This window comes from Mycolicibacterium septicum DSM 44393, from assembly GCF_000455325.1.
Taxonomy (GTDB): domain Bacteria; phylum Actinomycetota; class Actinomycetes; order Mycobacteriales; family Mycobacteriaceae; genus Mycobacterium; species Mycobacterium septicum.
Genome location: NZ_HG322952.1, coordinates 777,552 through 864,381, shown reverse-complemented (window position 1 = coordinate 864,381; position 86,830 = coordinate 777,552). Strand labels below are relative to the sequence as shown.

Genomic DNA, 86,830 nt, shown 5'->3' with positions numbered 1-86,830 from the left:
CGGCAGTGATGCACTGCGCGGTGAGGTCATCCGCCGATCGGATTGAGTGACAACGTCAACGGCTGCGGGGCGCTGGCCGTGCTGCAGCAGCCGCCCTCATTGGCCGCCTCAGCGTCATCAACCAGGCCGCCGCCGCTGCACACACCGGTCTCGGGCAACACCAATTCGACGCGCTGCGCCGCCTCGTGGTCACCGGCCAGTTCCGCGGCCACGCTGCGCACCTGCTCATAACCGGTCAACGCCAAGAAGGTCGGGGCGCGCCCGTAGGACTTCATCCCCACCAGATACAGGCCCGGCTCGTCGGGATGGGCAAGCTCGGTCGCGCCGTGTGGGGGCACACTGCCGCACGAGTGCAGGTTGGGATCGATCTCGGGGGCCAGCTTGGCCGGGGCCTGCAGGATCGGGTCCAGATCCAGTCGCACCTCCGACAGGAACGACAGATCAGGCCGGAAACCGGTCAGCACCACGACATGATCAGCCGGCGCCAGCGTGCGCTCGTCGTCGGCGACCAGCACCACCTGGTCCTCGACGCGATCGACGCGCTCGGTGCGGAACCCGGTGTGCAGCTTGACCAGTCCGGCATCGACAGCCGCCCGGGCCCGAATCCCCAGCGCGCCACGCTGCGGCAACGCATCGGCCTCGCCGCCGCCGAAACCATCACCCACCGCGCCGCGCCGCCACACCCACGACACCTGCGTGGACGGATCCTCGCGGACCACCTCGGCCAACTCGATGACTGCGGTCATCGCTGAATGGCCATTGCCGACGACCACCACATGGTTACCGGAGAACTTCTCAGATTGGTTGCGCGAGGCGGGGATGTAGGTCACCAGACCCGCGTCGGCAGCCGCCTGCTCGCCGATGGCCGGAAGACCGTCGGCGCCCGCAGGATTGGGCTGCGTCCAGGTCCCCGAGGCGTCGATCACAGCCTGGGCCAACACCCGAGACTGCGCGCCGGCCTCATCGCTGATGCGCACCACGAATGGGGATTCCGCACGCCCGGTGCTGAGCACCCGGTCATGGCCCTGACGCGAAACGCCCACTACCCGGGCGTCGTAATGCACCCGATCACCGAGGGCCTGCGCCAACGGCGCCACATAGTCGTCGATCCACTCTTGCCCGGTGGGGTACCCCGAAGCCGGAGCTACCCACCCGGTCGGAGCCAGCAGCCGGGCAGCCGCCGGATCGATCAACTCGGGCCACGGCGAGAACGTACGTACATGAGACCAGCCCTGGATCGCCGAACCCGGCCCGCTGCCGGCCTCCAGCACCAGCGGCGTCAGGCCGCGTTCCAACAAGTGCGCAGCGGCAGCCAGGCCTTGCGGGCCGGCACCGATCACAACAACGGGCAGGTCGGACATCTTCTCTCCTCGGATCGACAACTATCGATACATCGACAATGCTCGATACATCGATGTTTGTCAATGTGTGTGGCATACTGGGGTCATGGCCAGCGCAACTGTCGCGGTGACCGCCACCGATATCGGTGCGTGCTGCTCTCCGCTGACCGGCGGTGTGATCGACACGCCGGCAGCCGAACGGCTCGCGGCGGTGTTCAAGGCCCTGGCCGATCCGGCCAGAGTCAAGCTGCTGTCACTGATCGCCGCCTCGGCCGGCGGTGAGGCCTGCGCCTGCGACCTCACCGAGCCCCTGGGTCTGTCGCAGTCGACGGTGTCGCACCACATGAAATTGCTCGTCGAGACTGGCCTGGTTAGCCGTGAGCAGCGCAGCAAATGGGCCTACTACCGGGTCAACGAAGTCGCGCTTGAGCGTGTCGCGCACCTGCTGATGGCCCGCTAGTCCCAGGTCTACCCGCCCCGCCGCCCCTTCTGTCCTAGGCGGGCCGTCCTTGTTCGGCCAGTTGTCGGCCATTGGCGCCAATTCTCTTAAATCGCAGTAATTTTCACGCCCAGCCTCGATCTGGGCCGTGGCTCCGAGTGGTCTGCCCGCGCAATCCGGTGCCGCGGGCCTGCGGTTTCGGTCACGGTGCCGAATCGGGGTTCGAAGTGTGAGCTCGGCAACCTCACCCTTGTCGGTAGTTGACGTTGTGGTGCTCGATCCTGCACAGTGTCGATGTCGTGACCTTTGGGTGGCACCTAGGGCACCGATGAACTATTGAGAGCCCCGCACTCCGTCGAGTGCGGGGCTCTTTTTGTTCTGGCGACACGCCGATGCCTGCATGCTCAGCAATGTCCTGAGCTGGAAATTCCATAAATGTTATTCAGAACATGTTGTATGCCCCCAGCTCGATGACCACTAGGTGTAGTGTTTGCGAAGCCACCCAAAGAGCGGCTCAGCGAACGCTGGGCCGGAGAACTTTCGAGACGGAAGGTCACGACAACACCATGACGGAGCAGTCCGCATCCGAGCACGCGTTCATTTCCTATGTCCATGAAGACAGCGATCACGTCGACAAGCTGTGCAACCTGCTGAACGCGGCCAGCATTCCGCACTGGCGGGACAGGGCCGATCTGGGGCCTGGCGACATGTGGAAGGCCAAGATCCGCGAGGCGATCAGCTCTGGCTCACTGGCCTTCCTCGCATGCTTCTCAACGAAGTCCACCGGCAAGCCCAAGAGTTACCAGAATGAAGAGATCACGCTCGCTGCAGAGGAATTCCGCCTGCGCCCGCCTGGCCGAACCTGGCTCATTCCCGTGCGATTCGATGACTGCGAGATCCCCGAATGGGATCTTGGTGGTGGCCGGACGCTTCGCGACATCAATTACATCGACCTGTTCGGCGACAACTACGCCGAGAACGTGGTGAAACTGATCGAGGCCACCAAGAAGGCCATGGGCCTGACCGGGGTCGACCCCGCCACCGTTCGAACAGCAGTCAGCGAAGCCGCCGCTGCCGAGCGTCCAGCCCTGCTGCGGCGGCTCACCAAAGACATGATCCGCGACCCGTCCCGGGAGATCGAACTCGATGAACTGATCACCCAGGAGATCTCCAACATGCTGGCAGGCATGCGTGACACCGAGCGTTTCCCCTCGGCGTTCTCCGGCACCACCAACGACGAGCACATCGTCCAGATTGCGGAAACCGCGATCGACTACTGGCGGTTGGTCGAGCCTTTCTGTGCATCGCTTCAGGTCGCTGCACGCTGGGGATCCCCAGAGTCGCTGTCGCCGTGGATCAAAGGCATCCGCGCCCTCACTGCGGAGGCGGTGAAGATGGTGGGCGACTCGCTCAACGCGCTGCGCTACCTCCCGAGCCTCCTCACGGTTACCGTCGCCGCCATGGCATCCAGTGGCCAGGGCCGCTGGGACAACTTCCGGGCGCTCATCGTGGACAATGTGGTCCCGAACCCCCGCCTGCAGGGAAAACGCGTGGCGATCATCGAAACCGTCAGCCCCTACACACCTTTCGGCGGAGCTGCCGAAGTCGCGGCCCACATCCTGGCTCGCTCAGAGACCACCGATGATGACCTTGCCACCGCCCTGGCTGGATACAACAAGAAGTACGGGAAGTTCCACACCCCGGTTTCCGAGTGGCTGTTCGCTATCTTGAAGCCGAGCTTCGTAGACCAGTTCCCGGACGACGACGCCTACCAGGATGCGTTCGACTACACCGAGATTGCCGTCGGAGTCGTGAACGAGGACCTCGGATTCATGCGGGCCGCTGAGTCTGGCCGCCCGTCCTACTCCCGAAACAAGTGGTTCGGACGTTCCACCTGGCGCTATGCCCACCGTCACTGCGAACCGGTGAAAGACTTCGCCGATGAACTGCAGCTCCGCGGGGAGCAGTGGGAACCGTTGCGTGCTGGCCTGTTCGGCGGGTCACCGGATCGCGCACGAGATGCCACCAAGCAATACGACGAGACCTTCAAGGAAATCGCCAGCCACAGGTGGTGAAGGTGGGCGCCGAGCCTGCGAGTGTGTTGCTGGCCATCGTGATCGATGGCCAGCACCCGCTCCGCCGATCACTGCGGCAACAAACGATCCCGCCATGCCCGGCTGACGGCGCAACGCTGACTGGGTGTCGGTAACCGGTTGGTGGCCATGGTGATTGCCACGTCGATGTCAGCAGAAGATGACGGGCCGTCGCCGAGCGCGGCGATCGCGCAGCTGAGCTGGCGCGCCGTCAGAGACGCCGGCCCGTGCAGTGCGATCAACGTCGCATGCCCTGTGCGTGGCGCCTGTTCGGCATAGCCGGCCCTCAGCCACCCAATCGCCGCGGTCAGCGCGGAACGCAGCGGGGCGCCGGGCTGAGGTCCCATGCGACCGGCCCCGCGCCCTCGGGTAGCGCAAGCCGACGAAGGGAATCGGTGGCGCAAGCGGTTACGCATGAGCGGCAACGCCAAGTTCGTTGAGCAGCTGACGAACTCGGCGTTCGATGTCATCGCGGATGGGGCGCACCGCATCGACATTCATGCTCGCCGGATCCTCCAGCTTCCATTCCTCATAGCGGCGACCCGGGAAGACCGGGCAGGCATCGCCGCATCCCATCGTGATCACCACATCGGCAGCCCGAACGATCTCCTCAGTCCAGGGCTTGGGGTACTCACCGGAGATGTCGATCCCGCGTTCGGACATCGCGGCCACCGCAGCCGGGTTGATCTCATTGCCCGGCTCCGAGCCGCCCGACCACGCCACCGCCGCATCCCCGGCGAAATGGCTGAAGAATCCCAAGGCCATCTGGGAGCGACCGGCATTGTGCGTGCACAGGAACAGCACGGTCGGCTTGCCGGTATCGCTCTTGCCTTCCACCTTGGCCAGCGCCCGTAACCGTTGGCGTGCGAAGCGCTCGGCCAGCAGCGGCAGAAACCGTGGGATCGAGGCCCTGCTCGCGAACTGGTCATAGGAGGAGTGCAGAAATCGCTCGATGGTCTCGATGCCGAAGCTGTCGGTGAACTCGTTTTCGAGCCGAACCGCTGCGGTCTTGAGCGCGAGCTGCTGATCGATGGACAGGTCGGAGCGCAGGTGGGTGGCGACGTTGTCGGACATGGTGGCAGTGACCTCCTTCGGGCCTATAGCGAAGTGGCGGACGTCAGGGGTTCTGGAGGACCACACCTATGGAGCGGTAGGCGCGGACCTCTCGGCGGGAGCGACGATTTCAGTCCAGAAATATTGACTCAATACTTGTTGAGCTATATCGGCGCCGTCAAGAGGGCAGCGTGAATCGACCTGAGGCCGTCAAGGTGGTTCATCTTCCGTTCATCCGGGTTGTGCTGTGGGTTCACTGGCAACCTTTAGGTTCAGGTCCCGAGCAGCCATCGGTTCTGCTCGGCGGAACAGCCGTTCCGCGGCTTGGCCCGCCGTGGTGGCAACGGGAGTTGACCACCCTGACCTCTAATAAGGAGCTACGTGAAGCTCAACCGTTTCGGTGCTGCGCTGAGCCTGATGGCCGCAGGCAGCCTGGTGCTTTCGGCGTGTGGCAGTGACAACAATGCAGAATCTGGTTCTAGCGCGACCAAGGCCGCCGGCGAGGCTTCATCGTCAGGTGTCGACTGCGCAGGCAAGAAGTCGCTGAAGGCCAGCGGGTCCACTGCGCAGGCCAACGCCATGACCCGGTTCGTCAACGCCTACGAGCAGGCTTGCTCGGGCTACACCCTCAACTACACCTCCAACGGCTCCGGCGCCGGTGTGAGCGAGTTCGTCGGCAAGCAGACCGACATCGGTGGTTCTGACTCCCCGCTGAGCAAGGACAAGGGCGAGTACGACAAGGCCGCCGAGCGGTGTGGATCGCCCGCCTGGAACCTGCCGGTGGTGTTCGGCCCGATCGCGGTTACCTACAACCTCGAGGGCGTCGACGGGCTGGTGCTCGACGGGCCCACCGCCGCCAAGATCTTCAACGGAACCATCAAGACCTGGGACGACCCGGCGATCAAGGCGCTCAACCCGTCGGCCACGCTGCCCGCGCAGCCGATCACCGTCGTGTTCCGCAGCGATGAGTCCGGTACCACTGACAACTTCCAGAAGTACCTCGACGCAGCGTCTGACGGTGCCTGGGGCAAGGGTGCGGGCAAGGCGTTCGCCGGCGGAGTTGGCGAGGGTGCCAAGGGCAACGAGGGCACCTCGGCGGCCATCAAGAACACCCCGGGATCGATCACCTACAACGAATGGTCCTTCGCCCAGGCCCAGGGCCTGTCGACGGCCAAGATCGTCACCTCGGCGGGCCCGGAGCCGGTCGAGATCAGCACCGAGACTGTCGGCAAGACCATCTCGGGCGCCACGATCAAGGGTGAAGGCAACGACCTCGTGCTGGACACGGTTTCGTTCTACAAGCCGACCGAGACCGGGGCCTACCCGATCGTGCTGGCCACCTACGAGATCGTCTGCTCGAAGTACCCCGACGCCGACACCGGCCAGGCCGTCAAGGCATTCCTGCAGTCGACGATCGGTGCGGGTCAGGAAGGCCTGGCCGACAACGGGTACATCCCGCTGCCGGCTGCGTTCGAATCGAAGCTGTCTGCCGCTGTCAACGCGATCGCTTGATCGGAATCACTGATGGCCTTACAGCCAGAGATCTCGGGAACCTTTCGGGGGCCGTCTACACCGGCGGCCCCCGAAAGGGGAGAGACTGCATCTATGCCTGATCCGGACAAGGCCACCAAAAAGACGAGCGCGATCCGCGCGGGGAGCGGCCAGCTCGGTGACCGTATCTTCAAGGCGCTAGCTGTCGCGGCGGGGTCGACCATTGTCATCGCGATCGCACTCATTGCGATCTTCCTGCTGATCCGCGCCATTCCATCGCTCGGGGCCAACCACGCCAACTTCTTCACCAGTACCGAGTTCAACACCGCCGACGCCGACAATTTGAGGTTCGGCATCCGCGACCTGTTCATGGTGACTGTGCTCAGCTCGGTATTCGCGCTCGCACTTGCTGTGCCGGTCGCGGTGGGCATCGCACTGTTTCTCACCCACTACGCACCGGCACGCCTGTCCCGACCGTTCAGCGCGCTGGTCGACCTTCTCGCCGCGGTGCCCTCGATCATCTTCGGTCTATGGGGAATCTTCATCCTGGCTCCCTGGCTGGAGCCGGTAGCCAGTTTCCTCAACAAATCCTTGGGCTGGCTGTTCCTGTTCGAGACCGGAAACGTGTCGCTGGCGGGCGGCGGCACCATCTTCACCGCCGGCGTGGTGCTGGCGGTGATGATTCTGCCGATCATCACCTCGGTGAGTCGGGAAGTGTTCCGCCAGACCCCGATCTCCCGGATCGAAGCCGCCCAGGCTTTGGGTGCCACGAAATGGGAAACGGTACGTATGACGGTGCTGCCGTACGGTCGCAGCGGTGTCATCGCCGCCTCAATGCTGGGCCTCGGTCGTGCGCTCGGTGAAACCGTTGCGGTACTGATCATCCTGCGCTCGGCAGCACAGCCGGGTAGCTGGTCGTTGTTTGACGGTGGCTACACCTTCGCCTCCAAAATTGCCTCGGCGGCAGCCGAATTCAGTGCACCACTGCCTACCGGCGCCTACATTGCCGCCGGTTTCGTCCTGTTCGCCCTGACCTTCGTGGTCAACGCGGCCGCCCGCGGCATTGCTGGAGGGAAGGTCAACGGATGACCACCGCATTCGACAGCCCGGTCAAGAGCCAGACGTTCCACTCGGTGAGCGTCGGTCGGCGCATCAAGAACAACATCGCGACCTCGCTATTCGTCGCAGCATTCGGGGTCGCATTGATCCCGTTGTTCTGGGTGCTCTACATCGTGGTGGAGAGGGGCTGGCAGGGCGTCACCAAATCGGGTTGGTGGACTCGCTCGCTGCAAGGTGTGCTGCCCGAATCCTTCGCCGGAGGCATCTACCACGCGCTCTACGGAACGCTGGTGCAGGCCGGCATCGCTGCCATCATCGCGATCCCGCTGGGCATCATGGCTGGCATCTACCTCGTCGAGTACGGCCGCTCCCGGCTGGCTCGGGTGACCACCTTCATGGTCGACGTCTTGGCCGGTGTGCCCTCAATCGTGGCTGCCCTGTTCATCTTCGCGTTGTGGATCGCCACCCTCGGATTCCCGCAAAGTGCCTTCGCCGTATCGCTGGCACTGGTCTTGCTGATGCTGCCGGTGGTGGTGCGCTCCACTGAGGAGATGCTCAAACTGGTGCCCGACGAACTCCGGGAAGCCAGCCTCGCATTGGGCATTCCCAAGTGGGTCACCATCGCTCGCGTCGTGCTGCCCACCGCGCTGCCCGGCATCATCAGCGGCATTCTGCTGTCGATCGCCCGCGTCATCGGTGAGACCGCCCCGGTGCTGGTCCTGGTGGGATACGCCAGATCCATCAACTTCGACGTGCTCGACGGCAACATGGCATCGCTGCCGCTGCTCATCTACACCGAACTGATCAACCCCCAACCCGCCGGGCAAATGCGTGTCTGGGGTGCTGCGTTGACGCTGATCATCGTGGTGGGCATCCTGATGTTCCTGGCCTCGATCGCGACACGCCTCCTCACCCGCAACCGCTAACCGCAAGGAACGTTCCTCATGGCCAAACGTATTGACCTCAAAGACGTCAACATCTACTACGGCGCATTCCACGCCGTGGCCGACGTGGGTTTGTCGGTGCAGCCGCGCAGCGTGACCGCGTTCATCGGCCCGTCGGGCTGCGGCAAGTCCACGGTGCTGAGGTCGCTGAACCGCATGCACGAGGTAACACCTGGCGCCCGTGTCGAGGGCTCGGTGCTGCTCGACGGTGAGGACATCTACGGCGCCGGGGTGGACCCGGTGGGCGTGCGCAAGACCATCGGAATGGTGTTCCAGCGTCCGAACCCGTTCCCCACCATGTCGATTCGTGACAACGTGGTGGCCGGGCTGAAGCTGCAGGGTGTGCGCAGCAAGAAGACCCTCGACGAGGTGGCCGAGCGTTCACTGCGCGGCGCGAACCTGTGGACCGAGGTCAAGGACCGCCTGGATAGGCCCGGCGGTGGTCTGTCGGGTGGTCAGCAGCAGCGGTTGTGCATCGCCCGTGCCATCGCCGTGCAGCCCGATGTGCTGTTGATGGATGAGCCCTGCTCGGCGCTCGACCCGATCTCGACGCTGGCCATCGAAGATCTGATCTCCACGCTCAAGCAGGACTACACGATCGTCATCGTCACCCACAACATGCAGCAGGCCGCCCGTGTCAGTGATCAGACCGCGTTCTTCAACCTCGAGGCCACCGGAAAGCCCGGCATGCTTATCGAGATCGACGACACCGAGAAGATGTTCTCCAATCCAGGCAAGAAGGCGACCGAGGACTACATCTCCGGCCGATTTGGCTAATAGTCGGCGGGATGCGCATCACGCACGGGGGTTTTGCGAGCGCGTGAGAAGAAGAGTGGGGTACACGATTTGACGATCGAGGTACGCCGTGCCGACGAGTTCACGCGGCCAGCATTTCGTGCTGCCGTGGGGCCTGCGCGCGGCAGTCTGTTGCTCGTCGACACCGATGCAATCATCGCCGAACAGTTGATGGAGGACGCCGCACGCACCGGAATCGACACCGTGTGGTGCAGCGATGGCGCTGAAGCGCTGCTGACAGTCGGTGCCGGACCGCCCAACGCGCTGGTGCTGCAGGCCCGCACCGAGATCGTCGACGCGGCCACCATCGCCGCAGCAGTGCGTGGCCGGTGGTCCCTACCGATCCTGGTTGGCTCGGCGCCCGAAGATGACGACGTGGCCCGCCAGGTCCTCGTAGCCGGTGCCTCGGCGGTCATCGCCCGGCCCTATGACATCACCGCGATCGCCCCATTCGCGCTCAGCGGTGACAAGCGCCCCGACGAGCCGGCCACGTTCTTCGCCGGACCCATCCATGTGGATCCCGATGGTTACGAAACCCGGGTTCGTGGCCGCGAAGTCCAACTCACCCAGCGTGAACTGGAACTGCTGATCTTCTTGATCAAGCAGCGTGGCCGAGTCGTCAGTTCCGAAGAAATCAGTGACGCCGTGTGGGGGCGTGTCTCTGACACCAACACCGTGGCCGTGCACGTCAAACGGCTGCGCGACAAACTCGGCGTCGACGCTGAACACGGAGAGTTCATCCGCACCATCCGTGGTGCCGGATACCGGCTGGCCCCCTCGATCTACACGTGAGTTCCACCGACACCAACTCCGAGGCCGACCAGTGGACACGGTCCCTGCAAGCGTTGAAGGCCTATCGCGATGCGCGCGGAACCACCGACGTCGCGCGAGGTGTCCGGGCATTTGGCGTTGACCTCGGCAAATGGGTTGTTCAGTGCAGAAACGACTACTGGAACGGCGCGCTGGACGCCAAACGTGTCAAGGCGCTCGAACGCATTGAAGGCTGGCAGTGGGGACCCTCGCGCCCCGACAGCTGGCGCCACGCTTACGACACCGTGCAGGCCTACGCGCGCAAGCACCGCAGCATCATTGGCTTCGAGGCGACCGTCATCGACGGCGTCGAGATCCAGGCCTGGGCGGCGGCGCAACGCAGCGCCCAGCTCAGCGGCCAGCTGTCTCTGGTCCAGATCACCCTCCTGGACAAACTGCCGGGCTGGACATGGGATCAGGACGAAACACGTTGGAAGCAAGGGATACTGGCCGCCAAACGCTACATCAAACTCCACCGAAGTCTCGACGACGTGCAGCAAGATGCCGAGCTTGACGGGTACCCGTTAGGACAATGGCTCCACCGCTGCCGAGAAGACTTCCGTGCCGGCACTTTGCCGCAGGAGCGGATCGCCACACTCGAGGCATTGCGCGGCTTCAGCTGGGGCCGCCAACGCGAGCAGTGGACCGTTGGTTTCGAGGCACTCACCAGCTTTGCGGCCGCAAACGGGCATGCCTCGCCCAGTCAACACACCGTCATCGACGGATTCCGGCTCGGCGCATGGGTGACCGGCAAGCGCTATCAGTACCGGCAAGGCACCCTACCCGAACAGCAAGCTGCAGCACTGGAGTCACTGCCAGGATGGCAATGGTCACCCCTAGATGCTCAGTGGCAGCGCGGATTTGACGCACTTCGCCGCTACAGCGATCAGAACGGCCACGCCAATCCGCCCCGCGGACACACCTACGACGACTATCCCGTCGGTGACTGGGCACGCGCCCAACGAGACGCACACGACCGCGGCCGCATGCCATCCACCAGAGTCTCCCAACTTGAAGCGCTGCCAGGGTGGTCCTGGAAGATCCAGTGAAGTCGGTAGCAGGCGTGCCCCAATCCCGTAAGCACCGCAACTGTATGCACTACTAGTAGTACCATTAGCTGAGTTGCTCGCCGAGACGCTGGACTCCTGTGGGTTGAGGAGGGGTTGTGTCCAATTCTGAGAATCGCCGCCTGACGGAACAGGTCAAGGTACGCCTGCTCCCGCAGGAAAAGAGTGCTCTCGAAGCCGAGGCCGCGCTCAGGGGCATCACGGTTCCCCGACTGCTGAGGCTCATCAGTGTCGGCCCGGATATCGGCGAGCCGGATAGCGAGATGTCCACTGCGCTTGACTGTGGCAGACCGCATCCTGTGATGCGCATAGGACCCTGGAGTGATTCGGGGGATGAGTGAGACGGCGCTGACTCGGCTGGCGGCCAACGCCGCACTCTACCGGGTGCAGAAACGTGAACTCGACCGCGCGATCTACCAGGCTGCCACCGATAGTGGGCTGACTCACACGCAAATCAGCGACATCGTCGGCGTTTACTCGGTGCCGGCGGTGCAACGTATCTTGCGTCGGTTCACCGACGATCCTTCACAACTTGAACAGGCGCCTGCTGAGATCATCGACCGACACGTCGCAGGGCTGATCGATGGGGACGAGATGATGAACCAGCTCTTGAATCGTCAGTACTCCTTCGGCGCCCCGGCATCCGTTGGAGGCGTTGCTACTGATGCGTACAAGGCGGGCAGTTGGGACGACATCGAAATCGCCTTCTGCAAAGGACAGCTCGGTGAGGCCGAGTTCCGGCAACTCGCTACACGCCATTTGCGCAGGCGTGTGAGTGTGCCCGCGAGCCGGCGGCATGAACCCTTGTCGTGACAGAGACTGCAACGCCGAATTGCAAACAGTCACCCGCGCCGAATTCACATCTCGACAGGAGCTGAACTGCTCCATGCAGGCGATGCGATAGCGCTAGTAAGCATTCTTGTGGTCCGGCCGACTAGGCGTTTCGGCTGCCGATGGGCAGATCGCGCGGCCTGGTACTGCGATCTTCTGAGTCCATGTTAGGTCGACGTCTTATCGTCACTTTCGGTGTGCGTTCGCAAGGCTGAAAACGCGGTCTTCGCACGCCAGAGGGCTGCGCCGCCGATGAGAGAACTCCTAGAGGTCGTGCACGACCCTGACGTTGCGTTCAACCCCTTTTACGGCCCCGCCCCCGAGCATGACTGCCCATGTGGTTCAGGGCTGCAAGCTCAGCACTGCCATCGAGCCACCGACGACACATGGGTCGCAGAACGTCCGCCAGCTCTCATCACTGGGCCGCGCACCGAGTACGGCAACCCTGGCTGCTACGCCCGCAGCAGCCAGGACTGCGATGAGCAACTCACCCGCGAGCATTGGATCAGCGACGACCTGCTTGAACGCGTATCCAACGACAAGAAAGTTATCGCCGTCGAAGGTGCGGCCTGGCAAGGAAAAACGCCGAAACGGAAAACCATCGGTATCAACTCGATGTCATCGAAGATCCTGTGCAGTCGACACAACCGGGCCCTGTCGCCTCTGGACAAGGTCGCGGCGGAATTCTTCACCCACCTGCGAGACGATCTGCTCGACATGAACTGGCATACCGGAATGCCGCCGCATTTCCCAAACGGCTTCACACTGATCAGCGGACCGTACTTTGAACTGTGGCTACTCAAAGTTCTCTGGGGAGCGATCGAGTCCGGCGCCCTCACGGTCAACGGGCACGTCGCCTACCGATTTCGTCTCGGGGTGACCACCGCGACACTGACCGAAATCCTATGGCGGGGAGCCCAATGGCCGAAGCACCGGGGCATGTATGTGATGCTCGACCGAGACGCGGACTACTGGATCAAAGGGAACTCGGTGCGGGTACGACCGGCAAACGTTGAAAGCGAGATTCTTGGCGGTTACATCCAGATCGGCGGCTTCGAATACAACATCTCCTTCGAATCACCACCAGTCAGAAAGATTTACCGGCCCGCAGCTATCAGCTTCCAACGACGCGGCTTCAACAACTGCTGGAAGATGGCGGCTTTCGCCTGGCCGGAACTAGGGCACGAAATGGTCAATGCCTTCAGTCAACGCGCACCAGGGGAGGATCCGTCCGTCCCGCCGACTCGGAGGGCGGCAAGCCTGCGAGACAAGATCATGCCAGGCTCAGTCAACGTCACCAGTGGCGCAACCCCAGAGCAGCGGACCGTTGAACCTAACCAAGAAGAAGCGAGATTCACAGGTGACCAACGCTGAATTCCCTTCCAAGACAGCTCAATCACTAGGTAAATTCTGGTTGCCCGATGCCGACGATTCTCCGGTGTCGGGGATGCTCAGCGTCGATGGCACTGATGTTCGCCTAGAGGTCAGCCCGGAGATCACGCCAATGTTCTTGATCAGGAACACCGGGCCAGGTAAGGCGGCCGTGAAGCTCAGCGATCAACCTGACGACATGGTCGTCCTCGGTTCGATCCCGATGAAACCGCGAAAGGTCACCCTCTGGGACGCACAAACCACGCACCAAACACAACTGGCCGGCCTATTCTTTGCCGGCAAAAACGCCGGTCCGTCTAGACAAGGGCTCAAAGCCACGTGGTGTGTCGCGGGCCAACATCTGCCCGATCCAGACACGCCCCTTTGCGGTGTTCGGCCCGATGTCACAAACCTCGCCGAGTGGGCCAGACTTCCCGCACTCGCTACCACGGTCTATCCGCGTGACCCGCTCAAGCTCGACTGGCACATGAATGTACGAAACAAATCACTTGATGCCGAACTCGCCAATGGCGCAGGCTATCTCACCCTCGCACCATCAGCACGGCACAGTCCTCCTGACTTGCGCGGGCTCCATGTCACCACGACCAGTCAGCTCGAGATCGAGCTCTTTCAGGGTTGGAGCCTTCCGGACATCGCAATGAGAGTCCTGCGCCCCCTCGCCGACCTCATGACGCTGTTGTCCGGCAAGCCGTGCGTCATACGGTCGCTGGACGTTTGGGCCGATACCTGGTGCTCGGTACACGGCTACCAGATCGATCCGGCCGGCCCCGAGACCGCCGGCGAACTGCTATTCACCCGACCGCACGTCGGACTCGAGTTCCTTCCGCGATGGTTCGATCTACACCAACGCACGACACCCGTGCCTCAGATCCTTGCCGCCGTCATCCGAAACGAATATCCGACTGTAGAAGCAGATGCGCTGTCTCTGGCGACCGCTGTAGAGGCTCTGCACCGGACACTCGATCCAGATGCACGACGATTCAGCGTCGAGCAGATCGACAACTCGCTGGAGGCGGTTGAAGCTTCGAACATGCCGACAGAGGTCTCTCAATCTCTTTCAACAGCTCTACGCCAGTACTGGCACGAATACAGCTATCCCCAACGAGTCAAAGCTCTCGCTGAGCCGGTCGCTGAAGCTGTCCCCGCCTGCATCGGACGCTTGAGCCGTTGGAAAGAGCAGGTCGTCAACCAACGCATCGCTCTGGCGCACGGTCTCGGGCAGAACGGGCTCAGCGTCGACCAGATCCGCCGCATGCACGCACTGAACCAGTCGCTGCACTGGATGCTGACGCTTCGCCTCTTCATGGAGGCCGGAATCGATGGTTCGATCCTCGCAAAGACAACTGAAGATTCAGAGCGATTCAACGATCAATGCCACAACTGGCGTCACTCATGGCCAAAGGTGTTTTCCGCGTGAGAATGCCAGACACTACCCATCCGCGGGATGAGTGAGAATCAGCTTTGGGACGACGCGAACGTAGATGATCATGCCGAGCAGTTCGACGAGAGTTTGGGTGACCACGATGGCGGGGGTGGTCGCGTAGGCGGCTGGTAGTGCCAGTGCTAGCGGGAGTACGACCAGGGAGTTGCGGGTGGCGCCGCTGAAGATCAGGGCCCGACCACGTCCGCTGTCGAACCGGAGCAGTCGCACCACTGCCAACCCGAGCAGCGCCATGATGAGCAGGAACGCGGCGTAGATCGGGACCACTTTGAGAACTTGGTCGACCTGGTGGCTGATCTTGGGGAATTGGCTGGCGACCACCACGAACAGCGTGGCTGTCATCAGTGGCACCATCGCCGCGGCCATCGCCGAGGAGATCACTTGTCCGCTGCGGTGGCGCATTGCAAGCCCTTCGGTGGCCCAGGCCAACAGCAGGGGCGCCACGATGAGGATGAGGAAGGCTTCCAGGAAGGGGCCGACGTCGACGATGTCGGCGAGTTCGGGACCGACGAACAGCCACAACAGCAGCGGCAATGCAAGCATCTGGATCAGCATGAGCAGCGGCGCGGCGGCCAGCAGGCGTTGGTTGTCGCCGCCTGCTAGGCCGCAGAACACGATGACGTAGTCGATGCACGGTGTCAGCAAGGTCAGCAGCACACCCAGCAGCACCGCTTGGGGCATGGACACAAAGGTGGTCAGGGCGGCGACCACAAGTGGCACCACGATGAAGTTGACGCCCAGGACCGCGGCTAGAAACCGGACTTCACGAAACGCCGCGGTCAGTTTGGTGAACGGAACCTGCAGAAACGTCGCGTACAGCAGGGCGCCGAGTACCGGGTAGATGGCGGCCTCCCACGCATGCTCGCCGGCGGGCCAGGCTGCCCCGACTGCAGCCCCGGCGGCCAGCCCGGCCAGGTAGATGGGGATCTGGTGGCGTTCGAGCCACTCGGTCAGCGGTGACGACAAGACGTTACGTCCTTCCTCAGCATGCACCGGGCACGGGAGATAGCCGGCACCACGCTGGATCTGTTGCGGTGGTTAGGTATTGGTGGCAGGCAGCGCCGCTACCATCGGGTGGTCGAAGGCCTGGGCGCCGGTCTTGGTAGCGCCGCCGGGTGAGCCGAGGTCGGCGAAGAATTCGGCGCTGATCGTGGCGTAATGGGCCCAGTGGTCGGGCAGGTCGTCTTCGTAGAAGATGGCCTCGGCCGGGCAGACAGGTTCACATGCCCCGCAGTCCACACATTCGTCGGGGTGGATGTAGAGCATCCGGGTGCCCTCGTAGATGCAGTCGACCGGACATTCTTCGATGCAAGCTTTATCTTTGACATCCACACACGGTGCGGCGATAACGTAGATCACCGATGTTCCTGTCGCGCGGGTGATTTCAGGAAACTGCAAGATGCGTCGCATGGGGTGGCGCGGTCGGGCAGGGCATCGAGGTGATCGAGCGCGTCGGTGAGGACATCGGCGAAGGCACGCAGCTCGCCGATCCGGGAAGTGACTTCGTCGAGCCGTGCGGTCATCATCGGGCGCAGCCGGGTCCGCACATCAACACACGCGCCCTGATCCCACACCGTGAGTAGCTCGCCGATTTCCTCCAACGGCAGGCCGACCCGTTTGGCGGCGCGGATGAACGCCAACCGCTCGACGGTGGCCTCGTCATAGATCCGGTACCCAGAATCAGTGCGCTGCGCCGCCAACAGACCCAGCGTCTCGTAAAACCGCAGCGTGCTGGCTGGCACGCCGCTGCGCTTTGCGAGCTGAGAGATCCGCATCCGACTCACAGCGGGCAGCCTAAACCTTCAACCCCACTACAGGGCCAAGCCCCATGAACAAGCACTACTGGCTGGTGGCGGAGTGGTCAGCCGAGTCGTTGGTGAGTGATCGGCGACGGCGACAGGCTCTGCCGACAAGGACAGCCGTGCCCGCGGTCACCAGGATGACGGCCAGAATGCCGGCGAGAGCGGGGGGACCGGCCGAGCCGATTAGCGATGCGATGGTGGCTTGGATTCGGGCGGCGGCGTTGATGATCGGATCATTGACCCGCGCGCCGGCGAAGATCCGCAGCTCATAGATGCCGTACCAGCTGACATAGCCGCCGGCCAGTAGCAGCAAGGTGCCGGCGGCCCGTGCGGCATAGGGCAGGAGTCGGCGCAGCCGCTGGGTGGCCGACTGGCGGGCCAGCGCGACGCTGATCGAGGCCACCCCGACCACCAGGCCCATCCCGATCGCGTAGGCACCGTACGCACCGATCCCGGCGGGGATGTTGCCGGAGGTGAATGTTGTGGCGGTCACTACGAGAAACGGGCCGATCGTGCAGCCCAGCGACGCCACCGCATACACCACCCCATAGAGCGCCATTGGGCCCAGGCCCGCGGCCGGATTGAACGCAGATCCAGGTTTCGGCAACGGTAGCGTCAGCTCCCGGCCGGTGACCATCAGCAGACCCATCACCGCCAGCCCGACCCCGATCACCACGGTCAGTGCCGGCGCCCATCGCTGCAGGGTCGCCGCGACCGGGGACAAAACCAGCCCAGCGGTGACAAACGTGGCCAGAAACCCGGTCGTCATCGCCGCCGTCGCCGCCAGAGCGCGACGTACTGCGACCAAAGCACTCCCCAGTCCCAACGGCGGCTGGTCACCGGCGATGAACAACGCCAAATACGCAGGCAGCATGGCGAATCCGCACGGATTGACCGCAGCCAGCGCACCGGCCGCCAACGCGAAACCCAGAGTATCCATCACCGACCTAGGAGCTACTCAGCGCATCGACACGGGCCGCGAGCTCGTCTTCGCCCAGCGAGCCGCGCACCACCGTCACCGCCCCGGTGTGATCGATGAAGGCGTACGCGGGTTGCTGGACCACCCCGAAGCGCTGCCACACCGTCCCGTCGGTGTCGACGATATGAGCGAACCCGCCCACCCCGGTGGCGTCGATGAACGAGCGCATACCGGCGTTGTCGCCGCGGCCGGCCACCCCCATTACCACGACCTTGTCGCCGGTGGCCTTCTGCACCGCGGCCACATGCGGGGCCTCGCGGCGACATTCCCCGCACCACGGCGCCCAGAACCACAACACCGCGTCCTTGCCCGCCAACGACGACCCCTCGAAGCTGATCCCGTCGACCAGCGCGCTGGTGAACCTCAGCTGCTCGGGCACCGCCCGCCCGACCGCATCGGGCTGCATCCCCGAGGGTGCCGCCGACGTCACCGCGGCCTGCGACTGTGCCTGCTGGGCGCCGCTGCCGGCGCACCCCGCCAACGCGACGGCGACGGCCGCCGCTACCGCAATGCACCCTGACACGCGCATGACAAACCTCCACACCGTTTGGGCGGGCATACTCCCGCACAGAATTGACTGACCGGATAACACAAATCCGGTTGCGGCCCAACCACACTCGGTCGGGCCGAGGGCCGAGGGCCGAGGAACCTACCTCAAGCCTCGCAGTCCTATGAACCGCTTGGTTTCGACGGGATCTCAGGCAGGGTCGGATCCGACGGCATGCATCCGCACCCCGGACCGTCGTCAGCCGGCGAACAGGCGAGGTCTTGGGAGCGTCTGGCCCGGATCCTCATCAGCACGAACCCAGCCACGCCGAGTGCGACCAATGCGAATCCGATCGTCTCCAGCCGCCCGGCGCTTATCAGCAGCGCTGCGCTGCCAGCGATCCCTGCTGCTGCCAGTAGAGGCACCAGCAGGCAGCAACTCGCACAGATCAACGTTCCGGCACCGATCAGGGTCCACCACCGTCTACTGGAGCGCCTATCCGCAGCAGCCACCGCGCAGACCCTTCAGCTCGCGTCGAAATCAGTGGTGAACGGCAGTGGGCAACACGGGCTTTCCGCGCACGCGAGCAGATCATCACAGCCTGCTTCCAGCGCCGAGCGCAATGTGTCGCGCACCGCGGCGAGCTCGGCGAGCTTCTGGTCGATCTCGGCCAGCTTGGTCTGCGCCCGGGCCCGCAACCCCGCATCCGAGCGGGCACCCACCCGCGTCGCGGCCAACAAGTCCGCCACCTCATCGAGCGTGAACCCCAGACGCTGCGCCGTCTTGATCACCCGCAGCATCGTCACCGTCTGCGCCGGATACAACCGGTGCCCACCCAACGACCTCTGCGGCTTGGCCAACAGACCCCGGCGCTCGTAATACCGCAGCGTCTCAACATTCACACCCGCCGCGCCAGCCAGCTGACCGCTGCGCAGTCCTGTCTCACTCACGTGACGCCACCTCGGGTCGCCACGTCGACGCGGCCAGCCAGAGCATCCAGCACAGCGCTCTGCGACGGTGGAACCTCAATGCGCATCACCACATTCGGCCCCACTGTCTCAAAAGTAAACGTGAAGTACGAGCAGCACTCCGACTCCCGCGCGGCCAGATCCCGCGCGCGATGCTGCGCCGCGGCGTCCAGCTCCACGTCGAGCCGCGTGGTGGTCACCCGCGTTGACCGCACCGCCGATTCACCAAACAACCGGTCAAACTCAGCCACCCGCAATGGCCTCTCCGCGGACGGCAGCGAGCACGATTGGGGCACCCAATCCGAGCCATCTTCGATCGCCATACACCGACGATAAACCCGTACCTAGGTACGGAATGCAAGCCTCGTTAATCGTCGACAACGTCCAACCATCGACAACTGTCAGAGGTTGACCATCCCAATTCGGGCTCGTCGGCCGAACGACAGGCCCGAGTCCGGATGAGGGGGGCAGCACGACGGCCAACGTGTCGCTCACAGTCGCAGTGACAATACCTTTCACACACCTAGCCGATGGCAGCAGACCCCCAGCAGTTTCGGGCTCCGCCATCTGGATGGGCCTTGCACGCCACCTGCGTGAGAACGTGCAGGTGAGAGGATGGCGGATAGGTATTTGAGATGGCGGAAGTTGACAGATCCACCAACTTGGATTGCAAGGATGTGCAATGCGATGTTCATCAACAGTGTTGCCGTTCCTAGAATCTCGCGCCATCAGTGATGGCTGTGCGTGCGAGCTCGTTGCGTTCGCAAATAAACGGCTGCAACTATGTGGAGAATACCTACGTCGGCTTGACCCGATAGTTGACCCGATAGTTGGGTACAGGGTTCATGCTGGTGGGGTGAGAACCAGTGAGGTCGCTGCGGCGGCGCACGTCAATGCCCAAACCTTGCGCTACTACGAACGCCGTGGCTTGCTACCCTCACCGCAGCGGACCGGGTCGGGATACCGATGCTATTCCGCGGACGCGGTACGGGTCGTGCGGTTCGTCAAACGCGCCCAACAATTGGGATTCACGCTCGATGACATCGAGGAACTGCTGCACCTGGCCGGCGGAGGGCCGGCCTCGTGTGACGATGCCAAAGCGATGGCCTATGCGCGTATCGGCGACCTGCAGCGTCGGATCGATGAGCTGGCCGGTATGCGCAATGCGCTCGGCCGGCTCGTCGAAACCTGCGATCAGCCTCGACTCCAGCGGGAGTGCCCGATCCTGCACGACATTCACATCGCCGCCACCACACCACATTCGGCCACCGGAGACTGAACACATGCGCATCGAACTGCTCACTGCACCCGACTGTCCTCATGCCGCGTCCGCCCGGCAGCTGGTCACCGACTGCCTGAGCAGCATGGCTCTGGACTTGCCGATCATCGAGAGAGTGGGCCGCTACCCCTCGCCAACAGTCCTCGTCGACGGTGCCGATGTGATGTGCCCCGCAGCTACGGTCCTGGCTGCAGACGCCTGCCGGCTCGACCTGCCGACACCCGAGCGTCTCTTGACCGCATTGCGCGCCAATTCAGCCGATCACCTCCGGGATGCGGCACGGAAGGAGCCGCTGATGTGCGCAGACCCAGGCGCCGACAGCGTCTCAAGGGACACCGACCAGAAGACTGGACGGCACCTCATGCGCACCGCCGTGCGCCTGCTCGCCGGCGGCGGTCCCGTCACGGTCGCCGATCTCTGTGCGGCCGCCGGCGTCGATAGAGCCGACCTCACCACTGCTCCCGCAGGCCGTGATATCGAGTACGACGACCATCACCGCATCATCGGGTGGGGATTGACTCTCAACCCGAGCCCGCATGTTTACATCGTCGACGGGCAGCACCTCTATACGTGGTGTGCCGCCGACACCCTGCTGTTTCCGGTGATCCTCGATCGCCGCGCGCAAATCGAATCCCGCTGCCCGACAACCGATATCGTTGTCAGCTTCACGGTTGACCCGCGGTCCGGTGTTACCGACCTCTCGCCCTCTACCGCGGTGATCTCGATTCCTGGTTCCCAGACTATGGACTCCGCCGCAGTGCGTGCGACCATCTGCGACCCCGGCCGTTTCTTTGCGAACCCCCAAGCAGCCGACGACTGGCTCACAGCACACCCCGGGGGCACTGTGCTGCCCGTCGCCAACGCCTATCCACAGCTGCGCCTCATCAGCGGCCGACTCCTGGACTAGATCGCACTGTCTCCGGCAGCCGAGGCCGTTCGCGGCGCTTCATTTGGCCACCGATTTGATAGATACAAACGCGGTTAACCGGGGCGAAGTGGAAGGTGCCGCCTTGGGCATGGACTCGTCGCCGGTGGTGTAGCCCGTGAACGTGGGCTGCAGCGACGATAACGGGTGCGATGACGGCAATAGATCACATGACGCTACGCATGGATCCCTTTTGGGCGACAAGTCTTTCGGCGGTCAACTGTGCGAGAGAAGGGCTTCTTGCTCCTTAGTCGGCGAGACCACTGACCAGGATGACGATGCCGAGGGCAATCAGGACGATCGGGAAGAGGATGTGTTCCCAGCGTTCGAGGATTTCGGCGATCGGCCGGCGGGTGGCGACGAATCTGGCGGCGACGACGAGGACCGCGATGAGCGCGAGGAAGACGATGCAGTATGCCACCACGGCCGCGGGTCCCACGCTGAGGAAGACGGGGACGTAGACGCCGATGTTGTCCCCGCCGTTGGCGAAGGTGACTGCAGCGACCGTCCAGACGCCGACGTTTTTGCCCGCGACCTTCGCCGCGTCGTCATCGTCGTCGTTGTCACGCCAGGCTTGCCAGGCCGCCCACAGCCCCAGCGCGAGCGGTATGAGTCCGAAGTAGGGGATGACTTGTGGAGGAAGGAACGCTCCGGCACCCACCGTGACGAGCACCGCCGCGCCCAGAATGCCCACAAATCCCAGGTATTGACCTGCGGTGATTCGGGCCGTTGTCCCGCGTTGTCCCGCGCCGCGGGCGAAAAACATTGAGAGCACGATGATGTCGTCGATGTTGGTGACGGTGAACAGGCCGATCGCGGGTAGCACGGACGACAGGATCATGCGCGTATCCCGGTGTCTGCGGTGCCGCTCGCGCGCCAACTGGCCACAACGAGTATGGCTGCGCCTGTGACGATGAAGGCGTCAGCGAGGTTGAAGGTGGGAAACCAGCCCGTGTGCACGTAGTCGGTGACCATCGCATCGGCGGTGCGGTCGATCACATTGGCCAGCGCGCCACCCGGTAGGGCGGCCATCCCTGCGACGAGGACCGCGGTGGCGGCCAGGGTGATGCGCGACCGCATCACGGTGGCCTGCCGGCCGGGGTGGCCGGGGGTCACGACGGTGCGTCGACCGAGGCCGCGCGGGTTTGGCGGGCCGACCGGTCTACTGTCGCGGTGGCTAGGGGTTTGGTGCGTCCGGCCCGTACTCCGTTGGCGATGACCACGATTTCGGCGAGTTCGTGGACCAGCACGACGGCGGCTAGGCCGAGCATCCCGAACAAGGCCAGCGGCATCAACGCGACAATCAGGCCCAGGGACAGGCCGACGTTTTGCAGCATGATCCGGCGCGCCCGACGCGCATGAGTGAACGCCTGCGGCAGGTGGCGCAGGTCTTCGCCCATCAACGCCACATCCGCGGTTTCGATCGCCACGTCGGTGCCCATCGCGCCCATTGCGATACCCAGGTCGGCAGTGGCCAGGGCAGGAGCGTCATTGACGCCATCGCCCACCATCGCCGTGGGGCGCTGGGCCCGGAGCTGTTCGATCAGTCGGGCCTTGTCCTCGGGGCGCAACTCGGCGTGCACGGCGTCGATCCGGACATCGCGGGCCAACGCCGCGGCGGTGGCCTGGTTGTCGCCGGTGAGCATCGCCACGTGGTAGCCGTCGCCGCGCAGTTGGGCCACCACCTCGGCGGCCTCGGGGCGCAACTCGTCGCGTACTGCAATTGCCCCGATCAGCTGTCCGTTGTCTTCGACGAGGACGGCGGTGGCGCCGGCCTGCTGCATGCGTGCGACATCGCCGGCGAGTGGGCCGGGGTCGAGCCAGCCGGGCCGGCCGAGCCGGATGGTGTGCCCGTTGCGATGCCCGGTGAGGCCGGCACCGGTGACGGCCTCGACGTCGGTGGCGGGGATGACGGTGTCGGCTGCGGCCAGGATCGCCGCGGCCAGCGGGTGCTCGCTGCGCGCTTCCAGGGCTGCCGCCAGATCCAGCACCTGTTCGCCAGTGGCACCGTTGGTGGTGGCCACCTCGATAACCGTGGGCCGGTTCGCGGTGAGTGTGCCGGTCTTGTCCAGTGCAACGCCGCGGATCTTGCCCAGCGCTTCCAGCGCGGCGCCGCCCTTGACCAATGCACCCAGCTTGCTGGCGGCTCCGATCGCGGCCACGACGGTGACCGGCACGGAGATTGCCAAGGCGCACGGGGAGGCGGCGACCAGCACCACCAGGGCACGTTCGATCCAGGTAGCCGGGTCACCGAGCACACTGCCCAGCACCGCGATCAGTGCCGCGGCGATCATGACCCCGGGCACCAGCGGTTTGGCGATGCGGTCGGCCAAGCGTTGGGAGGCGCCCTTGCGGGACTGCTCGGCCTCCACGATGCGCACGATGCGGGCCAGCGAGTTGTCCTCGGCGGTGGTAGTGACCTCCACCTCGAGTACGCCGGTGCCGTTGATCGACCCGGCGAACACCTCATCGCCTGGCCCTGCTTCGACGGGAACCGACTCGCCGGTGATGGCCGAGACGTCGAGCGCGGTGCGGCCTTGCCCGATGATGCCGTCGGTAGCGACACGTTCACCCGGCTTGACCAGCATCCGGTCGCCGATCCGCAATTCGGTTGGTGCGACGACAATTTCGGTGCCGTCACGCAGCACGGTGGCCTCATCGGGCACCAGCGACAACAGCGCGCGCAGTCCGCGGCGAGTGCGCGCCAGCGAGTACTCCTCCAGTCCCTCGCTGATGGAGAACAGGAAGGCCAGCATGGCGGCCTCGCCCACCTCGCCGAGGATCACTGCGCCCACCGCGGCGATGGTCATCAGGGTGCCGACCCCGATCTTGCCCTTGGCCAGCCGCGTCAGGGTGGACGGCACGAAGGTATAGGCACCGGCCAGCAGCGCCACCGCTTGCAGCGTGAGGACGATCGGCTCGGTGGCGCCGAGGAATCCAGCGATCAGCGCTGCCAGCAGGAACACCCCCGAAATAGCGGCGAACTGCAGTTCTTTGATCTGCCAGAGCCGCTCGGGTTCACGCTCCTGCTCGTCGGAGCGGGGTTCGTCGTTGCCGCAGCCGCATGCGTCGCTCATCGCCGGGCCTGCTTCGTGGAGGTCGCCGCGCCCGTGCGGGAGCGGGTTCCGTAGTTGGGGCACAGCGCCACCGCGCTGCCCGTGGCGGCCAGCAGCGTCTCCGCTGAGGCGAGCAGGTCGAGCAGTTCGGGGCGCGTCAGCGAGTAGAACACCTGTCGTCCTTCGGGGCGCCCGGTGACCAGTCCGCAGTCCCGCAGGCACGCCACATGGGCCGAGACGGTGGATTGCGCCAACCCCAGCTCACCGACCAGGTCGACCACCCGGGCTTCCCCGTCGGCCAGCCGGCGCACGGTCGCCAGCCGGGCGCCATCGGAGAGGCTGTGAAACAGCGCCACCGCGGCATCCAGATTGGAGGAGGTCCCTGAGGTACTGCCGACGAGGCAGGCATCCGACTCATTCATCGCCATATGACGATTATAACCGACTAGCGGCGATGCTTCGAGGTGGGGTTGGGACCCGACGTCTGTGTCTCCTCGGTGGCTCGGTGGGGTGGAGGTGCAGTGCCAGGCCGGTGCCATCCTTGTGGGCAACCCGCAACGCTGGTGGCCAGCCACATCTGTACTCGGACAGCCTGATTCATTCTGATGTCCAGTGTCGCGCCACGGTCATCACGCGATGACCCCGACCTGCTCGTTGCTGGTGCAGGTGGTCTCGATTAGAGCCGAAGTTCGGGTGGTAGGGGAACGACGCCCACGGCCAGGCCCACGCGACTACTGTGAGACTGTCGGCAGACGGCAGCCCATATTGGACGCTCCGCAACGCCTGACCGGCGACGCGAGGTGAACCATGGCTACATCAGATGATCGAAGCGCACGCTGGAACCGGTACTGGGACAAGAAATCCCGCAACTATGACCGTGAGATCGGGTTCTTCGACCGCCACCTGTTCGGCGACTCCCGCCAGTGGGTCTGCAGCCAAGCCACCGGCGACGTTCTGGAAGTCGCGATCGGCACTGGCCTCAACCTGCCCTTCTGCCCCGAAACTGTCCGGCCGACCGGCATCGACTGGAGCGAGCAGATACTCGACCTGGCCCGTGACCGCGCCGCCGATCTCGGACACCCCGCCGTTCTGCAACGGGCCGACGCCCACCGATTGCCGTTCGACGATGCCAGCTTCGACGCCGTCGTATGCCCCCTCGGGCTGTGCGCCATCCCCAACCACACCCAAGCGCTAACCGAGATGACCCGGGTACTGCGCCCAGGTGGGCGGCTCGTCCTGGTCGATCACATCCGCAGCAGCGCCGCCCACTGGACCACCTCCTTACCGCTGACGGCCTCGACATTGACCGCGTCGAGCGGTTCACCCTCGGGCTCGTCGAACGGGTCGTCACCCGTAAGGCCGCCACGACCTGACTCGCCGCGGGCGGTGGTGTGTCCACGCCGGCACCATCACGAAAGAAGCCGCACATGACCGAAATGCCCAGACGCACCGCTCTTGCCGTCCTCGGGGCGGCCGGCACCGTGGCCGCACTGGCCTACCTGCTGCGCACCACCATTCGGATGCCGGCAGGCCGAGCCGAGGGGCCCGGGATGATGGGTGGAATCTCGGGCACCGATATGAGCCGCTACATGGCTATGTTCGCCCGACACAATGAACTGCGGCGCACCGTCGAAGACATACCAGGCGGGATCCGTACCGTCACTGAATCCGGCGCCCCTGATCTCGTCGCGCAACTGCATGCCCACGTGTCCTCAATGTATGACCACCTCGGCCAAGGTGCTGAAGTGACCTGCATGAGCGACAGCCTGCCCACGCTGTTCCGGAGAGCATCTGACTACCAACGCCAAATCACGCTGACCTCCAACGGTGTTGCCGTTATCGAAACTGCCACTGATCCCGCTCTTATCGACGCCATCCGCGCCCACGCGCGAGAAGTTACCGGCTTCGTTGTCAATGGCATGCCAACCATGATGGGACCCATGATGGGCCGCTAATGGCCCCGCCCGTCAGCCCTTCGCGCCGCCGACGGTTCCGGGTGTACGCCGAAACGCCGGTCTATCGCCGCAACCAACTGCGCAGTTGCGACCTCCAACTAGGTAGGGTGCGACCCTTGTGGGAGGCCACAGTATCGGTGCGGGCGGTCAAAGGCGCTGTGGCCCCGGTGATCCCTGGCATCGAGGCGATGGGTGCCGATCACCTTGGCTACCCAGTACCGTGGCAGCTGGCCAGCACGTCCGGTATCTCCGGGGCGACCCTCGCTGAGGGTGCAACTGCCACAGGCAAAGTGTATTTCGCTGTCACCAGCGCCAAGCCGGCCATAATGTGGTGCGATATGGCGCTGCCGATGGCCGACTGTCTCTGCTGTGGTGCCGATTGCGCGTGCTTCACCAAGCCGTGAGGCCGCGTGACACTCGGCGTCAAGGCCCCGCGCTGGCACTGTCATCGGTGGAGTGGCTACGGGAGGTAGTGCGTTGGGCAACAAGCCGTTCGGCGGCGCTCGTTTGGTGCGTGAGGGCGTTTGACGGCCCCGATCAGGTGCTGTCCAATGTGCTTGACCACGTGGTCCTGTAGTTGAAACATTCTTCATCGCAACCACTTTCGCTGCGCATGAGCGCGTGCGTTCTCGGCAAGCTACGCGTTCTCCGCCATCGAGGAAGCCCGACGTTCCATCCACTGCTGAACCACATGGTTACCCGCAGTTCGAATCGTTTCCCGACGTACCGCCATATGTCGCTGTCTGCGATCCATCAATGCTGTTTCGACTTGCCTGCGATACGCATCGCGGTCGTCCTCGATGGATGCCGCCGGGTGGTATTGGCCGGGTGCAACTGCTTGTTCGGTATCAGAACTCGAAATCTCTACTTCCGCAATGCTAAGCAAATGGGGGTGCTGAGCCGCGCCTAGTGGTCCATCGCTTCTGGCGAACACGCCGCCTATCTCGGTTTCGAAGTCGTCGACATCGGATCGATCAGGAGGGGTAGCCGGTGCACCTTCCGCGACTGCGGCCCAGTGTCGATTGATGATCGAACCCGGTGTCATGCAATCGCTTTCGCGGCACAGCGGAGCAAACTCCGCGTCTTGGTTCAACAAGCTCGCTGCAATGAATGCCTGCCGAGCGACTCTCCCTGATGCGGCAAGGCTTTCGGTGAGCGGCTCGAAATCGATGATGGTTTCTTGGGAGATGGCATCCAAGGCAAGCAGGCACTCCAGAACGGATACGCGCAACTCGTCGAGTACCTCCACCGCCAGGGCGGTGGCGGCTTCTTTCCGGTCGATCATCCTCTCGAGAACCATCCGGCGAATGTACTACTAGTAGGGCTAGCTAACTGCATTCGCGTGAGTGGAGACGACTAAGCGAACAGTCAGGGGCCGCTTCGCGATTCTCAGGCTCCCTAGCCATGGCTCAACGGCGTGTTCCGTCCTGTGGCTAAGGCAACGTGAATCGACATTCAATCCACCTGGACATATATGCCGACAATCGACCATCGGTGCAACAGTTCTAACAAGCGATAGAATGTCGGGCATCGTCACCGGGGTCATGCTGGCGCTGGCCCGCGTGATGGGTGAAACCGCGCCGCTGCTGATCCTGGTCGGCTACGCCCAGGCGATGAACTTCGACATGTTCGGCGGGTTCATGGGATCGCTGCCGGGCATGATGTACGACCAGATCTCGGCGGGGGCGGGCGCCAACCCGGTGCCCACCGACCGCCTCTGGGGTGCGGCGCTGACGCTGATCCTGCTGGTCGCCCTGCTCAATGTCGGCGCGCGTGCGGTCGCCAGACTCTTTTCCCCCAAGAAGGTGTAGGAGCTATCCATGGCCAAGCGGCTGGATCTCAAGGACGTCAACATCTACTACGGCGCGTTCCACGCCGTTTCCGAGGTTTCGCTGTCGGTGCAGCCGCGCAGCGTGATGGCCTTCATCGGCCCGTCGGGCTGCGGCAAGTCGACCGTGCTGCGCACGCTGAACCGCATGCACGAAGTGATCCCCGGGGCCCGCGTCGAGGGCTCGGTGCTGCTCGACGGTGAGGACATCTACGGAGCCGGGGTGGACCCGGTGGGCGTGCGCAAGACCATCGGCATGGTGTTCCAGCGTCCGAACCCGTTCCCCACCATGTCGATTCGCGACAACGTGGTGGCCGGGCTGAAGCTGCAGGGCGTACGCAACAAGAAGACCCTCGACGAGGTCGCCGAGCGCTCACTGCGCGGTGCGAACCTGTGGACCGAGGTCAAGGACCGTCTGGACAAGCCCGGCGGTGGTCTGTCGGGCGGTCAGCAGCAGCGGTTGTGCATCGCCCGCGCGATCGCGGTGCAGCCCGATGTGCTGCTGATGGATGAGCCCTGCTCGGCACTCGACCCGATCTCGACGCTGGCCATCGAAGATCTGATCTCCACGCTCAAGCAGGATTTCACCATCGTCATCGTCACGCACAACATGCAGCAGGCCGCCCGGGTGAGTGATCAGACCGCGTTCTTCAATCTGGAGGCCACCGGTAAGCCCGGCAAGCTGATCGAGATCGACGACACCGAGAAGATCTTCTCCAACCCCACCCAGAAAGCGACCGAGGACTACATCTCCGGCCGCTTCGGCTGACTGCCCGCGCCGCGGCGTCAAGGGGTCAGCACGACGCGCGTCCCCGAGGGTTCGGCACCGGCCCAGGCCTCGGCGACGTCGGCCAAAGGCCTTGCCTGGGTGCGTAATTCGAGCTGTCCGTCGGCGATCATCGCAAACAGTCGGGGCAGCGCCTCGGTGCGGGCCCGGATCAGTACCTCGGGCGGGACGCTGCCGATCCCGACGCCGCACAGGGTGATCCCGGTACCGCGCAGCACCCCGGCATCCAGCGGCAGCGTCGGCCCCGTCATCGACCCGATCTGCACGAACCGGGTCGGGTGGTAGTGCGCGGCGGGATGGCTGGCCGCTAGCGCGGTGAGCACCTGGGCGGCGGGCTCGCCCCACAGGTAATCGAGTACCGCGTCGAACGGGCGCCGGGCATGCATTTCGGCGACCTGGGCGCCCAGGTCCTGCTCGCCGAGGGCGATGGTGGCGTGCGCGCCGGCCGACCGTAGCCACGCCAGCCGTTCGGAGTTGCGGCCGGCGGCCACCACCGTCTCGGCGCCGAACATTGCGGTGGCCAATTGCACTGCCATCGAACCGGTTACGCCGGTGGCGCCCAGTACCAGCACATGATCGCCGGGTTTCACCGCTGCGGCGTGCGACAGTGCGGTCCAGGCCGAGATGCCGGGGTTGGGCAGGGCGGCGGCAGTCACCGAGTCCACATGCTCGGGAACGTCGACCCCGCCGTTGGGGTCCACCAGTGCGCGCTCGGCCATCATCCCGGAATATCCCAGCGCCCCGGTGTAGATGCGACGGCCGTCGGCGAGCCGCGCGACACCATCCACGCCGGGGATGGCCGGCAGCTGAATCTCCTTGCTGGCGTAATGCTTTCCCGACACCAGGGCCCTGGTGAGGTTGGTAAGGGCAGATGCTTCGACGGCGGCCACCTCGGCGCCGTCACCCGGCTCGGGGTCGGACACGTCGGTGTAGACGGGGTCTCGGCCCCATTCGGTGACCAGTGCGGCCTTCATGGCGACTCCCTCGTAGTTGGTTTCCAAAGATATGGTTTCTATGGAAACAATCTACTCGGCACCGCCACGAGTGGCAAGATGGTTTCCGTGAAAACCAAACTTGAGCTGATCGACGCGATCACCGGGCTGATGGCCACGGTGGGTGACCGGCTCGGGAACGACGGGGAGGGCGACGCCGAGCGCGATTTCATGGCAGCCGGATGCCCCCAACGGTTGCAGCCGCTGGTGCGAACGCTGCCGACGTCGTCGATGCACCTGCTGGCGGAGATCGCCGAGGGCCCGGTCAGCGTGGTCGGGCTGGCGGCGCGCTCCGGCCGGCTCAAGGGGACCGTCTCCAAGCATGTGCAGCGGCTGGTCGAGGCCGGCCTGGTGGCCCGCACACCCGTGCCCGGCAACCGCAAGGAGATCGAACTCGGCCTGACCGCCGACGGAGAACTCGTCGCCGACCTGCACCGGAAGCTGCACGAGGAGATGGACCGCGGAACCCGCGATTTTCTGCTGCGCTACAGCGGCACGGACCTACAAGTGCTGGTCAAAGTGCTGGGGGACCTGGCTGGGGCGCACAAGGACGGGGTCCGCCTGGTGCCGCCCACCGACCGGCCCTGAGTCACTGGTTCGAGGAAACCGAATCCCCGTCCGGGTAGGAGCCCGTGACCTGGAAGATGACCCGCCGCGCCACCTCGACAGCATGGTCGGCGAAGCGCTCGTAGAAGCGGCTCAGCAACGTCACGTCGACGGCCGCGGTCACTCCGTGCTTCCACTCCCGGTCCATCAGCACCGAGAACAGGTGGCGATGCAGATCGTCCATCGCATCGTCTTCCTCCTGGATCCGGGCGGCCTTTTCCGGATCCTGGGTGAGCAGCACCTCGCGCGCGGCATGCCCCAATTCGACGGCAACCCGGCCCATTTCGGCGAAGTATCCGTTCACTTCCTCCGGCAGCACGTGCTGGGGATGGCGCCGGCGCGCGATCTTGGCGACATGCAGCGCCAGGGCGCCCATCCGGTCCACATCGGCGACGATCTGGATGGAACCCACCACCGAGCGCAGATCGCCGGCGACGGGTGCCTGCAGCGCGAGCAACACGAACGCAGACTCCTCAGCCTGGGTGCTCAGCGTGGTCATCTTCTCGTGGTCACTGATGACCTGCTCGGCGAGCGCGAGATCGGCCTGCAAGAGGGCCTGGGTGGCCAGCTCCATTGCGGTACCCGCCAACTCGCACATCTCGCCGAGTTGGTCCGTCAGTGAACGCAATTGCTCGTTGTAGTGGGTACGCATGCTGCAAGATTAGGCGGTCAACGGGCCTGTAGTCACGATGCAACGATGAACGAACGGTGAATGCCGTCCACCCAGGTCGCCGGACTATTCGCAGGTGGTGTCCGCGGCGTTGGTGACGGTCAGGTCCTCGGGAAGGTGCGTCGGGCTGGCGCCGGTGCCCTTCAGCACGTGTACCTGCACCTCGGAACCGCTCGGGGTCGGCGCGTTGACCGTGTAGAAGTCCGAGCCCAGCACCACCTGCACCACGTCACCCATACCCGATACGCGTTCGATGGTCGGGTTGGTGAACGAGCTGGCCACGGTCGCGGCCGCCTCCTCGTTACCGGGGGAGAAGAACACCGTGGTCGCCGGAAGAATGCTCGGGTAGTCGTCCGGGGTGTTGACGTTGAAGCCGTGTTCCTGCAGCTCGGTGGCCGCTGTGGAGGCCAGGCCGCTCTGGCCGGTCGAGTTGGACACCTGCACCGTGACCTGCTGCGGTTCGGTGGTGACGGCGTTGACCATCTCACCGCTGTCGGTCGTGGCCGGCGCGGGGGCCGGAGCGGTCGACTGGGGTGTCTCCGACGGCGCGGCAGCCTGGACCGACGAGGTCGCCGATTCGGGGGTGCCGGGCACCGGGGTGTTGTCCGGATTCTTCTCACCGGGCAGTGGGTCGTCGTTGATGATCGCGTCGAACAGGGCCCGCATGTCGTCGGTGCGCGGGACCTCGTTGCCGTACTCGTCGGCGTATCCGACGGTCGGCACGGTGACGAAGGTGATCCGGCCGGCGTTCACGCCCTGGACGGACTGCCCGAGGTCGACCAGGTCCTTGGTCTTGATGTTGTCGACGAAGCTGTCGCTGATGAACATGTTGACCACGTTGTTCAGCTTGTTCAGGGAGAAGAATGTGTCTCGCGAGATCAGCGCGCGCAGGAGCGAGGACAAGAACAGCTGCTGGCGTTTGATCCGCCCGTAGTCCCCGTTGTATTCGGTGGTCACCTGACGGGCCCGGACATAGTTCAGGGCGGTATGGCCGTCGATCATCTGACGTCCGGCATTGGGCAGAACCGAGCCCAGTTCGTAGTCCTCAAGTGGGGTGGTGCTGCACACCTCGACCCCGCCGAGCGCATCGACCATCTTCGAGAAGCCGGAGAAATCAACGGCCATGAACCGGTTGATGGACAACCCGGACAGCTTCTGGATCACCTTCACCAGGCACTTCGGGCCGCCGAAGGCGAAGGCCGAGTTCAGCTTGGTCTCGGTGTAGACCTCGTCGGGGCCGTAGGTCTCGGTGTCCTCGTCGTACAGCGGACCGTAGGTCGCCGTCTCGGCGTTCCAGGGTTCGCACTTCATCGGGGTGATCGACAGGTCGCGGGGGAACGACACGGCGACGACACGTTCCCGGTTGGCCGGGATGTTCACCAGCATGATGGTGTCGGATCGGGCGCCCCCGGCATCCTCCGTGCCGCCGGCACCCATGCCCCCGTTGTCACCGAACCGGCTGTCAGTGCCGATGATCAGGAAGTTCTCGTCGCCGAACTGGGCGTTGGGGTCGAGGATGTCGCGCGAATTGAGATCCAGCGCCGCGACCTTGTTGAGGCTGTTGTTCTTCGAGGACTGCCACTGCCAGGCCCCGCCGGTGAGGACCAGGGTGAGGACCGCGAGCATCGCGGCGGCGGCGCGCCCGGCCAGGATCACCCGGCGGTTGAGCGGCGGCCGCACTGCCTCGATCACGGTGGTCTCGTCGGGATCGTGCTCGTCCGCGGGCACCCGGCCGGCCCGCCACGGCGGGCGCTCCTGGGGTGCCTCGTATTCGTAGACCGCGGGCAGGGCCGGGAGCACGTCGGTGTCGGTGTTGTCGGCTTCGGCCTCGTGGTGCTCCAGCGAGCCCTCTGCGGGCGCGGCGATCGGCTCCGCGAACGAGTCCTCGTGCGGTTCGTGGTCGAACGACTCGTGGAAGGGCTCGTCGAAAGAGTCGTCGAAGTGCTCGGGGTAATCCTCGACTACGGGGAAATCCTGGGGTTCGTCGTCTTCGGGGTCGATCCGCACCGCTTCGATGACGTCGGTGGGGTCGGGCACGTGCGGGCGGACGTAGACCGGCTCGGCTTCCGACTCTTCTTCGAGGTAGGCCGGCTCCGGCTCCGCCTCGTGGATGAACTCCGGTTCGGGCTCCGGTTCGTAGACATACGGTTCCGGCTCTGGTTCGAAGACGTACGCCGGCTCGGGCTCGGGCTCCGGCTCTGGTTCCGGTTCGACGTCTTCCGGCTCGTCGGGTTCCAGCCGGTGCCGCGTCGGGGTGAATCCGGTCCCGGCGACCTTGGCGATCAGATCGGCGACAGTTACCCCGTCGGCGTGACTGCCGGTGGGCTCGTCGACCGGTGAATCATCGGGTAGCGGCGCATCTTGGCGTTCCCACGGCGCGGCGCCTGGCAAAGGCTGCCGGGATCGGGTAATCCATTTGTTGTCCGACGAATCCTCCGGCGCGCGGTGCCGACGGCCGGGAGTGGCGTTATCACCGTCACTCATGTCCTTACCGGCCTCCGACTCTTCGAACTCGCGCGTGCGCGTCGGTGCGCATCGTTCCCGCGGTGTGACTTGGGTGCTGCTGAGGTTTTTCTCCTCATCTCTTCTAGCAGCACTGTGCCGGACTGGCTACTTGAGCCAGCCGCGGCAGGGTTTTCATCGTACTGAGACATCCTGAGGCTGAGCTAGACCCAACCCGGTGACAGAGCTGTCTCGAAGTCGTCTCGGTGGGACTGCAGGTCAGCCTCCGGAATGCATCACGTCGGCCCCGATCGGCACCGCGCAGTCGTCGGGATCGTCGAGCCATCCCTCGGGCAGTGACACCGAGGCGGCCGAGCCCTGCCGGCCGCGCGGACCGGTGGCCGCGGGCGGGAACGGGGCGTCGCCGTCGAGTTGGTCGAGCAGGTCGTCGAGCTCCCGGAGGGTCTTGACCAAGGCCAGCCCGCGCCGCAGATCAGCGCCTGCCGGGAAACCGTGCAGGTACCAGGCCACGTGCTTGCGGATGTCGCGCATGCCCTTGTCCTCGCCGAAATGCTCGCTGAGCAGCTCGCCGTGGCGGCGCACGATGTCGGCCACCTCGCCAAGGGTCGGCGGGGTGGCGGCCTGGCGCCCGGTGAAGGCCGCCGAGAGCTCGGCGAACAGCCAGGGCCGGCCGAGGCAGCCCCGGCCGATGACCACGCCGTCGCAGCCGGTCGCGGCCATCATCGCCAGCGCGTCGTCGGCTTCGAAGATGTCGCCGTTGCCCAGCACCGGAATGCTGGTGACGTGGTCTTTGAGCGCGGCGATCTGGTCCCAGTCGGCGGTGCCGGAGTAGCGCTGGGCGGCGGTGCGGGCATGCAGCGCTACGGCAGCCGCGCCTTCCTCCTGGGCGATCCGCCCGGCATCCAGGTGGGTGTGGTGGGCGTCGTCGATGCCGATCCGGAACTTGACCGTCACCGGAATGTCGGTGCCCTCGACACCACGAACCGCGGCGGCCACGATCTGGCCGAACAGCCGCCGCTTGTAGGGCAGTGCCGATCCACCGCCGCGCTTGGTGACCTTGGGCACGGGGCAGCCGAAGTTCATGTCGATGTGGTCGGCCATGCCTTCGTCGGCGATCATCTTGGCTGCCCGGTACGTGGTTTCCGGGTCCACGGTGTACAGCTGCAGCGACCGCGGCGACTCGTCGGGCGCGAACGTCGTCATGTGCATGGTGACCGGATGGCGCTCGACCAGGGCCCGGGCGGTGACCATCTCGCACACGTAGAGCCCGCTGACGGTTCCGGCGCGGGCGATCTCGAGCTCGCGGCACAGCGTGCGGAACGCCACATTGGTCACCCCGGCCATCGGGGCCAGGACAACTGGGCTGGGCAACGCGAACGGCCCGATCCGAAGTTGGGATCGGGCCGATTCGACGGTGGAACTTACGAGGACGATGACGACACCAGCAGGTTCTTCATGGCCTTCTTCTCGGCCACCTTGCGCTCGCGCTCCAGGCGGCGCTCCTTGGCGACCTCGAACTTGTCGCAGGCGTCCTCGAGCTCCTCGACGATGCGGCCGAGGTCGTCGCGCAGCCGCGCGCCCTCGCCGCTGAAGTCCTCGCGCTCGAAGATGCGCCACTTGCGCAGCACCGGCATCACCACGTCGTCCAGGTGGATGCGCGGGTCGTAGACGCCGCCGACGGCGATGATGACGGCCTTACGGCGGAAGTCGGGCACCGTGTATCCGGGCATCTTGAAGTTGTCCAGCACGCGGTGCAGCGACGCCATGCCCTGGTTGGGGGAGATGTCCAGGCCGGCCGCCGAGACGTCGCGGTAGAAGATCATGTGCAGGTTCTCATCGGCGGAGATGCGCTGCAGCAGCTGATCGGCGATCGGGTCGTCGCAGGCCTTGCCGGTGTTGCGGTGGCTGACGCGGGTCGCGAGTTCCTGGAACGACACGTACATCACCGAGTCGAAGAGGCTCTCGGCGAAGAGATCGCCCTGCTGGTTCTGGCCGGGGGAGAAGCCGCGGGTGACCTGCTCGACGCGCAGTTCTTCCAGCTCGACGGGGTCGACGGCACGGGTGACGACGAGGTAGTCGCGCAGGGCGATGCCGTGGCGGTTCTCCTCGGCGGTCCAGCGGTTGACCCAGTTGCCCCAAGCGCCATCCATGCCCATGTTCATCGCGATCTCGCGGTGATACGAGGGCAGGTTGTCCTCGGTGAGCAGGTTCTGAATCATCGCGGTCCTGGCGACCTCGGACAGCTTCGACTGCTCGGGATCCCAGTCCTGGCCGCCGAGTGCGTAGTAGTTCTTGCCGTCCGACCACGGGATGAAGTCGTGGGGATTCCAGTCCTTACGCATCCGCATGTGGCGGTTGATGCTGGTCTCAACGACAGGCTCGAGTTCGTGCAGGAGCTGCAGGTCTGTGTATTCCTGCGTCATGTGCGCTCACCCTCCTCGCGTCCTTGGGACGCTCAGTTATCTGTACCTGTTGGTAGCAGTCAATATATCTGTGTAAACCGGTGACATCAAGTTGCCCCGCGGGCGCGTTCGCGAGCCCTGCGTCACGCCCGCGGCGACTGTAGGATCCGCACGAACATCTGTCGGATACCCACGCTCGGAGGTTGGGCACACGTGAAAAAGGTTGTCTTTGGTGCCGGAGCTGCAATTGCCACCGGTGCGGCTGTATCCCTGCTGTTCGGCGCCGGAGTCGCGGCTGCCGCACCTGACGTTGTCGGCCAAACCTACTCGGACGCTTCGAGCGCGATCGAGGACGGCGGCGGCAGCGCCAAGGTGGCCGTCACGGTGGGAAGCAAGCTGTCCCAGGGTGATTGCATCGTCACCAACGCATGGGACGCCCCGTTCGTGCGCGACAGCGGCGGCTCTTTCGGGCATGCCGACAGCGAGGTCATGGTCGCGTTGAACTGCGACGGTGACCATGCGACCGCCACCCACGGCGGCGCATCGGTGGCCAGCCCGGCGGGCCGTGAGGCCAAGGCGGCTTCCGACGAGGAAGAGGCGAAGGCTGAGGCGGAGGCCGCAGCTGCCCAGCAGGAGCAGCTCGAAGAGGTCAGCACCCCCGACGAGTAGCGGTTAAGTGGCCGTTAATTACTCGATGTGAGCCTAATCGCCGACTAAACTTCAGGTCAGCTCCCAAAGAGTCTTCTGTGGCACCTTGCCGCGGAACGAGGGGCGGCTGACAAGCGCGGGCGTAAACGCTGGCACCCCACCTCTCCGGGAGAGATCACCGGACGGGGAAGGTCGGGCTAGATGAAGATCGCGATCGGGTTCGGAAGTGTCATCGGTGTATCCGCGGCGGGTTTTGCGTTCGCGGTCGTGGGCGCGGGGGCGGCCCAAGCGGCACCGGACGTGGTGGGGCAGACCTACAGCGACGCTGTCACGGCTATCGAGGACGGCGGAGGCACTGCGCATGTCGCGGTCACCGTGGGCAGTCGCTTGCCGCGTGACGAGTGCATCGTCACCAGCGCGTGGACCGTCCGGCAGTTGGTGCCGCAGACGTCCGACACCTACTACGAATACAAAGAAGACGTCACCCAGGTGGCACTCAACTGCGATGGCGACCACGCCACCGAGGAACATCCGGGCGCGTCGATAGCCAGCCCGGCGGGCCGTGAGGCCAAGGCGGCCGAAGATGAGGCCGCCGCGGCGGAGCAGGAGCCGATCGCCGAGGCCAGCACGCCTGACGAGTAGAGCTCCCGGGATCCCTCAGAAGCTGCCGGCCCGGCCGAGCAGCATGTCGACGCAGTAGTCGATGAACTGCTCGCGGCTGGCCGGCAGCCTGTCGTCGAGGTACGCGGTGAACAGCGCCGTGAGCGCGCCGATCAGGCTGGTGGCGACCATCGCCTGACGCACCGGGTCGGCGATGCGGGTCAGTTTGCGTTGCAGCAGGCCGATGAAGTCGGGCATCCACTCCGCGCCCGAGCGGGTGAGCACCGGCTCGGATTCGGGGGCCAGCAACAGCACGCGGCCGCGGGTGGGGTCGTCGACCATGATGGCGACGAATTGTTCCACCGCGTCGCGGGGAGTGACGGCGGTGGTCAGCGCCGACATCGCCCGGGCGCAGACGTCGTCGTAGACGGCCCGCACGAAGGTGTCGCGGTCGGTGAAGCTCTCGTAGAAATACCGTTCGGTGAGTTCGGCCGCGCGGCACACCGCGCGGACCGTGAGGGCCGGGCCGTCGGCTTTGCCCAGCAGGGTGACGCCTGCGGCGATCAGTTCGTCGCGCCGGCGAGCCGTGCGTTCCTGAAGCGGAACGCCCGACCATCGGCCGCGTCGTTGACCGGATGGCACATCTACTCCTAAGCTTTGATGACAACGTATGTAGTCACTTTTGAAACAGGACCATCGTCTTGCCGGCAGAAAGCGCACCTGTGACACAAGATACTTCTGAGACATGCCCCGTGACCAGCGGATCCGCTGCTGTGGCGTCGGGTTGTCCGGCCGCCCCTGGCGGCTATGAGGCGCCGCCGATCCCGCTCGGACCGGATTCGCTGACATGGAAGTACTTCGGCGACTGGCGGGGCATGCTCCAGGGGCCGTGGGCCGGCTCGATGCAGAACATGCACCCGCTGCTCGGCGCGGCGGTCACGGAGCACTCGATCTTCTTCCAGGAACGCTGGCCCCGGCTGCTGCGCTCGCTGTACCCCATCGGTGGCGTGGTGTTCGACGGGGACCGCGCGCCGCAGACCGGTGCCGAGGTGCGCGACTACCACGTCGACATCAAAGGGGTCGACGCTCAGGGGCGCCGCTATCACGCGCTGAATCCCGAGGTCTTCTACTGGGCGCACTCGACGTTCTTCGTCGGCACGATCATCGTGGCGGACCGGCTCGCGGGCGGGATCTCCGAGGCCGACAAGCGGCAGCTGTTCGAAGAGCACAAGCAGTGGTACTCGATGTACGGGATGAGCATGCGGCCCGTGCCGGAAACCTGGGAGGACTTCCAGGTCTACTGGGAACACATGTGCCGCAACGTGTTAGAGAACAACCAGGCTGCCCGTGAAGTGCTGGACCTGAGTGAGCTGCCGAAGCCGCCGTTCGCGTCGAAGATGCCGGACTGGATGTGGGCGCTGCAGCGCAAGCACGTGGTGCACCCGTTGTTCGTATGGTTCACCGTCGGCCTGTACCACCCGGCGGTGCGAGAGCTGATGGGATACACCTGGTCTGAGCGCGACGAGAAGATCCATCGACTGCTGGGCAAGGTGATCGGCAAGGTTTTCAAACTGGTGCCCGTCCGGCACCGTATGCATCCACGGGCGCGCAGCGCGTGGGATCGCGTCAAGGGACGAATCCCGGCCGACGCTCCGCTGGTGCACACCCCGGCCCGCAACCTGCCGCCAATCGGTCACCGCGACAACGGGATGCACTACTGCCCTGAGGTCTGAGGGCTTCAGCGCCCGACGAACGGCGCGTTCTGCGGGCAGTAGACCTTGACCGCGCCCCGCACCAGGTTGGCGGCCTGGTGCTTGTCGATGCCGGCCTGGTTCATCAGCTGGCTGATGACTCCCCGCACCGTGCGTGCGGGCTCGATCTTGCCCTTCGTGAGCGCGTCACAGACTCCGCGACCGACCTGGCCGGCCTCCTCGGGCGAAGTCGTGGGGATTTTCAGGTCGTTGACGATGGTGAAGAACTGGTCGTCCTGAGCGTCCGCGTGGGCCGGTGCGGCCCCGAATGCGGCGCTTGCAGCCAGCGCGGCGGCACCGATCGCGGTGGCCATGACTCGAGTGCGCGGGCGCCGGGACAACATTCGGTGACTCCTTCGATCCAATTGCTGAACGACCCCCGGCCATAACGATAAACGGGAGTGGCCCGCCGCGCTCACGCATACCCCTTACCTGTGAGGCCGCTGTAGCTGAGCGGCTACGCGGCGGTAATTGCAGGGCAACGGCGTTCGTCGATGCTGACGCCATGACGACCATCTATGACCAGATCGGCGGGGCCGAGGCACTCGAGACCGTCGTCGAAGACTTCTACCGGCGGGTGCTGGCCGATGACCAGCTGTCCGGGTTCTTCACCGGAACCAACATGGCCCGGCTCAAGGGCAGGCAGGTGGAGTTTTTCGCCGCCGCGCTGGGCGGGCCACAGCCTTACGCCGGTGCGCCGATGCGGCAGGTCCATCAGGGGCGCGGCATCACCATGCACCATTTCAACCTCGTGGCCGGCCACCTGGGCGACAGCCTCGCCGACGCCGGGGTGCCCGAGTCGACCGTCGGTCAGATCATCGCCGCGATCGCACCGCTGGCCGACGAGATCGCGACCGCGCGGAGCGCCTGAACGGGCGGTGCGCGGAGCATTTCGGCCGCACCGTGACCCGCCTTGCGGCGGGTGTGTGGTGCCCCCAGTAGGGCTCGAACCTACGACCTGCGGATTAAAAGTCCGTAGCTCTACCAACTGAGCTATAGGGGCGCGAGAAGACAGGGTACAAGATGGAGGAAATTGGTGTTGCGACCACCGGGTTTGAAGATTTGGGCATCCGTACCCTAAGCTATCGAAGCTCCCAACGGACACGTTGTGAACACCCCGGAGAGATTCGGATTAGGCCCCCATCGTCTAGTGGCCTAGGACGCCGCCCTTTCACGGCGGTAGCACGGGTTCGAATCCCGTTGGGGGTACGTGACAACGGTAACGTTGGAACATATGCAGTAAGCAGGAAAGCAAGGCCCTGTGGCGCAGTTGGTTAGCGCGCCGCCCTGTCACGGCGGAGGTCGCGGGTTCGAGTCCCGTCAGGGTCGCCATCACGGCGAGGCAGTTCGGTTTGCGAGAGCCGGTGCCTTCCGGCCAGGTAGCTCAGTTGGTACGAGCGTCCGCCTGAAAAGCGGAAGGTCGCCGGTTCGATCCCGGCCCTGGCCACTGAGAGAACCCGCTACCCGTAGCGGGTTTTTCTGTTTCTGGGGGTTCGCGCGTTCGGGCCCGGAGAAACGCCGAGGGCCGCAACGACGTCAGATCGACTGCTCTCGACGATCGTCGGAACGCTGCGGCCCTTCTCGGCTAGATCTGCCAATCGTTGGAACCGTCGTACCGGGAGTACGTGCCGCCGGAGGAGTTCTGCACGACGATGGGATCGCCGGGGCCGAAGGTGTCGAAGAACCACCTCGCGTTGGCGGGGCTGATGTTGATACAGCCGTGACTGACGTTGCGCTTGCCCTGATCGGCGACAGACCACGGAGCGCTGTGCACGAAGTCGCCGCTGTCGTCGAAGCGGACCGCCAGATCGACCGTCAGTTTGTATCCGTTCGCAGAGTTGACCGGGACGCCATAGGTCGACGAATCCATCACCACCGAGGGCATCTTTTCTTGGACGTAGAAGGTGCCGTTCGGAGTCTGGCGGCCACCGGACGCCATGCCCATCGACATCGGGATGGTTTTCTCCACGGCCCCGTTGCGGGTGACGGTCAGTTGGTGGGTGGCGTCGTTGGCGGTGGCCACCAGGGTGTCCCCGGTGGTGAAGTTGGACACCGTGCCGCCGGCATCGACGGTGACCGCGGTGTGGGCGGGCCAGAAGCTCAGCGGACGCCAGCGCAGTTGCGTGGGGGTGATCCAGTAGAACTTGCCGGGAACTTCCGGCACCGACGAGACGTGGATGGAGTTTTCGGTGGCGCCGGCATCTTCGACGGGGCCCGGGAAGTTGATGATGATCGGCTGGGCCACGCCGACGGTCGCGCCGTCGGCAGGTACGAGCCTCGGCGGCTCGAACGGCGCCGGATCCGCCTGCGCGGCACCGGCACCCAGCATCAACGCACAACCCACCATCGAAGCCGCTCCGGCCGCTTTCAAAGCGCCGAAAAGTCTTCCCCTCGTCCAGTCACTCATCTGACCATCGTGTCACGCTGGTCAGCCCTGTCCGTGTTTCGGCGGCACAACGACCACCACCAGCGTCGGCGAGTGGTGCTACCCGCGTGCGCGTCGCGTTTGTGGCGGCACACCTCGCCGGCTGCGGCCACCGCTGCCGGATCGAAGCCCGGCGGCACCGGGCCGCCGGCCACCAATGCCCGCACCAAGGCCTCCTGACGCTGCGCCAATGTGTCTCTCATGCCCACGCCTTTCGTGCCCGGGAGGTGATCGGAGCGGCCCCCGCGGCCGCGGAGATCGCGTCCAACTCGTCGAAAAGTTCTGCCGCGGGCGGGAACCGGCCGTCGCGCTCCAGCATGAACGGGGTGTCGACCCGCTCCCGCAGCGCGGTGACCAGGTCCAGCACCTCCAACGGAGTCCGATCGGTATGTGTGTCGTGGTAGAAATCCGCGCCCTCCCGGCCGCCGGCGACGTGGCTGTAGGCCACCTGTTCCACCGGCAGCCGGGTCAGCTCCCCGAGTGGATCGCGCCCGCGGTTGCGGGCGTTGGCGTACACGTTCGCCACGTCCAGGACCAGCAGCACGCCGGTGCGTTCCACCAGTTCGGTGAGGAACTCCGATTCGGTGAGATCGGACTCCGGCCACTCGACGAAGGCGGCGATGTTCTCCACAGCCAGCGGCACCGGCAGTTCGCGCCGGGTGCGGTCGATGTTGGCCGCCAACACGTCGAGGGCCTCCCGGGTGCGGGGCACCGGCAGCAGATGCCCGGCCTCGATCCCGTCGGCCCGGACAAAGGCGATGTGCTCACTGACCACCGGAGCGCCGAGTGCTCGTGCGCAGGCGGCCAGCCGCCGGACTCGCTTGGGCTGCACGGGTTCCGCACCGCCCAGAGAGAGTGCGACGCCGTGCGGGACCACCGGAACGCCGCGGGCGGCCAGATCCGCCAGGGCCGGGTCCGGTCGGGCCTGACGGCGGCGAATCGGGATCGCCTCGGCGATCACCTCGCAGAACCCGGGCCGCAGATCGGCGACCACCCCGGCGATCTCACGTCGCCAGCCGATACCCACATCGCCCAGGGCGGGCACGGTACGGGTCGTGGTGCTCATCCGCCGCAACCTCCGCCACAGCCACCTCCGCAACCGCTCCCGCAGCCACCTCCACCGCCGCCGTCGCCCCCGCAGGAGGCGCCCCCACAGCAGGAACCGTCGGTGCCGCCACCGGAGTCGCCTCCGGCGAGTTCTACAGACGACGAGTAGTCGCGGTCGATCGCCCAGAGCGCGCCGGTTCCGAACAGCGCCACCGACAGCGCCACCGCAGCAGGACCGTAGGTGTCGAAGGCGGGCTGTTTCGCGGGTTCCAGATAAGCCAGTTCCTTCTGCCGGGCGGCGAGCAGACGACGGCCTGCGCGGGTCAGGCGATTCGCTCCGAGCAGGTGGGGGAGCACGAAGACCCCGTACAGGACCGTGGCGAGCACCACCGCGGTGAACGTGACCGCGTGGATCGGGTGGTCTGACAACGACGTCAGCAGATAGATGGCGTAACCGATGCCGACCGCCATCACCAAGATCGATGGCGCTGCGCCCCAGCGCATGCGGGCCCGTTCGGCCCGGGTTCGCGCCAGGCCGCGCCGGCTCAACTCCTCCTCCAGCGCCGCGAGCTCGTCCCGAGCTGCGGCATACAGACCCGGCACGGTGTGCCCTGGGTCGGCGCCGGCCCGCTCCAGTACCTGACCGGTGAACCGGTCGGTCTCCGGGCTGCGGACGGCGTGGTCCACCCGTCCGTCGGCGGTGATTCGTCCGCTGGCGCGCAGACCTGCGAGCGAGGACACCACCGGGGCGACGTCTGACCGCAGGAACGCCAGCTCGGTGGCGCCGATCGGCTCGGTCACCGCCGGGCGCCGCGGAGTCGTCGCGATTCGCCAGAGCACCGCGAAGACGATCGTCGTTGCCAGTGCGGCCAGATATCCGTACCCCTCTGCGGTTATCGCCTCGGCGTACCTATCGATCAGCTTGTCCATCGACATCGCATCCACCTCCTGGTGTTCGGTTCAGATCACCCTGCGTGCGTAAAGCTCCCTACCGGTCACAACTTTCGGGCGAAACCGCAGGCGCGGCCCCGCTGAACCAGCCAGCGTGCACGGCAACGGACAGGAGCTGGTGAGGGCTTGATGGCTGTTGTCTGAGGAAAACTCGTGCCGTCGACGGGGCTGGAACAGTGCCTTGGGAAAGATACGGGCAAATATGCCCGTATCTCTGGTACGCTTCGGTCATGAGCCTGAGCTTCCACACCTACGATCCCGTCACCCGGCGGTTGGACGCCGCACCCGGAGCCATCGAGGCCTACCCCGGCGGTGACGTCGCCGTCCGTCACCTCGAGCCGGCTTCCGGTCGGCGCCCGATCGCCTGGAACGCCGGTGGCGCACTGGATTTCGCCGCGCTCGCCCAGTGGGTCGCCTTTCACCAGGACGCGGACCCGGTCCTGGTGATGCCGTATCTGCCGTCGGCGCGTGGTGATCACGACGCGACTTACGACGCGCAGGGTGTCGCTCGTCTGACCGCGGCGACCGGGATTCGCGACGTGATCGCGGCCGATCCGCACTCCGGCGCCTGGGCTGCGGCCGCGTCGGCTCACGGGGCGACGGTCCACTCCATCGGCGCCGCCGAGCTCATCGCGGCCTCGCCGCTCGCCGAGATCTCCTGGGACGGTGTGATCGCGCCCGACAAGGGTGCCGTCGACCGCGCCGGCGCGGTCGCGAACGCGCTCGGTGTGACGTTGCTGACCGCAGGCAAGATGCGTGACCCGAAGACGGGGGCACTGTCGGGGTTCACCGCACCAGACGGTCTGGGGGCGGGCCGGTTCCTGCTGGTCGACGACATCTGCGACGGCGGAGGCACTTTCGCCGGTCTCGCCCAAGCGATCGGCGCGACAGAGCCCGCCGTCGAACTGCACTTGTGGGTGACGCACGGGCTGTTCACCGGGCGCTGGCGCGAGAACCTACTGACTCACTTCGCGTCGATCACCGCCGCGAACACCAGCGCCGGCGTCGATCCGGATGCCCTGCCGACTGAAGTCCGTCAGGTGCCGCTGATCGGGCACGTCCTGTCCGTGCTGACCGAAAAGGAGAACTGATCATGAGCTTCGACCCCTGCGACTACACCCGCACGGCCCTGGATGCGCTGACGGTGCTGATGGAGACCGACGCGTACAAGCTCGATCACCGCAGGCAGTACCCGGACCGCACCGAGGTCGTGTACTCCAACCTGACCGCGCGCGGCAGCCGGGTGGCGGGTGTCGACTGGACGGTGTTCTTCGGGCTGCAGGCGTACCTGGCCGATCTCGCGGTCCGCTGGCAGGCATTCTTCGACGCCGACATCGACGAGGTGTGCCGGGCCTACGAGGAGCGGGTCGCCGACATTCTGGGGCCGAACAACGTTGGCTCCGAACACATCCGGCAGCTGCACGGCTACGGCCGGCTGCCGCTGCGGTTCCGGGCGCTGCCGGAGGGGACGGTCACCCCGCTGGGGATCCCGTACCTGACGGTGGAGAACACCGAGCCTCGGTTCTTCTGGCTGACCAACTACATCGAGACCGATCTGTCGGCCGCGTTGTGGCAGCCCATCACCTCGGCCACCACGGCCTGGCGCAACCGGTGCCTGCTCGACGAGCGCGCCGAAGCCTCCGGCGCCGACCCAGCCGCCGTCAACTGGCAGGGCCACGATTTCTCGGCCCGCGGCATGGCGGGCATGGGTGCAGCGTCGGTCAGCGGTGCCGCGCACCTGTTGAGTTTCACCGGAACCGACTCGCTGTCAGCGCTGGGTTGGATCGACCGGTTCTACCCCGGATCGCCCGAGGGGACCGTGCTGGGCGGATCCGTCCCTGCCACCGAGCACTCGGTGATGACGGCGAACGGGCCCGAGGGGGAGCTGGCCACGTTCGAGCGGCTGCTGGATCTGTACCCGTCGGGGATCGTCTCGGTGGTCAGCGACAGCTGGGATCTATGGCAGGTGATGACGGAGTTCCTGCCCGCGCTCAAGGACACGATCATGGCGCGTGACGGAAAGCTGGTGATCCGCCCTGACTCTGGTGATCCCGAGCTGATCCTGTGCGGCGACCCGCAGGCCCCGGCCGGCAGCCCGCAACGCAGGGGTGTGGTGAACCTGCTGGCCGAGACATTCGGAACCACCGAGAACGCCGCCGGTTACCGCGAGCTGGACCCGCACGTCGGCGTGATCTACGGCGACTCGATCAACTTCGAGCGAGCTGACGCGATCACCATGAACCTGATGCGGCAGGGTTATGTGTCCACGGTTCCGGTATTCGGATTCGGTTCGTACACATACCAGTTCGTCACCCGGGACACCTTCTCCCTGGCGGTCAAGGCGACGTGGGTGCAGGTCGACGGTCGGGGCCGCGACATCTTCAAGGACCCGGTCACAGACTCGGGCACCAAGCGTTCGGCGCGCGGCCGGCTCGCGGTGCTGGGCGGCATGGACGGCTCACTGGAGCTGACGCAGCAGGCCACCGCCGACCAGGAGGCCAACTCACGGTTGCGCACGGTCTTCGAGGACGGCAGGTTCGTTGGTGCCGCGACATTCGCCGGAGTGCGCGCCGAGCTTCGCGCCGGCTGGGCGCGGTTCCTGGCGGCGAAGGCCCGACGAGAGGACGCGGCGTGACAGAGTTGGATCGTGCCCGCCGAACCCGCAGACGATCAGCGCATGTGGCTGTCGGTGGACCTCGTGGCGATCACCGACGATCCAGACGACCCGGCCCTGGTGCTCTACCGCCGTGAACGTGACCCCCACGCCGGGCAGCTGTCGCTGCCCGGCGCGGTGATGGATCCGGCCCGGGGACAGACGGTCGCGCAGACGGCCACGTGGATCGCCGCCGAGCGTGCGCATGCCCAGGTGCTCAGCGGCACTGAGCCTTTCCCGATCACCGTCGTCTCCGATCCCGGCCGCGACGAGCGCGGTCACACCGTGTCGCTGGTGTGTCTGGCTCGGGTGCACACTCCTGAGCCCGATGCGGACGCAGTGCTGGTTCGGGCCGAAGACCCCATCCCGGCGACGATGCCGTTCGGCCACGGTCCGATGCTCGCCGCAGCTGCGGGTCGGGCGTTCGATGGGTTGTTCACCGACCGCGCGGTGGCTCGTGCGCTGGTGTCGGTCGACCCTGAGCGGGGGATCACCGGGGCTGGGCTGTGGTCCACCTTGCGGCTGTTGCACCACCTGGCTGGGCGGGACCCCGAGCAAGCACCCACTGCCGAGGCGGTGCGCCGCCGTCGGTCGCGGACGACGGTGCTGGTGCCGGGTGGCAAGGTGGCGGCGGTGACCCGGCCCGAGACGGTGTATGTGAGTACCGTGCCCGGCTGACACCGACGCCACATCCGCCAGATCGGTAACATCGACCCCATTGGCCACGACCTTCACAAGCGTCGCAGTCGTTAGGGGTGAGATGCGCAATTGGCTGAGGATTCTCGTCATTGCGCTGGCGTGCGTACTGACCTTGACCGTCAGCCCGGTGACGGCACACGCAGTCCCACCCGTGGCGGGCAAGGATTTCACCGAACCCGCCATCGTCATCCTCGGCTACGGGCTGAAGCCCGACGGCTCGATGCGGGCCATCCTGTATCACCGCGTCCTCACCGGCCTGGCGATCGCTCAGGCGTTTCCGCAGGCTCCCGTCATCGTCACCGGTGGCAACCCGCAGAACGGTCAGACCGAGGCCGCACAGATGCGCAATCTGCTTGTCATGCTTGGCCTTCCGGCCAGCCGCATCATCGTGGAGGACCGGGCCAACAGCACCGTGCAGAACGCGCAGTTCTCGGTTCCGCTGGCGAAGAAGGCGGGTGCCACGGGCATCATCGTGGTGACGTCCTCGACGCATCAGGGCCGCGCCGACCAGAACTTCGCCGATGCCGGTGGCACCGTGCTGGCCACAGTGAGCTTCCCTGACGGCAATCCGTCGGTGAACATCGCCCAATTCGTGCGTGATGTGCTCAGCCCATTGACGCCGATCGGCTGACCGCCGGCGTTACGCTGCCGGTATGCGCCGGATGGTGATCGGTCTCTGCGCAGTGGCGGTGGTGTTCGCACCGTCGGTGAACGCCGAGCCGGCGGCCCTCGACCCGACCGGGAATCGGTCCGGCGGTCCGGTTCCCACGGTCAACGGGGTGCCGTGCGTGGGCGGCAACCTCGGCGTCTGCTTGAGTTTCCGGCAGAACCGTCCCCCGGCCGCCAACCCGGGCGCGCGATCGGTCGTCGGGCACAGCCCAACCGTGCGCCGCTGATCGGCATTACGATGACAGCCCGAGATGAACAGTCCCACGACGTCGGTTGAGGCCGACAAGAGCGCGTTCCGTTCGCGCCTGCTCGAAGCCATGAACGAATCGATCGTCGAAGACGGTTATCAGAACACCACGGTCGCCGACATCGTGCGGCGGGCCAAGACGTCCCGCCGCACCTTCTACGAACACTTCGCGAGCCGCGAGGATTGCTTTGTCGCGCTGCTGACCAGTGTGAATACCAAGCATGTGCGTGAGGTTGCCCGCGGCGTCGACCGGAATGTTCCCTGGCGGGATCAGGTCCGCCAGGCGGTCGAGGCGTGGATCGCCTCCTATGAGGCCCACCCCGAGTTGATGCTGGCCTGGATCCGCGATCTCCCGACGCTGGGTACCGCGGCGCGGGCGCTTCAGCGGGAGTCGATGGAGAACTTCATCGCGATGGTGCAGGCCCTGACGCAAAGCGAAGTGTTCCGCTCGGCCGGGGTGTCGATCTCGCGGCGTCGCAGCATCATGCTGCTCGGCGGGTTGCGGGAACTCATCGCGATCACCGTGGAGAGCGGCGACCAGGTGGGGGAGGTCACCGAGGATGCGGTGCTGGCCTGCACCGCACTACTGGAACCCCGGGCCTGACACCGGCGGAGCCCTCCCACTTGCCCCGGCTGGTACCGCGCAGTACCGTAATCGGTACCGCTGGGTACCAGTTAGGGGTGGATATGGCACAGGCCAAACAGAGTGTGGTGGACGTCGGCCGCGGAATCCGGTTGTGCTACGAGCAGTTCGGTGATCCCGGTGATCCGCCGGTCGTGCTGATCGCCGGCCTCGGGCAGCAGTTGCACTCCTGGCCGGACGGGCTCGTCACCGGCCTGGCCGACCGTGGCTACCGTGTCACCCGGTTCGACAACCGCGATGTGGGGCGGTCCACCCACATGCCGTTCCCGCCGCCGGGCCCGCTCGCGATCCTGCGGGGCGGCAGCCACGCCGACCAGTACCACCTCGGGGACATGGCGCGTGACACCGTGGGGCTGCTGGACGCGCTCGGCCATGACCGGGCGCACCTGGTCGGGGTGTCGATGGGCGGGATGATCGCCCAGACTGTCACCGCCCGCCATCCGGGCCGCGTCGCGACGCTGACCTCGATCATGTCCAACACCGGTGCGCCGCGGATCGGCAGGCCGGCCCCGTCGACGTGGTGGCGGATGGCCACCGCGAAACCACCGCGGTCGCGCGCCGAGGCGATGGACGCCGACGTGAAGATGTTCCGCCATATCGGCTCTCACGGATACCCGTTCGACGAGGCCTGGGTCCGCGAGAAATCCGGGGTCGCCTGGAATCGCGATCCCAGGCCGACCGGGGTGGCGCGGCAGCTGGCAGGGATCTTCGCCTCGGGGGACCGCACCGTCGAACTGGGCCAGATCGACGTGCCGACGCTGGTGATCCACGGCGACCGCGATCGCATGGTCAACCCCAGCGGCGGTGCCGCCACCGCGCGGGCCATCCCCGGCGCCCGGCTGGAGACCATTGCCGGCATGGGCCACGATCTGCCCGCCGGAGCATGGGACGGACTGCTGGACCTGATCACCCGGCACGCAGCCTCGACCCGTGTCATCGACACCGAACTGAAGGAGCAGCAATGAGCAGGCGCCGTACCATCAGCGGCCGCACCGTGGTCATCACCGGTGCGGCGTCGGGTATCGGTCGTGCTCTGGCGCAGCGGTTGTCGTCGCATTCCTGCCCCGTGGCCATCGCCGATGTCGACGAGACCGGCTTGAAGGAAACCGAGGCAGGCCTGTCCGGCCCGGTGCTGACCCGAGTGCTGGACGTGCGCGATGCCGAAGACCAGCGCGCATTCGCCGGTGAGGTCGGGGCCTGGGCTCCGCAGCCGATCGGCGCAGTCTTCAACAACGCCGGTGTCGCGGTGTCCTCCAGTGTGCTGGATGCTGTGCCCGAGGATGACAATTGGTTGTGGGACATCAACTTTCACGGTGTGGTCAACGGCACCCGGGCATTCCTGCCGACCCTGGTGGAGCAGGACGAAGGTGTCATCGTGAACACCTCCAGCGTGTTCGGATTGGTCGGCATGCCGAACCAAAGTGCCTACTGTTCAGCCAAGTTCGCAGTGCGCGGGTTCACGGACTCGCTGCGCCAGGAGTTGCGCGGAACCGGGGTGACGGCGGTCAATGTCCACCCCGGCGGCATCAACACCAACATCGTGCGCAATGCCCGGTTCCGCAAGGATCCCGAAGGTCGCGGCCGTACTCACGACCAGATGGCCCAGGAGTTCGCCGCGATCACCATGACCCAGCCCGACAAGGCAGCCGAGATCATCCACCGCGGGGTCGAGGCGGGTAAGGCCCGGATTCTGATCGGCCCGGACGCGTACGCATTCGACATGCTGGCCCGTATTGCGCCCACGCGCTACTACGACGTGCTGGGGTGGGCCCAATCCCGGTTGCGTGGCCGCGCCGAGGCTCAGGCGGCGCGGTAGCACGCAACCTGGTCCGTCAGCTGACCGCGACCTCGGCCTGCTGGTGGCGGCGCTGCCGTTCGATGGTGGCGAAGTAGAAGGCGAATGCGAACGCGAAGCTGGTGAACAGGCTCGCCACGAAGAACAACCAGGGGTGGCGGATGCCGCGGCGCAGTCCGTCGATGATCGTGAACAGCGGCAGCAGAATGACATTGGCGATCGTGTAGTCGGCGCTGGCCGAGGCGGCCGCGGGGTTGGTGTACCCGAGCGCGATGAACTCCTGCCAACTTCCCGGGCCCCAGATCGGGTTGCCGTCCGGTTGGGCGTACTGCGCGACGAATTGCATGTTGAAGTACCAGCAGATCGGGATCGAGGCGAGGCCGACGAGGTAGTACGCCAGCTCGACGCGGGACAGCGCCGGCCCGGGTGGGCGCGAGAAGACGTGTGGGTTGAGTCGGATGACGAGCGCGACGACGGCCACGCCCAGAACTGCATGAACGATGATCGACACCATGGCGTGAGCACACTCGCGTTCTCAAGTTTTGTCAATATTGACATTCCGTGCGTCCCGAGGATCGATCGGCCGTGCGGTAATTTCACTGTCATGGTCAGGCCCGCGCAGACCGCGCGCAGTGAGCGCACGCGCGAGGCGCTGCGGCAGGCCGCATTGGTGCGGTTCCTCGCCCAGGGCGTCGAGGACACCTCGGCCGAGCAGATCGCGGCGGACGCCGGCGTGTCCCTGCGGACCTTCTACCGGCACTTCACGTCCAAGCACGATCTGCTGTTCGCCGATTACGACGCGGGTCTGCACTGGTTCCGAGCCGCGCTGGCCGAGCGTCCGGCGACCGAATCGATCCTCGACTCGGTGCAGTCCGCGGTCCTGGCGTTCCCGTACGACGTCGACGCGGTGACCAAGATCGCCAGCATGCGCGCGGTCGAACTCGACCCCGACCGGATCGTGCGGCACATCCGCCAGGTGGAATCCGACTTCGCCGACGCGGTGGCCGAACTGCTGGTGGCACGCCGGGGTCAGGTGCCGCAGGGGGACGACCGGCTACGGATCGTGGTGACGGCAAGAGCTGTCGCGGCCGCGGTGTTCGGCGCCATGGAGTTGTGGATGGTCGGCGACGAGGCCGGGGAACGTTCACTGCCCGAACTGGCGCGGATGTGCCGGGCCGGGCTGGAAGCGCTGCGAACCGGTCTGGATTGACGACCTGGGTCAACCGACCTCCGATGTTTTGTCATTATTGACAAAACATCGGGTGCGGTGTCAGCCTCGATCGATGGCGGACTACGACGCAATCGTGATCGGCGCCGGGCACAACGGGCTGGCCGCTGCGGCCCTGTTGGCGCGGGCGGGAATGCGCACCCTGTGCCTGGAAGCCAAGCGGTACGCCGGGGGCATGGCCTCCACGGTCGAGCTGTTCGACGGCTACCGGTTCGAGATCGCCGGGTCGCTGCAGTTCCCCACCTCGGCGGTGGTCAGCACCGAACTCGGGCTGGACACCTTGCCGACGGTGGACCTGGGGGTCATGTCGGTGTCGCTGCGCGGAATCGGTGACCCGCCGGTCGTCTACTACGCCGACCCGATGAAAATGCTCGGCCACCTCGGTGAGGTCCACGGTGCCGACGCGGTGGCCGGGATGGCCGGCTTGATGGCATGGAGCCTGGCGCCCACCCGGGCGCTGGGCCGATTCGACGCGGGGCGCCCGCCCCGCACACTGGACGAGATGTATGCGTGCGCCACAACGGAATCCGAGCGCGCAGCGATCGATGACCTGCTGTTCGGATCGGTCAGCGATGTCCTGGACAGGTATCTGCCGGACCGGGACAAGCACGGTGCCCTGCGCGGCATGCTGGCCTTCCTTGCGATCAACACCACCTACCGCGGGCCCGAGACGCCGGGCAGCGCAGCGGCCCTCGCCTATGGGCTGGCGGTGCCCGACGAGAACGCCATGCTGATGAAGAAGCTGGTCGGCGGGATCGGCGCCCTGACCGAACACCTGCACACCATGCTCACTGACGCTGGTGGTGAGCTACGCCTGCGCAGCAGTGTCGATCGCATATCGGTCGACGGCGGCCGGATCACCGGAGTGCGGCTGGAGGACGGCACGACGATCACCGCGCCCGTCGTGGTGTCGGCGATCGCCCCGGACACCACGGTCACCAAGCTGATCGATCCCGAGGCGCTGCCGGCCGAGGCGCGTGAACGGTTCACCCGCATCGACCACCGCGGCAGCTACCTGCAGATGCATTTCGCCCTCGACGGAGCCCCCACGTTCGAGGCTCCCTACGAGATGCTCAACGATCCTGAAATGCAGGCGGCCATCGGCCTTTTCAGTACTCCCGAAGAGCTCCAGCAGCAATGGCAGGATGCCCGCCACGGGATCGTGCCCGCAGATCCTGCGATCGCCTTCCAGATCCCGTCGGCCCACGATTCCACGTTGGCCCCGGCAGGCAAGCACGCCGCCTCGGCGTTCGCGCTGTGGTTCCCGGTCGAGGAGTCGGCAACCGGGTACGGCGAGCTCAAGGCCGAGATGGGCCGGCGTGTCATCGAGAAGATCGCCAGGCTGGCACCGGATTTCGAGCGCCGGATCATCCGCCACACCACATTCACCCCGCGCCACATGGGAACCATGTTCGGTGCACCGGGCGGCGACTACTGCCACGGCCTGATCCATCCCGAGCAGATGGGCCCCAACCGTCCCGGCCCCAGAGGATATGTCGGTCAACCGATTCCCATTGACGGGCTCTATCTGGGCAGCGCCGGTTGTCACGGCGGTCCGGGTATCACGTTCATCCCGGGCTACAACGCCGCCAAGGCGGTGCTGGGCGACTAGCGGTTGCTCAGCTGGTCGGCCCAATCCTTGGGCACGTGCCCCTTGGGTCCGGGCACCGGCTGGTCTTTGGGATGATGCTGGGGCGGCGCGAGGTCGGGCCCGTCGTAGTACTGGTTGGTCTCGAAGTTCCAGAACCAGTCCTCGCCCGGCTCGAAGGACCGGATGATCGGATGCCCGGTCTCGCGCCAATGCGCCGACGCGTGACGGGCCAGCGAATCATCACAGCACCCGATGTGGCCGCACGCCGCGCAGCGCCGCAGGTGCACCCACCAGCCTCCTGCCGCGGTGCACTCCGCACATCCGGTTCCGCTGGGTCGAGCAGTGGGATCGACGGCATTGCTCATATTCGTGAGCGTAGCCCCGAGTAATCTCACCGCATGGCAACCAGCGATTCCCGTGAAGTAGTCATCGAGGCAACCCCGCAGGAGATCCTCGACGTTGTCGCCGATGTCGAGGCGACCCCCAGCTGGTCCCCGCAGTACCAGCGCGCCGAGATCCTCGAGACCTACGACGACGGCCGGCCCAAGCAGGTCAAGATGACGGTCAAGGCCGCCGGCCTGACCGACGAGCAGGTGATCGAATACACCTGGAGCGAGAACAAGGTCAGCTGGACCCTCGTGCGCGCCGGTCAGCTCAAGGCGCAGGACGCCAGCTACACCCTGACTCCCGCCGGCGACAAGACCAAGGTCCGGTTCGACATCACCATCGATCTGTCGGTGCCGCTGCCGGGCTTCATCCTGAAGCGGACCATGAAGGGTGGTGTGGAGACCGCCACCGAAGGCCTGCGCAAGCAGGTGCTCAAGGTCAAGAAGGGCTGAGCGTCAGCCAGCCTGGTTCGTGCGCACGTCGAAGATGAAATGCTGGCCCTCGTCGAAGGATCCGTCAGGACGCCTCCGTCGATAGAGCAGGTCGACCTTCCCGAACCGGAGACTCACCGTTTCGGTGTACGGCGCGACCTCCGCGCCGTTCTGGGTGACGGCCGTGATCGTCACGTCGCTGAGCTTGATCGTCAGATAGTCCTGCTGATTCTCGCCGGCCTTGCGGTGGCTGATCGTCGCCTGCGCGAGATGCCGCCCGGTGGCGCAGGTCAACAGCAGCGCTGGTGTGGCGCTGTCGATGGTGTGGACGATCAGCAGATCCTGAAACGTCGCCTTGCCCGCACCCCCGCCGCCGCCCGGTGCCGCGGATCCGGTGTTGGCGACGCCCCACGAGAACGACGCCACGTCGATCTCGTCCGGATGCCTGGCATCGACCGATTCACCCTTGATGTCACCGATTTTCGCGAAGATTTCTGTGGCCATCGGACGTCTCCCTGTGAGGTCAGCGATTTCAACTGCCATTCCATCCGGGTGGGAGCGCCGCGGATAGCGTAGCGGCCTACTCGAATCCGAAGATTCCAGCCGGACCGCCGGGACTAGCTCGAATTGGCGTCCGAGGCGGACTGTGCCAACTCGGTCAGCAGGGGCGGGATGTCCATCCGGCCCAGCATCACCTCGACGAACACCATGCGGTCGGGCGCGGCCGCCGCGGTCCTCAGCGCGTCGTCGAGTTCGCCGTAGGTGCTGACCCGGAAGGTGAGCGCATCGGGGACGCCCAGCGCCGCGGGCAGTTCTGTCCAGCGCCATCCGGTGATGTCGTTGTATTCGGCTGTGACGCCGTGGATCGCGCGTTCGACGGTGTATCCGTCGTTGTTGACCACCACCACGACGGGTGCCAGGCCCTCGCGGCCGAAGGCGCCCAACTCCTGGATGGTCAGCTGGGCGGCGCCGTCACCGATGAGCAACACCGTGCGGCGGTCCCGATCGGCCAGCCCGGCGCCGAGCGCGGCTGGAAGGGTGTAGCCGATCGAGCCCCACAGGGGTTGGCCGATGAACGTCACCCCGGAGGCCAACCGGTGCCCGGCCATCCCGTAGAACGACGTGCCCTGATCGGCGAGCACCACGTTGCCCGGCGTCAGCGCTTCAGAAAGCCTGTCCCACAGGGATTCCTGAGTCAGGGCGGCCTCCCGGACGGGTGGGTCGGCGTGCGTACGGGCCGGGACCGCGGGCAGCGCCGGTGAGGTGATGCCGCGTTCGGTGAGGATTGCGGTGATGGCGTCGAGCGCGGCCGACATGTCCAGTGGGGCGAACACCTGCCCGGACACCACACTCTGGTTGACGCCGATGTCGATGGTGCGCGCCGGGTCGATGCGTTGGCTGAAGAACCCGCTGACCATGTCCGTGAACAGCACTCCCGCGGTCACCAGCACGGGCGCGCCCTCGATCGCCTCGCGCACCGAATCCTCGCTGGCCGCACCGGCATAGATGCCCAGATAGTTCGGTGAGCTCTCGTCGACCAGGCTCTTGCCCCACATCAGCGTCGCGTGGCCGACGGTGTCCGCCGCCAGCAGCGCGCTGAGTTCGTCGACGCAGTCCAGCCGGTGCACCAGGAAGTCGGCGAGCACGGTCAGCCGGTGGTCACCGATCAGCTCGGCGGCTGCCGCGGTGAACATGGACAGGGCGCGCGGACTCGTGCCACCGGTGTAGCGGGGCAACGGCGCAGCGGGAGGTTCGGTGGGGAACCGGGCCACATCCGTGGCGATCAGCAGGTAGCCGGGCCGCTTCTGCTCACGGACCTCTGAGAGCACCCGGTCGATCTCGCGGGTCGCCGTCGCGGGCGCGAGATTGGCCTGTGCACAGGTGATCTCGCGGCTCATCCGCAGGAAGTGTTCGAAGTCGCCGTCGCCGAGGGTGTGGTGCACGATGCGCCGTGCTCCCTGGGAGTCCTTCGAAGGGGCACCGACGATGTGGACCACCGGGACGTGTTCGGCGTAACTGCCCGCGACCGCGTTGGCAGCCGACAATTCGCCGACCCCGAATGTGGTGACCAGGGCGGCCATCCCGCGCAGCCGTCCGTAGCCGTCGGCCGCGTAGCCGGCGTTGAGCTCGTTGGCGCCGCCGATCCAGTTCATCTGCGGGTGGGCCAGGACGTGGTCGAGGAATTCCAGCTGATAGTCGCCTGGGACGCCGAAGACCTCGGTCACCCCGAGTTCCGCGAGGCGGTCCAGCAGATAGTCACCGACGGTGTAGAGGTTTTCGCCCATCCCTTAGTGTGCCTCGCATGACCAACACCGGACCGCTCGCCGGAGTGCGAGTTATCGAACTCGGCGGCATCGGCCCCGGGCCACACGCCGCGATGATGCTGTCGGACCTGGGTGCCGACGTGGTGCGGGTGCGCCGACCGGGTGGCCTGACCATGCCCGCCGAGAACGTCGACCTGCTGCATCGCGGCAAGCGCATCGTCGATCTCGACGTGAAGAACGAACCGGGAAAGCTGCTGGATCTGGTCGCCAAAGCCGATGTGTTGTTGGACTGTTTCCGGCCGGGCACCTGTGAGCGCCTCGGCATCGGCCCGGCGGAGTGCGAGGCCGTCAACCCGCGGCTGGTCTTCGCCCGGATCACCGGCTGGGGTCAGGACGGGCCGCTGGCCACCACGGCCGGCCACGACATCAACTACCTGTCGCAGACGGGCGCCCTCTCGGCGATCGGTTACCGCGACCGCCCGCCCGTGGCGCCGCTGAACCTCGTCGCCGATTTCGGTGGCGGCTCGATGCTCGTCGTCATCGGCATCGTCACCGCGCTGTACGAGCGGGAACGTTCCGGCAAGGGCCAGGTCATCGACGCCGCGATGGTCGACGGGGTCAGCATGCTGTCGCAGATGATGTGGACCATGCGGGCCACCGGATCGTTGCGCGACGAGCGCGAGTCCTTCCTGCTCGACGGCGGTGCCCCGTACTACCGGACCTATGAGACCTCCGATGGCGGCTACATGGCGGTCGGGTCGATCGAGCCGCAGTTCTTCGCACAGTTGGTGGCGGGTCTCGGCCTGGACCCAGGTGAGATCCCCGGGCAGTTCGAGCTGGCCCGTTACGACGAGATGCGCGCCATCTTCACCGAGCGTTTCGCCACCAAGACCCGCGACGAGTGGACCGCGATCTTCGCAGGCACCGACGCCTGCGTGACACCGGTGCTCACCTGGGGTGAAGCGGCCGAGAGTAAGCATCTGCTGGACCGGTCGACGCTGATCACCGTCGACGGTGTCGCGCAAGCCGCCCCGGCTCCGCGGTTCTCCCGGACCGCGCCGGGAACACCAGGCCGGCCGCCGCAGTCGAGCACCGACATCGCCGACATCGGCTGGACCTGATTGGCACTTAGAGTCTTTGGTCCCTGGCCATAGTGACGCTCAGCAGCCACGATGAAGGAGTGACTTCCTCGAACGCTCCCGTAGTGGTTGGAATCGACGGCAGTGATGGCGCGCTTGATGCGGCCCGGTGGGCAGGTGCGGTCGCCGTGCGGTTCGGCGTACCGCTGCGCATCGTGCACGCACTACCGTCCGTCGGCCGGAATCTGACGCAGACCGCAGCGGCGTTCACCGCGGCGATGATGTCCTACCAGCGCGACATGGCCGAGGCGTTCCTCAAGGCCGCCGATGAAGCCGTGCGTAGCGATCATCCCGACCTGTCCGTGTCCACCGTCTCGTTCAACGAACCCGCCGACCAGGTGCTGATCGACGCCAGCGCCGACGCGAGCCTCGTCGTCCTCGGCGGTAAGAAGGTAACCCCGGCCGCGGCGCTGCTGCTGGGGTCGACGGCGCTGTCGGTGGCGACCCGAGCGGCGTGCCCGGTGGTCGCCTTCCGTGGCGAGAAGGTGGCTCCAGGTGACGGCCCCGTCGTCGTCGGGGTCGACGACAGCCCTGCCGCGCAGGCCGGGCTGGAGACGGCGTTCGAGTTCGCCGACCGGTTCGGGCTGGCGGTCAACGCCGTGCGCTCGTTGTCTCTGGCCGCACCGGCCGAGACTGGTGTCACCATCCCGCTGCTGATCGACTGGGACGGCATAGAGTCCGCTGAACTGGCCGATCTCACCGAGACCGTCGACGTCCACAACAAGCGCCACCCGGGCGTCGACGCCAAGTGTTTCGTCGAGCCGGAATCGCCCGGCAAGGCGCTGCTCAAGCATGTCGACGACTCGGGACTCGTGGTGGTCGGGTCCCGGGGCCGCAACGCCCTGGCCGGTGTGTTCCTCGGGTCGACCAGCCTGAACCTGCTGCACCACAGCCCGGTGCCGGTGATGATCTGCCGTGCTGCGCCACAAGGAGATTCGGATGAGTGAACATGACGTCCGCCACGGCATCGTCGTCGGGGTCGACGGGTCGCCCTCGTCGGACGCAGCGGTGGCCTGGGCGGCTCGCGCCGCCGTGTTGCGGGGCGTCGGGCTCACGCTGGTACACGCGCTCCCCGGCGCTGCGTCACCGGTCTGGTTGGATGTCGCGTTGCCCCAGGACTATTGGGACTATCAGGATCAGCGCGGCCAGGAGGTCCTCGATGATGCGCGCCGCGTTGCGGTCGAGACCATCGCCGGCCACCAGGAACCCCGGATCATCGCGAAGGCGGTGCCCGGACACGCGGTGGCCACGCTGATCGACTACTCGCGGAATGCCGATCTGGTGGTCGTGGGTTCCCGCGGCCTGAGCAAATGGGGTCGCCGGTTGCTCGGCTCGGTCAGCTCGAGCCTCGCGGCTCATGCCCACGGGCCGGTCGCGGTGATCCCCGACAACGATCATCCGGCGGACGGGCCCGTGGTGGTCGGTGTCGACGGGTCGCGTGCCTCCGAATACGCCACCGAAATCGCCTTCGATGAGGCGTCCCGCCGCGGTGTGGAGCTCGTGGTGGTGCACACCTGGACTGATCTGAACTTCGAGTTCCCCGACGTGAAGTGGGAAGACCTGAGCTCTGAAGCCGAGCGTGCGCTCGCCGAGCAGTTGGCCGGGTGGTGCGAGCGCTATCCCGATGTGGCGGTGCGACGCGTGGTCATGCCCGACAAGCCGGCCCGGCAATTGCTGGCTCAGGCCGAAACCGCACAGTTGGTGGTCGTCGGCAATCGCGGACGCGGTGGATTCACCGGGTTGCTGCTCGGATCGGTCAGTTCCGCGGTCGTCCATTCCGCCGCAGCGCCGGTGATCGTCGCCCGGCAACCCAGCTAACCTCCCTCGTTTCGCATCGCAGAACCACCGCCATGAGCGGCACGCTTCGCTAGATTCGGAGACGTGGCCGTTCAGGCATCACGCGAGGTGGTCTTCGACGCCTCGCCGGAGGCGATCATGGAGGTGCTCGCCGATGTCGACGCGCTGCCGACCTGGTCTGTACTGCACCGACGCGTCAAGATCCTCGACCGGTATCCCGACGGCAAACCCCACCATGTCAAGGCGACGATGAGGTTGCTGGGCATCACGGACAAAGAGCTGCTCGAATTCCACTGGGGCGACCATTGGATGGTGTGGGATGCCCAACCCAACCTGCAGCAGCGCGGGCAGCACGTCGAATACAACCTGACACCAGAGGTGGACAAGACGCGGGTGCGGTTCGACGTGATCGTCGACCTCGCGATGCCGATCCCGGAGTTCCTCATCAACCGTGCGAGGACACTCGTTCTCGATGTCGCCATCGATCGGTTGCGCCAGCGCGTCATGAGTAACTCACGGCGGGCCTAGAAGCGCGGATATCGCGCAGCGTGAGCAGAACGGAATAGCCCGGACTGCTGTGCCGGTTGGTGCCGGTATGCCGACCGGAGTCGTCCTCACCCTGAACCCGTCCGCCCCCAACGTCGTCGACGCCGCGATCTCACAGGCCCGCACCGCCTACGCGGCCGGGGTCCGTCAGATCTGGCTCGCCCAGCAGTTCGACGTCGACGCCATCACGTTGGCCGCGCTGATCGGCGCTGCCGTCCCGGGTCTCGGCGTGGGCACCTCGGTGGTGCCGGTCAATCCCCGCCACCCACTGCTGGTGGCCTCCGCTGCGCAGACGGCGCAGGCCGCCGCGCACGGCAACTTCACGCTGGGGCTCGGTCTGGGTTCGCACGCACCTGAACACCAGGCCTTCGGCACCGCCTGGCCCGACCCGGTGGGCCGGCTGCGTGAACACCTGCGGGTGCTGCGGGCGATCTTCGATGAACGCGCCGTCGACTTCCACGGCACCGCGTTCACCGCCAACCCCGAGTGGCCGGTGCACGTGCCCGGCGGAACCCCGGTCCCGGTGTACGTCGCCGCGATGGGGCCGAAGGCCCTTCGGGTCACCGGAGAATTGGCCGATGGCACACTGCCGTATCTCGCCGGACCGCGCACGGTGGGGGAGTTCATCGTGCCGACGATCACCGCGGCGGCCACGGCGGTGGGCCGGCCGCAACCCCGGGTGGTGGCCATGGTGCCGGCGCTCGTCTCCGACGACGCGGACGCCGCCCGCAGCGCCGCCGCACAGCAACTGGCGTTCTACGAGACCATCCCGTCATATCAGAAAGTCATTGCCCGCGAACAGGTTTCCAGTGTCGCTGAACTGGCGGCCGTCGGGTCGGCGGCGCAAGTGCGCGAGCAGCTGCAACGTTATCTCGACGCCGGGGCCACCGATGTGGCGCTCAGTCCGATCCGGACCGAGCCGGAGGATCTGGCCGCGTTGTGGGCGGTGGCCGCCACGCTGCCCTAGTAGTCGGTGGGTATCCGGTTCCGCACGTCGTAGGCGACTGCGGCCGCCTGAGACGGCTCCTTCGCGCCACAGAGGTCGACCGCGACGACGATATTGGATTTGGCGGCCAGGGCCTGGGCACAGTCCGCGGCCGCGTTGGTTGCGGTCGAATCGGTCACTGACAGAACGCTTTTCTGCACCACGCGGGTACCGATGGTGCGGGCCTGAGCCTCGCCGTGCCGGTATACGGCGGTGGTCTTGCCCGCGCAGTAACCCCAATGTTCCTGGACCGCAGTCATGAAATTCTCGGCTGCAGCGGGGTCAGGGAAGATCATGGCCCGCTGTTGCAACCGCACCCGGCCGGACGGTCCGGCGCCGGTGATCTCGCGTTCCCGCGTCGCTGCGACGACTTTGGGGTACGGCGGCAGTGCCGCCGGCAGGGCGGATGGATCACCTTCGGGTACACAACCTTTCGATGAGGAGGGATTCCCGTTGGCGGGTGCGGTGTCGCTGTTCGTGTCAGGGCCGGTAACGCTGAGACTGCCGGCGCCAACGAGCTCCTGTGCCCTCTCGGGACCGATCAGGATCGGTTCGAGGTCAGACTGCTGGTAGGTGCGAACCACCTCCGGGCATTGCCAGAACTCGTCGACCGTCCACCCTTTCACCACGGGTGTCGAGTCCACCACGGACGTGACGCGGTGTGTCGCGTCAGGCGTCACGGTGATGGCGTAACCCTGTTCCCGTGACCACCTGGCCGGCACCAGCACGTAGCGGCCGGCGTGTGCTTCCAGGACACGAAGGCATTGGTAGCGGTAGACCGGCGCAGCAGGTGGTCCTTGGGCCGGTAGCACCGTCATCTTCACCAGGTTGTCCGGAATGTTCAGCGCCTCGGTGGTATCGACTTGTACCGCGGTGTAGTCGCCGTCGGCCGCCCACAGTCTGCCTGCGGCATCCGCGCCGTTGTGCTTGCCCTGATCGACGGCGTAGAGATCGGTGGCCCAGAACAGTGCCACCACCAGGCCCGCAACCGCCAGCGCGAGCAGTATCCGCTCGGCCATCTTGGGTAGCCGGCCGCGGCCGGTGAGGGTGAGAGTCCAATAGCCGGCGACCAGAAGTACGATTCCGGCAGCGATCGTCGCCGCCATGTACATGTCGGGGGGATTGTCGACCACCGTCTTGATCAGGCTGCGATCGGACACCAGCCACACCACGGCGACGATCAAGCCCACCGCGCCCAGGCCTGTCAAGAGCCATGCGATGTTGCGTAGCAACGTGATTCGCCGCCCGGTGGCCGCCCAGTGCCGAAAAGCCACCGTCAGTACCACGAGGATCGCCAGAACGATCAGGACCCGCAACGACGCGAAGAAGAACGTCCCGATGGTGGTGACCACGTAGTCCGCCGACGTGTAGCCCACGGTTCCTGGATCAACGCCGAAGTAGTGCAACCGATTGCGGATCGCGAGCAGGCCGAAGAAGTAGCACAATCCGGTGATCAGTGATGTCGGCGCGACCACCAGGGCCGCGAGGCTGAGCCACCGCTCCGCCGATTGGGTGAGCGACTTGGCGTCCTCGCTCACGTCGGTGGCGCCTGCTGCGTGGTGGGAACCGACGTCGTCGGAAGGTTGTCCGCGGTCGGTGTCGGCGGCGTGGTCAGCGTCGGGGTCGGCAATGTCGTCGACGGCTCCGACGTCGGCGCCGGTAGCGTCGTGCTCGTCGACGTCGTCGTACTGGTGTAGCCATCCGGGTTCGTGGTGGTTGTGGGGGCTTTGTAGGTGGTGATCGGCCCTGACACGGTGGTCGTGGTCGACGGCAGTGTGGCGCTCCCACTCGCCGGGGGCGGGGGCGGCGGCGGATCATTCTTGGTCTCGCTACACGCCACCGCCAGCACCGCGGCAGCAGCGACCGCCGTGAGGCCGGCAGCGCGCCCAAGCGTTGTCGATCCGAGGTTCATCACGCCTCCCACCAGTGTCTTTACGATGGTGGCAAATTTGGTGAGGTTCTGCGCGAGTATCGGACTACTCGAATCGGGGTCGATCAGTGCGATTCCTACCGAACCTGAGGCTTCGGCTACCGCTCCGTGGAGCGGTGGCGGCCAGACTGGCTTAGCATGTGGCCGTATGCGGGCTCTGCGGCGATCGGCCCTGCTCGAACAGCTTGTGACGGCCGGCCACTCGCAGCAGGCGGTCCTCGATGAGCTGCGCCGGGCCATCCTCGACGGCGGGGTGCCGCCGGGTACACCGATTCCGCTCGCCGAGGTGGCTGACGCGTTCGGGGTCAGTCAGATCCCGGTGCGAGAGGCGCTGAAAACCCTGATCGGCGAGGGCCTGGTGGCGCACCGCCGAAATTCGGGCTACCGGGTGGCGCTGCTGACCGCTCCGGAACTCCGCGAAATGTACATCGTGCGTGAGACTTTGGAGTCGGCTTCGTTGGCGGCTGCGGTGGCCAACGCATCGGACACCGACCGTGCCGCAGCGGTCGCGGTGAATCACCTGCTGCAACAGGCGATCGCCGATGACGATGCCGTGGCCTATCACCGCCAGAGCCGCAACTTCCACGCCGCCCTGACCCGGCCGTCCCGTATGCACCGGCTGCTGCACATGCTCGAAGCCGCCTGGAACGTCACCGAACCCGTCCAGACGATGGTCCACGTCAGTCCGGCGGCCCGGGCTCAGTTGCATGCCGACCATGGCGAGATGCTCGACGCTTTCCTGGCCGGCGACGCCGACCGCTTGGTCTCGGTCTCCGAACTGCATGCCGCGCGACTCAACGCCGTGATCGCCACTCTGCCCACCCGCACAGGGTTGTTGGCGTAGCCGGCCGAATGCAAATGCCGAAATATATTATTCGCGAAATTAAGGCATAGCTCCGGTGAAATAGCCGGGAAACACAAGGTTCCTAGCGTCGGTCCATGACCGACACCGTTGTATCCCAAACCGTGGGTGCCGCAGATCTCGTCGAGGCGGCCGGCCATCCGGTCGGCAGCGGTGAGATCAAACCGGGCTACGACCCACGGCTGACCAATGAAGATCTGGCCCCACTGCGCAAACAGACCTGGGGTTCCTACAACATCTTCGCGTTCTGGATGTCCGACGTGCACAGCGTGGGCGGCTATGTCACGGCCGGCAGCCTGTTCGCGCTGGGCCTGGCCAGCTGGCAGGTGCTGGCGGCGTTGCTGATCGGCATCACGATCGTCTACTTCCTGTGCAATCTGGTGGCCAAGCCGAGCCAGGTCGCCGGGGTGCCCTATCCAGTGATCTGCCGCACGGTGTTCGGGGTGCTCGGCGCCAACATCCCGGCCATCATCCGCGGACTGATCGCGGTCGCCTGGTACGGCATCCAGACGTTCCTGGCCTCGGCGGCCCTGGACATCGTGCTGGTCAAGCTGTTCCCGGCGCTGGCGCCGTATGCAGTGGTCGCCGACTACGGGTTCGCCGGGCTGTCCCTGCTGGGCTGGGGCAGCTTCCTGCTGCTGTGGGTGCTGCAGGCCTGTGTGTTCTGGCGCGGAATGGAATCCATCCGCCGGTTCATCGATTTCTGTGGCCCGGCCGTCTACGTCGTGATGTTCGTCCTGTGCGGATATCTGATCTCCAAGGCTGGGTGGGGCGCCATCGACCTCAACCTCGGCGACGTCAACTACACCGGCTGGGCGTCGGTGCCGGTGATGCTCGGGGCGATCGCCCTTGTGGTGTCCTACTTCTCCGGCCCGATGCTCAACTTCGGTGACTTCTCCCGGTACGGAAAGACTTTCGCGGCGGTCAAGCGGGGCAACTTCCTGGGCCTGCCGCTGAACTTCCTCGTGTTCTCGGTGCTAGTGGTGGTGACCGCTTCGCTGACGCTGCCGGTATTCGGCGAGCTGATCACCGATCCGGTCCAGACCGTGGCCCGCATCGACAGCACGTTCGCGATCGTGTTGGGCGCGTTGACCTTCACCATCGCGACCATCGGCATCAACATCGTCGCCAACTTCATCAGTCCGGCCTTCGACTTCTCCAACGTCAGCCCACAACGGATCAGCTGGCGGGCCGGTGGCATGATCGCAGCTGTCGGGTCGGTGCTGATCACCCCGTGGAATCTCTACAACAACCCCGAGGTCATTCACTACACGCTGGAGACGTTGGGTGCATTCATCGGTCCGCTGTTCGGTGTGCTGATCGCCGATTTCTACCTGGTGCGCAAGCAGAAGGTCGTGGTGGACGACCTCTTCACCATGGATGAGTCCGGAAAATACTGGTACAGAAAGGGATACAACAAGGTGGCGGTGATCGCGACGGTGGCCGGCGCAGTGCTCGCGGTCATCCCGGTACTGCTGGGCGGCAGCGTGGCCGGCATGCACACCGCCGCTCAATACAGCTGGTTCATCGGCTGTGGTGTGGCCCTGGGCCTCTACTGCCTACTGGCCCCGCGGGACTCGAGGGTCGCAGCGTCATTGTCCTGAGCCGGGAGGATAGGGGCCTGCTCCCGTGCGGTGGTGACGACAGGCCCTACGCGAACCGCCGGAGCCGACCGGTGTAGCGCGCATCGCACCAGTCCGAACCGGACAAGACGGCATCTTCGGCCCGCGGTACATACCACCTCATCGCCCGCGGCGTGCCGAAATGAGGCAGCAAAGTGTCGCGATCTGCGGTCGATTCTTTACATGATGACAACGTGCGGCCTCCGGCTGGGCTGGCAGCATGGCAGGCCACACGCCACTTCGTTCAAAGGGGTGAACGCCTTGTCCCGCACGCTTTTTGACAGCCAGCCGCCGCTGGAAATCGTTGCGCGACAGGCGATACCCGATATCGCCGCCACCCGTCCGGCGATGCCGTTCTACCGTTCCCCTCGCAACCTGCCACCACCCGCCTTCGACGAGTGGAGCTGGCAGCTGCGCGGACTCTGCCGGGACCATCCGGCAGAGGTGTTCTTCCCGGAAGAGGTTCGGGGCCGCCCGCTGCGCAGGCGGGAGGACGCGGCCAAGGCGATCTGCCAGGCCTGCCCGGTGCTGGCCCGCTGCCGCGCACACGCCCTCTCCGCTCCCGAGCCCTACGGCATCTGGGGTGCGATGACGGCCAGAGAGCGCGCCGTCAAGCTGAGCGACAAAGGCTAGGCCCGCAACACGCCCAGCCGGCGGATCGCCTCTTCCATGGTGTCGTCACGCTTGCAGAAAGCGAAGCGCACCAAGTGATTCCACAAGTCCGCATGCGGTGCCTCGGGATCGCAGAACGCCGACATCGGGATCGCGGCCACCCCGGCCCTGTGCGGCAGCTCGGCGCAGAATTGCGTGCTGTCCGAATACCCGAGGGGCCGTGGGTCGGCGCACAGGAAGTACGTCCCGCGGCTGTCGTGCACCTCGAACCCGATGTCGGCCAGGGCGCTGCCAAGCCGATCACGTTTGGCCTCGAATGACTGGCGCAGGTCGGCCACCCAGCCGTCCTCGTTGTTGAGTGCGTGGGCCACCGCGGGCTGGAACGGGCTACCGCCCACGTAGGTGAGGTACTGCTTGGCGGCGCGCACCCCGGCGATCAGATCGGCCGGCCCGCAGGCCCAGCCGATCTTCCAGCCGGTGACGTTGAACATCTTGGCCGCGCTCGAAATGGTCACCGTGCGCTCCGCCATGCCGGGGTAGCGGGCCAGCGGCAGGTGCTCGACCCCGAACACCAACTGCTCGTACACCTCGTCGGTGATCACCAGCAGGTCGTGCTCGATGGCCAGCGCCGCGACCGCGCGCAACTCGGCGTCGGAGGCCACGGCGCCGGTCGGATTGTGCGGGGAGTTGAGGATCAGTGCGCGGGTGTTGGGTGTCACGGCCCGGCGCAAACCTTCGATGTCGATCGCGAACCCGGCGCCGTCGGCGACCAGCGGCACGGCGGTGCGTACGCATCCGGCCATGGCGATCACGGGGGAGTACGAGTCGTAGAACGGCTCGATCACCAATATCTCCGCGCCCGGCTCGACCAGGCCGAGGACTGACGCGGCGATGGCCTCGGTTGCGCCGACGGTCACCAGCACCTCGGTGTCGGGGTCGTAATCGATGCCGTAGTGGCGCTTGCGCTGCGCGGCGATCGCATCGCGCAACTCGGGGATGCCGAGACCGGGCGGGTACTGGTTGTGGCCCTCGGCGATGGCGTTCTGGGCCACCTTGAGCATCTCGGCCGGGCCGTCCTCGTCCGGGAAACCCTGGCCGAGGTTGACCGCGCCCAGGCGGCTGGCCAGCGCAGACATCTCCGCGAAGATCGTCACCGCGTACGGCTGCAGTCTCTGCACGGTCATGCCGTCGAGAGTAGATGTGGTTACCCACCGAGACTGCGGTGAGATCGTGAAAATCGGCGAATTCGCGTTCTGGACGCAGGCTCGGTGGTCTGGACGCAGGCTCGGCGATCATGACGCCGGGAATGATTGCCGCACCCTCGACGCTCTAAAGCGGCGTGAACTACAAACTGAACGCCGACGCCGCATTGCTGCAGCCGATCCAGGTCGGCGACACCGTCGCTACCAACCGTCTGTTCATGGCGCCGCTGACGCGTTCGCGCGCCGACGCCGATGGCACCCCGTCGCCGTTGGCCGCGCAGTACTACACCCAGCGCGCCGGAGCGGGTCTGATCATCAGCGAGGCCACGGCCGTCGCCGAGACCGCCAACGGGGCCTACATGAACACCCCGGGCATCTACACCGACCGCCATCAGCACGGCTGGGCCGAGATCGCCGACTCGGTGCATGCCGCAGGCGGCAAGATGTTCGTTCAGCTCTGGCACGTCGGCCGGATGGCACACCCCGACATCAGCGGGTTCGAGGCCGTCGCTCCCTCGGCGATCGCGGCCGATGTGGTCACCCACACGCCCTCCGGCAAGAAGGCTCTGGAGACGCCGCGTGCGCTCGACACCGCCGAGATCCCGGTGATCGTCGAGCAGTTCCGGGCCGCCGCGCGCCGCGCGATCGACGCGGGCATGGACGGCGTGGAGATCCACGGTGCCAACGGCTACCTGCTGCACCAGTTCGCCTCCGATGTGGTCAACCAGCGCACTGATGCCTACGGCGGTTCGCCGGAGAATCGGGCCAGGCTGACCGCCGAGGTGGTCGAAGCCGTCGTCGACGAGATCGGCGCGGGCCGGGTCGGGCTGCGTATCTCACCCGGGAACACTGCCGGCGGCATGCACGAGAACGACGCCGTCGGCACCTACGAGGCGTTGTTGGAGCGCATCGCGCCCCTCGGGCTGGCCTACCTGCACCTGCTCATCGACCCGGCCGAGCACACGTTCGGCGTCATCCGCGCGTTGTGGTCGGGGACGTTCGTCCTCAACACCGGTCGCGCCAGCGGCACCGACTTCTCCCAATTGGAGGGCTACGCCGAGTGGGGTGCGATCAGCGCGGCCGCGGTCGGGCGGGCATTCCTTGCCAACCCTGACCTGATCGACCGGCTGGTCCTCGGTGCGGAACTCAACGAGCCCGACATGGCGACGTTCTATGCACCGGGGCCGGTGGGCTACACCGACTACCCGACGCTGCTGGCCGTCGAGGAGCCCCGCTCGGCCTGATCTCGGTCGTCCAGTGGCCACTTATGGCACGCCGAATTGCCAACGGCGTGCCGTAAGTGGCCACTCGTGCATCTGCGTAAAGGATGATGCTGAGCACAGGCCCAACCAACGGGTTGGGCGAGCCTGTTAGGCTGCGGTCAGCGTGCTGCCCACATTCGCTGGGCGGTTCCACAACCCAACCTGAACCTGGACGCCGATACGGCAGGGGAGCAGACATGTCCGAAGAAGCCTTCATCTACGAGGCGATCCGTACGCCCCGTGGCAAGCAGCGCGGCGGCGCACTCAACGAGATCAAGCCGGTCAACCTGGTTGTCGGTCTGATCGAGGAGATCCGCAGCCGTTACCCCGACCTGGACGAGACGCTGATCAGCGACGTCATCCTGGGCGTGGTGTCCCCGGTCGGCGACCAGGGTGGCGATATCGCCCGTACCGCCGGACTGGTGGCCAAGCTGCCCGAGACCACCGGTGGTTTCCAGCTCAACCGCTTCTGCGCGTCGGGCCTGGAGGCCGTCAACCTGGCCGCCCAGAAGGTTCGTTCCGGCTGGGACGACCTGGTGCTGGCCGGCGGTGTCGAGTCGATGAGCCGCGTCCCGATGGGCTCCGACGGCGGCGCCTGGGCGTCTGACCCGGAGACCAACTACCGCATCGGCTTCGTCCCGCAGGGCATCGGCGCCGACCTGATCGCCACCATCGAGGGCTTCTCCCGCGACGACGTCGACGCCTACGCGGCGCGGTCGCAGGAGCGCGCGGCGGCGGCCTGGTCCGGCGGCTACTTCGCCAAGTCGGTCGTCCCGGTCAAGGATCAGAACGGCCTCGTCGTCCTGGACCACGACGAGCACATGCGTCCCGGCACCACCGCGGCTGACCTGGGCAAGCTGAAGTCCGCGTTCGAGGGCCTCGGCGCGATGGGCGGCTTCGACGACGTGGCGCTGCAGAAGTACCACTACGTCGAGAAGATCAACCACGTCCACACCGGTGGCAACAGCTCGGGCATCGTCGACGGTGCCGGCCTGGTGCTGATCGGTAGCGAGAAGGCGGGCCAGAGCCAGGGCCTGACCCCGCGGGCCCGCGTCGTGGCCACCGCCACCAGCGGCGCCGACCCGGTCATCATGCTCACCGGCCCCACCCCGGCCACCCAGAAGGTGCTGGATCGTGCCGGTCTGACCGTCGATGACATCGACCTGTTCGAGCTCAACGAGGCCTTCGCCTCCGTCGTCCTGAAGTTCCAGAAGGACCTCAACATCCCGGACGAGAAGCTCAACGTCAACGGTGGCGCCATCGCTATGGGCCACCCGCTGGGCGCCACCGGCGCCATGATCACCGGAACCATGGTCGACGAGCTCGAGCGTCGTGGCGCTCGGCGTGCCCTGATCACGCTGTGTATCGGCGGCGGCATGGGCGTGGCCACCATCATCGAGCGCGTCTGAGAGGGCTGAGAACCAATGGCTGAGAACACCATTCAGTGGGACAAGGATGCCGATGGCATCGTCACCCTGACGCTGGACGACCCGACCGGTTCGGCCAACGTGATGAACGAGCACTACAAGGAATCCATGCACAATGCCGTGGAAAAGCTTGTAGCTGAGCAGGATTCGATCACCGGTGTGGTCATCACCAGCGCGAAGAAGACCTTCTTCGCCGGTGGCGACCTCAAGGGCATGATGAACATCGGTCCGGACGACGCCGCTGAGGCGTTCGAGATGGTCGAGACCATCAAGGCCGACCTGCGCAAGCTGGAGACCCTGCCCAAGCCCGTCGTGGCCGCCATCAACGGCGCCGCGCTCGGCGGTGGCCTGGAGATCGCGCTGGCCACCAACCACCGCATCGCCGCCGACGTCAAGGGCAGCCAGATCGGTCTGCCCGAGGTCACCCTGGGCCTGCTGCCCGGCGGTGGCGGCGTGGCCCGCACCGTGCGCATGTTCGGTATCCAGAAGGCCTTCATGGAGGTCCTCTCGCAGGGCACCCGCTTCAACCCCACCAAGGCCAAGGAGACCGGTCTGGTCGACGAGCTCGTCGGTTCGGTCGACGAGCTGATCCCGGCCGCCAAGGCGTGGATCAAGGCCAACCCCGAGGCTCACACCCAGCCGTGGGACGTCAAGGGATACAAGATCCCCGGCGGCACCCCGTCCAGCCCGGCGCTCGCCGCGATCCTGCCGTCCTTCCCGGCGCTGCTCAAGAAGCAGCTCAAGGGCGCGCCGATGCCCGCACCGCGGGCCATCCTGGACGCCGCTGTCGAGGGCGCGCAGGTCGACTTCGACACCGCCAGCCGCATCGAGAGCCGTTACTTCGTCTCGCTGGTCACCGGCCAGACCGCCAAGAACATGATTCAGGCGTTCTTCCTGGACCTGCAGGCCATCAACGGCGGCGCCTCGCGTCCCGAGGGCATCGCCAAGCAGGAGATCAAGAAGATCGGTGTGCTGGGCGCGGGCATGATGGGCGCCGGTATCGCCTACGTGTCGGCCAAGGCCGGCTACGACGTCGTGCTCAAGGACGTCACGCAGGAAGCCGCTGACAAGGGCAAGGCGTACTCGGAGGGCATCGAGGCCAAGGCGCTCAAGCGTGGCAAGACCACCGAAGAGAAGTCCGCGGCGCTGCTCGCCAAGATCACCCCGACCGCCGATCCGCAGGATCTCAAGGGCGTCGACTTCGTGATCGAGGCCGTGTTCGAGAACCAGGAACTCAAGCACAAGGTGTTCCAGGAGATCGAGGACATCGTCGAGCCCAACGCGCTGCTCGGCTCGAACACCTCCACGCTGCCGATCACCGGTCTGGCGACCGGCGTGAAGCGCCAGGAGGACTTCATCGGTATCCACTTCTTCTCACCCGTCGACAAGATGCCGCTGGTGGAGATCATCAAGGGCGAGAAGACCTCTGACGAGGCCCTGGCCCGCGTGTTCGACTACACGCTGGCCATCCGCAAGACCCCGATCGTGGTCAACGACAGCCGCGGCTTCTTCACCTCGCGCGTGATCGGCACCTTCGTCAACGAGGCGCTGGCCATGCTGGGCGAGGGCGTCGCGCCCGCGTCGATCGAGCAGGCGGGTTCGCAGGCCGGTTACCCGGCCGCGCCGCTGCAGCTGTCGGATGAGCTCAACCTGGAGCTCATGCACAAGATCGCCACGGCGTCCCGTAAGGGCGTCGAGGACGAGGGCGGCACCTACGTGGCGCACCCGGCCGAGGCCGTCGTGGAGAAGATGATCGAGCTCGGTCGCCCGTCGCGCCTGAAGGGTGCCGGCTTCTACGAGTACGTCGACGGCAAGCGGACCCAGCTGTGGCCCGGCCTGACGGAGACGTTCAACTCCGGGTCCTCGACCCCGCCGCTGCAGGACATGATCGACCGCATGCTGTTCGCCGAGGCGCTGGAGACCCAGAAGTGCATCGACGAGGGCGTGCTCACCTCGACCGCTGACGCGAACATCGGCTCGATCATGGGTATCGGCTTCCCGCCGTACACCGGTGGTTCGGCCCAGTTCATCGTCGGCTACGAGGGCCCCGGTGGCGTCGGCAAGGCGGCGTTCGTCGCCCGCGCCAAGGAGCTGGCCGCCCGCTACGGCGACCGCTTCCTGCCTCCGGCCTCGCTCGAGAGCTAAGCACCAAACGTCAAAAGCCCCCGGCGCAAGTCGGGGGCTTTTGCGTGCGCGGGCATCGAGATTGCGCTCAGGGCTGTTGATCTCGCGATTTCACGACCCTGTGTGCAATCTCGATCTCAGCCGGGGTTCGAGTACTCCCGCACCGGCGTGATCAGGACCGCGGCGCGGCGTTCCTCACGCATGACGCGGTCATAGGTGTCCCAATCGTCGTGGGTGCCGCCGGCCGCCTCGAAGACGGCGCGCAGGAGCAGCCGTAACTTCTCGGCGTCGGTGTCAGGGCTCGGATCGTCGGGCCCGATGATCTCGGCAGTGCCCTCGACGGTCACCCATTGCCAGCCGGCCCGGGCGACAACGGTGGCCCGCGGATCGGCGCGCAGGTGCCGCAGCTTTCGGGCGCCGCCGATCGCCACGAGGGCGACGACGGGTTCACCGGTGCGCGGGTGCGCCATCACCCCGGCGTTCACCACCGAGGACTGGATGCTGCCGTCACCGCGCAGGGTGCTCAGCACACAGAGCCCGTGATCACGGGACAGCATGTCGGCGAAGGCGGAAACCTCGGTCATGACTGCCCCTCAATCCGCCACGTCGAATGCGGCGTGGATCTTCGTCGGTTTGACCCGCACCACGAGTTCACCCGGCACCCCGTTGCGCCGGCCGAATTCCTTGGCGCGGTCGGCGCCCATGTAGCGGCCGCCGGTGCGGGTGGCGATGTCGAGAAGCTCGCCGGGATCCTCGCTGATCGACGCCACGCCCTGGATCTGGACGAACCCATACGGCGGGTTGGAATCGTCGACGCACAGCACCACGCGCGGATCGCGGGCCAGCGCGCGGCCCTTGGCGGTGTCCTTGCCGGTGTTGAAGACCAGCGCGCCGTCGTCGACCACGAACCACACGGGCGCCGCCAACGGTCGGCCGTCAGCCGCAACCCAACCCAGCACCGCGGTGCGGGTGCCTTCGGACAGGAACGCGATCACGTCATCGGAGAGTTCGCCCATGTGGCCACGCTACGCCGCGCCCGTGCCCGCTCACCCCGTCAGCGACGCCGGCCAATTGGGCAGCGGCATGGTGTCGTAGAGCCGCACGCCCTTGGTGTTGAGCCGGGCGAGCGACTGGACCAGGCCCAGTGGCAGCAGCGAGACCACCTGTCCCACGCCCACGAGTGCGCGGATGCCCCAACCACTGGTGGGCACCACGGTTTTCGCGTTCACGCGGGCCAGTTTCCGGCTGCCGACAACCGGCGCGAGCATCGTGCGTTCATAGGCCGCGAACGCCGCGGCGTAATCGTCACCCGCCCGCACCATCTCGGCGGCCAGGACGTAGGCGCCGTATACCGCCAGGCTGGTGCTGCCGCCGACGGCGGGCCCGGGGCAGTAGCCCGCATCCCCGACCAGCGTCACCCGGCCACGCGACCACGTCGTCATCTCCAGCTGCGTGATGGCGTCGAAGTAGAACGTCGGCGTCCGCGGCACCTCGTCGAGCCAGCGGTCCACCTCGGGGCTCATGTGCTCGAACGCGGCGCGCAGTTGCGCCTTTTGGCGCTCCGCATCGCGGTAGTCGTAGTCCAGCGGTCGGCCAGGGCGGAAGATGTACACCGCGCGGGCGTCGTCGAGATGGTCGGCGGTGTAGATCCCGGCCATGTGCCCGGGTTTGAAGTAGCCGGTCATCTCGCCGTCACGGGCCATGTCCTTGGGCACCGAAACCACCGCGAGATATCCGCCGAGGAAGCTCTCGGAAACGTTGTCGCCGAACGTCAGACGGCGCACACCCGAGTGCAGCCCGTCGGCTCCCACCACCACGTCGAAGCGCCGGGGTGGGTTGTGCTCGAAGGTCACGTCCCCGTCGGGCGAGATGGAGGTGATGGTGTCGCCGAAGAGATACTCGACGTCGTCACGTCCGGCCTGGAAATAGATCTCGCTGAGGTCGTCCCGCATGATCTCGACGTGCCGGTCGGACATGGCCCCCATGATCTTGACGTAGTCCAGGCGGGTCGGGCGCGACGCGCCGGGTCGATGGACGATCATCTGGGTGGTCCCGGTGGCGTGCGCCTGGATCTCGGACAGCACGCCCATGCGTTCGGAGATCTCCATTGCGGGGCGGAACAGGTCGACGGCGTGACCGCCGGTCTTGCGCAGTGCGGGTGAGCGTTCGACCACGGTGACGTCGACTCCGTGTCGAGACAGCCAGTAGGCGAGTACGGGCCCGGCGATGCTGGCGCCGGAGATGAGTACCTTCACGATGCCCCCTTACTTAACGGTCGGTAAGTGCTTCCGTCGTGAGCTTACCTATCGTTAAGTAAGTTAGGGTGGCTACGTGGCCAAGCCTGCACTGGATACCCGGCAACGCATCCTGGATGTGGCGCGCGAGCTGTTCACCGAGAAGGGCGTTGTGCGCACGAGCCTGCAGGACATCGCCGACCGCCTCGGCATCACCAAACCCGCGTTGTACTACCACTTCCGGTCCCGTGAGGACCTCGTCCGCAGCATCGTGCAACCGCTGATCGACGAGGGTGAGGCCTTCATCGCCGAGCAGGAAGGCAAGCGGGGCGCCGCCCGGGCATCGCCGCGGGAGCTCCTCGAGGGCTACTTCGACTTCCACTACCGGCACCTGGCCGACCTCGTGCTGATCGTCTCCGAGCTGACCACCCTGGCCGATCTCGGGCTGATCGACCAACTGCTGGCCTGGCGGGCCAGGCTGGGTGTGCTGGTGTTCGGCCGGCGCCCGACGCTCGAACAGTCCACCCGCGCGGTCATCGCGTTCGGTGGCCTGCAGGACTGCTGCCTGCAGTTCCCCGATGTGCCCTATGAGCAGTTGCGTACCGCGACCGTGGATGGCGCGATGGCTGCGTTGGGGTTCTGAATCGGCCGAGGGTCAGGCTGAATGTGCGAACAGATAATGCCGCGCCCGGCTGGTGCCGTTCTGATCCATCGCGGGCTCATCTCCGCTGGAGAGCAATGTCCAGCCGTCCTTGAATCGGCGTTGGACTTCCTCGAACCCGATGCCGGGTACGCCCATCGACGCTCCCGGGATGAAGGCCACGATCAGCAGTTGCGCACCGGGCGCGGCCACCGCGCTGACTTCCCGTACGTAGGCGTCGCGGTCGGCGGCACTCATGCCGTGCAGACAACCACTGTCGATGATCAGCTGGAATCCTGCCCCGATGCCAGATGAACTCAGTTGTGTCACATCGGCTTTGACGAAGATGACGGGCAACCCGCCGGCTTTGGCACGAGCCTTCTTCAGCGGTTTGACCACATAGTCCACACCGGTGACCCGCCAACCGTGCCGGGCCAGGTACACCGCGTTGTCCCCGGTCCCGCAGCCCAGATCGAGCGCGGTCCCGGGTGGTGACAACGGGTGGGTGGTGCCTTCGACGAGCTTGGTGAGACTGTGCGCCAACGGGTGGCCGTCCCAGGGCGTGAACCCGAGCCGGTAGAGCCACCGGAACAGCCGTTGGCGCGAGCTCATGGCGTCACAGCGACCCCAGGTCTGAGGACAGCCAGTGCTCGGGCTTGAGGAACACCGCGACGCTCTCACCGTGCTCACGGCGGGCGAACTCCAGATACGGCTCCACCTTCTCGGGAGCCAGGTAGCGCTTGGTCATCTCGACGAGCTGCTCGTCGGTGCCCGGTTCGATGCGGGAGACCGCACCGTCGACGGCCACGTAGCGCACCGTCGGCTCCAGCTGCTCGACCATCAGCGTCACGTGTCCGGCCGCCTCGATCAGCCGGTGCTTGCGTGATCCCACCCCGGTCAGCACCCACGGCTCCCCACCGGGGGTGTACTGGTACCAGATGGGGACGGTCAACGGGCCGCGCTTGTCGCCTGCGTACACCGACAGGGCGGCGATGTGCGGCTCGGCAAGAAACTGTTCGCGTTCTTCCTTGGAAAGGGCCATAAAACTCAGGCTAGCCTCGTGCCACGACACACGTCGGCGTCGTAGAGTCGGGGTCCATGCGCTTCGGACTCTTCATCCCGCAGGGCTGGCGCCTTGACCTCGTCGACATTCCCACCGAGAACCACTGGCCGGTGATGCGTGACCTGGCTGCCTACGCCGACGCAGGCAGCTGGGACTCGCTGTGGGTCTACGACCACTTCCACACCGTGCCGGTCCCCACCGACGAGGCCACCCACGAGGCCTGGACGCTGATGTCGGCCTATGCCGCGACGACGTCGCGGATCAAGCTCGGCCAGATGTGCACCGCGATGAGCTACCGCAATCCGGTCTACCTGGCCAAGATCGCTGCCACCACCGACATCATCTCGGGCGGCCGCGTGCAGATGGGCATCGGCGGCGGCTGGTACGAGCACGAATGGCGGGCCTACGGCTACGGCTTCCCGTCGGCCGGGGTGCGGCTGGGCCGCCTCGACGAGGGCGTCCAGATCATGCGGGACGCCTGGCGCGACGGGCGGGTCAGCTTCGACGGCAAGCACTACCAGGTCGACGGCGCGATCGTCGCTCCGAAGCCTTTGCAGGACAGTGGCATCCCGATGTGGATCGCCGGCGGCGGAGAGAAGGTGACGCTGCGCATCGCGGCCAAGTATGCGCAGTACACCAACTTCACCTCCGAACCCGAGGGCTTCGCCCACAAGTCCCAGGTGCTGGCCGACCATTGCCGCGACGTCGGAACCGACTATGACGCGATCGTGCGATCGGCCAACTTCAACGCCGTCATCGGCGACTCCGAGGCCGATGTCGCCGACCGTGTCGCGCGGTTGCGGGCGCGGCAGGCGCCGGTGGCAGGGGAGGCTTCCGTCGACGCCATGCTCGCCAACGCCACCGCGCCCGAATCGGCGAGCGGCACACCCGAGCAGGTGATCGAGAAGCTGCAGCGGATGCGCGACCTCGGTTGCGAGTACGCGATCCTGTACTTCCCGGAGGCCGCCTACGACCGGTCCGGGATCGAACTGTTCGAGCAGAAGGTCATCCCGGCGCTGAGCTAGGTGGACCGACCGCGGACGTCGTCCGTGCGCAAAGGCCGTCAAACGTACATCCGGTGACCGGTAGATGACCAGAGGTGGCATCTCGGGTTACGTCTGTGTTGTCGCTGGGAGTCGGGTGGGTGCTCCATGATCCCCACGTGACGCTGATATCACGGGAATTCGGGAGCGGAAACGTCTCTGCCCCGACAGTCGGGGCCGATGTGGCCGCGGTGCTCAACCCCCTGCCGCGCATGGTTTCTCGCGCGGCCGCCGCGATCGACTGTTCCAGGCCCGTGCACAGCGCTGACATCGCCCAATCGCGGCTGTTCGAGGACATTCTGGTCGGCGAAATCGCCGAGCTGCGGGACCTTCTCGCGGCCACCGAGCTGCGGTGGCGACGCCTTCGGGAACGCAGCCGGGTGGCCGACGCCCCGATGCCGGAAGCGCTTGTCCGCCTGCACGCGAGGATCGCCGAGGCCGAGCGTCTGCTGGTGCAATTGCGGTCCCGGTTCGGCTACGACGGAGATTCACTCCGGGTGATTTGAACTCCGGCCCGCTCGGGCATCGTGGTGATGCCCGAGCGGGGCCGTCGGTGGTGCCGGGAGTCCCTCAGTCGGGCACGGCCGACACCTGATAGTGGGCGATGCGCCAGTCGTCGTCACGGGTGACCAAAACGCTGAGGTTCAGCGGGATCCCCGTGCCGTCGGGACGCGTGAAGTCCGCGCGCAGGTAGCCGAGCACGACGTTCTCGGCAGGCCGGCGGGTCTCGTTGATCCGGTAGTCGACGGTCAGGCCGACGGGCTGCGACTCGTAGTAGTCGAACACCCCCGGCCGGCCGACGCTGTAGGGACGCAGCCCCTGGAAGATCGCGTCCTCGGTGAACACCGCGGCCACTCGCCGGGGATCGTGGGCCGCGATGCCGGCGCGCCACTCGTCGAGTACGTATCGGAGGATCTCCGCCGTGTTTTCCTCAATGCCCGGCACTTTGGCCTCCGTCCACATGCAGGATCTCGCCGGTCACGAATCCGGCGCGTTCCAAGTACAGCACTGCGTCGACCACGTCGTCGATGTCGCCCATGTGACCTACCGGATGCAGCGCCGACAGGAATTCGTGGTTCTCGGGCGCGTGCATCGGGGTGCGGATGGTGCCCAGCGCGACGGCGTTGGACCGGATACCCCGCGACGCGTACTCGATGGCCAGCGCCTTCGTCGCCGCGTTGAGACCGCCCTTGGTCAGCGACGCCAGCACCGAGGGCACCTGGGAGTTGGCGTGGTCGACGAGGCTCGTGGAGATGGTGACCACATGGCCGCCTTCGCCGTGGGATTCGATCGCGGCGATCCCGGCGCGGGTCAGTTCGAAGAAGCCGCGCTGGTTGACTCCGGTGACGGCGTCGTAGTCCGCGTCGGTGTATTCGGTGAAGGGCTTGGCGACGAAGATGCCTGCGTTGTTCACGATGGTGTCGACGCGGCCGAAGCGCTCGACGGCGGCGTCGATCAGTTGCTTGCCCACGCCGGGCTGCCCGATGTCGCCGGGCACGGCCAGCACCATCGGATCGTCGCTCTCGCCGATGTTTCGGGAGTTGGCGACGACGGCGTAGCCCAGCTTGCGGTAGCCCGCGACCAGGGCCTCGCCGATGCCCTGGGAGGCGCCGGTGATGACTGCGACGTGTGGTGTGGTGCTCATGGGGTGGTCTCCCTTTTCTCGGGTCTGGTCTGATGCACAGCTCAACGTGGTCGCGGGCGATGTCATGTCCGTTCGGCGGGACCTGTTGGCTCTCTGCTGAGAGGCTGCGCCTACTACGCTCGAACCGTGGAGCTACGTCAGCTGCGCTATTTCGTCACCGTCGCCGAGGAGCTGAACTTCGGCCGGGCAGCCGAGCGCCTGCGTATCGCGGGGCCGTCGCTGTCCCAGCAGATAAAGGCATTGGAACGCGACCTCAAGGTCACCCTGTTCGACCGGGACCGGCGTTCGGTGGCGCTGACCCAGGCGGGCACCGCGCTGCTGCCCGAGGCGCGGGCCCTGGTCCAGGCGGCCGATGAACTGCGCAGGCGCGCACAAGGTCTGGCGGTGTCGGAGCCGGTCCGGATCGGGTATGTGAACTGGTGCCCGACCGATTGGGCCGAGCGGGCCTCGGGGGTGGCCCAGGTGCGGGTGGACACCTGGGTGATGCCGTCGCACGCGCAGGCTGCCCGGGTCGCCGAGGGCAGCCTCGATCTGGCGATCTGCTGGGTTCAGAACGCCGACCTGGAGTCACTGTCGTTGCAGGCCAGGCTGATTGGGGTGGACCGGTTGTACGCCTTAAGCACCGGCACCGACGAATCCCCGGTCAGTGCGCGCGACACCACGGTGCTGGTCGACAACGATGCGGCGAGTTGGTCGTCGTGGAATCGCTACGGCGAACTGTTCGCCGCGGCCGTCGGGGCGCCGGTGATGCGCACTGACGACGGCGGCGTCACCGGTCCCACGTTTTTCGAGCATGTCCGACGGCTGCGCCGGCCCGTCCTCAACAACCCCAAAGGGCAGGGCGCGTCATTGCCCGCGGGCCTGGTGCGTCGCCCGGTGGTGACTCCGGCGCCGTTATGGACGTGGTCGTTGGTGTGGCGTCGCGACGAGACCAGTCCGGCCGTCCTGGCCGTGGTCGACGAGTTCACTCGCGGCATAGGTGATCTCGGGCTGAACGCCCCCGATGTCTGGGTGCCGGACGACGATCCGCATCACCCCGGACACCACCGCGGCGGCTGACACCACGAGCGCGCCCACCAGCAGCGCGGGCGCGAAACCGCGGTGCAGCAGCGGCGCAACCACGAGCGGTCCGAGGATCTGGCCCACCGAGTACCCGGTGGTGAGCAGCGCGACGGCACGCGGATACCGCAGCAGCCGCCCCGCCGCCAGGGCCAGTGTGCTGACACCGATGAAGGTTCCGCCGAAGAGCACCGCGCCCACCAGTGCGGCGGTGACCCCGCCGACCATGCCGGCCACGGCGATCCCGACGGCCTGCAGTGCCAGCGCCGCCACGAGCAGCACCGGGTGCGACCACCGGCTGCTCAGCGCCGCCCACAGCGCTGCCGAGGGCACGGTGGCGAGGCCGACGACCAGCCACGTGCTCCCGCCCAGCCACGCCGGTGTTCCCTGGGCGACCGCTGCCACCAGGAAGGTGCCGGCGATGATGTAGCCGATTCCTTCGAGGGTGTAGCTGGTCAGCAGCAAGGTGAACGGGCCGTGGGCGGGCCGGGTATCACCGGCCGGTGCGGTCGCGGTGCCGTGCGGGGCGGCAGGCATCGACCAGGCGCCGACACCCAGCAGGGCGGCCACCGCGGCCGCGGCCCACCAGGCCGCCTTCCAGTCACCGGTGGCCAGCACCAGCAGTGCCGACAGTGCGATGCCCGCACCCACCCCGCCGAATCCCCAGCCGGCCAGGTGCGCGGGATGCCCGTGCAGGTGCTCCAGCATGGTGTTGACGGCGATCACGAAGACCAGCGCACTGGTGAACCCGGCCACGCCGCGCAGCACGGCCCATTCGAATGTGTTCGTGGACAACGGCATCGCGGCCAGGCTGGCCGCCATCACCGGCAGGCACACGCGGCACACCGTGATCGAGCGGGCCAGTCGCGGCCAGATCGAACCCGCCAGGGCCCCGGCGAGATAACCCACATAGTTCGCCGTGGCGAGCACGGCGGCATCGTGGGCGGTGAGACCGGCCTGCGCCGACATCAGCGGCAGGATCGGCGTATAGACGAAGCGGCCGATACCCATCGCCGAGGCCAGTGCCGCCGCGGTTCGGGCCACGTGTCCGTGTGTGCGCATCGGCCCATCGTGGGGTGTGCGGATCCGATATCGCCACGACCGAAAGACTCACAGCTGGAAGGCGGTGGCTCTCACCGGAGCGCTGTGGCGTTCTGTCCGTATCGCTCACGGTTCGTCGACGGGAGGTGGCACGATCTGTGGGTATGGAGAAGATCTCGCTCACCGCGATTGCCCGTCAGCAGTTGGCCTCAGCCCGCGCGGCCAGCAGCGGGCGCAGTGCCCACACGGTCTACGGCGGCCATGAGCACCAGCTGCGCCAGACCCTGATCGCACTGACCGAGGGAAGCGGGCTCGACGAGCATGAGAGCCCGGGTGAAGCCACGCTGCAGGTGATCGAGGGCAGGGTGAAGCTGGCCAATTCCGAAGCGAGCTGGGAAGGTTCGCCCGGCGATCACATCGTGATCCCGCGGACGCGGCACAGCCTGCAGGCACTCGCGGATTCGGTGGTGCTCCTGACCGTGGTCAAGGCCATGGGGCCGCACACCTAGAGGTTGACCCTGGCATTAACCTGATACCGCCGGTACTGTATACCCCGAGTCCGGGTCGGCTTCCCGGCGCTCATGGGGAGGTGGCCGGATGACCGTGCCCAGCGCGCAAACCGCAGGCAGCACGTGCCCAGTTCGCGGGAACGGGGCACTGCACCCGCCGCGCTGGGCACCCACGCCGGTGCGCTGGCAGCACACCGAGGTCGGGTACCTCAAATCGTGGTGGCTGGCCCTCAAGGCGATCCGGGCCGGCTACCGGCACACCATCTACGAGTACGCCACCGAACTGCCGGGCCAGGACGACATCGTCGTCGCCCGCACGCCGCTGGCCAAGTTCGTGGTGGTGCGTAATCCCGACATCGCCCGTCACGTGCTGGTGTCCAATCAGGACAACTACGCCAAGAATGCCGAGTACGACCTGCTGGCTGTGGCGTTCGGGCGGGGCCTGGTCACCGATCTCAATGATGAACTGTGGCAACGCAACCGGCGTCTGGTCCAGCCGATCTTCGCCAAGCGGCAGGTGGATGCGTTCGCGCCGCAGATGACCGAGGCCAGTGTGGCCGCCGCCCGGCGCTGGGAGGCGAACCTGGCCGCCGGCCAACCGGTGGACATCGCCGCCGAGATGAACTACGTGACCCTGGACATCATCGCCCGCACGATGTTCGGCATCGAGCTCAACGGCCGGCTCGCCGAGCAGATGCGCACCGACTTCGCCCGTCTGTTGACGCTTTTCGGCTACGGGTTCCTTCTCGGGGCGGCCCGGCCGCTGCGCCGGATCGCCGAGGGGTTTTCGTCGCCGCGGTTCTCGATCAACGCGTTGCGGCGCGGAGCGTGGCTGGTGGCGCCCCGGGCACGGCGCGGACTGCGGCGCATCGAACGGTTCATCGACCAGCTCATCGCCGACCACCGCAGCGGCAAGATCGAGCGCACCGATAATCTGCTGGCCCTGTTGATCGCAGCCGAGGACCCCGAAACCGGTTACCGCTACAGCGATCTGGAGATCCGCGACGAGGTCATGACGTTCCTCGGCGCGGGCTTCGAAACCACCGCGGCGGCGCTGGCGTGGACCTGGTACCTGCTGTCGCAGAACCCGGATGCGCGCGACCGGCTCGGGCGTGAACTCGACGATGTGCTCGGCGGTCGGGAACCTACCGCGGACGACGTCGAGAACCTGCCGTGGACGCAGGCCGTGGTGGCCGAGGCTATGCGCGTCTACCCGCCCATCATGGGTGTGGCTCGGGTGGCGAAATCCGATGACGTGCTGGGTGATTACCCGATCAAGGCCGGCACCAGCGTCGCCATCCTCACGCACAGCGTGCACCACAACGAGCGGGTGTGGGAGAACGCCGACAGCTACGACCCGGAGAGGTTCCTGAAGGAGAACCTCGACGGACCGCAGCGTCGCGCCCAGATGCCGTTTGGGGCGGGCCGGCGGATGTGCGTCGCCTCAGGTTTCGCCAGCTTCGAAGCCACGTTGGTGATCGCCACGCTCGCACAGCGTTTCGAGCTCGACCTCGTGCCGGGTCAACGGCTACGCCGCGAGCTCACCTTCACCGGAGGCCCGGACGGTGAATTGCTGATGACGGTGCGTAAGCGGGCTATCCGCGGTGGCTGAGCACGTTGACGACGTTGCCTGACTGATCGGCGAAGAAGAATCGACGCACACCCCAGTCCTCGTCGGTCAGGGGATGCACGATTTCCAGCCCCGCCTCGACGGCAGACGTATACGCGGCGTCGACGTCGTCGACCTCGATCGAGACCGACGGATTCACCGGGGCGGTGGCGTCCTTCGTCATCAGACTCACCTGATGGCGGCGCTCCGCATCGGCCAGCGTGATGATCCAGCCGTGGTTCATCACCTCGGCCAACCCGAGCGTCCGGGTGTACGCGGCGGCGGTGGCCGCGGCGTCGGACACCGTGAGCACGGGCATCACCCGCCGCACCGTCATATCGCGGGGCCAAGCAGGTCGTCGGCGTCCTTGATGACGTAGCCGTAGCCCTGCTCGGCCAGGAAGCGCTGCCGGTGGGCCGCGTACTCGGCGTCCAACGAATCACGCGAGACCACGGAGTAGAACACCGCACCGCCGCCGCCGGCCTTGGGCCGCAGCAGCCGGCCCAAACGCTGCGCCTCTTCCTGGCGGGAGCCGAAAGTGCCTGAAACCTGAACCGCGACAGACGCTTCCGGTAGGTCGATGGAGAAGTTGGCGACCTTGCTGACCACCAGCGTGGAGATCTCGCCGCGCCGGAACGCGTCGAACAGGGCCTCGCGCTCGGAGTTCTTCGTCGACCCCTGGATCACCGGGGCGTCCAGTTCCTGGCCCAGTTCCTCCAGCTGATCCAGGTAGGCGCCGATCACCAGAGTCGGCTCGCCGGGGTGGCGCGCCAGGATCGAGCGGACCACCGCGATCTTGGTGTGCACCGTCGAGCACAGCTTGTAGCGTTCCTCGGGTTCGGCGGTGGCGTAGAGCATCCGCTCGTTGTCGGTCATCGTCACCCGCACCTCGATGCACTCGGCGGGAGCGATCCAGCCCTGGGCCTCGATGTCCTTCCACGGCGCGTCGTAGCGCTTCGGGCCGATCAGCGAGAAGACGTCACCCTCGCGGCCGTCCTCGCGAATCAGGGTCGCCGTCAGGCCCAGCCGCCGCCGGGACTGCAGATCGGCGGTCATCCGGAACACCGGTGCCGGCAGCAGGTGAACCTCGTCGTAGATGATCAGGCCCCAGTCGCGGCTGTCGAACAGCTCCAGATGCTTGTATTCGCCCTTGGTGCGGCGGGTGATCACCTGGTAAGTCGCGATGGTGACCGGCCGGATCTCCTTCTTCTCGCCCGAGTACTCGCCGATCTCGTCCTCGGTCAGCGAGGTGCGGGCCACCAGTTCGCGCTTCCACTGTCGCCCGGCCACGGTGTTGGTGACCAGGATCAGTGTCGTCGCGCCGGCCTTGGCCATCGCCGCGGCCCCGACCAGGGTCTTACCGGCGCCGCAGGGCAGTACCACCACACCGGAGCCGCCCGCCCAGAACGAGTCGGTGGCCATTTCCTGGTAGTCGCGCAGCGCCCAGCCGTCCTGGGCCAGCTCGATCGGATGGGCCTCGCCGTCGACGTAACCGGCCAGGTCCTCGGCCGGCCAGCCGATCTTGAGCAGCATCTGCTTGATGTGGCCACGGTCGCTGGCATGCACGATCACGGTGTCGTCGTCGATGCGCGCGCCCAGCATCGGGGCGATCTTCTTGTGTCGCAGCACCTCCGTGAGCACGGCGCGATCCAGGCTCACCAGGACCAGGCCGTGCACAGGACTCTTCACCAACTGCAGCCGCCCGTAGCGGGCCATCGTGTCGACGATGTCGACCAGCAGCGGCTGCGGTACCGGGTAGCGCGAGAAGCTGACCAGCGCATCGACCACCTGCTCGGCGTCGTGGCCGGCGGCGCGGGCGTTCCACAGCGCCAACGGGGTGATGCGGTAGGTGTGCACGTGCTCGGGGGCACGTTCGAGCTCGGCGAACGGCGCGATGGCGGCGCGGGCCGCCCCGGCCTGCTCATGGTCGACTTCGAGCAGCACCGTCTTGTCGGATTGGACGATCAGGGGGCCGTCAGTCATGTGCGGGGGGTCCATTCACTCACGGCGGGAAAACTCATCCCGTCCATTATTCCGAATGAGCCGACATCCGCATTCGGCACCGTGCCTCCGAGCACGTGGCCGGGTCAGCGCGGCGCCGCCGCCGTGGGTGCGGCGGGCCGGGCCGCACCGCCGGACGGCAGCGGTACCTGCCGCACTCCGGGGGTTCCGACGGCGCCGGCCAGCCAGGGCAGCGTCTTGGTCAGCACCTCTTCGGCGAACGGCCAATCGTGTTTGCCCGGCAGGGCAGTGATGGCGCACGAGATGCCGCGGCTGCGGCCCAGGTCGCACAGGGTGTGCGCGGCTTCGGTCTGGTCGCCCGGATTGCCGCCGGCGTCCTGCCCGCCGAGGCCGACCGCGTCCGGATTGGCCTGGTGCGACCCGCGCTTGACCGGGGCGTCCGAGGAGATCACGAACCAGCCGGACACCCCCTGGTACCTGCCGTGCTTGTCGATCACGGTGGCCGGATCGAAGGTGGACCAGGCCGCGGCATCGCCGCCGTAGAGCCTGGCAATGGTCTGATCCTTGGTGCCGGCGTTGGGCCCGGTGTCGCCGGCGATGTCGACGAAGCTGCTGAACAGCTCGGGATGCATCACGGTCAGGTCCACCGCACACGTTCCGCCCATCGACCAGCCGACGACACCCCAGCCGGTGTCGCGAACGCCGAACGTGCTGGTCAGAAAGGGTGGCACATCCTTGGTGAGGTGATCGGCGACGTTGCCGCGCGGCCCGTTGACGCATTCGGTGTCGTTGTTGAAGGAGCCGCCCACGTCGACGAAGACGAAGACCGGGGTGTTGCCGCCGTGGCCGGCGGCGAAATCGTCGATGGTGGCGATCGCGTTGCCGCTGCGCGCCCAGTCGGCAGGGGTGTTGAACTCGCCGGCGATCATCATGACCACCGGAAGCTCGGGTGCCGATGCGGCGAACCAGGCCGGTGGCAGGTACACCAGTTCGTCGCGGTGTTTGAAGCCGGATTCGTCCGCGGGAATCGTGACGGACACCAGCTCTCCGTGGGACGGGACGTCACCTCGTTGGCGCTGGTCGAGAGCTGTGGCCAGATCGGTCTCGCCGGGCAGGGGCCCGGCGGTCACCTCGTTCCACAGTGCCGTGACCGTGGGGAAGTAGCCGACCCAGAGGTTGACCGCCACGCCGACGCTCAGCAGGCACAACGGGACCGCGGCCACCGAGGCGGTCCGCCTGCGCCAGTGGCTGCCGCGCCAGCCCAGCGCCAGCACGGCCGCCGCCAATCCGGTCAGCCCGATCCATATCCACAGCTCGGCTGGTGCGGGATCGCCCGCCAGGCCCTGCGAATCGATGAACCAGCGGGCCCACGCCGCCAGGCCCAGTCCGACCGCGATCGCACACGGCAGCCAGATCAGGCGCCAGCGCCGGGTGCGCCAGCCGATCGCCGCGATCAACGCCACGGCCGCTATCACCTGCAACGTGGGGGGCAACCAACCGTGCAGCAGGGACACGCCTCGGTACGCCGGAGGCACCTGATCCGCCGCCGTCAACATCGTTGTCACGTCGCCATATTCATGAACGGCTCTGTGAGCGGGCTGTGTTTCCAGTTTCCCCGAGCTAGGAGCGGCGGTGTCGCGGCTAGTCGGTGTCGGCCGACACCACCGACGTGACGCGGTGGATGGCGAACTCGCGCACTCGCCCGGCAGCCGGGTCGAATGCGGTCAACTGACCGCCGCGCACGTTGATGGGGGAGACCACCCGCTGAGTGGCCACCCCCGCGGGGTCGACGTAGCCGATCACGACGGAGGTCTGGTTGATCGCGGCGTCCTGCAGCTGGGTGATGGCCATGGCCGGGTCGAGGCGCACGCTGGCGAACGGCCCCGACGCCACCTTGCGCAGTACCGCGACGATCGCGCCGAGGGTCTGGGCGGTCGGCGCGGTGGGCGGGCGGTACACCCGGCGCCGGGTCGGTGCGACGACACGCGCGCCGCGGGCCCTGATGTCGACGACGGTGCCCGTGGAGTCCTCGGCGGCCGGCGCGAACCCGGCTTCGCGCAGCACCGTGAGCACGTCGGCGATCGGCGCCTGGGATACCGCCACGGTGGGGGCCAGCAGACGCAGCTCGAGGCGGTCGGCACCGGGCGAGGCGACCGCCTGGGCCAGCAGCGCGGGGTCCTCACACCGCAGGAACGACGTGGCCATCCCGACACGCAGTTGGCCGTGGCGGCGCGCCACGTCGTCGATGAGATACGTCAACCCTTGCGGCACCGGGGTTTTCGAGTGTTTCTCGAACAGGGAGTGCAACTCGCTGGCGGTCCGGCCGGCATCGAGTGCGCGCCGGATGGACGGTTCGCTGATCCGGTAGACCATCGCCGCGCCCGCCGATTCGACGGTGGCGACCTCGGCCAGATGCTCGGCCAGATCCCGCTCCAGCGGGCCGGGCACGATCACCGTCAGGTCGGCCTGCAGCAGGAAGTGGTCGAGCGGTTTGGGCAGCGCCTTGGCCATCGCCGCCAGCACGTCCTCGTCGG

General features: G+C 66.3%; 94 protein-coding genes, 4 tRNA genes and 2 pseudogenes. 55 read left to right on the top strand and 45 right to left on the bottom strand.

The annotated features are described in order from the left end of the window. Positions 1–26: 26 nt before the first annotated feature. Positions 27–1,361, bottom strand: coding sequence for an NAD(P)-binding domain-containing protein (locus TX88_RS24235; protein ID WP_044520458.1), 1,335 nt, complete (start codon positions 1,359–1,361; stop codon positions 27–29). Positions 1,362–1,446: 85 nt separating this feature from the next. Here TX88_RS24235 and TX88_RS24230 point away from each other — a divergent pair, with 85 nt between their 5' ends. Both TX88_RS24230 and TX88_RS24225 read left to right on the top strand, forming a co-directional pair. Beyond that, positions 1,447–1,800, top strand: a complete 354-nt coding sequence (locus tag TX88_RS24230; protein ID WP_084388662.1) for an ArsR/SmtB family transcription factor — start codon at positions 1,447–1,449, stop codon at positions 1,798–1,800. Between the two features lie 545 nt (positions 1,801–2,345). Continuing rightward, a complete protein-coding gene (locus tag TX88_RS24225) occupies positions 2,346–3,854 on the top strand; it encodes a toll/interleukin-1 receptor domain-containing protein (RefSeq protein WP_044520455.1) in 1,509 nt (502 codons plus the stop codon). Between the two features lie 68 nt (positions 3,855–3,922). On the opposite strand, the gene TX88_RS24220 is transcribed toward TX88_RS24225, so the two are convergent. Continuing rightward, on the bottom strand, positions 3,923–4,219 hold the full coding sequence (locus tag TX88_RS24220; RefSeq protein ID WP_044520454.1) for a DUF3349 domain-containing protein: 297 nt from the start codon (positions 4,217–4,219) through the stop codon (positions 3,923–3,925). Between the two features lie 61 nt (positions 4,220–4,280). Beyond that, positions 4,281–4,946, bottom strand: a complete 666-nt coding sequence (locus TX88_RS24215) for an arsenate reductase ArsC (protein WP_044520453.1) — start codon at positions 4,944–4,946, stop codon at positions 4,281–4,283. 360 nt (positions 4,947–5,306) lie between these two features. Here TX88_RS24215 and pstS point away from each other — a divergent pair, with 360 nt between their 5' ends. The 9 genes from pstS to TX88_RS24170 all read left to right on the top strand — a co-directional run bounded on the left by pstS (position 5,307) and on the right by TX88_RS24170 (position 14,731). Then, a complete protein-coding gene (pstS, locus tag TX88_RS24210) occupies positions 5,307–6,437 on the top strand; it encodes a phosphate ABC transporter substrate-binding protein PstS (protein WP_005086293.1) in 1,131 nt (376 codons plus the stop codon). A gap of 93 nt (positions 6,438–6,530) precedes the next feature. Next, positions 6,531–7,505 carry a phosphate ABC transporter permease subunit PstC gene (gene pstC / locus TX88_RS24205; RefSeq protein ID WP_044520452.1) on the top strand — a complete coding sequence of 325 codons (975 nt, stop codon included), beginning with the start codon at positions 6,531–6,533 and terminating at the stop codon, positions 7,503–7,505. Further along, a complete protein-coding gene (gene pstA / locus TX88_RS24200; protein WP_044520451.1) occupies positions 7,502–8,401 on the top strand; it encodes a phosphate ABC transporter permease PstA in 900 nt (299 codons plus the stop codon). The genes pstC and pstA overlap by 4 nt, the downstream gene beginning before the upstream one ends. Before the next feature lie 18 nt (positions 8,402–8,419). Beyond that, positions 8,420–9,196 (top strand): phosphate ABC transporter ATP-binding protein PstB, encoded by a 777-nt coding sequence (gene pstB / locus TX88_RS24195; protein ID WP_044520450.1) that lies wholly within the window; start codon positions 8,420–8,422, stop codon positions 9,194–9,196. A gap of 69 nt (positions 9,197–9,265) precedes the next feature. Further along, a complete protein-coding gene (locus tag TX88_RS24190) occupies positions 9,266–10,006 on the top strand; it encodes a winged helix-turn-helix transcriptional regulator (RefSeq protein ID WP_044520449.1) in 741 nt (246 codons plus the stop codon). Continuing rightward, a complete protein-coding gene (locus tag TX88_RS24185; RefSeq protein ID WP_044520448.1) occupies positions 10,003–11,073 on the top strand; it encodes a helicase associated domain-containing protein in 1,071 nt (356 codons plus the stop codon). The genes TX88_RS24190 and TX88_RS24185 overlap by 4 nt, the downstream gene beginning before the upstream one ends. A gap of 351 nt (positions 11,074–11,424) precedes the next feature. Next, on the top strand, positions 11,425–11,904 hold the full coding sequence (locus TX88_RS24180; RefSeq protein ID WP_044520447.1) for a hypothetical protein: 480 nt from the start codon (positions 11,425–11,427) through the stop codon (positions 11,902–11,904). 213 nt (positions 11,905–12,117) lie between these two features. After that, the gene (locus TX88_RS24175; RefSeq protein ID WP_234792322.1) at positions 12,118–13,296 is read left to right on the top strand and encodes a hypothetical protein; all 1,179 of its coding nucleotides are present in this window, start codon (positions 12,118–12,120) and stop codon (positions 13,294–13,296) included. Beyond that, positions 13,283–14,731: an ApeA N-terminal domain 1-containing protein gene (locus tag TX88_RS24170; RefSeq protein WP_159402873.1), complete on the top strand. Its 1,449-nt coding sequence runs from the start codon at positions 13,283–13,285 to the stop codon at positions 14,729–14,731. The genes TX88_RS24175 and TX88_RS24170 overlap by 14 nt, the downstream gene beginning before the upstream one ends. Before the next feature lie 12 nt (positions 14,732–14,743). On the opposite strand, the gene TX88_RS24165 is transcribed toward TX88_RS24170, so the two are convergent. The 7 genes from TX88_RS24165 to TX88_RS24135 all read right to left on the bottom strand — a co-directional run bounded on the left by TX88_RS24165 (position 14,744) and on the right by TX88_RS24135 (position 19,314). After that, entirely contained in the window at positions 14,744–15,721 is a 978-nt protein-coding gene (locus TX88_RS24165) for an arsenic resistance protein (RefSeq protein WP_005086280.1), read from the bottom strand. 72 nt (positions 15,722–15,793) lie between these two features. Then, the gene (gene fdxA / locus TX88_RS24160) at positions 15,794–16,114 is read right to left on the bottom strand and encodes a ferredoxin (RefSeq protein WP_005086279.1); all 321 of its coding nucleotides are present in this window, start codon (positions 16,112–16,114) and stop codon (positions 15,794–15,796) included. After that, complete coding sequence (locus tag TX88_RS24155) at positions 16,111–16,530, bottom strand: MerR family transcriptional regulator (RefSeq protein ID WP_017555390.1); 420 nt, start codon at positions 16,528–16,530, stop codon at positions 16,111–16,113. Before TX88_RS24155 ends, fdxA begins: the two co-directional genes overlap by 4 nt. A gap of 64 nt (positions 16,531–16,594) precedes the next feature. After that, a complete protein-coding gene (locus TX88_RS24150; RefSeq protein ID WP_005086277.1) occupies positions 16,595–17,497 on the bottom strand; it encodes a cytochrome c biogenesis CcdA family protein in 903 nt (300 codons plus the stop codon). A gap of 7 nt (positions 17,498–17,504) precedes the next feature. Continuing rightward, positions 17,505–18,065: a redoxin domain-containing protein gene (locus tag TX88_RS24145; RefSeq protein ID WP_005086276.1), complete on the bottom strand. Its 561-nt coding sequence runs from the start codon at positions 18,063–18,065 to the stop codon at positions 17,505–17,507. 482 nt (positions 18,066–18,547) lie between these two features. Continuing rightward, entirely contained in the window at positions 18,548–18,973 is a 426-nt protein-coding gene (locus TX88_RS24140) for a MerR family transcriptional regulator (RefSeq protein WP_005086275.1), read from the bottom strand. Beyond that, positions 18,970–19,314, bottom strand: coding sequence for a hypothetical protein (locus TX88_RS24135; RefSeq protein ID WP_005086273.1), 345 nt, complete (start codon positions 19,312–19,314; stop codon positions 18,970–18,972). The genes TX88_RS24140 and TX88_RS24135 overlap by 4 nt, the downstream gene beginning before the upstream one ends. Positions 19,315–19,847: 533 nt before the next feature. Here TX88_RS24135 and TX88_RS24130 point away from each other — a divergent pair. Both TX88_RS24130 and merB read left to right on the top strand, forming a co-directional pair. Continuing rightward, positions 19,848–20,270, top strand: a complete 423-nt coding sequence (locus TX88_RS24130) for a MerR family transcriptional regulator (RefSeq protein ID WP_005086272.1) — start codon at positions 19,848–19,850, stop codon at positions 20,268–20,270. 295 nt (positions 20,271–20,565) lie between these two features. After that, positions 20,566–21,177, top strand: a complete 612-nt coding sequence (gene merB, locus TX88_RS35765) for an organomercurial lyase MerB (RefSeq protein ID WP_032701825.1) — start codon at positions 20,566–20,568, stop codon at positions 21,175–21,177. A 265-nt stretch (positions 21,178–21,442) separates the two neighbouring features. Here the strand turns inward: merB and TX88_RS24120 are convergent, their stop codons facing one another. Genes TX88_RS24120 through TX88_RS24105 form a run of 4 tightly spaced genes read right to left on the bottom strand, consistent with a single transcriptional unit; the run spans position 21,443 to position 24,679 of the window. Next, positions 21,443–22,036: a cadmium resistance transporter gene (locus tag TX88_RS24120; RefSeq protein WP_005086270.1), complete on the bottom strand. Its 594-nt coding sequence runs from the start codon at positions 22,034–22,036 to the stop codon at positions 21,443–21,445. Continuing rightward, entirely contained in the window at positions 22,033–22,311 is a 279-nt protein-coding gene (locus tag TX88_RS24115) for a signal peptidase II (RefSeq protein WP_005086269.1), read from the bottom strand. The genes TX88_RS24120 and TX88_RS24115 overlap by 4 nt, the downstream gene beginning before the upstream one ends. Then, positions 22,308–24,272 carry a heavy metal translocating P-type ATPase gene (locus TX88_RS24110; protein ID WP_005086268.1) on the bottom strand — a complete coding sequence of 655 codons (1,965 nt, stop codon included), beginning with the start codon at positions 24,270–24,272 and terminating at the stop codon, positions 22,308–22,310. Before TX88_RS24110 ends, TX88_RS24115 begins: the two co-directional genes overlap by 4 nt. Further along, on the bottom strand, positions 24,269–24,679 hold the full coding sequence (locus TX88_RS24105) for an ArsR/SmtB family transcription factor (RefSeq protein WP_005086267.1): 411 nt from the start codon (positions 24,677–24,679) through the stop codon (positions 24,269–24,271). The genes TX88_RS24110 and TX88_RS24105 overlap by 4 nt, the downstream gene beginning before the upstream one ends. Positions 24,680–25,058: 379 nt before the next feature. On the opposite strand from TX88_RS24105, the gene TX88_RS24100 reads away from it, so the two are divergent. The 3 genes from TX88_RS24100 to TX88_RS24090 are packed head-to-tail and all read left to right on the top strand — an operon-like array spanning position 25,059 to position 26,610. Continuing rightward, entirely contained in the window at positions 25,059–25,682 is a 624-nt protein-coding gene (locus tag TX88_RS24100; RefSeq protein ID WP_005086266.1) for a class I SAM-dependent methyltransferase, read from the top strand. Then, a complete protein-coding gene (locus TX88_RS24095) occupies positions 25,679–26,206 on the top strand; it encodes a hypothetical protein (protein WP_005086265.1) in 528 nt (175 codons plus the stop codon). Before TX88_RS24100 ends, TX88_RS24095 begins: the two co-directional genes overlap by 4 nt. Further along, positions 26,206–26,610, top strand: a complete 405-nt coding sequence (locus TX88_RS24090) for a DUF1942 domain-containing protein (protein ID WP_085990810.1) — start codon at positions 26,206–26,208, stop codon at positions 26,608–26,610. The genes TX88_RS24095 and TX88_RS24090 overlap by 1 nt, the downstream gene beginning before the upstream one ends. A 233-nt stretch (positions 26,611–26,843) precedes the next feature. Here the strand turns inward: TX88_RS24090 and TX88_RS24085 are convergent, their stop codons facing one another. Then, positions 26,844–27,506 carry a hypothetical protein gene (locus TX88_RS24085; RefSeq protein WP_017555386.1) on the bottom strand — a complete coding sequence of 221 codons (663 nt, stop codon included), beginning with the start codon at positions 27,504–27,506 and terminating at the stop codon, positions 26,844–26,846. Between the two features lie 220 nt (positions 27,507–27,726). Here TX88_RS24085 and TX88_RS24080 point away from each other — a divergent pair. Both TX88_RS24080 and pstB (TX88_RS24075) read left to right on the top strand, forming a co-directional pair. After that, positions 27,727–28,017, top strand: a pseudogene (locus tag TX88_RS24080) (phosphate ABC transporter permease PstA); the annotation flags it as partial. 9 nt (positions 28,018–28,026) lie between these two features. Further along, on the top strand, positions 28,027–28,803 hold the full coding sequence (pstB, locus tag TX88_RS24075) for a phosphate ABC transporter ATP-binding protein PstB (RefSeq protein WP_044520442.1): 777 nt from the start codon (positions 28,027–28,029) through the stop codon (positions 28,801–28,803). 17 nt (positions 28,804–28,820) lie between these two features. On the opposite strand, the gene TX88_RS24070 is transcribed toward pstB (TX88_RS24075), so the two are convergent. Next, positions 28,821–29,795, bottom strand: coding sequence for a quinone oxidoreductase family protein (locus TX88_RS24070; RefSeq protein WP_044521847.1), 975 nt, complete (start codon positions 29,793–29,795; stop codon positions 28,821–28,823). Positions 29,796–29,882: 87 nt separating this feature from the next. On the opposite strand from TX88_RS24070, the gene TX88_RS24065 reads away from it, so the two are divergent. Next, positions 29,883–30,401 carry a MarR family winged helix-turn-helix transcriptional regulator gene (locus TX88_RS24065; protein WP_044521845.1) on the top strand — a complete coding sequence of 173 codons (519 nt, stop codon included), beginning with the start codon at positions 29,883–29,885 and terminating at the stop codon, positions 30,399–30,401. 1 nt (position 30,402) lies between these two features. Here TX88_RS24065 and phoU read toward each other — a convergent pair whose 3' ends face one another. The 4 genes from phoU to TX88_RS24045 form a co-directional block, all read right to left on the bottom strand. Beyond that, complete coding sequence (phoU, locus tag TX88_RS24060) at positions 30,403–31,071, bottom strand: phosphate signaling complex protein PhoU (RefSeq protein ID WP_044520441.1); 669 nt, start codon at positions 31,069–31,071, stop codon at positions 30,403–30,405. Between the two features lie 84 nt (positions 31,072–31,155). Continuing rightward, positions 31,156–33,573 (bottom strand): LCP family protein, encoded by a 2,418-nt coding sequence (locus tag TX88_RS24055; protein WP_044520439.1) that lies wholly within the window; start codon positions 33,571–33,573, stop codon positions 31,156–31,158. 237 nt (positions 33,574–33,810) lie between these two features. Continuing rightward, positions 33,811–34,986 carry a tRNA dihydrouridine synthase DusB gene (gene dusB, locus TX88_RS24050; RefSeq protein ID WP_409365897.1) on the bottom strand — a complete coding sequence of 392 codons (1,176 nt, stop codon included), beginning with the start codon at positions 34,984–34,986 and terminating at the stop codon, positions 33,811–33,813. After that, positions 34,974–35,975 carry an acyl-ACP desaturase gene (locus TX88_RS24045; protein WP_044520435.1) on the bottom strand — a complete coding sequence of 334 codons (1,002 nt, stop codon included), beginning with the start codon at positions 35,973–35,975 and terminating at the stop codon, positions 34,974–34,976. Before TX88_RS24045 ends, dusB begins: the two co-directional genes overlap by 13 nt. Before the next feature lie 192 nt (positions 35,976–36,167). On the opposite strand from TX88_RS24045, the gene TX88_RS24040 reads away from it, so the two are divergent. Further along, the gene (locus TX88_RS24040; protein ID WP_044520433.1) at positions 36,168–36,623 is read left to right on the top strand and encodes a hypothetical protein; all 456 of its coding nucleotides are present in this window, start codon (positions 36,168–36,170) and stop codon (positions 36,621–36,623) included. Between the two features lie 180 nt (positions 36,624–36,803). Then, positions 36,804–37,244 (top strand): hypothetical protein, encoded by a 441-nt coding sequence (locus tag TX88_RS24035; protein ID WP_044520432.1) that lies wholly within the window; start codon positions 36,804–36,806, stop codon positions 37,242–37,244. Between the two features lie 15 nt (positions 37,245–37,259). On the opposite strand, the gene TX88_RS24030 is transcribed toward TX88_RS24035, so the two are convergent. Next, positions 37,260–37,844 (bottom strand): TetR/AcrR family transcriptional regulator, encoded by a 585-nt coding sequence (locus TX88_RS24030; protein WP_044520431.1) that lies wholly within the window; start codon positions 37,842–37,844, stop codon positions 37,260–37,262. An 80-nt stretch (positions 37,845–37,924) separates the two neighbouring features. Between TX88_RS24030 and TX88_RS24025 the strand changes: the two genes are divergently transcribed. Continuing rightward, positions 37,925–38,935 (top strand): oxygenase MpaB family protein, encoded by a 1,011-nt coding sequence (locus tag TX88_RS24025; RefSeq protein ID WP_044520429.1) that lies wholly within the window; start codon positions 37,925–37,927, stop codon positions 38,933–38,935. A gap of 5 nt (positions 38,936–38,940) precedes the next feature. Here TX88_RS24025 and TX88_RS24020 read toward each other — a convergent pair whose 3' ends face one another. Beyond that, on the bottom strand, positions 38,941–39,267 hold the full coding sequence (locus TX88_RS24020) for a DUF732 domain-containing protein (protein ID WP_235732621.1): 327 nt from the start codon (positions 39,265–39,267) through the stop codon (positions 38,941–38,943). A gap of 191 nt (positions 39,268–39,458) precedes the next feature. Between TX88_RS24020 and TX88_RS24015 the strand changes: the two genes are divergently transcribed. After that, on the top strand, positions 39,459–39,824 hold the full coding sequence (locus tag TX88_RS24015) for a group I truncated hemoglobin (protein WP_044520426.1): 366 nt from the start codon (positions 39,459–39,461) through the stop codon (positions 39,822–39,824). Between the two features lie 56 nt (positions 39,825–39,880). Here the strand turns inward: TX88_RS24015 and TX88_RS24010 are convergent. Next, positions 39,881–39,956: transfer RNA gene (locus TX88_RS24010), tRNA-Lys, on the bottom strand. Positions 39,957–40,089: 133 nt separating this feature from the next. Between TX88_RS24010 and TX88_RS24005 the strand changes: the two genes are divergently transcribed. The 3 genes from TX88_RS24005 (at position 40,090) to TX88_RS23995 (ending at position 40,400) form a co-directional block, all read left to right on the top strand. Continuing rightward, positions 40,090–40,162 (top strand) — tRNA-Glu (locus TX88_RS24005). A 46-nt stretch (positions 40,163–40,208) separates the two neighbouring features. Further along, positions 40,209–40,285, top strand: a tRNA-Asp gene (locus tag TX88_RS24000). Between the two features lie 41 nt (positions 40,286–40,326). Further along, positions 40,327–40,400, top strand: a tRNA-Phe gene (locus tag TX88_RS23995). 138 nt (positions 40,401–40,538) lie between these two features. Here the strand turns inward: TX88_RS23995 and TX88_RS23990 are convergent. The 4 genes from TX88_RS23990 to TX88_RS23980 are packed head-to-tail and all read right to left on the bottom strand — an operon-like array spanning position 40,539 to position 43,361. Next, positions 40,539–41,360: a L,D-transpeptidase gene (locus TX88_RS23990; protein WP_044520424.1), complete on the bottom strand. Its 822-nt coding sequence runs from the start codon at positions 41,358–41,360 to the stop codon at positions 40,539–40,541. Then, positions 41,357–41,581: an SCO6045 C-terminal-like domain-containing protein gene (locus TX88_RS34380; protein ID WP_084622100.1), complete on the bottom strand. Its 225-nt coding sequence runs from the start codon at positions 41,579–41,581 to the stop codon at positions 41,357–41,359. Before TX88_RS34380 ends, TX88_RS23990 begins: the two co-directional genes overlap by 4 nt. After that, complete coding sequence (locus TX88_RS23985; RefSeq protein ID WP_044520423.1) at positions 41,578–42,444, bottom strand: MbnB/TglH/ChrH family RiPP precursor modification enzyme; 867 nt, start codon at positions 42,442–42,444, stop codon at positions 41,578–41,580. Before TX88_RS23985 ends, TX88_RS34380 begins: the two co-directional genes overlap by 4 nt. Further along, positions 42,441–43,361, bottom strand: a complete 921-nt coding sequence (locus tag TX88_RS23980) for a TIGR04222 domain-containing membrane protein (protein WP_044521842.1) — start codon at positions 43,359–43,361, stop codon at positions 42,441–42,443. The genes TX88_RS23985 and TX88_RS23980 overlap by 4 nt, the downstream gene beginning before the upstream one ends. Positions 43,362–43,606: 245 nt before the next feature. Between TX88_RS23980 and TX88_RS23975 the strand changes: the two genes are divergently transcribed. The 8 genes from TX88_RS23975 (at position 43,607) to TX88_RS23940 (ending at position 50,103) form a co-directional block, all read left to right on the top strand. Then, positions 43,607–44,467, top strand: a complete 861-nt coding sequence (locus tag TX88_RS23975) for a phosphoribosyltransferase family protein (RefSeq protein ID WP_049925317.1) — start codon at positions 43,607–43,609, stop codon at positions 44,465–44,467. 2 nt (positions 44,468–44,469) lie between these two features. After that, entirely contained in the window at positions 44,470–46,011 is a 1,542-nt protein-coding gene (locus tag TX88_RS23970) for a nicotinate phosphoribosyltransferase (protein WP_044520420.1), read from the top strand. Between the two features lie 12 nt (positions 46,012–46,023). Next, a complete protein-coding gene (locus TX88_RS23965) occupies positions 46,024–46,707 on the top strand; it encodes an NUDIX hydrolase (protein ID WP_049925315.1) in 684 nt (227 codons plus the stop codon). Positions 46,708–46,789: 82 nt separating this feature from the next. After that, positions 46,790–47,359: a YdcF family protein gene (locus TX88_RS23960; RefSeq protein ID WP_044520418.1), complete on the top strand. Its 570-nt coding sequence runs from the start codon at positions 46,790–46,792 to the stop codon at positions 47,357–47,359. 22 nt (positions 47,360–47,381) lie between these two features. Next, on the top strand, positions 47,382–47,624 hold the full coding sequence (locus tag TX88_RS33975) for a hypothetical protein (RefSeq protein ID WP_209447089.1): 243 nt from the start codon (positions 47,382–47,384) through the stop codon (positions 47,622–47,624). A gap of 24 nt (positions 47,625–47,648) precedes the next feature. Beyond that, positions 47,649–48,248: a TetR/AcrR family transcriptional regulator gene (locus TX88_RS23950; RefSeq protein ID WP_044520417.1), complete on the top strand. Its 600-nt coding sequence runs from the start codon at positions 47,649–47,651 to the stop codon at positions 48,246–48,248. Positions 48,249–48,331: 83 nt separating this feature from the next. Beyond that, positions 48,332–49,252: an alpha/beta fold hydrolase gene (locus tag TX88_RS23945; RefSeq protein WP_044520415.1), complete on the top strand. Its 921-nt coding sequence runs from the start codon at positions 48,332–48,334 to the stop codon at positions 49,250–49,252. Beyond that, a complete protein-coding gene (locus TX88_RS23940; protein WP_044520413.1) occupies positions 49,249–50,103 on the top strand; it encodes an SDR family NAD(P)-dependent oxidoreductase in 855 nt (284 codons plus the stop codon). Before TX88_RS23945 ends, TX88_RS23940 begins: the two co-directional genes overlap by 4 nt. Before the next feature lie 16 nt (positions 50,104–50,119). On the opposite strand, the gene TX88_RS23935 is transcribed toward TX88_RS23940, so the two are convergent. Next, positions 50,120–50,596 (bottom strand): DUF2834 domain-containing protein, encoded by a 477-nt coding sequence (locus tag TX88_RS23935; protein ID WP_044520412.1) that lies wholly within the window; start codon positions 50,594–50,596, stop codon positions 50,120–50,122. Positions 50,597–50,686: 90 nt separating this feature from the next. Here TX88_RS23935 and TX88_RS23930 point away from each other — a divergent pair, with 90 nt between their 5' ends. Further along, a complete protein-coding gene (locus tag TX88_RS23930; RefSeq protein ID WP_044520411.1) occupies positions 50,687–51,292 on the top strand; it encodes a TetR/AcrR family transcriptional regulator in 606 nt (201 codons plus the stop codon). 73 nt (positions 51,293–51,365) lie between these two features. Further along, positions 51,366–52,922 carry a phytoene desaturase family protein gene (locus TX88_RS23925; protein ID WP_044520407.1) on the top strand — a complete coding sequence of 519 codons (1,557 nt, stop codon included), beginning with the start codon at positions 51,366–51,368 and terminating at the stop codon, positions 52,920–52,922. Here the strand turns inward: TX88_RS23925 and TX88_RS23920 are convergent. Then, on the bottom strand, positions 52,919–53,266 hold the full coding sequence (locus tag TX88_RS23920; protein WP_044520406.1) for a UBP-type zinc finger domain-containing protein: 348 nt from the start codon (positions 53,264–53,266) through the stop codon (positions 52,919–52,921). The two genes, TX88_RS23925 and TX88_RS23920, sit on opposite strands and share 4 nt — an antisense overlap. 33 nt (positions 53,267–53,299) lie before the next feature. Here TX88_RS23920 and TX88_RS23915 point away from each other — a divergent pair, with 33 nt between their 5' ends. Further along, on the top strand, positions 53,300–53,740 hold the full coding sequence (locus TX88_RS23915) for an SRPBCC family protein (protein ID WP_044520405.1): 441 nt from the start codon (positions 53,300–53,302) through the stop codon (positions 53,738–53,740). A 3-nt stretch (positions 53,741–53,743) separates the two neighbouring features. Here the strand turns inward: TX88_RS23915 and TX88_RS23910 are convergent, their stop codons facing one another. Together TX88_RS23910 and TX88_RS23905 are read right to left on the bottom strand one after the other, a co-directional pair. Continuing rightward, entirely contained in the window at positions 53,744–54,223 is a 480-nt protein-coding gene (locus TX88_RS23910; protein ID WP_044520403.1) for an Hcp family type VI secretion system effector, read from the bottom strand. A 113-nt stretch (positions 54,224–54,336) separates the two neighbouring features. Next, positions 54,337–56,004, bottom strand: a complete 1,668-nt coding sequence (locus tag TX88_RS23905) for an alpha-keto acid decarboxylase family protein (RefSeq protein WP_044520401.1) — start codon at positions 56,002–56,004, stop codon at positions 54,337–54,339. A gap of 17 nt (positions 56,005–56,021) precedes the next feature. Between TX88_RS23905 and TX88_RS23900 the strand changes: the two genes are divergently transcribed. From TX88_RS23900 to TX88_RS23880, 5 genes are all read left to right on the top strand, one after another. Beyond that, complete coding sequence (locus TX88_RS23900; protein ID WP_044520399.1) at positions 56,022–57,104, top strand: CaiB/BaiF CoA transferase family protein; 1,083 nt, start codon at positions 56,022–56,024, stop codon at positions 57,102–57,104. Positions 57,105–57,163: 59 nt separating this feature from the next. Continuing rightward, positions 57,164–58,069, top strand: a complete 906-nt coding sequence (locus tag TX88_RS23895) for a universal stress protein (RefSeq protein WP_044521834.1) — start codon at positions 57,164–57,166, stop codon at positions 58,067–58,069. Further along, a complete protein-coding gene (locus TX88_RS23890; RefSeq protein ID WP_044520395.1) occupies positions 58,062–58,940 on the top strand; it encodes a universal stress protein in 879 nt (292 codons plus the stop codon). The genes TX88_RS23895 and TX88_RS23890 overlap by 8 nt, the downstream gene beginning before the upstream one ends. Before the next feature lie 63 nt (positions 58,941–59,003). Continuing rightward, positions 59,004–59,447 carry an SRPBCC family protein gene (locus tag TX88_RS23885; RefSeq protein ID WP_044520392.1) on the top strand — a complete coding sequence of 148 codons (444 nt, stop codon included), beginning with the start codon at positions 59,004–59,006 and terminating at the stop codon, positions 59,445–59,447. Between the two features lie 67 nt (positions 59,448–59,514). After that, positions 59,515–60,432: a TIGR03564 family F420-dependent LLM class oxidoreductase gene (locus tag TX88_RS23880; protein WP_044520389.1), complete on the top strand. Its 918-nt coding sequence runs from the start codon at positions 59,515–59,517 to the stop codon at positions 60,430–60,432. Here the strand turns inward: TX88_RS23880 and TX88_RS23875 are convergent. Then, positions 60,429–61,988 carry a sensor domain-containing protein gene (locus TX88_RS23875; protein WP_044520388.1) on the bottom strand — a complete coding sequence of 520 codons (1,560 nt, stop codon included), beginning with the start codon at positions 61,986–61,988 and terminating at the stop codon, positions 60,429–60,431. The two genes, TX88_RS23880 and TX88_RS23875, sit on opposite strands and share 4 nt — an antisense overlap. A gap of 18 nt (positions 61,989–62,006) precedes the next feature. On the opposite strand from TX88_RS23875, the gene TX88_RS34375 reads away from it, so the two are divergent. The 4 genes from TX88_RS34375 (at position 62,007) to TX88_RS23860 (ending at position 65,497) form a co-directional block, all read left to right on the top strand. Then, complete coding sequence (locus TX88_RS34375; protein WP_162563208.1) at positions 62,007–62,147, top strand: hypothetical protein; 141 nt, start codon at positions 62,007–62,009, stop codon at positions 62,145–62,147. 381 nt (positions 62,148–62,528) lie between these two features. Continuing rightward, positions 62,529–63,224 carry a GntR family transcriptional regulator gene (locus tag TX88_RS23870; protein WP_044520385.1) on the top strand — a complete coding sequence of 232 codons (696 nt, stop codon included), beginning with the start codon at positions 62,529–62,531 and terminating at the stop codon, positions 63,222–63,224. A gap of 95 nt (positions 63,225–63,319) precedes the next feature. Continuing rightward, a complete protein-coding gene (locus TX88_RS23865; protein WP_044520383.1) occupies positions 63,320–64,846 on the top strand; it encodes an NCS1 family nucleobase:cation symporter-1 in 1,527 nt (508 codons plus the stop codon). Between the two features lie 279 nt (positions 64,847–65,125). Then, positions 65,126–65,497 carry a WhiB family transcriptional regulator gene (locus tag TX88_RS23860; protein WP_322786872.1) on the top strand — a complete coding sequence of 124 codons (372 nt, stop codon included), beginning with the start codon at positions 65,126–65,128 and terminating at the stop codon, positions 65,495–65,497. On the opposite strand, the gene TX88_RS23855 is transcribed toward TX88_RS23860, so the two are convergent. Further along, positions 65,494–66,660, bottom strand: coding sequence for a pyridoxal phosphate-dependent aminotransferase (locus TX88_RS23855; protein ID WP_044520382.1), 1,167 nt, complete (start codon positions 66,658–66,660; stop codon positions 65,494–65,496). The two genes, TX88_RS23860 and TX88_RS23855, sit on opposite strands and share 4 nt — an antisense overlap. Positions 66,661–66,815: 155 nt before the next feature. Between TX88_RS23855 and TX88_RS23850 the strand changes: the two genes are divergently transcribed. The 3 genes from TX88_RS23850 (at position 66,816) to TX88_RS23840 (ending at position 71,512) form a co-directional block, all read left to right on the top strand. Next, positions 66,816–67,922: an alkene reductase gene (locus tag TX88_RS23850; protein WP_044520381.1), complete on the top strand. Its 1,107-nt coding sequence runs from the start codon at positions 66,816–66,818 to the stop codon at positions 67,920–67,922. A gap of 215 nt (positions 67,923–68,137) precedes the next feature. Beyond that, the gene (locus TX88_RS23845; RefSeq protein WP_044520379.1) at positions 68,138–69,349 is read left to right on the top strand and encodes an acetyl-CoA C-acetyltransferase; all 1,212 of its coding nucleotides are present in this window, start codon (positions 68,138–68,140) and stop codon (positions 69,347–69,349) included. A 15-nt stretch (positions 69,350–69,364) separates the two neighbouring features. Then, positions 69,365–71,512, top strand: coding sequence for a 3-hydroxyacyl-CoA dehydrogenase NAD-binding domain-containing protein (locus TX88_RS23840; protein WP_044520377.1), 2,148 nt, complete (start codon positions 69,365–69,367; stop codon positions 71,510–71,512). Positions 71,513–71,628: 116 nt separating this feature from the next. On the opposite strand, the gene TX88_RS23835 is transcribed toward TX88_RS23840, so the two are convergent. The 3 genes from TX88_RS23835 to TX88_RS23825 are packed head-to-tail and all read right to left on the bottom strand — an operon-like array spanning position 71,629 to position 73,746. Beyond that, the gene (locus tag TX88_RS23835) at positions 71,629–72,075 is read right to left on the bottom strand and encodes a TIGR03618 family F420-dependent PPOX class oxidoreductase (RefSeq protein ID WP_044520375.1); all 447 of its coding nucleotides are present in this window, start codon (positions 72,073–72,075) and stop codon (positions 71,629–71,631) included. A 9-nt stretch (positions 72,076–72,084) separates the two neighbouring features. Continuing rightward, on the bottom strand, positions 72,085–72,507 hold the full coding sequence (locus tag TX88_RS23830; protein ID WP_044520374.1) for a PPOX class F420-dependent oxidoreductase: 423 nt from the start codon (positions 72,505–72,507) through the stop codon (positions 72,085–72,087). A gap of 30 nt (positions 72,508–72,537) precedes the next feature. Then, positions 72,538–73,746, bottom strand: a complete 1,209-nt coding sequence (locus TX88_RS23825; RefSeq protein ID WP_044520373.1) for an FAD-dependent monooxygenase — start codon at positions 73,744–73,746, stop codon at positions 72,538–72,540. A gap of 76 nt (positions 73,747–73,822) precedes the next feature. Between TX88_RS23825 and TX88_RS23820 the strand changes: the two genes are divergently transcribed. Beyond that, entirely contained in the window at positions 73,823–74,368 is a 546-nt protein-coding gene (locus tag TX88_RS23820) for a TetR/AcrR family transcriptional regulator (protein ID WP_044520371.1), read from the top strand. A 12-nt stretch (positions 74,369–74,380) separates the two neighbouring features. Here the strand turns inward: TX88_RS23820 and TX88_RS23815 are convergent, their stop codons facing one another. Then, on the bottom strand, positions 74,381–74,977 hold the full coding sequence (locus TX88_RS23815; protein ID WP_044520370.1) for a class I SAM-dependent methyltransferase: 597 nt from the start codon (positions 74,975–74,977) through the stop codon (positions 74,381–74,383). A 4-nt stretch (positions 74,978–74,981) separates the two neighbouring features. Further along, entirely contained in the window at positions 74,982–75,407 is a 426-nt protein-coding gene (locus TX88_RS23810; protein ID WP_044520368.1) for a pyridoxamine 5'-phosphate oxidase family protein, read from the bottom strand. Positions 75,408–75,463: 56 nt separating this feature from the next. Between TX88_RS23810 and TX88_RS23805 the strand changes: the two genes are divergently transcribed. Both TX88_RS23805 and TX88_RS23800 read left to right on the top strand, forming a co-directional pair. Beyond that, complete coding sequence (locus TX88_RS23805; protein ID WP_044520367.1) at positions 75,464–76,453, top strand: LLM class F420-dependent oxidoreductase; 990 nt, start codon at positions 75,464–75,466, stop codon at positions 76,451–76,453. Positions 76,454–76,590: 137 nt separating this feature from the next. Next, positions 76,591–76,977, top strand: a complete 387-nt coding sequence (locus TX88_RS23800; protein ID WP_162563207.1) for a hypothetical protein — start codon at positions 76,591–76,593, stop codon at positions 76,975–76,977. A 64-nt stretch (positions 76,978–77,041) separates the two neighbouring features. Here the strand turns inward: TX88_RS23800 and TX88_RS23795 are convergent, their stop codons facing one another. Both TX88_RS23795 and TX88_RS23790 read right to left on the bottom strand, forming a co-directional pair. Then, complete coding sequence (locus tag TX88_RS23795) at positions 77,042–77,416, bottom strand: SgcJ/EcaC family oxidoreductase (protein WP_244438596.1); 375 nt, start codon at positions 77,414–77,416, stop codon at positions 77,042–77,044. Further along, positions 77,403–78,116: an SDR family NAD(P)-dependent oxidoreductase gene (locus tag TX88_RS23790; protein ID WP_044520362.1), complete on the bottom strand. Its 714-nt coding sequence runs from the start codon at positions 78,114–78,116 to the stop codon at positions 77,403–77,405. The genes TX88_RS23795 and TX88_RS23790 overlap by 14 nt, the downstream gene beginning before the upstream one ends. 126 nt (positions 78,117–78,242) lie before the next feature. Here TX88_RS23790 and TX88_RS35760 point away from each other — a divergent pair. Beyond that, positions 78,243–78,413 (top strand): annotated as a pseudogene (locus TX88_RS35760) (LysR family transcriptional regulator); the annotation flags it as partial. A 597-nt stretch (positions 78,414–79,010) separates the two neighbouring features. Here TX88_RS35760 and TX88_RS23780 read toward each other — a convergent pair. After that, the gene (locus TX88_RS23780) at positions 79,011–80,237 is read right to left on the bottom strand and encodes a YbfB/YjiJ family MFS transporter (protein WP_044520360.1); all 1,227 of its coding nucleotides are present in this window, start codon (positions 80,235–80,237) and stop codon (positions 79,011–79,013) included. Between the two features lie 143 nt (positions 80,238–80,380). Between TX88_RS23780 and TX88_RS23775 the strand changes: the two genes are divergently transcribed. After that, on the top strand, positions 80,381–80,725 hold the full coding sequence (locus TX88_RS23775; RefSeq protein ID WP_044520359.1) for a cupin domain-containing protein: 345 nt from the start codon (positions 80,381–80,383) through the stop codon (positions 80,723–80,725). Between the two features lie 88 nt (positions 80,726–80,813). Beyond that, on the top strand, positions 80,814–82,337 hold the full coding sequence (locus tag TX88_RS23770) for a cytochrome P450 (RefSeq protein WP_044520358.1): 1,524 nt from the start codon (positions 80,814–80,816) through the stop codon (positions 82,335–82,337). Here the strand turns inward: TX88_RS23770 and TX88_RS23765 are convergent. From TX88_RS23765 to TX88_RS35310, 4 genes are all read right to left on the bottom strand, one after another. Then, entirely contained in the window at positions 82,321–82,671 is a 351-nt protein-coding gene (locus tag TX88_RS23765; RefSeq protein ID WP_044520357.1) for a VOC family protein, read from the bottom strand. The genes TX88_RS23770 and TX88_RS23765 overlap by 17 nt on opposite strands. Then, on the bottom strand, positions 82,668–84,317 hold the full coding sequence (locus TX88_RS23760) for a DNA repair helicase XPB (protein WP_044520356.1): 1,650 nt from the start codon (positions 84,315–84,317) through the stop codon (positions 82,668–82,670). Before TX88_RS23760 ends, TX88_RS23765 begins: the two co-directional genes overlap by 4 nt. 104 nt (positions 84,318–84,421) lie before the next feature. Continuing rightward, the gene (locus TX88_RS23755) at positions 84,422–85,852 is read right to left on the bottom strand and encodes an alpha/beta hydrolase (RefSeq protein WP_044520355.1); all 1,431 of its coding nucleotides are present in this window, start codon (positions 85,850–85,852) and stop codon (positions 84,422–84,424) included. Positions 85,853–85,937: 85 nt separating this feature from the next. Further along, on the bottom strand, positions 85,938–86,830 hold an 893-nt coding region (locus tag TX88_RS35310; protein WP_044520352.1), incomplete at its 5' end, for a helicase-associated domain-containing protein.

Bases quoted from the DNA above. Each gene is read 5' to 3' on its own strand.
- TX88_RS24070 (WP_044521847.1), bottom strand. From the start codon at position 29,795: ATGAAGGCCGCACTGGTCACCGAATGGGGCCGAGACCCCGTCTACACC.
- TX88_RS24225 (WP_044520455.1), top strand. From the start codon at position 2,346: ATGACGGAGCAGTCCGCATCCGAGCACGCGTTCATTTCCTATGTCCAT.
- TX88_RS33975 (WP_209447089.1), top strand. From the start codon at position 47,382: ATGCGCCGGATGGTGATCGGTCTCTGCGCAGTGGCGGTGGTGTTCGCA.
- TX88_RS24045 (WP_044520435.1), bottom strand. From the start codon at position 35,975: ATGACGCAGGAATACACAGACCTGCAGCTCCTGCACGAACTCGAGCCT.
- TX88_RS23840 (WP_044520377.1), top strand. From the start codon at position 69,365: ATGGCTGAGAACACCATTCAGTGGGACAAGGATGCCGATGGCATCGTC.
- pstB (WP_044520442.1), top strand. From the start codon at position 28,027: ATGGCCAAGCGGCTGGATCTCAAGGACGTCAACATCTACTACGGCGCG.
- TX88_RS24085 (WP_017555386.1), bottom strand. From the start codon at position 27,506: ATGGTTCTCGAGAGGATGATCGACCGGAAAGAAGCCGCCACCGCCCTG.
- TX88_RS24135 (WP_005086273.1), bottom strand. From the start codon at position 19,314: ATGGCGATCGAAGATGGCTCGGATTGGGTGCCCCAATCGTGCTCGCTG.
- TX88_RS23760 (WP_044520356.1), bottom strand. From the start codon at position 84,317: ATGACTGACGGCCCCCTGATCGTCCAATCCGACAAGACGGTGCTGCTC.
- TX88_RS23835 (WP_044520375.1), bottom strand. From the start codon at position 72,075: ATGACCGAGGTTTCCGCCTTCGCCGACATGCTGTCCCGTGATCACGGG.
- TX88_RS23910 (WP_044520403.1), bottom strand. From the start codon at position 54,223: ATGGCCACAGAAATCTTCGCGAAAATCGGTGACATCAAGGGTGAATCG.
- pstA (WP_044520451.1), top strand. From the start codon at position 7,502: ATGACCACCGCATTCGACAGCCCGGTCAAGAGCCAGACGTTCCACTCG.
- TX88_RS23855 (WP_044520382.1), bottom strand. From the start codon at position 66,660: ATGACCGTGCAGAGACTGCAGCCGTACGCGGTGACGATCTTCGCGGAG.
- merB (WP_032701825.1), top strand. From the start codon at position 20,566: ATGTGCGCAGACCCAGGCGCCGACAGCGTCTCAAGGGACACCGACCAG.
- TX88_RS23890 (WP_044520395.1), top strand. From the start codon at position 58,062: ATGAGTGAACATGACGTCCGCCACGGCATCGTCGTCGGGGTCGACGGG.
- TX88_RS23880 (WP_044520389.1), top strand. From the start codon at position 59,515: ATGCCGACCGGAGTCGTCCTCACCCTGAACCCGTCCGCCCCCAACGTC.
- phoU (WP_044520441.1), bottom strand. From the start codon at position 31,071: ATGCGTACCCACTACAACGAGCAATTGCGTTCACTGACGGACCAACTC.
- TX88_RS23985 (WP_044520423.1), bottom strand. From the start codon at position 42,444: ATGAGCACCACGACCCGTACCGTGCCCGCCCTGGGCGATGTGGGTATC.
- TX88_RS24215 (WP_044520453.1), bottom strand. From the start codon at position 4,946: ATGTCCGACAACGTCGCCACCCACCTGCGCTCCGACCTGTCCATCGAT.
- TX88_RS24035 (WP_044520432.1), top strand. From the start codon at position 36,804: ATGAAGATCGCGATCGGGTTCGGAAGTGTCATCGGTGTATCCGCGGCG.
- TX88_RS23905 (WP_044520401.1), bottom strand. From the start codon at position 56,004: ATGGGCGAAAACCTCTACACCGTCGGTGACTATCTGCTGGACCGCCTC.
- TX88_RS24145 (WP_005086276.1), bottom strand. From the start codon at position 18,065: ATGCGCGTGTCAGGGTGCATTGCGGTAGCGGCGGCCGTCGCCGTCGCG.
- TX88_RS24100 (WP_005086266.1), top strand. From the start codon at position 25,059: ATGGCTACATCAGATGATCGAAGCGCACGCTGGAACCGGTACTGGGAC.
- TX88_RS23915 (WP_044520405.1), top strand. From the start codon at position 53,300: ATGGCAACCAGCGATTCCCGTGAAGTAGTCATCGAGGCAACCCCGCAG.
- TX88_RS23790 (WP_044520362.1), bottom strand. From the start codon at position 78,116: ATGAGCACCACACCACACGTCGCAGTCATCACCGGCGCCTCCCAGGGC.
- TX88_RS23755 (WP_044520355.1), bottom strand. From the start codon at position 85,852: ATGTTGACGGCGGCGGATCAGGTGCCTCCGGCGTACCGAGGCGTGTCC.
- TX88_RS23765 (WP_044520357.1), bottom strand. From the start codon at position 82,671: ATGACGGTGCGGCGGGTGATGCCCGTGCTCACGGTGTCCGACGCCGCG.
- TX88_RS24095 (WP_005086265.1), top strand. From the start codon at position 25,679: ATGACCGAAATGCCCAGACGCACCGCTCTTGCCGTCCTCGGGGCGGCC.
- TX88_RS23960 (WP_044520418.1), top strand. From the start codon at position 46,790: ATGCGCAATTGGCTGAGGATTCTCGTCATTGCGCTGGCGTGCGTACTG.
- TX88_RS24015 (WP_044520426.1), top strand. From the start codon at position 39,459: ATGACGACCATCTATGACCAGATCGGCGGGGCCGAGGCACTCGAGACC.
- TX88_RS23950 (WP_044520417.1), top strand. From the start codon at position 47,649: ATGAACAGTCCCACGACGTCGGTTGAGGCCGACAAGAGCGCGTTCCGT.
- TX88_RS23970 (WP_044520420.1), top strand. From the start codon at position 44,470: ATGAGCTTCGACCCCTGCGACTACACCCGCACGGCCCTGGATGCGCTG.
- TX88_RS23925 (WP_044520407.1), top strand. From the start codon at position 51,366: ATGGCGGACTACGACGCAATCGTGATCGGCGCCGGGCACAACGGGCTG.
- TX88_RS23815 (WP_044520370.1), bottom strand. From the start codon at position 74,977: ATGAGCTCGCGCCAACGGCTGTTCCGGTGGCTCTACCGGCTCGGGTTC.
- TX88_RS23930 (WP_044520411.1), top strand. From the start codon at position 50,687: ATGGTCAGGCCCGCGCAGACCGCGCGCAGTGAGCGCACGCGCGAGGCG.
- TX88_RS23780 (WP_044520360.1), bottom strand. From the start codon at position 80,237: ATGCGCACACACGGACACGTGGCCCGAACCGCGGCGGCACTGGCCTCG.
- TX88_RS24110 (WP_005086268.1), bottom strand. From the start codon at position 24,272: ATGAGCGACGCATGCGGCTGCGGCAACGACGAACCCCGCTCCGACGAG.
- TX88_RS24155 (WP_017555390.1), bottom strand. From the start codon at position 16,530: ATGCGGATCTCTCAGCTCGCAAAGCGCAGCGGCGTGCCAGCCAGCACG.
- TX88_RS24180 (WP_044520447.1), top strand. From the start codon at position 11,425: ATGAGTGAGACGGCGCTGACTCGGCTGGCGGCCAACGCCGCACTCTAC.
- TX88_RS23980 (WP_044521842.1), bottom strand. From the start codon at position 43,361: ATGTCGATGGACAAGCTGATCGATAGGTACGCCGAGGCGATAACCGCA.
- TX88_RS23990 (WP_044520424.1), bottom strand. From the start codon at position 41,360: ATGAGTGACTGGACGAGGGGAAGACTTTTCGGCGCTTTGAAAGCGGCC.
- TX88_RS23770 (WP_044520358.1), top strand. From the start codon at position 80,814: ATGACCGTGCCCAGCGCGCAAACCGCAGGCAGCACGTGCCCAGTTCGC.
- TX88_RS34380 (WP_084622100.1), bottom strand. From the start codon at position 41,581: ATGAGAGACACATTGGCGCAGCGTCAGGAGGCCTTGGTGCGGGCATTG.
- TX88_RS23975 (WP_049925317.1), top strand. From the start codon at position 43,607: ATGAGCCTGAGCTTCCACACCTACGATCCCGTCACCCGGCGGTTGGAC.
- TX88_RS24120 (WP_005086270.1), bottom strand. From the start codon at position 22,036: ATGATCCTGTCGTCCGTGCTACCCGCGATCGGCCTGTTCACCGTCACC.
- TX88_RS23870 (WP_044520385.1), top strand. From the start codon at position 62,529: ATGCGGGCTCTGCGGCGATCGGCCCTGCTCGAACAGCTTGTGACGGCC.
- TX88_RS23865 (WP_044520383.1), top strand. From the start codon at position 63,320: ATGACCGACACCGTTGTATCCCAAACCGTGGGTGCCGCAGATCTCGTC.
- TX88_RS24105 (WP_005086267.1), bottom strand. From the start codon at position 24,679: ATGGCGATGAATGAGTCGGATGCCTGCCTCGTCGGCAGTACCTCAGGG.
- TX88_RS23805 (WP_044520367.1), top strand. From the start codon at position 75,464: ATGCGCTTCGGACTCTTCATCCCGCAGGGCTGGCGCCTTGACCTCGTC.
- TX88_RS23920 (WP_044520406.1), bottom strand. From the start codon at position 53,266: ATGAGCAATGCCGTCGATCCCACTGCTCGACCCAGCGGAACCGGATGT.
- TX88_RS24020 (WP_235732621.1), bottom strand. From the start codon at position 39,267: ATGGCCACCGCGATCGGTGCCGCCGCGCTGGCTGCAAGCGCCGCATTC.
- TX88_RS24055 (WP_044520439.1), bottom strand. From the start codon at position 33,573: ATGAGTGACGGTGATAACGCCACTCCCGGCCGTCGGCACCGCGCGCCG.
- TX88_RS24230 (WP_084388662.1), top strand. From the start codon at position 1,447: ATGGCCAGCGCAACTGTCGCGGTGACCGCCACCGATATCGGTGCGTGC.
- TX88_RS23830 (WP_044520374.1), bottom strand. From the start codon at position 72,507: ATGGGCGAACTCTCCGATGACGTGATCGCGTTCCTGTCCGAAGGCACC.
- TX88_RS23900 (WP_044520399.1), top strand. From the start codon at position 56,022: ATGACCAACACCGGACCGCTCGCCGGAGTGCGAGTTATCGAACTCGGC.
- TX88_RS23845 (WP_044520379.1), top strand. From the start codon at position 68,138: ATGTCCGAAGAAGCCTTCATCTACGAGGCGATCCGTACGCCCCGTGGC.
- TX88_RS24235 (WP_044520458.1), bottom strand. From the start codon at position 1,361: ATGTCCGACCTGCCCGTTGTTGTGATCGGTGCCGGCCCGCAAGGCCTG.
- TX88_RS23935 (WP_044520412.1), bottom strand. From the start codon at position 50,596: ATGGTGTCGATCATCGTTCATGCAGTTCTGGGCGTGGCCGTCGTCGCG.
- TX88_RS23940 (WP_044520413.1), top strand. From the start codon at position 49,249: ATGAGCAGGCGCCGTACCATCAGCGGCCGCACCGTGGTCATCACCGGT.
- pstB (WP_044520450.1), top strand. From the start codon at position 8,420: ATGGCCAAACGTATTGACCTCAAAGACGTCAACATCTACTACGGCGCA.
- TX88_RS23810 (WP_044520368.1), bottom strand. From the start codon at position 75,407: ATGGCCCTTTCCAAGGAAGAACGCGAACAGTTTCTTGCCGAGCCGCAC.
- TX88_RS23945 (WP_044520415.1), top strand. From the start codon at position 48,332: ATGGCACAGGCCAAACAGAGTGTGGTGGACGTCGGCCGCGGAATCCGG.
- TX88_RS24150 (WP_005086277.1), bottom strand. From the start codon at position 17,497: ATGGATACTCTGGGTTTCGCGTTGGCGGCCGGTGCGCTGGCTGCGGTC.
- TX88_RS23775 (WP_044520359.1), top strand. From the start codon at position 80,381: ATGGAGAAGATCTCGCTCACCGCGATTGCCCGTCAGCAGTTGGCCTCA.
- pstC (WP_044520452.1), top strand. From the start codon at position 6,531: ATGCCTGATCCGGACAAGGCCACCAAAAAGACGAGCGCGATCCGCGCG.
- TX88_RS24220 (WP_044520454.1), bottom strand. From the start codon at position 4,219: ATGGGACCTCAGCCCGGCGCCCCGCTGCGTTCCGCGCTGACCGCGGCG.
- TX88_RS24090 (WP_085990810.1), top strand. From the start codon at position 26,206: ATGGCCCCGCCCGTCAGCCCTTCGCGCCGCCGACGGTTCCGGGTGTAC.